We start from the raw sequence: 115,343 nt of genomic DNA, 5'->3' as shown, positions 1-115,343 counted from the left end.
TGCGTGAAGGTCGAAGTCGATATGCGATGGTATGTAGCTCGCAAGACGATACTGCACTCTCGCAGCGGGTCTGGGCTGCACATCAATTCCAAGCAGATATCGGTCATTTTTCCAGCGCGGCGCTCTTGGCAACCAGCGAGGTGTTACCGGCAGGCTACCAACCTCTCGCAGAACTCATTGATTTTATTCAAATCAATGATGCACAGGAACATCAAGCACTAGACAGATTATTGGCAAGCAAAGCCAGAAAGCTAAGCCAAGTAGGCAATGTCGTGTTAAGTACTCATCACGACGAAGCGTTTGCCACCATTGCAGCAAGCTTGGACAGCCATTTACCACAAGCTCAACTTATAAAATATCAGCCACAAACCACGCCTCTACACAGTACAGAATTAGCAGTGCGTGCGCTAATGCATGCACTCAACACCCCAGTTGGTGATATCGAGTTAGATCAAACCCTACTCCTAAGCGTTAATCTCGCGGGAAGTATGACGGGATGTATTTTACGAACAGTAAGGAAATAAGATGACGACCGTGATCGAAGTGAAGAACTTAAGGAAGGTCTACAAAAGAACACGAAAAGTTGCCGTCGATGACGTCTCTTTTAGCGTTAGCGAAGGCGAATGTTTTGGACTCCTTGGGCCCAATGGCGCCGGAAAAACTACGACGTTGGAAATACTTCAGGGCTTGCGTAGTGCAACGTCAGGTGAAGTGACGTTATTTGGTCTTAATTGGAAGCAACACGAAACCAAACTTCGCAGCCTTATGGGTGGCGTGATGCAACACAATAACCTCTACGAAAAACTCAAAGTAAAAGAGTGCGTCGAGCTATTTGCCAGCTTTTACCCAAGCTACACGCCAATTGATACGCTGCTTGAGCGCTTCAATTTAAGCGAGAAAAAGGACGCTTGGCTAAGCGAACTCAGTGGTGGACAAAAGCAACGCGTATTTTTGGCGATGGCAGTGGTTGGCCAGCCCAAGTTGGTGTTTTTAGATGAGCCAACTACGGGACTTGACCCCACGAGTCGCCAAGAGTTTTGGCACATCATTAAAGACCTCAAAGAAGCCGGTACCTGTGTGATGTTAACGACGCACTACATGGATGAGGCAGAGTTCTTATGCGACAACTTAGCCATCATTAATTCAGGTCAAATCATAGAGTCAGGCGCGCCAAGCGACATTATTAATCGCACCTTTGAGACTCCGGTGATTAAAGAACCCAGAAAAGCCACACTCAACGACGTATTTTTGAAACTCACAGGTTCCACGATGGAGAGGGAAAGTTATGCCTGAGTTAAGTCAAACTAAGTTATATCCATTTTGGCAATTAATGATGGTCAATATTCGACCTTTTTTCCGTGATAAAGCGGTATTGCTATGGACATTCGGTTTACCTATTTTTATCGCCCTATTGTTGATCCAAGCCTTCTCCGGTGGACCAAAAATGTCTCCTATGAATGTGGTGGTGATGCATGGCGAGCAAATTGAACAGAAATGGCTTAAAGCGATGGAGGAAGATCCACTCGTTACCGTTACCCGCCTCTCACAAACCGATTCAATTGTGCTGGAAGACAGTTTTGCTTCTGCTCAGCTGGCGGAAGTGATCAGCTCACCAGGCTCAGTGCTACGTAAGCTGCAAAATGAGGTGAGCCCTGAAGTTTACCTTGCCCCCAACGCTATGTTTTCTACTCATAACTCCGATGAGTCGTTAATGGCACGTAACTATCTATTGCGTCTTAAAGCGCAAGCTAACGGCGAAGAGATGCGAAGCAATGTCATTAGCGTCAAAGGTTATCGTTACACTGACTGGTTGATCCCGGGGATCATCGTGTTACAAGTCCTTGGTTTAGCACTGGTGTCGATTGCCAACAGTTTAGTGTCGGACAGACAAAACGGCTTTTTTAAACGTCTACGCCTTTCTCCTTTCAAACGCCGTGATTACATCATTGGGATCGTGCTCGCACGCTTATTCTTGCTGGTGTTCCAAATGCTGATTCTGTTCGTCGCATTTCACTTTTTATTTGGTTACACGCTGCAAGGAAACGTGCTGGATATCATTGCAGTAATGGCACTCGGTTCATTTTGTATCTGTATGCTCGGCGTGTTAGTCGGCGCCCGTAGCCAACGGGTTGAAGTCTCATCAGGGATAGCTAACTTACTTTACTTTCCGTTGATGTTTTTATCGGGCATCTATTTCGACACCGCTAACTTCCCCACTCTACTGCGAGAAATAGTTTCGTTACTGCCAACCACTGCGTTTTTGGATGCACTGCGCTTAGTCGCAAACCAAGGCGTTGAACTGGCTGCGGTAAGTCGTCAACTGATTATTTTAGGCGTCACCAGCGTGGTGTTTTTCCTCATCGTTTACTTCTGCTTTGACTGGGGAGATGAAAAATCATGATCACCGATAACTTGCCGCACAAGGCACCATTTAAGTTTGCAGACAAGATAATCGAACATTCACCGGGAGAGATGATTGTTGGACTAAAGTTTGTCTCGCATAACGAACCAGGCCTCCAAGGACATTTTCCGGATGAGCCTATTTTCCCGGGTGTGTTAATCATTGAGACCATGGCGCAGATCAGCGGCTTGTGCTGCAACAACACGCACAAAGGAGGCATGCTGTCTTCCATAGAAAAAGCCAAATTTAGTCGCCCTGTTCGCCCCGGCGAAATCATTAAAGTAACGGCAAAACTAGAAACTGAATTTGGTGCGATGGCGCGCTTTAAAGCACAAGCACACGTTGAAGATGAGTTGGTTGCAAAAGCTGAACTCACGATTGTTTACACGGATTAAGGAACTTGGTTGTGTTTACTGGAAAGACAGTAGTAGTGACTGGCGTATCCAAAGGGATAGGCAAAGGCATCGCACTCGCCTTTTTGCAAGGTGGTGCTCGAGTATACGGTATTTGTCGCACACAAACCCCCATCGCGGAGTTACACAAACCTGAGTATCAAGCTCGTTTCACTCAACAAAGCGGCAATATTACCGACAGCGAGTTCGTCAACTCCGCTATTCGCCAAGCGATAAGCGACACGGGTCGGGTTGATGTGTTAGTGAATAACGCTGGGATCACGAATGATAGCTTGTTCTCTCAGATGTCGTACGACGCTTTTCATAACGTGTTAGATATCAACTTCAAGGGTACATTGCTGTGTTGCCAAGCGGTGTTACCAGTCATGACTAAGCAAGGTGCAGGCAAGATCATCAACATGGTGTCGCAAAGTGGAATAAGCGGACGTGAAGGCCAAGCCAACTACGCGACCTCAAAAGGCGCAATTATTGGCCTCACTCGGACTATTGCACGGCAATATGGTCACTGTGGTGTTTACTGTAACGCACTCGCTCCGACGTTTATTGCAACCGATATGATTGATGATATCCCCGCAAGCATTATCAACCCGGTGCTTAAACATACCGCACTAGGTCGTGTTGGGAGCGTCAAAGAGATTGCTGATGCCACGCTATATCTCGCTTCTAGCGCCTCTAACTACCAAACTGGAAATGTGCTTCGTTTGGATGGAGGGCTTGCGGTATGAATGCTCAAGCGTTTATTTTACTTTATCCAACAAGTGAGTTTGATAGCCACTTCGTTACCCATTTGCTGTCGCAAAAACATCCGTTACTCCTTATCAATGCAAGTGCTGAGGTGCTCGAGCATAATCCAGAAGCGAGCCATATCCACCTCAACGCTCCCCTCTCGGAGTTAAATACCACTACATTACTAGATTGGTTTGAACTCAATAATAATCAGCAAGAAGTGATGGTACTGCATTGTGCCAATCGCCTTGATGAAAGCAATCTACTCGAAGACATTGCCGTTGGCGAGCAAGTGATTGCGCGTCTAGAAAGCGTATTTTCGGTCCTCAGAGTCATTGCGGACAACCTCAGAGTAAGTGGTGGAAACCTCGTCTTTTTAACTCAATCAGACACCTTAAATTACGAATTAGAAGCCACCGCCAGTGTCTGTAACCACGCTCATAATGCGTTGATGATGACGCTCGCGCGCGAGTATCAAGGTAGCAAGCTGGCAGTTAACAGTTTTGTGTTACCGCTACTGGCTACCGATAGCAAAGCCGCAAGAATCCAAAAGCGCAACCTAAAAGGAGGCGTATTGGGTGCACGACCTGCGGTATACAGCTATCAAGACTTGGTGGAATACCTAGTCAACTTTATGAAAACCAACACCATGCTCACCGGTCAATCCATCGCATTCACACCAACGCTGGAGCTCAAGCTATGATGCCGGTTGACTTATACTGTTTCCATCACGCAGGTGGCTCTTCTTTGTTTTTTAGGGAATGGGCCAAACATTTACCTGCGCATTGGCAACTCCACGGCATCGACTTACCGGGCCGTGGTACTAAAGCAGGCATGCAATCTTTACGGGACTGGGATGAGGCACTTAGTCACCTAAGTAGTAGCACGCAACTTCAGCCGCGTAGTGAGCGGTTGTGCGTGTTTTTTGGTCACAGTCTTGGCGGGATGGTGGCTTATAAGCTTGCCGATCATCTTGCTAAACACGCACTGACAACACCGGATTTACTCTGTCTATCTGGGTGTCGCGCGCCAAGTATTCCCTCGGCTACCCAGTACTCAAAATTGACTGACTCGGACTTGCTCACGACTTTATATCATCTCGACATGCTGCCTAAACATCGTTTAACGAAGGACGTAGAAGCGGTTGTGGCCGCCATGTTTAAAGACGACTTTATGTTAGCCGAGCAACCCGTCAGTACTGACATTACGTTAACGATGCCGGTCGAACTGATCCTCGCCACACAAGATCACTTGGTTAAGCCTGAGTCACACCAAGCTTGGTCTGAGTACTGCGAGAACTATTTTCAGCACCATTATGTCGATGGCGGTCATATGTATTTACAGCAACGCCCAACGCTGGCGTGTGAGGTGATTGTCGCCGCAGTAGCGCGACACCTAGCACGCTTGCAGCAAACAAAATACCAAAAAGCAAACTGGCAAAAGCCGTTGTGTTAAGGCGAAAAAACAAGGATCACGCAATGAACTCACAGTCCAATTCCGCCAATTTCAAGTCACTGACAACGAGGCAACTTCACGTATGGCAAGCCCAACAGCTTGATTTGGCAAATCCAGTATATAACATCGCTTGCGCGGTACAATTTACCGGCGGGCTCACAGCCGAGGCACTAGAGCAAGCCTTGGTGTTGCTATTTGCAAGGCACCCAGTTTTATCGAGTCGTATTGATGAGGCTCAAGGCGAACCACAACTCGAATTATTAGCCTGTGCCCCTAAGTTATTAGCCGTGCCTGATGAGATTGCCGCTTTTAGTGACTCTGTCACCGCCAAAACCTTAATTGAGCAAGCCATCGATATCACTAAAGAGACCTTTCAATTCTACGCTTGTAGCTCAGAAACTCGGTTGCTATTGACCATCAAAGGGCATCACATCAACTGTGACCAGTGGGCATTACAAGTACTAATGAGCGATTTACTCGCATGTGTAGAAGCGGTGCTTGATAACTCTGAACTTGATCTCGCCCCTCTTGATTATCAAGTGATGTTTGAAGAAAAGCCTGAGCGTGCAGCAACTTCACAACAGAGCGAACTCTATCCTATCGATTTTTACCAGAGTAATACTGAGGCACTAGCGCACCATTATGACGGCATCGCGTTTCGTGAAGAAAACCCAGAGGCACTCAAACAAGTAAAACAGGTAGCCTCTCAAGCTGGCGTTACGAGTTTTAGCGTCGTGCTTGCCAGCGTCTTTTTGACTTTATTTCATACCACTGGGCAAACCGATTTGACCATAGGGATCCCGATGGCTCGCCGCACCCGTAAAACACGTGCGATCTTAGGTCATTATTCAGACGTTGAAACGGTTTCTATTTGCGATATTGAGCAGTACACAGGCGCATCGCTTATCAGTGAAGTCAGTAACCAGCTCACCCAATTACTGCTGTCAGGAAATAATAATAAAGACGCTGCGAAGCATATTAATGTCACCTGTAACTACTTAGCCAAGCTAAAAAGCAATGGCATTCGTCCAGGGATCACCCCGTTGATGATTGGTCGCCAAGGGTACGAACTTGCTTTGGGCACAGCGGGAGATACCATTATCAAAGGGGTATCCATTGAGCCTGGTGTTTCACAATTTGATATCGAATTTACGCATTTTGAAACCGAAGGTGGCCTTTGTCGTAAAGTGGTCGCCGCTAAGTCTGTCTTTTCTCGCGTGGCAATGACACGGATCACCGATATTCAGGCGCGCTTTATTGAATTACTTACCCACTCTAGCGATCTTAATATCGCCGAGCTGCCTGTACTGGATGAAGAAGAGCAAAAGCTGATCTTGGCGCGCAGCAATCAAGATAATGAAACGTTCTTTTCCGACACCACTTTAAATCACTGGTTTGAACAAGCGGTAAGTAAACACCCAGATCAAATCGCGCTACAAACCCAAACACAATCTATCGATTATAAAACCCTTAACGCCAGAGCCAACGCCCTTGCCTTGCATTTACGGGAGCAATATCAGTCTCAGTATCAGCGAACCCTCACTGCCGATACGTTAATTGCGCTGTACATGCAGCCTTCTATCGAGATGCTGATTGCAATTCTTGCTGTCACTAAAGCGGGTGCGGCTTATGTGCCGCTGTCTCCCGACCATGCCAGCGAGCGAACAACCTTTATTCTAAGTGATACTAACCCAAGCCTATTGATTGTCGATGAACAAGAGTATGCCGCTGCACAAGAAAAATGCCGTTTGGCGGAGGTGGCTTGCCCACTAGTTACACCACTCAATGCCCAGCAACAAAGCGACACAGCCCCTGTCATAAACCAATCACCGCAGGATTTGGTATACATCATTTATACCTCGGGTACGACAGGCCAACCAAAAGGCGTGATGCAAACTCATGAAAACGTCGCTCGATTGTTCACGGCGACGGAGCAAGATTATGGCTTTGACCATCACGATACTTGGGTGCTTTACCATGCCTATACTTTTGACTTTAGTGTATGGGAAATGTGGGGCGCCCTACTTTATGGCGGTAAACTCTGTATTCCTGACAACAGCCTGATCCGCGATTTTGAGGCCTTTGCAGACTACTGCTCAGATAATCAAGTGACTGTGCTTAATCAGACCCCTGCCGCATTCTATGAATTTAGTGCAGCGGCACTAAGTGCAAAATTGAATTTTGACAAACTGAGGTATGTGATTTTCGGTGGTGACAAACTCAACCCCGAAATGCTCAACCCTTGGTGGAACTGCTACGGCGATGAACAGCCGCTATTGGTCAACATGTATGGGATCACTGAAACCACGGTGCATGTCACCTATAAAGCACTCACGCAACAATCAAGTTCTAAAGCCTCTCATATCGGTAGACCCATATTAGATATGAAAGCGTACGTACTAAATTCCAAATTGCAGTTGGTCGAACCCGGTGCCTGCGGTGAGTTATATATTGGCGGTGCAGGTCTTGCTCGTGGTTATTTAAACCGCGAAGCGCTCAGTCAAGAACGCTTTATTAGCAGCCCGTACGCAAGCGAACAAGATATTCAACAAGGACGAGCCAGACTGTATAAAACTGGTGACTTGGCAAGACGCCTGCCGGATGGTGAGTTGGAGTATATCGGTCGTAACGATAATCAGGTGAAGATCCGTGGCTACCGTATTGAACTGGGTGAAATCGAAAGCGTGATCAACCAATTGCCAGAAGTTGCCCAAGCGGTGGTTATCGACCGTACCCTACAAAGTGTTCCCTACCTAGCCGCTTATATCAAGTTTAAGCCACAACATCACGGCCAAACTGCCCAAGTGAAAGCCCATGTGAGTCAAGCGCTACCCAGTTATATGCAGCCAAAAACGTGGACTGAGCTTGCGGAAATACCTTTGACTGGCAACGGTAAATTAGACCGTAAAGCGTTACCAGAGCCTGAACTGGTAAGCCAAAGCGAATATGTGGCGCCGCAAGACGAAACGGAAGCACAACTGTGTGAAGCATTTAAAACTTTGCTTGGTGTTGAGCAAGTGAGCACCAAAGATGATTTCTTTGCTATCGGTGGTGATTCTATTCTCACGATTCAACTCGTTGCTTTGCTCAGAAAGCAAGGCATTGAACTGCAAGTAAAAGATATCTTTGATTGTCCAACTGCAGCGGCGTTAAGTCAGCGTATTGTTAGCGTACAAGCGACTCAACGAGAGATAACACAGGAGCAAGGCCTGCTGAGCGGACGCTTTGATCTACTGCCAATTCAACAATGGTTTTTCAATAAAGCACTACCGGAGGAGAATCATTGGAATCAGGCATTTGCAATCAGGATCCCAAGCGGCTTTAGCCAAATTCAATTACAAGAGGCGCTACACAGTTTAAGTGATCAACATGATATGTTGCGCACAACCTTTATGGAATTTGAAGGCCATATTACGCAAGAATATAACGATGTGAGTACGATGGCGCCACTCAACGTCCTTAACGGCAAGTCACACGATGTACAAGCAGAACTCAACGCGCGACAAAGCCAGTTCGATATTTGTAATGGCCCACTTTGGCAAGTTACACATATCGAAGCGTTTTGCGAAGACTACGACCTGCTTCACTTTGCACTTCACCACTTAATCATCGATGCAGTTTCTTGGCGGATCATCGCGCAAGATCTGCAAACCCTTTTAGCACAAGGAGAGTTGCTGAGTAAACGTACCAGCTATCGACAGTGGGTAGAAATGATGCAAGCGTACCCGGCAGCACACCCGCAGGAAATGGCATTTTGGCAGCGTTTAGCAACCAACTTGCCAAGCTATCCGCCAAGCATGGCTGCAACACCGTCAACCGCTTGGTTAGAGCTAGACGCGCACACCACGGCCCGCTTCATACGTGACGCGAATGCAGGCTTCAATACGCAAGGTGAAGAGTTACTACTGGCTGCTTTGTGCCAAGCATTGAGTAAAACCTTTAAGCAAACTCAGCATACTATCACGTTGGAAAGTCATGGTCGTGAAATGTGGCGTGATGATGCTGATATCAACCAAACAATTGGCTGGTTCACTTGTTTGTACCCGCTACGCCTGACTCAACAAGCGACACTAAGCGACACCATTATTGATGCCAAAGAAGCGCTACGCCAGATCCCGAATAAAGGTCTTGGTTTTGGTAGTGCACAACTGCAAGACACCAGCTTAACGTTGCCAAGTATCAGCTTTAACTACTTGGGCCAAATGGGTGGGCAAAGCGATGCGCTTTGGCAAATAGACAACCAACTGCAAACCGAGACAAGTTCCGCACAAAACGGCTCGGATCTGATCCTCGATATCAATGCGTTGGTTCAGGGCGAGCAACTCAGGATCAAAGTGGATTCATTACTAGATGGCAATCTTACCGATGCCTTCGCTACTCACTTAACACAAGCGCTGCATGATGTATTGGATACGGCGCTCGAGGCGAAAAAGCGCGGCGGTGTAAACACCCCTAGCGACTTTGGCGCGGGCTCGCTTTCTCAGGAGCAACTAACTGCACTGCAATCCCAGTTAAGTGAAACACAACTAGAACAAACCACGACTCAGTCTGAAAAAACACAAGAATTAGAGATTTAAACCATGTTGAATTTATGCCAATCACTTGCAAAGGATAACATTGCGCTTTGGGCCAATGGAGACAAACTTAAGATTGTCCATGGTGAGCAAGGACTCAGCCAACAATGGGTTGATTACCTCAAAGCAAATAAAGCCGCATTATTAGATTACCTTGTATCGCAGCAAGTTTTTTCCGAACAAGACTTTGAACAGTTACTAGCGACTGAGCATAAAAAGGCATCTGAGATCCGTGCCATCTTTGATGCTAACAGTATGCAAAAAGGTTTTGTTTATCATCACCTTGCCCAACCAAATGACGATGCTTACCGCGTTCAGTTAGTCATCGATTACCATCAAGCACTCGATGTCGATGCTTACCAACAGGCTTGGATCTTGGCATCAATGCGTTACCCTGCGCTACGTACCGCGTTCAACTGGGAAAATGAAATCATCCAAGTGATCAAAGGAGGGGCCGGATTTACCCCAAATCACTTCAGTTTTCACGACTTCAGCACGTTAGACCACATTGAACAACAGACACGTATCGATAAGCTCATTCACGACGACCGTAATACGCCTTTCGATTTGACTCAGCCGGGATTAATGCGTTTTGCTATTGTTAAACGCGCCGATGCACATTACACCCTAATTAAAGCAGAACACCACAGCATCAGCGATGGTTGGAGCTTTCCGGTGATGCTGCAAACCGTGCATCAAAACTACGCCAAACTAACCAAAGGCGAGCCGGTCATTGTTGAAGAAGAAACGGCTTACCTACAAACACAAGCACGCTATCAGCAAAATCAAAAATCTAGCGATAGCTATTGGCAAACCCAAAAAGCACAATTTGGTGAGCCCAATGATATCAACCGCTTATTGAGTAAAAATATTGACCAATCTGGCTCGTCACAGATCCACAAAGCAGCGGCGAGCGAATTAAAGCTCTCTTCAGAGCGCCATCAACAGCTCAAAGCATTTGCTAAACAACACGGACTAACGCTGAACGTCTTAATGCAATTTGCTTGGCATAAAGTACTGCAATATTACTGCGACGCTGAGCAAACCATAGTAGGCACAACGGTCTCGGGTCGTGAACTACCCATTGACGGGATCCATGCCAGTGTTGGTTTATATATCAATACTCTACCTCTTTCCCTTGATTGGCAAGAAACGGCCAGTATTCGCACCCAGCTTACAGCGCTGAAAGAAAAAATTGCAGAACTTAACGGCAACAGCAGTGTTTCACTGTCGCAACTACAAGAGCCGAATACTCGCCTGTTCAACAGTCTATTTGTATTTGAAAACTATCCGACACCAGCGGGACAAGACGTGCTCGAATGGTCATTCGATAAGATGATTGAAAAAGTAGACTATCCGCTCACCATCAGCATTGTTGAACAACAAGATATCTTGCTACTTAAGTTGAGCTTCTGCGAAACCATGCTGGCACCAAGCAAAGCACAGCGATTGCTCACCCAAATGACATTGGTGTTAGATGCCATTATTGCTGATGAGAACCAGCCGCATAGCCAAATTTCTTTGTTAAGTAATGATGAGCGAGCACCAATGGTTGAGGTAGATGAGCATGCGGATTATTTGCACTCTACTATCCATGAATTGGTTGCTCAGCAAGTACAAAAAACGCCAACTCGAATAGCGCTGGTTGAAGGCGAAATGCAGCTGACCTATCAAGAATTAGAACAAAGCGCGAATAATCTTGCCGCCTACATTAAAGATCATGTGGACGTTGGCGCTAGCCATCGCTTTGTTGGGCTTTTCTGTGAACGCTCTATTGCAATGGTAATCGCAAAACTGGCTATCCTAAAGGCGGGTTGTGCTTATGTACCGCTTAACCCTGACTATCCAGATCAGCGCATAGAGTATATGCTCAACGACACGCAACTTGGTTTGATTTTAACACAAAGCGAGCTGCGCCCGCGTATCGAAACACTCGTTGTAAGTTGTGATGCAGAGCCGCAAATTACCTGCTTAGATAGCTTGTCTTTGTCTGATGCAGCGCCCGTACTATCAGGCGCACATGCGCAAACCGAAGCCTATGTGATCTATACATCCGGTACGACAGGTGAGCCAAAAGGCGTTGTCGTTCCACACCGTGGCGTTGTTTCTTTGGTACAAGATACTGATTTAATAAACACGTCAGAAAACGACGTGTTTATTCACCTATCTAATCCAAATTTTGACGCCGCAACGTTTGAAATTTGGACACCACTGATAAACGGCTGCAAATTGGTTGTAGCAAATGCGCAACAAGGCGCGGATCCTGACAGCCTATCAAGGTTAATTAAACAACACGGTGTTAGTGTACTTTGGCTAACGCGCACACTGTTTGATTCGCTATATTTACAACAACCTGATATTTATGACAATGTCCGCTGCGTACTAACAGGCGGTGAGGCAATCACTCCAAGCATAGTCAAACGCATTCTCGCCAGAGATACGCGACCAGAGTTGGTGATAAACGCATATGGCCCAACTGAAAGCACGACATTTACCACTTTCTATCCATGTGCCAATATTGATGGCCCGGTGCCCATCGGCCAAGCCATTAATCATCGCCAAGTATTATTGCTTGATAAACATCTTAATCCAGTGCCATACGGCGCGACAGGCGAGATATTTATAGCGGGTGCCGGACTTGCCTGTGGCTACCTTAATAAACCAGAAATGAGTGCTGCGCGCTTTATCGATAACCCGTTTGCAAGCGCAAAGGCCAAACAACTCGGGCTAGATAAACTGTATAAAACGGGAGACTTAGGACGTTGGTCCGAGTCTGGCGTACTAGAGTTTTTAGGCCGTAACGATCACCAAGTGAAGATCCGCGGGTTTAGGATTGAGCTTGCTGAAATAGAAGCTCAACTCAACGAATTGGCGCAAGTGAAAGTCGCCGCTGTGGTGGTATTCGAACAAGCGGGCAACAAGCAACTTGCTGCATACGTGGTACCAGAGCACGGCGAGTTAGACCTCAATGCAGTAAAACAGGAACTGGCTCAGGTTTTACCTAGCTACATGATCCCAAGCTACTTTGAAGTGATGTCGGCGTTACCGTTTAACAACAATGGTAAGCTGGATCACAAGCAACTGCCTATTCCAACCGTTGTGGATGAAGACAACTATCAAGCCCCGAGCAGCGAATTAGAAAAACAATTGTGTGGTATTTGGCAGTCAGTATTGGGCCTAGAACAAGTGGGCGTTAATGATGACTTTTTCAAAGTCGGTGGCGACTCTATTGTCAGTATTCAACTTGTGTCTGCGCTGCGTAAAGCTGGCTTTAACCTTCAGGTTAAAGACATCATTGACGCCCCAAGCGTGGCAGCGCAGGCCTATTTAATTCAACACGTTAGCACTGAAACCATTGAACTTATCACGGAGCAAGGTAGGTTAAGTGGTGAGTTTGCACTACTGCCTATCCAACAGTGGTTTTTCGATTTAGGGCTACCAAATCCACACCATTGGAACCAAGCATTTACCCTTAACTTACCTGAACACATTGAACACCCGGGGCTGACTCAAGCTATTCAAGCGCTGAGCGAGCATCATGACATGCTACGTTGTCACTTTGTTCAGACCAGCAACGGGGTAAAACAAGCGTACCAAGCGGCAATAGAGCTTGAAGTCCCATTACTTGATGCAACGGCTCTGAGTAAAGACGCGTTATTTAACGAATTGACCAAACTACAAAGCCAATTTGATTTATTCAATGGCCCCCTGTGGCAGGCAGCGTTGGTGAAAACGGCCGAGGGCAGTCAGGTATTCTTTGCCTTCCATCATGCCATTATTGATGTGGTATCGTGGCGGGTGTTAAGCCAAGACTTACAAACCCTATTAAATGGTGAAGCACTAACAGACAAGCTTACCAGCTATCGTCAGTGGGTGGATGCCATTGCCACCTACCCTTCGGCTCACCCTGAGCAAGCGTACTATTGGCAGCAGGTACAAAAAGGCTTTACTAGCCAACCCACTTACTCAGCACAATCACAATACAGCATCACGTTTGAGCAAGAAACGACCGCTAAATTGCTACGAGATGCCAATCTTGGTTTGAATACTGACATTAACGACTTGCTTTTGGCGGCACTCAATATTGCCCTACGCAGCACTTTTGACAGTACCGTTAATCATATTCAACTTGAAGGTCATGGTCGTGAAAATATAGATCCGCGCTTGGATATGTCGCAAACCTTAGGCTGGTTTACCAGTATGTATCCTGTGCGCCTTGAACACCACGACGACGTTATTGCAACCATCGCAAACACCAAAGAAATGCTGCGCCAAATCCCGGATAAAGGCGTGGGTTATGGCGCTTTTGTGCAAGCAGACAAAGTCAGCGCAATTCGCCCTCAGGTGAGCTTTAACTACCTAGGTCAATTGAATCAGCAACAACAGCAAAACCGAGACTGGCAGCTGGATGATACTCAAGCAGGCTATGTGATGACTGAGGCAAACGCTCAGGCTGACAATGCACTGCAACTCAACATCAATGGCGCAGTTCGCGGTGACAAGCTTCACTTTGATGTGGTTTCGAGGTTGAACCAATCACAGTCGTTGGCATTTGTTGAGCACTTTGAAATGGCGCTTCATCAGGTCATTAATGCAAGCTGTGAACTAGCCGCGCAAGCGCCGCAGCAAACCCCTAGCGATATGGGGTTAAGCGACTTATCTTATGGGCATTATCAAGCGCTAAGCAAGCACTATAATATCGAAGCACTTTACCCGGCTAATAGCTTGCAACAAGGCTTTATCTATCATGCTGTTAACTTCCCAACGGATGATGCCTACCGAGTGCAATTGGTCATGGATATTGAACAAGCGCTAGAGGTTGAACACTTTATTCATGCCTGGCGTTTAGCGTCGCTTCGCTTCCCTATTCTTCGCACCGCATTTGATTGGCAAGAATGTCTACTCCAAGTGGTGTGTCGCGATGCCAGTATCGATGACAGCCACTTCACCATAGTAGATCTGTCATCCCTTGACGAGCACGGCCAACAGCAAGCCATCAGCAAAGCGCAAGCCGAAGATCGACAAGTTCCGTTTGACCTAAGTCAACCGGGGCTTATTCGCTTCACCTTATTTAAGCGCAGTGAAAACCTCTACACACTTATCAAAACCGAACACCATGCCATTAATGATGGCTGGAGTGGACCGTTAATGCTGCAAGCAGTCGCTGAGTATTATCGCCAGCTTTGTGCAGGGAAAACACCAGAGGTGCAAGCGCAGCAAACCTATTTAGAGGCGCAAGCTTATTACCTTAAAAATGCCAAGCAAACTCAGGCTTACTGGCAGCAACAACAAGCCGAATTTGATACCGCAAACGATATTAACTTATTGCTTGGTGGCCAATATGACTTGTCGCAAAGTCGAATTGTAGAACAAGTGCAATCGGTACAATTTAGCCTTCAAGGCGAGGCGTTTAGGTCGCTACAACATACTTGTCAACAAGCTGGCGTAACCCTCAACGTTGCATTGCAATTTGCTTGGCATAAGTTACTGCAAACCTATTCTGGTGATAGCCAAACGATTGTTGGTAGCACAGTTTCCGGTCGTGAAATTCCAGTCAATGGGATTGAACAAGCGGTCGGTTTGTTTATCAACACCTTACCTTTAGTGGTGAATTGGCAAGCAGAAGCAAGTTGTAATGACATTCTCAAAGCCATTCAAAAAGGCGTAGCTGCACTCAATAGCCACAGCGACATGAGCTTGTCGAAACTGCAACGTGATGGTCAACGCTTGTTCCATACCCTCTTTGTATTTGAAAACTACCCGACTCCAGAAAATACCGGCAGCTGGAAGTTTAGAGAATCAATAGAAAAAGGCGACTATCCGATTTCTGTGGTGGCTCAAAGCGAGCAAGACCGCTTAGACTTTGTGATGCATTACAACGGGGAATGGCTGAGCACCGCACGGGCAGAGTGGATCCTTGACCAAGTACAAGCTATTTTGGTTCAGCTTGGGGAGCGACTGACACAAAGCCATCAAAGCATTAGCTTGGTCAATAACCAAATGCAGACAACGCTTAGCCAATGGCACAACAACGCCGAGTCGTTTGCCACCGATAAAGATCTGGCCAGCTTAGTAGAGCAGCATGCCACTAACACCCCTGAGCAGACGGCCATGTTAACCAGCAGCGGTGAAACGCTGTCTTATGCCGAAGTGAACGGTAAAGCCAATGCCCTTGCACAGCAAATCCTTGCTCAGCACCCCAAAGCACAAGCTGGCCTATTGCCTGCCGATACCCCTATCGCCCTCTACTTTTCTCGCAGTAGCGAGATGCTTATTGCTATTTTGGCCGTGCTCAAAGCCGGTGGTGCCTATGTGCCTGTTTCACCAGATTACCCCGAAGCTCGGGTTGAATTTATTTTAACCGACACCAACACCGACTTAGTGCTAACGCAGGAAAGCCACTTGCCGTCACTTGAGCCTGTGCTTGGAAAAACGGCGGCGCTCGGCGTGAAGGCGCTCGGCGTAAACACCCATGCGCTGGCGGTGGAGCACGAGAACTTAGTGCGTCCAACGGCCTTGGCTAACTTGGCTTATATCATCTACACCTCAGGGACAACCGGACAACCAAAAGGTGTGATGCTCACGCAGCACAATGTGCTTTACTATCTTCACGCCTTAACCCGCCAGTTAGGTGACAAGTATCGTAATATCGACTTTTCTTCTAACTACTGTTTTGACCTGTCGGTGACCACCACCTTATGCCCGCTCCTTGCTGGACAAACGGTGTGTGTTTATGAAGGCGATATTCTTGATGCCGCCGCTTTTAGAGCTCATCTAAATGCCGCGAACGTTGGCTTTGTGAAAACCACACCGAGTCTTGCCATGGCGCTATTGCCTGGCAGCGACGCACAAGTCGATGCCCTAATGCTCGGTGGTGAGGCGTTGACCGAGCAGGCCATTGCCGCATTAAGCGACCATGTGAACGCTATTTTCGATGAATATGGCCCAACGGAAGCCACAGTCGGTGCGATGCTAGCGCAGGCCTACCCACGTCTTCATCAAGGCATAGGTAAAGCCTACCCTAACGTTAATCTTCATGTGTTGTCTGAGTCGCTGCAGCCCATGCCCATTGGTGCGCCGGGTGAGTTATATATTTCAGGTCTTGGGGTTGCCCGGGGTTACTTAAACCGCCCTGAACTCAATGCTGAGCGCTTTATTGATAATCCATTTAGTCACGACCCCGCCCATAGCAAGCTGTACAAAACCGGTGACCTTGCCCGCTTCCTAGACAACGGCGACTTGGTGTATCTCGGTCGTAACGATGAGCAGGTGAAAATTCGTGGTTATCGTGTCGAACTAGGCGAGATTGCCGCTGCTATTGTCGACCAACAAGGCGTACAAAACGCAGTGGTGATTGATGTGCCTGCACCGCAAGGCAAAGCGCTGGCCGCTTATCTTGTCGCAGAGCCTGACCTTGAAATTACCGAGTTAAAGCTCGCCCTAAGTGCTGCTTTACCTGAATACATGGTGCCCAGTCACTTTACTCTAATCGAGCATATTCCACTCACGGGTAACGGTAAGCTTGACCGCAAAGCACTCCCCGTGCCAGAGCTTCAAGCCGACAACCTCTATGTGGCACCGCGCAATGCCTTAGAGACCCAACTTTGTGAGATTTGGCAACAGGTACTTGGCCTAGAACAAGTGGGGATTGAAGATAATTTCTTCAGTATCGGGGGGGACTCTATCTCGGCTATCCGGTTGATGAATGCGTGTAATAAAGCACTGGATTTAAACATCCCAATTTCAGCCTTGTTTGAGCATACCCATATTGCCGCAATCGTCGACAACTTAGAGACGCTGAGCGTGGATATCGAGATTAAAGCAGACTCCGGATCACAACAAGAACAAACTAATAGCATGAGGATTTAACCATGTTGTCATTGCTCGCTGAACTGAAAGATCACAATCTCTCAATCTGGTTGCAAGACGGCGGACTAGAGCTGTCATTTGGCGCGCAAGCGCCAGATGCTGCGCTTGTTGCAAAGTTAAAGTCAAACAAAACGCAGCTAATGGATTACCTTGAAGCAAAAGCAATTTTTTCAAAGGATGCGTTTAATACACTGCCAGAATTAAACCGCTATCCGCTTTCGTTTGCGCAAGAGCGTTTATTATTTATCGAACGCTTAGAAAATGGCACCAACGCTTATCATATTCCGTTTTTGGTTAAACTCTCTGAGCACACCGAGCTTGCACACTTAGAACAAGCGTTGAATATCGTGTTAGATAGGCACGAAGTCCTTCGCAGTGTCTATCGTCAAGACGAGCAAGGCCACGACTATCAAGAAGTGTTGAGCGCTTGTATTGAGATTACGCCTAGCCCTGTGGCTGACTTAGCTGCGCTTAATACGGCTGTGAAACAAGCGATCAGTACACCATTTGACTTAGCTAATGAGCCTATGTTCAAGGTTTGCTGTTGGACAGTAGGCGCTGAACGTTACGTGCTATTTATGTGGCACCATATTGCGTTTGATGGCTGGTCCACCGAAATCTTTATGCGTGAGCTACACCAAGCCTATTTTATGCTAGCTTCAGGCAAAACGCCTGAGCTACCAGCGCTTGAGTTACAGTACCAAGATTACGCAAAGTGGCAGCGCGAGTATCTCAGCGGCGATACCTTAACTAAGCTTTTAGACCACTGGACTGATGCACTTGCAGGTGCTGAGCAGCTTGAATTACATTCGCCACTACCAAGGCCAAATGAATATCAATATCACGGTGCCGACCACCGTATTCATTTGGGTCAGGAACGAAGCGAAGCCCTCAAGGCCATAGCCAAAACGCAACAAACCAGTCTTTATGTAGTACTGCTCAGCAGCTGGGCATTGACATTACAAGCAACCAGCGGTCAGTCAGATTTAGTCATAGGTACGCCATCTGACAACCGTCATCTAAGTCAGACACAAAATCTTATTGGCTTTTTGGTCAATAGCTTAGCCCTGCCAGTTCATATTGATAACGCTCTCGACTTTAATGCCTTAATCCAACAAGTGCACCAAACCCTAAAAGCGGCAAAGGCGCACCAAGATCTGCCATTTGATAAATTGGTCGACGCCCTAAAATTACAACGGGATCCGTCTCGCCATCCGCTATTTCAAATGATGTTTGCGCTTGAACAATTTAAAAATAACAGCGACGACAGCAGCCAACAGCTGTTTACGCCAGTGGATGAGTCACAGGTAAAAGCGCTCCATAAAGTGGCAAAGTTCGACATTAGTTTATTGCTACAAAATGGGGACGAAGAAGTATTTGGTGATATTAACTACGCCACTGCGCTATTTCCTAGTGACTGGATCGCAACTCTTGCTGAGCGCTTTATCAATATTATCGATCAAGTGATCGCCAGAACTGCACAGCCACTTGCAAAAGTAGCCCTACAAAATAGAACTGAGACTGACACACTCCGTGCTTGGCACAACAACGCCGAGTCGTTTGCTACCGACAAAGATCTGGCCAGCTTAGTAGAGCAGCACGCCGCTAACACCCCAGAGCAAGCGGCCATGTTAACCAGCGGCGGTGAAGCGCTGTCTTATGCCGAAGTGAACGGTAAAGCCAATGCCCTTGCACAGCAAATCCTTGCTCAGCACCCCAAAGCCCAAGCTGGCCTATTGCCTGCCGATACCCCTATCGCCCTCTACTTTTCTCGCAGTAGCGAGATGCTTATTGCTATTTTGGCCGTGCTCAAAGCCGGTGGTGCCTATGTCCCTGTTTCACCAGATTACCCAGAAGCTCGGGTTGAGTTTATTTTAACTGACACCAACACCGACTTAGTGCTAACCCAGGAAAGCCACTTGCCGTCACTTAACCCTGTGCTTGGAAAAGCGGCGGCGCTCGGTGTGAAGGCGCTCGGCGTAAACACCCATGCGCTGGCGGTGGAGCACGAGAACTTAGTGCGTCCAACCGCGTTGGCTAACTTGGCTTATATCATTTACACCTCAGGGACAACCGGACAACCAAAAGGCGTAATGCTCACGCAGCACAATGTGCTTTACTATCTTCACGCCTTAACCCGCCAGTTAGGTGACAAGTATCGTAATATCGACTTTTCTTCTAACTACTGTTTTGACCTGTCGGTGACCACCACCTTATGCCCGCTCCTTGCTGGACAAACGGTGTGTGTCTATGAAGGCGATATTCTTGATGCCGCCGCTTTTAGAGCTCACCTAAATGCCGCGAACGTTGGCTTTGTGAAAACCACACCCAGTCTTGCCATGGCGCTATTGCCTGGCAGCGATGCACAAGTTGATGCCCTAATGCTCGGTGGTGAGGCGCTGACTGAGCAGGCCATCGCCGCATTAAGCGACCATGTGAACGCTATTTTCGATGAATATGGCCCAACGGAAGCCACAGTCGGTGCGATGCTAGCACAGGCCTATCCACGTCTTCATCAAGGCATAGGTAAAGCCTACCCTAACGTTAATCTCCATGTGTTATCTGAGTCGCTGCAGCCCATGCCCATTGGTGCGCCGGGTGAGTTATATATTTCAGGCCTTGGAGTTGCCCGTGGTTACTTAAACCGCCCTGAACTCAATGCTGAGCGCTTTATTGATAATCCATTTAGTCACGACCCCGCCCATAGCAAGCTGTACAAAACCGGTGACCTTGCCCGCTTCCTAGACAACGGCGACTTGGTGTATCTCGGTCGTAACGATGAGCAGGTGAAAATTCGTGGTTATCGTGTCGAACTAGGCGAGATTGCCGCTGCTATTGTCGACCAACAAGGCGTACAAAACGCTGTGGTGATTGACGTGCCTGCACCGCAAGGCAAAGCGCTGGCCGCTTATCTTGTCGCAGAGCCTGACCTTGAAATTACCGAGTTAAAGCTCGCCCTAAGTGCTGCTTTACCTGAATACATGGTGCCCAGTCACTTTACCCTAATCGAGCATATTCCACTCACGGGTAACGGTAAGCTTGACCGCAAGGCTCTGCCTACGCCAGAGCTTCAAGCCGACAACCTTTATGTGGCACCGCGTAATGCCTTAGAGACCCAGCTTTGTGAGATTTGGCAACAGGTACTTGGCCTTGAGCAAGTGGGGATTGAGGATAATTTCTTCCAAATCGGCGGCGATTCAATTGTCAGTATTCAGCTGGTTTCACGCTTAAGAGAAGCAGGATTAACGGTACAAGTTAAAGAGATATTTGCCGCCCCAACTCCCGCGCGGCTGGCAAAGCTTATCAGTGCGAATGGCGACAAGAAGGTTACGATAAAAACCGAACAAGGCCAGCTTGAAGGCGAGTTCGATCTACTGCCTATCCAGCAGTGGTTCTTCGCAAATCAGTTTGCTAACCCCGCACACTTTGCCCAAACTTTTGCCACTGTAATGCCAAGCGCAATCAGTGATGAGAGATTAGTTGAGCTATTGTCCAAGCTTGCTGAGCAACATGATGTGCTACGCCTTGTTTTCAATCAAAAGACGGCGCACATTACCCAGCAGTACCAACAAAATAATACCATGGCACCTCTAGTTAAACTTGATGCAGACACACTCAGTGACGACGAGCTTGCCAAGCAATTAACCCGCTTGCAGTCACAGTTTGCGTTAAATTCAGGCCCTCTATGGCAGCCAATTCGTGTCAAACGCCAAAGCCAAGATGTATTGGTACTGGCCTTCCACCACCTGATCATTGACTTTGTCTCTTGGCGGATCCTAATTGAGGACTTAAATAGCCTTTATCAAGGCAAAAAATTGGCGCAAAAAACCTCAAGCTACCGTCAATGGGTTGAGACCTTAAACCAATACGCACATGTTCAAGCCGAACAAATCGATTACTGGCAAGAAGTACTTGATACTTGTCAAACACACTTAACAGCGAATAGTACACCGAGAAACCAAGTAATTAAACTTGACTCTGCATTTACACAAACGCTGCTGTTTGACGCTAATCAAGGCTACCACACAGAGCCTCGAGACCTTGTCGTCGCCGCACTGTCCCTAACTCTAGCTCATATCACTGGTAGTAATGATCAGGTTATTGCGCTTGAAGGACATGGTCGTGAACACATCGCCGAAGATATAGATCATTCACGCACCGTAGGCTGGTTTACGTCATTATATCCACTAGCACTCCATGCGGGTTCTAGTCTCGAAAGCGCTATTGTCAATGCCAAAGAGCAACTGCGTAAATTGCCAGACAATGGCGTTGGTTTTGGTCAGTTCTACTTTTCCAAACAAGTGACGGGGACTTTACCAACCGTTGCATTCAACTATTTAGGCCAAATCGGTGGCACTAAAACGCAGCAACCTCATGGCGACTTTTACTTGACCGAAGCCATTACAGGTCAACCAGTCGCGAGCGAAAATAATGGGCATTACGTTCTTGATATCAACGCGGCTATTATTCATGGTCAGCTTGTCTTAAATTGCACCACAGCATTGTCTGAAACCGAATTTGCCCTATTCCAAAGTCAGTTCACTGCCAGCCTACAAGCGGTGCTGGACACGGCATTACATACCAAAGCGCTTGGCGCCAAACAAACGCCGAGCGACTATAACCTGACAGGCGTCAGCTTCGCCCACTTAGATGCACTGCGCACACGTTACGACCTAGCCGCGGTTTATCCCGCAACAAACTTGCAGCAAGGTTTTATTTTCCACCAGCTTAATAGTCCAGAAGATACCGCCTATCGGGTGCAGTCACAGATGCAGTATTTCGATAAAATTGACACTGCGCTTTACTGTCGTGCGTGGCAACTAACCTCACTGCAATATCCAGCGCTGCGCTGTGCTTTCGATGTTGAAGAAACCATGCTGCAACTTATCGTGGATCACACCTGTGTTGATGAAGATAACTTTAGCGTGATTGATATCAGTCAATACTCAAAAGCAGAACAACAAGCACACATAGAAAAGCTTGCAAACCAAGTGCTAAATCAGCCATTTGATTTTGCAAGACCGGGGTTATTTACACTGCATTTGGTAAAACGCGATGAAGCACATTATCACCTAATAAAAACAGAGCATCACAGCATTTGTGATGGCTGGAGTGGCCCGTTAGTTATGCAGACCGTTCACCAGAACTATACGCAATTACTACAAGGTCAAGAACCTGTTTTACAGGTGGATAACGCCTATTTAGATGCCCATGCTTACCTAAGAGATAATCAGGCCGCCACCAAAGCATTTTGGCAATATCATGTCGCTGATTTATCACAAGCAAACGATCTTAACACCCTGTTTAGTCACTCAACAGATTTAGAAACGCTCCGTCATAATCATGACCCGCAGGCGCTGCATTTTGTCCTACCAAACGAGATGTTAAGTAAGTTGCAGCAAGCATGTCAGCAACATTCTGTCACGCTCAATGCTGCGGTACAATTTGCCTGGCATAAGCTTATCCAAATCTATACTCGCGACGAATTTACTTTAGTAGGTACAACTATCGCAGGTCGCGACTTACCAATTGACGGCATAGAGCAAAGTGTTGGAGCTTACATCAATACGCTACCGCTTTATCTTGATTGGCCTACAGATGCTACCATCGCGCAACAACTCGAGAAGATCCAAACTGCCATTTTGGACTTAAATAGCCATGCGAATGTGTCACTCGCGTCACTGCAACAAGGCGGTAATCGGCTATTCCAAAGCCTAGTCGTTTTCGAAAACTACCCAAGCCTTGAAAATGAACAAGCAGAGGCACAACAAGCTCGCTGGCAGTTTGACGCAGCACCAGAGCAAGTTGAATACCCACTTGCATTGATAGCAAAGGAGCAAGGAGAGCTGCAACTTGAGCTGATGTACGACGCCAGCTTGCTTTCGCCAGCACGTGCCGTACAACTGCAATCTCAACTGCTACTTATCCTCAAGCAAGTCGCTGACAATACTCACTTACCGCATCAACACATTGAAATTGCCAATACAGTGGAAAAGGCCCGTATTCTCAACGAGTGGAATGAAACCGAGCGCCAGTCATGTGGCTTCGAGAACTTCAACGACTTATTTAGTGAAAAAGTCGCCGTATTCCCGGATGCAACCGCTGTGGTCTGGCAAGATGAAGCACTAAGCTATCAAGCACTCAACCGCCAGGCTTGCCTGCTTGCCCAACAATTATTGGTGATTAAGGCTGAGATTTACGGCAACGAGTATCAAGGTGATTTCCCAGTCTTATTGCTGCATGAAAAACAGTTGGATTCTATCGTTGCGATCCTCGCTATTCTTAAAGCAGGCGGTGGTTATGTTCCTGTATCACCGGAATTTCCTGACTCAAGGATTGAATATATTGCCAAGGACTGTGGTGCGAAAATCGTGGTCACCCAATCGGGATTAATGGATAGAGTTGAGAGTACAACACTTGCCTCACTGACACGTGTACTCAGCGATGCACCAATGGAGGAAACAAGCTTAGACCAAGCGGTATCGGTGAGCCCGTCTGATTTGGCTTATATTATCTATACCTCTGGCACCACAGGTAACCCTAAAGGCGTAGAAATCAACCATGCGGCACTATTAAACTATGCCACGGACGACCACTTTATCGATCCCACACAACTGAGCAAAGTCCTTAGCTTATCGAGTATTAGCTTCGACGCGTTTATTTTTGACTGCTTTGTCACACTCAGTAATGGCGCAGCACTACACCTGATAGATAAACAGACTCAACTTGATCCAGAACGACTGATTGAATACTGCCAAGCACAGCAGATTGATACGTGTTTTGTAACCACTGCGCTATTTAATCGTTTAGCTAACGAAGACTTCTTCTTACACGCCGGACTTAAACAGATTAATTTTGGTGGAGAGGCAGTCGACTTAGCTATGGTTGAGCGAGTAAAGCATCAAGCGCCAGAGCTGATGCTTTACCACGCCTATGGCCCAACAGAGACCACCGTTTATGCTACTTGCTGCTTACTCAACACTGTAAATCACGGAGCACCTATTGGCCGTGCCATTGCCAATAAATCTGCCTACGTGTTGTCGCCTGCTGGCAAAATACTTCCACCGGGCGTGGCAGGAGAGCTTTATATTGGCGGCGCGGGTATGGCAAGACGCTATTTACACCGGTCAGATTTAACCGAACAAGCATTCTTAGTTAATCCATTCGCATCAGATAGGTATCTCGCAAGCGGTTGGAACAAAATGTATAAAACAGGAGATTTGGTTAAATGGCGTGAAGATGGCTTATTAGAGTATGTTGGTCGTAATGATTTCCAGGTGAAAATTCGTGGTTACCGCATCGAACTTGGCGAGATTGAAACTGCAATTAAGCAACAACCGCAAATTCATACTGCGTTTGTAAACGTGAATGAACAAGATGGGATCAAACGTATCGTGGCCTACTTGGTCATGGCAAATACTGAGTCACTAGATGAGGCGAAGCTTAAGCAAACACTCTCTCACATGCTACCGAGTTATATGCTGCCAAGTGCCTACGTCACTTTAGACGCCCTACCGGTTACGGTTAATGGCAAGATTGATGCCCGAGCACTACCGCAGCCCGATTTTAGCCAAACTGAGACTCACTATGCTCCAAACACAGAACAGCAAAAGCATATCGCTAAAATCTGGTGTGCTGTATTGGGGATTAAGCAGGTTGGCTTGGAAGATAACTTCTTCCATATCGGTGGGGACTCAATTATGAGTATTCAGCTCATGTCGGCTCTCAAACGTGCTGGCTATTCGCTGTCGACCAAAGACATATTTACGTATCCAACCCTAGAAGCGCTTTGTGCATTTTTGGCAAATAATGAACAGGTAGAAATTGTGGCTGAACAAGGTGAGCTCAGCGGAGAAATCAAGTTATTACCTATCCAGCAATGGTTCCTCAACTCCCACTACCGTCATAAAGCGCATTTTAATCAGTCGGTCATGCTCGCACTTCCGCACAATACCGCGCTAGATACTTTGGAGCGTGCACTCGTGCAGCTGCATCAACAACATGACATGTTACGCGCTCAGTTTAGCAAAACCGAGACTTGGCAATCCCAATATCAAAGTATTGAAGCGTGTCCAGCACCAAAGCTTATCCATCTGGACACCTTGGGGCTTGATGAGCAGCAAACTGGACTGGCGTTGACTAAAATACACGCCCGTTTTGAACTCGGTTCAGGTGCTTTGTGGCAACCGGTTTTACTCAGCGATGAGACGCCGCTAACTAGGCTTGTACTTATCGTTCATCATCTTGTTATTGATGGTGTTTCGTGGCGTATTTTGGTCGAAGACTTAAGCCGCTTGCTACAAGGCGGCGCCTTAAACGACAAAACCAGCAGTTATCGCCAATGGTCAGACGTTGTGGCCCAGCATCCTTTTGAACAACAAATACCGTATTGGCAAAACGTGCTAAGCACACAACAAAACATACCTTACGGTAAATCACAACAGCGTCTTACGCATCAATTTGATACTCAGCTTACTGAGCAATTGCTACGCCTTGCTCCTGCTGGATTTAACACAGAAATCAATGATCTCTTAATGAGTGCGTTTGCTCGGGCTTGGTGCAATACCTTTGCTACAAACTATTGCCACCTCACGTTAGAAGGCCACGGCCGAGAACATCTGAGTGACCATATTGATACCTCAAGAACACTAGGCTGGTTTACTAGCATGTTTCCGGTTGCCCTGAAAAATGACACGGATTTATCGACGCTGATTATTCAAAGCAAAGAAACGCTTCGTGCCATTCCAGATAAAGGGCTAGGCTTAAGCGAATTGGTCAGACGTGGGGAATTTTCCTTCAGCCAATTACCTAAAGTTAGCTTTAATTACTTGGGACAACTTGATAGCAACAATGATGCACAAGATCAGGGCATACGAATGCTAAATGCACACTCAGGCGATGCCAGCAGCAAGGATAATCAGGATGAAATGGCACTCATCGTTAATGCCGAAGTGCGTCAAATGAAACTGCAAGTGAGCATTGCAAGTCAGTTAGATGAGACGCAAACCACCGCATTCATAGAGCAGTTCGATGCTGCCCTTCGAGCCGTCGTTTCACATTCGATTACAGCCGCAAATCCCCAAGGCATAAAAACCCTAAGCGATATTGAGATCGGCGTATTGGTGAATGAAGCCGATGCTCCTATTGAATGGTTTTTCTTCCCTCCGGGTGGCGGTGGTGCTGAGAGTTACTTGCAATCCATTGCTCCCAAGATTTCCGCGCCTTGTTATTGCTTCAATAACATCTATGCCGCACAGGAAAAACCAAAGGGCTCGCTCGCCTATGACTATTATCAGTTCCAAACATTGGCGTTGCAGTATGCTATTCATCTTAAAAAGCTAAAGCCTAGTGGTCCTTATCGGATTTTTGGTTGGAGTTTTGGCGCAACGCTGGCACTTGAGGTTGCCAAACTGCTGCAAAATGAGGGAGACATAGTCGAACACTTGGTGTTCGTCGACCCTTGTTTTGACTACGCCGCGATGCATGATGAAGTTTTTGCTCTACACCCAGAGTTCAGTCATCTTGAGCCCGATAGAATTAATTATCACTACCAAAATGATCCGGCATTTTCTAGCACCGCAAAGGTGACGCTATTTAGTGCTGGTTGTGCGGTTGAAGTGGCTCAGTCGGATAGCCTAGAGTTGCAACTTTCCAGTCATATAATCAACCGATACCTTGATAAGAATCAAAATCTTATCGAAGAAGCAATGCAACCCAGTCAGGTTCAAGTGTTCACCATGAAAGGGTCGCACAACAGTTGGGTAAAAACACCGGAAGACTTAATAAAAATGTCAGAAATTATGAACACTCTTTAACATTTTATTCGTTAATATAATGTTAAATTAGATTTTCTAGAGTGAGGCATTAAAGGGAGCTCCCCTCTTCACTCTAGGATTAATTAATTGCCACATTTTCTCACAATATATGATTAAGGAATTACAAAATGGCTAAGGAAAATGTAGATGTACTTATTATCGGCGCTGGACCTGCTGGGACAATGACCGCTGCAAAGCTAATTCAAGCAGGGTTAACCGTGAAGATCGTTGAACGTAGCCACTTTCCACGCTATGTTATCGGTGAAAGTCTTCTACCACAAAGTATGCAGCATTTAGAAGATGCTGGATTTATGGATGCGTTAGTCGCACGCAATTACCAAAAGAAAATCGGTGCTAATTTTAAACAAGATGACTTCCAAGAGTTTTTCGATTTCTCTAAAAATTACACCGATGGCTGGACATGGACATGGCAAGTTCCAAGAGATGACTTTGACAATGTACTGGCTGAAGAAGTGCAAAAAATGGGTGCCCCTATCGAATTTGGCACTTCCGTAGTCGATGCCAACATGGATCTAGAAGAGCCTATCATTAAGGTAGTCAATGAGGCCGGTGATGTGCAGGAAATTCAAGCCAAATTCGTTGTTGACTCAAGCGGCTATGGCCGAGTACTCGCAAACCTGCTTGATTTAAATGAACCTTCGTCAGCACCGACTCGGGCAACTTTGTTCGCGCAATTTAAACCAGCTGATGGCATAGAAACTGGGGCTGAAAACAATAAAGTAACGATTCTGGTTCACGAAGAGGATGTATGGGTTTGGCTAATACCTTTCTCTGACGGTCGTGTTTCAGTCGGCTTTGTTGGTAACCCTGAGTATTTGGAGAGTGCAGAAGGCGATGCTAAAACACGCTTTTTAACCTACCTTGCTCGCGATCAACATGCATCAGCAATGTTGGAGGGAATGGCGCTGTGTATGGAACCAAAGGAGATCAAAGGCTACTCTAAAGGTATCAAACAACTGTTTGGTAAAAACTTTGTGCTAACCGGTAACGCCAGCGAATTTATTGACCCCGTATTTTCAGCCGGTGTTATGTTTGCGATTGAGTCAGGCGCACGCGCTGCTGATCTCATTGTTGCGCAGTTAAATGGCGAAGAAGCAAATTGGCAGCAAGAATATGAAGCGCATATGCTTAAAGGGATTGCTGTCATGCGCACCTATATTGAAGGCTGGTACGACGGGCGCTTGCGCCGTTTATTTTTCTCAAACAACAAGCCTGAAAAAATTAAGAGCCAAATCACTTCTGTGCTTGCGGGTTATGTATGGGATGAGACTAACCCATTTGTGAACCGCAGCGAGAAAACTTTGAACTTGCTATCTGATCTCCATAATAACCCTGAAATGGCGTGATTTTAGCTTTTGAGACCGGCGTGGAAATAGCTTCTCACGCCACATAATATACTAACAAAGATGCGTTTCAGTAGTAGTGAAAGTAGTTGTGCGATGCCTATAGTTTCCCTTATTTGCGATTAAACAAAGTGGGGAATTTTGTTGTAGGCCGACCATAGATGTGGCACTTGGCGCTTTAAAGGACTTAGACAATGAAAACTAACTTTGTATACACTGCTGCACTTTCAGCGTTATTAACAGGCACTGCACTTGCAACTCCCGCACAGGCCTCAGAATATAAAACAATTCTAATTCATGGCTTTCAAGCGGACCAACTTAACCGCCCTAACAGCACCAATGTCGAACTTGAAGGTGAAGAATACTGGTCATCTTTTTGGATAAACCACGCTGATGAGCGTATTGATTGGCCTTCTTATGAGCGTTTGCAAGGCAAAATCGCAACAGATTATATTTGGCCAAAGCTAAAAGCATTTGCAGAAAATGGCACTTGTAATCCTGGCTGTGTCTTTGTTACCCACTCAACGGGTGATTTAGTCGCGCGTTATATCTTAGATAACCAAGCAACTTGGCTTGAAAATGCGGGCTTTCAACCACTTAATATCGTTGCTACTTTTGACCTTGCAGGCGCGGGTGGCGGAAGCGAACTCGCAGACACAGCTATCAACGCTGCGACTTCTGGTGGTGTAGTAGGTGAACTAACTCGCCAAGCAGTTGAGGCATGGCTGGGCAGCATGCCTGAAGAGTTTGGTATCATGTGGGATTTAAAAGTAAATAATGCGCGACAAGTTGCTCAGTATCCGAGTGACAATGCGCCTCGCCTACGCTTTGTTGCTGATGCAAGCGACTATTACGGCCTAACTTCAGGCTTCTTACCAGGTAACGACGATGGTGTTGTATCAACGCACTCTTCTTGTGGTGCATCAGCAAAAGGTGACTTTGGTAGTTGTAGTACAAGCGTTGCTATCAACGGTCAGTTAGCCTCCCAAGATGATGCAGTAACTAGCTTTATGCCATATCACTATCCACTACTAATGAGCGCGGAATATAGCCACGGTAACCTGCCAGATGCTGGATACCAAGGCAAAGTAACAGCGGCTCGTACTCAGTTTAACGCGGGTTATAAAACGATTAGCTACAACACCTATGAAGAAACAACGGGTAGCTGGTTTTGGAAAAAAACTTACCGTTATGTTAGCGAGTCTAACTCACAAAGTTTTTCACAGTTAATACTAAACTCACTGTAACTTAACGGTTATTTTGCTAATTTCTATACCCAAGGAACTGCTCCATGCAGTTCCTTATATTAACCGAGTATTGCTATGAAAAAGTTTTTGTTGATTAGCGCCATTCTTATTGTGATCTGTATCACTGTAGGATATTTTGCCTTGCAGCGCGAAGCTCTGCCCTCACCTGAGTTAGCAGCAACACCACAAGTCACCACACCTATTTTGACACCACCAACAACACCACCAGTCACACCTAAAACTGCGATAACACAAAAACAATCACTGATCGAATCGCTACCACTGGCACAAGCTGCGCAATCAGCTGCGGCACACTATGAATATACTATTTCTCTACCGCCTTATTCACAGCCCCTTGGCAAAGGTGATTTTGATAGGCTCAATCCAAATCATTTCTATGCCATCGAAATGCCAATTGAAGAAAACAACGAACAAGTGTCTTTGTCGCTGAATCAATATCGCTTTGTACACCCCGCTACTATCGAGATAAGTTTATCTGGTAGTCAATTTTCTAATGCAACCGCAACGATACTTGACCCTACATCGCAGCAAACCTTATCTACCACCCGCCTCAAAGAGTCTAATGGTATTTGGCTTGGCGCAGTCGATGGCGAGACGACATGGCCTCAAGAGCTGAATGTTGTTGTGCGTGCTAAACCAAACTCGGCTAAGGCCGTTGCATTAACAGCAAGTATCCGCTATTACCAACCCAGCGCCACACTGCTCGCCATTGCTGAACCTTACCCCGAGCAAGCAGACTTGATAATTCCATTGCAGCTTGAAGTAAAGCAAAGTGGTACTTATCGTATCCGTGCAAACCTATTTACTCGCGATGGCACACCAATCAGTCATTTGGTTGAAAAGCAAAAGTTAAGCGAAGGGAAACAGGTATTCAACTTAAAAGCACATCAGTCGGTGCTTGCTCCTTTTTCAGCTAAATCCGGCCCTTCCCAGTTCACGTTAAAGACATTTGTGATTGAGAGAATGTCGCCAATGCCGGGAGAGCTTGCGCAGTTTGGTGATAGCAAAATAACCGAATACCACATCACTGATTTCTACTTTGACGCACTGGAGAAGCGCCCATATAAGCCCTCGGCTGCCGAGCGTCAACGTCTGGGTTACTTGCAAAAAATGGCAGGTAAGTAAAGTAACTAACCTTTGATTCGGATAATTAGCATAAAAACAAACGGTGACCCTTTTTAGGTCACCGAGTTAGCTAAGCTATATCGCTTCAGCCGTCGTCTTAGGCTTTAGCTCAGCAATGCGATAAAACCCAAGAGCGGTGATAGATACTAAGGTCATGATGATAAACAGCATCATACCGGAGTAAAAATCTAATATAAGTCCGCCTAAAATAGGCGCTAATGCATACCCTAATGAACACAAGCCAGCAGCACCAAAATAGCTAGCTTTCAGGTTATCTGGTGCCAACCTGTCAATATAGACATTGATGTTAGTAAACATAATCGCTTCGCTCAGACTCAACACCATCATGGCTGCAATCCATCCCCAAATATTGTGTACATCATTCAAGGCCATCATGACTTGTGAAATAATCAATATCACGCCACCCGCATAAAGCCTATTTTCAATGCGCCAATTACGCATCAGATGTAGTAATGGAAACTGACAAACGATGATCACACTAGAATTTGCGATGATTAAGCTAGAAATTAGCCAAGCTAGATCGGGGACCTCTGCACGCGTCAAATACTGCACTAAGCTAGAGTCACATTGCGCATAAACCAAATACACTAAAGTTGTAGCGATGAGCACAATTAAAAAAACTTTATCTTTTCGTAAGATCCCCAGCCACTTTGCAAACTTGGGTACCGACTGAGCGGCAGACTGCAAAGCGAAAGTCTGCGCTTCACTCAGTTTAGGTCTAAAGTAAAGCAGCGCGAGCAACAAACCAATATACGAAATGCCAGTATAGATAAAGCTAAACTGCTCACCATTAAGCCCCGCCCATAGCCCGTACAATGGTCCTAAAGCCGCTCCCACATTCACGAGAAAATAGAGTAAATGCAGTGCAAGCTCTCTGTCTTTTGCGTCCGCAAGTTCTTCAGTAAGTAACGCTTTACTAGGCGCATCCCAAAGCGTCCTAGGTAGGCAAGCTAAAAACACTGAGGTTGCAAACAACCACAACGACTCAGCCACAGCCAACAGTGAAAAAGAAATCACACCAACAAACACTGCCGTGTAGAGCATTTTGGTGCGACCAAAGCGATCAGCGAGATTACCCGTATAAAACCCCAAAAATACGGCAAAAGTCGCTGACACCGTCAGCAATAAACCGACCTCTGTTGCACTCAATCCATAATTTTCGTAAAGAATAACAGCCAAAAAAGGCCATACCATGTAGTAACTAGCGCGAACGAAAAAGTTACCAACAAGCATTACCCAAACTAAAGGTGTAAAGCGCTTTAACCGCTCAATTGCAGAGCTATTCTCCATTGATGTTCCTTGATTATTATTGATTTACGCAGAACCCTAATTCCTAAACCTTAGTTTAGGTCAAGCGTTTAACTGCATTCTATTATCTTGGATACTGGAATTTTATGAAGAAAAAATTTCATCCTTGAAATCACAAAGGGAGATAAAACTAACTCAATGAAATTAAGCGTTAAAACCGCTTAACGTAGAACACATTTAAAAAATCAAGACCGGGGTTGTGGTCGCTCAAACCAGCATTAGAATAATGCAGATATCGGATCCCAACTTTAGTACTGGGGTTCAAATTAACACTAAGTCCAATGCGGTCTTCAAACTGATAGTGAACACCAATGTCTTTACCCGCAAATCGAGTATCACTGACGTAGGTCATGCCAATTCCAAACTCAAAATTTACCGGCTTTCCAGCAAACTCGGTCAGTGGAACACTAAGCACTGGTGACAATGCAATGGCAAACGTCGTGTCTGAGCGTTTTGGTTTGCCGTATTCCCAATAGTTGGTGCTCAGCTCAAAATAAACATAGGCACCTTCTCCAAAACCATAATCCGCTAAACTATAATGCAAGGGACGATACCCAAGCCGCAGTCCTTTTACATCCCCCTCTCCCATCACATAATCAACTGCAACTTCACTAGCATGTGAGTAAGTAGACACAAACAACATAAGCAAGAATAAAACTAAGCGCATAACGACTCCTCTACAACGAGGGCAATTTTACGCCGTTATTTAATTCTTAAAAGACACCAAAAGACCATATAATAATTGCCATTTAAGCACCAATATGGAATTTTAATGGGTACATTAATTTAACCAAAACCAATAACAAATTATGAGTTATACTATTAAAAACGATCTTGAGAATGTGGTATGCAGTATATAATTGGGAGCGTTATAGGGATATTTAGTGTATTCAGTGCCTTAGCCGCAGCACCAACAAAAGTAGATATCTATACCGAGCATTTTCCTCCGTACCAGATAGAGCAAAAGAACGGCACCATTACTGGGCTTGCCACTGATATCGTACGCCTCATTATGTGGGAAGCAGAGCTAAGCTATCAAATTTATATGTTGCCTTGGACTCGCGCAAAAGCCTTCTCCAAAAAATCCCCTTATTCATTGCTCTACTCGATCGCCAGAACGGAGCAACGTGAAGAAAACCATATCTGGATTGCGCCACTTTGTGAGCTAAAGGTCGCCTTTTATAAGCGTGCTGATATTGCCGATCAGCAGGTGTGGGAAATATGGAAAATCAAACAACATGTTGTCGCTGTTGCGGCTGATCAACTCTCCGAAAACTATTTAAAAGCACAAGGCTTTGTCGCCGATAAGAATATGCTATCAGTAACCAGTTTTAGTCGTGCAGGTGAGCTGCTTGAAAGAGGCAGAATAGACTTTATTTTTGGTGCCGAAAACTTTGTAGATAGAATGGCTGCTAGAATGGGTTTAGTGGAGCAATGGGACAAAGTGCTAGAAGTCCCTGAGTTAAGTAAAACCCTCTATTTAACCGCCAACCCGAGCGCCCCTCCAGAGTATATAAATCGGCTGCGCGCCGCCGCTGAACGAGTGCAGATGCAACGCAAAAAGGTTGATGTCGGCTGCCCCATTGACGAGTAATTCATCGTTTGCTACTGAACTTTGTACGTCGCTGTGATAGCATTTTCAAAATTGTATACTTTATTCAAAAAACAACAAATGAAAGTACTCACAGGAATGGTATTACTCGTGCTCTTTGTAGCATGCGAAACACACGCAAGCCCAAAAATCATCAACGCGGTTTCACGCTTTGGTCACCCTCAGGTAATGAAGCCCGCAGACAAGTTTGGCCATAGTCCCTATTCACCACTGTTTGATAACGGCGCATGGCATGGTCACTTACTTCCTAATAACGCTGCGGAATATGGTGGTTTCACGGGTAACGCGGTTATCACCGAAGAGTATTTAACCTATTTATTTGAACGTATTGAGCGCCTACAGGTTTTTCACGGTGATATCAAATTGCAATTTGATGCAGCGCAGTACAGTCTACCAGGAGAGCTGGTACAAACGCTCAGACATGAGCTCGCGACGGTGACAATCCGCTTACGCTTTGTTAGCGAGCGCACTTCTCTTATTCAAACCACTATTCATACTAAGCAACGACTTACTTTAAAATTGGACGGCAAATTACTCCACCAACTTAATCAACAACAAGCACTGGACCAACAATACCCTAAGCTCGCTCCAACCATGGTTGCCAGCGAAAGTGGGATCAGTACCACTTTTGGTCGTGTTCGCGATCCGTGGGCGCTTCTGACCTCTGGTAGCAACGAGTACTCAATCACCCGCACAATCCCTTTCAAAAATGTGGTGGAAAATGACCGTTATTATAGCGAGACACAAACCTCTGGTGATCTGCAGTTTTATACCGCCATAAGTTATGTCCACAATCAGCAGGAACGCATACAAACAGCAAAGGTCGTTGCCAAAATTCTCTCATCCCCTGTTACGTATTGGCAACGCTCTAAAGCTCGCTGGACGGGCTATTTAGCACGCTATCAAACCTTACCACGAGATAAACAAACATTGGCGATAAAAGCCGTTGAAACCCTCATTGGTAACTGGCGATCTCCTGCAGGGGCAATCGCGTTTGATACCGTATCGCCTTCGGTCACTGCTCGCTGGTTTTCCGGCAATTTAACTTGGCCTTGGGACAGTTGGAAACAAGCGTCAGCGCTGAGACTATTTGCACCAGATTTAGCCAAGGCCAACATTGATGCCGTATTTTCCTATCAAATAGCAGCTAACGATCCTGTGCGACCCCAAGATAAAGGCTTATTACCCGATTTAATTGGTTATAACCTGCCACCAGAACGTGGTGGCGATGGCGGTAATTGGAGCGAACGGAATTCAAAACCCTCGCTGGCCGCTTGGGCGGTGTTGAATACCTACCATGCCAGCAAAGACAAAGCTTGGCTTGCACAAATTTACCCTAAACTTGTCGCCTATCGTGATTGGTGGCTACGCAACCGTGATCACAACCAAAATGGTATTCCAGAATTTGGTGCAACCATAGATAAACACCATAATAATCAAGCGGGTGAGTTGTTATTTTATCTACATGAAGGAAAGCAAAAGCATGCCCGCTTTGGGCTAAAAGCCTATCGCGATGCGCAGGCACAGGGTAAACAGATAAGTATTCCCGCACAGACCGCAGCGTCATGGGAGTCTGGAAGAGACGATGCTGCTAACTTTGGTTTTATCTCACCACAGCAGCTTGAGATCTATGTGAAACAAGGTGGCGATGCTAAAGACTGGCAAGTCGAGTTTGCTAGCAATAAGGACGCCCAAGGCCACCTGCTAGGCTACTCTTTGATGCAAGAGTCGGTTGATGGGGCCAGTTATTTTTATTCTGATACCAAAAACTTGAGTACCATCGCCAATATCTTGGCTAAGCCGCAGGAAGCCAAAGCCTTTTCAGCACAAGCAAAGCAGATCGCCGATTATATTAACCGCTGCATGTTCGACGATAACAGCGGATACTACTACGATATTCGTATTGCCCCATCACCGCTTGAAAATGGCTGTGCAGGGAAACCTATCATTGAACGTGGTCGTGGCCCGGAAGGTTGGGCTCCGCTCTTTAATCAGGTCGCAACAGCGTATCATGCTAAACGCGTCTCTGAAGTAATGCTCAGCTCCAGTGAATTCAACACCTATATTCCTCTAGGCTCTGCATCCCAGACCAACCCTGCATTTGGCGCAAACATCTATTGGCGTGGTCGTGTCTGGCTTGACCAATTGTATTTTGGCTTGATGGGACTAAGTTATTATGGTTATGAAACTGAAGCGAATACTTTGCTTCAGCGATTTATGCAAAATGCGGATGGTCTGCTGCAAAACGCGCCTATTCGCGAAAACTACAATCCACTCACCGGCGAGCAGCAAGGTGCACCGAACTTTTCATGGAGCGCGGCCCATATTTTGCTGATGATAGAAGCATTTGAGATGGACAAGCCCAAAGCACCAATTAAAGAAGAAAAGCCAGTTTCACAGCAAATCACTACAAACTAGCCGAAAATTTGCTAGCAATTCAGTGATGAACCGTCTACATTTTTTAAATGATACAAAAACAAAATTAGACGGACCGCAATGAGTTGGTTTTACCGTATTTACCATTTTGCCCTAAAGTGCATTGTTATTTTTATCGGGATCCCGAATCCCAAATTACATCAGGGAAAAACGGGGCTGTTAGACGCCATTAAGGCGCTGGGGTTAAAAAATGGAGATAACGTCTTAGTCGTGACCGACCAAGTGCTGCTCAAGCTCAACTTACATCAGGTTGTGGAAAACACACTACGTGAGTCAGAGTTAGTCACGCATTATTACGCAGATGTTTTACCCAACCCAACCATAACAAACGTTGAAGATGGTCTAAAGGTCTACCAACAGCATCAGTGTAAAGCAATTATCGCGCTTGGCGGTGGCTCGGTACTCGACACGGGCAAGCTGATCGGTGCTCGGGCTGTCAAGCCGAACAAACCGGTGACTAAACTCAAAGGGTTGTTTAAAGTCTTAAAACGCCTACCGCCGAATATCGCGATCCCAACAACCGCAGGAACCGGCTCGGAGACCACCGTTGCCGCCGTTGTTAACGATCCTAGCAATCACGCCAAATATGCCGCGACTGATTTTTGTTTAGTGCCGCACCATGCCGTATTATTACCGGAATTAACCACAAGTATGCCTGCACATATCACCGCGACTACGGCAATTGATGCACTAACCCACGCCATTGAGGCACTACTGAGCATTAACTGTCTTAAGTTTAGCCGCGGCCGTGCTCTTGAGGCCTGTAGAGCCATCTTTGAATATTTACCCAAAGCACAACAAGACCCACAAAATCTAGAAGCAAGGGCGCAACTACTACTCGCTTCCCATTACGCAGGACAAGCTTTTACCAGAACTTCTGTCGGCTACGTACATGCAATTTCACACCAATTGAGCGCTCAATATGGTACGCCACACGGGCTTGCCAATGCGGTGTTACTCATGCCCGTGCTAACCTGGTATGGCGAGCGCATTAACCAGCAACTCGCGCTCATCGCCAGATACTGTGGATTAACCTCGTTAGACTATCCCGTCGAACGCCAAGCGGACGACCTGTTGGAGCACATCAAGCGCTTATTGCTTGATTTACAGATCCAAACCACGCTCGCCGAAGTACTTCCTGATGATGCCGCGCTACTCGCAGAGCTGGCGCTAAAAGAAGCACATCCAGATTATCCGGTGCCCCATTTTATGGATCCCAGCGCCTGCCAACGCATTATAAAAGGTATCGCTCCTACGCCTTAATAAGCACTTTGTTTAGTGTTTTGACTCAAAGAAATTTAAAATAAATACAAACTTTTCAAAATCTTACAAAAAAAAACATCAAGTAAAAGCACTAAAAACATAAAGCCTATTAACGAACAGTTAAAAGCCAACAAACGCAAACAAAAACAATTCTCAATAACGATTTTTAATGCTAGTATGCGCGACTTTTGAAAAGCAAACTGGTGTATTTTGGAACGTTATTACTCAGAAGTATTAAGTTATATCGCTCGTTCAGTGGGGTGCAAAGATAAGGCTCAAAATATAGTCCAAGAGGCGTATACCCGAATACTAAGTTATAAAAGCAGCAATCCAAAGCAGGATAACACGCAAGAGCGCGCGCTGTTTTTTAAAGCCGCAAAAAACATTGTGATTGATCAGTATCGCAAAAATCAAACCGTTGCTGAGCCCGACGACTTCGAATTAGTCGCGCCAAGTTATTATGAGCCTGAGGCTAAGCTTGCAAGTCAACAACAACTGGCATTACTTAATCGAAGTATCGACTCCTTACCCCTAAAAACTAAGCAAGCATTTGTGCTCTATAAATTTAAAAACTTAAGCCAGCCACAAATAGCAGAGCAAATGGGGATATCTGTCAGCATGGTCGAAAAACACTTGGCAACTGCCATGCTCGCTTGCCGTAACGCATTACAAAAACAATAAGAGAATCGCAATGGACCGTCATAATGTATCAATACAGCAGCAAGTAAACCACTGGCTGGAACTCGAAAGGCAAGGGCTCAGTAAAACGCAGCAGCAAGCGCTCAATCGTTGGCTTGGTGAGAACCGTGCGCACCAAACAGCCTATCAAGAAAGTAAACAGATTGAGCGATTGTTATCGCAATTTTCAGATCAAGACATTGCACAATTAGAGAATCCACTTACACACTCGAAGCTTAAATCAAAGACAACTCAGCGGTACTTCGCCATTGCTGCATGCTTTGCACTTTTTGCGTTGAGTTTCTTTGGCTATCAAACGTGGTTCTTTCAAGTAAACAAAGACACCTTTCACGCCAGCTATCAGTCAGCACGAGGCGAATTACGCAATATCTCACTGCCCGACCAATCTCGACTGACCTTAGATGCCAAAACTTCCCTCGCTATTGATTTTGATGGCAATCGGCGTAGTAATAAACTACTCAGTGGACGCGTATTGTTTGACGTTGCCAGTGACAAAAGCCGTCCATTTGTTATCAGCGCCGGTAACACAAAAATTACCGTATTAGGTACCCGCTTTTCTGTTGATAAAAAACCCAATAGCGTTCGCATTGTGGTGGATCATGGCCGTGTAAACGTGCAAAGCCAAAATCAGCAAATAACGCTGACAAAAGGTCAAATGGCGGTCGTGGACAGTGACGGCATTGTCAAGGCTGAGTTTGATCCAAACCTCAATCTCGTTGATGCGTTTAAGCAAGGACGACTCGTGTTCGACAATACACCACTTAACGAAGCACTTGAGGAATTTAAACGACATCATGCGATAAGTTACACCTTAAGCACTCAATCAACTGAGCAATTGGTTATTTCGGGTACTTTTGTAGCATCAGAGCTCGAAAGCTTTTTAAACTTACTTCCACATGTTCTCCCTGTAGAAGTTAAAGAGTATAACAATCATATAGTTATAGTTAATTCTCGATGATGAGATAAAAATATTCAAATTTTTATTGAGGAGTTCTCATTCTCATTCGTTTTCATCTTAGGTAATTTATTTGGACGCATAACAATGAGAACTCGCTCTGTTTTAAACACAAGACTCACTCCCTTAGCATTTGCACTCGGGCTTAGCCTGAGCCTGCCTGCAACCGCGCAGAGTCATGTTGCTTTATATCAATTTAATCTTACGCAGCAACCTATTAGCCATACCTTAACGCAGGTAGCTGAAGCTGCGAGTATGAATCTAATTGCCGATGCGAAACTATTAAATGGCCTGCAAGCCCCAGCAATTAAAGGAGAGGTAAGTTTAACCGAGGCACTAGAACGCACACTAAAAGGTAGCCAGCTAACAGCGAGCATTATCGACAACAACATCGTTATTAAAGCGGCGATTAACGGGTCAGCGCCTGTAAAAAGCAAAACCAATAATACTCAGGAAAAGGCAAAGCACAGCCAAACACCAAATCCGCAAGATAATATTGAAGTTATCACGGTCAAAGGCGATAAACTCAATCTTAATCGTGAACAGATTGCTCGAACCAAGGGTTTATCTAACTCGGATATTTTCTCAACGTTTTCTGGTATAGAGGCAAACAATATTCGAAACGAAGCTGGCGCACTTGATATTGGTATTCGCGGCGTGCAAGGCGAAGGTCGAGTGCCGATTTTCATCGACGGTAGTTTGCAATCAACGCACACAAACCGCGGCTATATGGGTTCTTCTGACAGAACCTATATCGATTCAAACTTGATAAGCTCGGTTAATGTCGAAAAAGGCGCATCGGCCAAAGCATCACCTTTCGGCTCAGGTGCAATCGGCGGAACAGTCAATATCCGAACATTGGGCACACAAGATATTCTCCAAGACGGTAAGCATTTTGGCGCTTTAGTTAAGGTAAATACGCATAACAACAATAAAACACCTGAAGTACCAGAGAGCTTTGGCCTGCAAAGTTATTATGAAATCAGCAACCACAATGACACACTCGACTTTGCAGGCGGCGGGTTTACGCTAGCAACCGCTTATCAACAGGATAACTTACAAGCGGTACTCGCTTATAGTAAGAAAAAGGTTGGTAACTACTTTGCTGGTAAAAATAGCTTTGACGACTTTGTTGAAACCGTGGAGTACGTGCGTTGGGTGCCTTCAACTGATCATGAGGGGCAATATGACGAAGTAACAGTAGTCGACCAGATCCCACCTCCAGTTAACCAAAATGGCGAAGTCGTCAATACAAGCTTTGAAAGCGACTCATATCTTGCCAAACTAACTTATGCGTTTACGGACGAACAATCGTTAGAGGTGAATACACGTTACCATAAGCAAGAAGCGGGAGAAATGCTGGCCACCTACTGGTACAAACAAAGCGCCGGTGACACCAAGTTTTGGAAGGTGATAGATGAAAATGGCCAAGAACAATGGATGTCCGAAGAAATTCCAGAAGGCGTAGAAACCATGCCGCAGTGGGCTCCAGGCTCTGCTCTGGTAAACAGTGCCAGTGCGTTATACCGTTTTTTACCGAGTAATAACTCATTAGTCGACCTCAGTGTTAACGTTTGGCGTACCAGCGCAAGGTTACAGCAATATAATGCACTTGGCAGTAACCTGGGAGCAAATGCGGGGCAATATTTTCACCGTTATAATAATAAGCGTCATGGGATAAGTGCATTCAATACCTCTGCATTATCGTTGGCAAGTACACCGATTACTTTGACTTATGGTCTATCTTGGCAGGTTGAGAAATTAAGCCCTCATAAAGACTGGAAAGACAATTTTAATCGAGACTGGTACCCTGCTGACTTCAATTTAAAAGCCACTTCACGACATGGCAAACAAACAAAACGTGCATTATTCACCAATGCCAATATCGATCTTGCGCCTGTAGAGTTTGCACTGAACGTAAACCTTCATGACTCGGTCAACGAGGACTATCAAACAGGCGAAAAACTTACATTTGATGCCAAAGCGGATGTGACTGTACAAGCAAATTATCAACTGCTTGATAATACAGTTATTAAAGCCAAATATAGCAACGCATATCGAATGCCAAACCTGTACGAAACAACAGTTTCTAATGAGGTGTTTTCCTACTCTAGTGACTACCCGATCACCCCTGAAAAAACGAAATCGTATGATATTGGCTTTGAGAGTGACTTTAGCAACTTACTCAGCCACGGGGATAAGCTAATTATCTCGGCGGAGTACTTCTACACGAATATTGAAAGTATGTTGGCAACAGGCTTCTTGCCTAAACCCGACGCACCTTCATGGGATCAAAAGTTCACCTTTACCAACTATGATAAGTTTGAACTGCCTGGCACGGAATTTGGTCTTCATTACCAAAGTGACTTATTTTACAGCAGGTTATCTTACACAAAGTACACCGACGTCAAAATGTGCTCACGCTTAATGGCCGAGGCTGCAGGTGTCGATACTTGTAATACGACCGGCTTTGCGGGGAGTTTAACACCACTTCGTGTGCCTCCTGAAAAAAGCTATATCGCAACGCTTGGTATGACACTCTTTAACGACACAATTGATACGGGTTTTACTTACAAAAAACACGCTGAGAAACATCACCCGGGCGGCTTTTTGGCAGGGACTGGAGTAACTGCGCTTGAGTATATTCCAGCAGGCTATCAGCTCGACTTTTATCTTGATTATATCTTTAGCGACAGCATCAAAGGCAACCTAGCGATCACCAACTTGACCGATCAGTATAAAGTTTCAAGCGGCTCAATCGTCGCGATGCCAGAACCTGGCCAAACCATTTCGATTGGCTTAGAAATCAAACTTTAATCAACACTTAGGCGCTGTACTTTTGCTTAAAGACAGCGCTATATTTTTACATCACCTTGGAGCATCAATGACTACCGTTACCTCTGCACTTTCTCGAGCGCAAAACTTAAAACATGCAACTGCAGATACCCACGACAATGTAGACAAATCCATTATGGCGCAAGACCCATTCGCCAATACACAAAGCTATCTCGATTTCTTGCGATTACAGTTTTATTTTTTAAAAGATGTGAGCGCTCTTTATGAACACCCAGAATTATTAGCGCTTATTCCTGATTTGGCCGCGCGCCGCCGCTTAGGTTTGCTTGAGCAAGACTTTATCGACCTTGAAACCACCATCCCTACTCCCTACTTAATGCCAGAAGTAACCAATAATACCGACGTCGCCAGAGCGCTCGGCTGGCTATATGTGGTTGAGGGCTCAAAGGTCGGTGCAGCCATGCTGGGTAAACAAGTTGGGGCCAAGCTCAATTTTGATGCGCAGCACGGCGCTCGATATTTAGCAGGCCCAGGAGCCGGTCGCGGCAGCGCTTGGCGAGAGCTTGTGCAAATCATAGACGCAATTGAATTGAGCGAACAGCAAGAACAGGCGCTAATTGAAGGTGCTCGTCAGGCATTCACCCGTTTCCAAGCATTCCAGGCACACGTTTATTCATGATGTTTAAAGCCGCCTTAGCCAACTATAAGAAAATAGCCCTACTGCTATGCGGATATCTATTTGTAGCCCTCGGTGTTATTGGTATTGTTTTGCCCGTCATGCCAACCACTGTGTTTTTTATTCTGGCTTTGGCGTGCTTTTCAAAAGCCTCTCCTAGGCTTGCCTTGTGGCTGCTAAATCACCCAAGGTTTGGCGCTTCATTAACGCAATGGAAGCAATACAGGGTTATACCGCTCAAGGCCAAAGTCATGGCAACAGTGGGCATGACAGCGAGCTATGCTTTACTTATTTTGCTCTCACCAGCAGCCTGGTTGGCCTGTGTAGTTGGCAGTATAAAGATCGCAGTAATGTCTTATATTTATTCCAGACCATCAAAGCGTGTGTAATACCAGTTTACATTCTTATAATTTAAAGCGCTCAACCAGTGTTGCTAGACGATGCGAGAAGCTACTGAGCGACTCGCTGCCTTTAGCCAAGCTTTGCATCGCCTGAGCATTCTCATTTGCGGTACTTTGTGCATCTAGCATCACCTGCTCAATTTGCTGACAATCCGTCGCTTGGTGATCAGCGGCTTGGCTGACTTCTTCACTCAACTGCGTAACCTGTAAAATAGCGTTGGCAATTTCATCCATGGCACTGGCAAGCGCCTCACTTTGTTTAACACATGAGGCAACATCACGTTGGCCGGAGTTAATGGCGTCAGAGGCGCTATGTGTATCCTGTCTCAGAGCTGCGATCATTTGGTTAATTTCATTAGTCGACTCTTGCGTCCTTGACGCAAGCGTTCTAACCTCATCGGCGACCACCGCAAACCCTCTTCCCTGCTCACCAGCTCGAGCCGCCTCTATTGCTGCGTTTAACGCCAACAGATTGGTTTGCTCAGCAATAGAAACAATGGTATCCAAGATACTGCCGATATTCTCGCTATGTGTGGTCAATTTGGTCATACTCTCTACCGCTTCACTCATGCGCGTGCTGAGCGATAGAATATGTTCTTTATTGTCTTGTGTGTATTTACTGACCTCGGTTTTATGCTGGTTAGCGGTATGGATGCTCGCGAGGCTATCTGACGAGCGTTCGGAAACCGCCAAAGCACTAGCTGAAATACTTTGTGCTAAGCGATTGGCATTATCCATGCGGCGCATTTGCTCAGTCGCATTATTGGCTATTTGTTTACTTTCGCTTAATGATGATTCCGATAGTCCTTCTAACTCATGAACCTGATTATTGATTGACTCTAGCAAAGCACGGAGATTGTCTTTCACCTGATTAATATTATCAATTAACTGACCAAATTCATCATCACTGCGCTTACTCATTTGCTTCGAAAAGTCTCCAGCAGCAAGGTATTTGAGCATTTTATTCACCGCAGCCAACGGCCCAAGCATTGCCCGGCTAGTTGAAACCGAGATAAACGCACCTAAAGCAATAAAGACAATCACCAATAAAATGGCGGTATTTTGCGCTCGCTCGATAAGGGTTTCAGCATTATTTTGAGAACGATTAAACGCCGCATTAGCGCTTTGCTGCATTTTCTCAAGCTCGGTTAAAATGGCAAACGCATGCTGCTCTGATTGCTTATATAACATTGCAGCTTGCTGTTGCTGACGCAGTTTCTCTTGTACCGCGACATAAAGATGACCGGGCTCACCCAGCTTTTCCCTGAGCTTAGTCATGCCCTCACTAAACTGATTTAACAAATCATCTGCATCCATGCCATAGGCTTGGCGCTTCAAAAACGTTAGGTTATTTTCAATATTATCTAACAAAAACAGCATGTCTTGCTGGTGCTGATCTACTTGCTCTAGCGTTAAACCGCTGATCCGCTGACTGTTGTTTTCCAGTGTAAACAACATGTCATCAATACGAACGCCAGTCCCGACCATTTCTTCCAACTGCCGTGTTTTGTCTGTCTCGATTAACTCAAGATCCAGCATGGCATTGCTGGCCTGTTCTTTATCCTGTTTAAGTGCTTGATATTGTGATTGGATCCGTTGCTGCGCTTGTACAACATCAGCCTTAGCCTGCAACATTTGTTCTGCGGCACGACTGAGCTGCTCACCCAGCGCCAGAGTTTGCTTTAATGGTGTGACAAATTCAGGCATGGCTTGCGTCAATGACGTTAAGTGCCGCTGGCGCTCAACATACAGTTGCTGCTGTGTGGTAAATTGCTGTCGAGCCCGATTGATATCTTGCTCGCTTTCGAGGGTATAAGCTTGAGAAACCAACTTGCTGAGCTTAAGCTGCTCAAGTTGCAAGGCGTCGGCACTGCGCTGAATAGGCAAAGTAATTTGCCCCATATTTTGATTAGCGGACTTTATTTGCGCCAATGCTAAATAGGCAAGCACGCACGCAAGTAACAGCAGCACACCTAATGCACTAAAGCCTAAAGTAATTTTTTGTTTTATTGTTAGTTTACTTAGCATAATGTCATTGCTCTATTTTGAGTAAACAAACTATGTTACAAATGGGATAAAAAACCAAGTAAATACTCTAAAAATTACCAACATACCTTTTAAAAAGGTAGCTTCAAATTTGCGGTTTTGCTTACTTAGTTTTTGATTTTATTTTTAGTTTTAGCGATCATTGCGGTTAGGTCTTTTATTATTTAAGAGCATAACAAGATGAGAGAAACCGCAATCAACGAAGCAAAGGCCTTATGCCAAAACCATAAGAGCGCATTTTTATCTACCTTCTCTAACAACCAAAAGGGCTTTCCTTTTTCTTCTATCGCTCAATATGTTTTTCTTGAAGATAATCACTTTTACTTCTTTATTAGTGATATCGCCCAGCACACCAAGAATTTAGCCAAGCACCCGGCACTTTCGTTTATGGTACTCGGTGATGGTGCGGTTGAAGACGTTGAAAATGCGCGAGTTACTATTCTTGGGCATGCACACAAACTACCAAGAGCGGATAGCGAAAGCCTGATTGCACAATTCGTAATAAAGCACGAAAAAGCTCAGCAATATGCCATGCTCGGTGACTTTCACCTATGGCGAATTGAAGTGGCGAGGGTTCGATATGTAGGCGGTTTTGGCCGTGCATTTTGGCTAGAAAAACAGGAATGGTACTAACGTAGGTGCTACACTGCAAAAGCGTGTTCAAACTCGCTTTCTCGTCTATGCGATTGCGGTTGATTGGTCATCTCAGCCAAGGTTTTGCGCCAAAAACCGCACGAGCTTTCAAGCTTATCTTGCATACGCACTTTCCAACGACCTTTGTATACTGACCAAATGTGTGCCATAAACTCGGTGGCGTAACGCTTTCTGCGCTCGGCAGGAGTAATATAAAGCGCACAGACTTCAAACTCTCGGCGGTTTGAAATACCTATTACGGTAAAGCCAACCAACTTACCATCTGCATAAAAAAGATAAGCGATATTGGTTGCGCTACACAGTTCAAACGAGCCCACTTGCTTTTGATAATGGCTCGCTTCTAGCAAATGTGTAAAAGTCTGCTCGCTGTATTTATCAACTCGAATTAACTCTAGTTCAACCACTTTTTTAATCTCCCGCTTGGTGTACGGTTGATCATGCTTAAAGTTTGTGGGCGAATTGTGAAGTTTTTAGATTGATTTAGTAAATTTTAGCGGCTTGACCTTTAACCAAATTTCCAGCGCAATCACCTTTTCACTTGGCGAGCCTCCATTTTCTTGTGAAATTACTTCAGGATAATGTTCAATTAAGGGCGCATCTTCTGGCTCGTATCCGCTTTGTGGCAGCCACTTTGCGAAAATATCTAATTGGAAACTCAACAAGTCTTTAATTGCTCCACGGTAATCAAAAATTGCGTATATTCCCGCGCTGAGCACATTGAGTTGATATGGCCGAGTCACCGCAGATTTTAACTCGTCGTTAATCACAATTGCGCCATCGTAACGCGCTTTATCTAGTGGTGTAAAAACGGGGTTATCATGACCAAAACCAAACTTTTGTACTTGGCTATAATCCAGTCCATGTGCACTAGCCCACGCTGCAAGCTGCTGCCAACAGGCGCTAATTCCTTGCAATTGGTAGCCTTGTGACGCGCGTAATGTACATAAGGGTAGCTGTGAAATGGAGTGTAGTTTAACCGGCTGGATAACACTGTGTCGCTCAGCTCTTAATGCGTGTATTCGGGTAAGTTGTGTCGTGTTAAGGGCCGGCTCAATGTTATTTTTTGTCACCAATTTACGTAGTTGTTCTGTTTTTCGCACACTTGAAGGAGTCACACCAAAGTGCTCTTTAAACGCTCGCGAAAAGTTTGCGCTACCAGAAAAACCAAACTGTAGCGCAATATCTGTCACATTGTACTCTTCGGCTAGCAACAACATATTGGCCGCGCGCTCCAACCTCACGCGATTAGTGTACTGGCTCAAAGATTCACCAATCACAGCTGCAAAAATGCGCTGGAAATGAAACTTAGAAAAATGGCTCAGGCTCGCCGCTTGCTGTAACGAAAGCGGCGACTCTGGATTACTATGCACCCACTCAATGACAGGCTGTAACCGCCCTAAATATATCTCTTCAGCGCTTAACTTTTGCTCAGTTGATTGATGCAAGCTGTATCTCTCCCGATTGGCTCTTAGCCTGTTGATAGTGCCGCCAACACAGTATAAATGTTAACCCTGCGGCTATAAAATCAGCCCCTACAAGTGCCATAAATACACCATTTAAGCCAAAGTAGTGCGGTGCAATAACGATTAATGGAACTAGAATAAACATCACCTTCAAGGCGCTGTAAAAACAAGCGCGTTTGGCATCACCTTTTGCTTGATAAAATCCAGATGCTAAAATTACCACGCCAAATAGCGGCATCCCCCAAAGGGCTGAGCGAAAAACGCGCTCTCCTATTTCGAGAAATTCACTCGCTTCGGTAAACAGGCTCAGCCATAGCCTCGGCAATCCCATCAACCCTAGCGTCAATAGCAGTGCAAATCCTGTCATACCCAAAAAAGCAACTCGCGTACACGCTCTTACTCGCCCACTATGTCCTGCCGCTAAGTTATAGCCGACGATAGTTTGAAATGCGATCAACATTGCAATCGCGGGTAGAATTGCAAAATTAATGATACGTCCCAGCATGCCGTGGGCGACTACCCAATTTTCGTTTGCAAAAGACAACAGCTGCCAGTTAACCACCGCAGTTTGCACGCCAAGGCAAAATTGCGTGATCAAGAAAGGCATCCCGATTGCGAGGATCGGTAGCCAAGCACGAGGTTTCCAACACACCTTAACCGCAAGCAAGTCAGTACGCTTTCTTTTTAGCTGAAGCGCAATAATCAATGCCCCCAATTGCGCTGCGATTGTCGCATATGCCGCACCTGCAACCCCCAAACCAAAATGCGCGATAAATAGATAATCAAGCAGTATATTGAGCACAGCCGAGACTAATAACAACAGCATCATCAACTGCGGTTTACCCTGACCACGGAACATATCAGCCACGATAGGTAATAAAACTCCGGTAATGGCACAAAGATATAACGGCTGTATGTAGCTAAGCGCATCCTTTACAAAAACCGCTTCCACTTGCAAAAGTGATAAGAGCTCAAGTGGATAAAGCCAACCAAGTACCAAGAATACCACGCTAACTATACCGCCAATTATCAGTCCATGACCGATAACCTCTGCGGCTTTACCTACTTGCTTTGCTCCGATTAATCTTGTCATTGTGGCCGCCATACCTGCAGATACCATAGCGGTTAGCGCTATCATTAACACCTGCAGTGGGTAAACCATAGCCACGGCACCAAATGCCATCTCTGACACGTAGCGACTAATAAACCAGCCGTCAACCAAGGCATATAAACCCACAACGAGTAAACCGATACAAATGGGAATACAGGTTCGAATAAACAGCACAAATATGGGTATCTCGGCGAGCTGCACGAGCCCTAATTGATTTTTATCTTTCATGTAAACTACTCCTCAGTTGCCATAATATGGCAAGGTATAACTACTTAACCTGAGGTTACAAATTCCAAAGAAAGATAAATATTCAAATATTGCGAAGTTGTTCTAAATTTACTAGAAATGCAAAGTAACCACAGCTTGAGCCCCTTTATTGTCCGGTAAATTCGCTAAATGCAACTCCCCTTGCTGATTACGAATAAGCTCCCTGCTCAATACCAAGCCGATACCCGATCCCTTTGGTTTAGTAGAATAAAATGGTACAAAAAGGTTATCTGGATTGGCGATACCAGCGCCGTTATCTTCTAGGGTAAAGCACCAATTTTTTGGTCTATCTATGGTTAGTGTTATGCCATCATTCCCCGCAGATTGATTTGCTTGCTCAGCATTATTGACAAGGTTGATCATAGCCTGCGTTAGCTGAGCTTCATCACAATAAACCAAGCCCTTATTAAGCGCCTTTATCTCAACACTGGGAAATAAAGCTTGCCAGCGCGATACCAGCAACTCTACCTCAATGTTTTGCATATCAACGGGTGGAAGCTGCGCTACTTGTGCGTAGTTTGCAACAAATTGCTGTAAATGAGCTGCACGACTTTCTATTACACCGAGCATAGTTTGCTGCATCTCAGGTGAAATGATATTGCCATCTTGTTGTAGGGATTGCGCCATTGAGTACACCGGAGTTAAGGCGTTTCGCACTTCATGATTGAGTACCGATAGTAGCTTTTGCCATACCTGCTTTTCATTATCTCGCAGCGCTTGCTCCACCGAGAAAAACACCAATAATTGATAGGCTCGCTGCCCCCGATATAGTTTATGAGCCGCAATGCTAAATCGAGAGATGTGCTGCGTATGCTGCCATTGTTCATCCACATACTGAAGCGCCAGAGCTTTAGCATGTGCACCATGTAACACCTGTTCTGGATACACTGTATTCATGGCATGATTGGCAAAATACACATGATGATGCGCATCAAGTACCACAATTGGCAGGGTGAGTTCGCTCATAAAATTAAATACAAAAGCTTCATTCTGACCATATTCTTGACGCTTTTGCTGTAATCGCTTGGCAGCTTCTTTGAGCTCAGCCTTGAGCAATTCAACCCGACCCTTGCGGTATTGCGCTAACTGCCATACACCAAACTCTTCATTGGTTACACCGTCCAACTGGACCGCCAAACTTTCAAGCACCTGCATTACTGATTGATAGCCGTAACTCAGTGCTAATACAGAGGGGATCATCACACCGAGCAACAAAGTGATTGCACTTAACAACGTAAGCTCAAAATAGCAGATCAACCCAAGCGCGAGCATAGCAAGTGTGATTATAGGTATCGCAAAGCCAACAAGTAACTTGTGCTCAAGTGATGCCAGCTTAGCCATCAAGCTCTGCCTTTGGGCTAATATCGTACTTTTCTAGGCGTCGATAAATTGCAGATTTACTCAAACCTAAAAATTCTCCAGCGGCCACTACATTGCCATCGAAATGGCGGATCGCTCTTGCAATCATGCGTTTTTCGGCTTCTTCTAGGCTCAAAAGTGGGAGCTCTTGCTCTAGTACACCTTCCTCAAGCTCGATATCATCCGCGGTTACCTCAGGCTGAAGTCCTAAGATCACGGCCCGTTCAATGACATGAGATAGCTCACGAATATTCCCAGGCCAACTGTAACTCAATAATTTGTCTAGCGCCGCAGCAGTTAGCGAGCGCTCCCGTCCAGTATCATTACCATGGCGCTGGGTGTGCTTTGTTAAAAAATGGGCTGCTAAGCTTGGAAGCTCTGCTAATCTCGCTCTGAGTGGTGGCACCCTTAGCACCACCGTATTTAAGCGATAGAGTAAGTCCTGACGAAACTGCCCGGCGTTAATCGCTTCTGACAAATCCGTATTAGTGGCAGAAACAATCCGCGCGTTACTGCGGCGCGTTTCAGAATCTCCCACGACTTCATATTCACCCGTTTCGAGCACGCGTAATAGCTTGCCCTGAAGTGACAACGGCAAACTGCCGATTTCATCTAAAAACAACGTGCCATTTTCAGCCATTTCAAACCGTCCAGTGCGGTTTGCTTTTGCATCGGTAAATGCGCCTTTGCGATGGCCAAATAACTCACTTTCAAATAATTCCGTTGGAATAGCGGCCATATTCACGCTCACAAAAGCGTGCTCAGAGCGACCGCTATTATCATGAATATATTTAGCCAACTGACTTTTTCCGCAGCCATTTTCTCCCAAAATAAGTACGTTGGCATTGGTTTTTGCAACGCGCTGAACTTGCTGAAACAACTGAGTGGTTGCGTTATTGTCTGTGTGTGGTTCATGTGATGGCGATAGCGCTTCATCACTTTTGGTGTAACGTCTAACGGTGTTCAGCAGTCGCTGGTTGTGCCAAGGTTTTTCAATGAGGTCACATGCGCCCAACTGCATTGCTTGGACCGCAAGTTCAACTTTGGCCCACGCGGTAATAACAACCACAGGCACACTTATTTGCGCTTGTCTCAGCCAACTAAGAAATTGCAGCCCTTCTTTTCCTGAGGTTGTATCTCTATTGAAGTTCATATCAAGCAAAATAAGCGCAACGGGCTGCTGCGATAAAATAGCTTTAGCTTCATCAGGGTGTGCGGCTTCGAGACTCATAAAACCATGACTTTGTAGCACTATGGTGGCTGACATTCGCACGTCAGGGTTGTCGTCGATGATTAAAACTGGCGTCATCACTTCCTACTTATATTCTGTTTGGGCTTACGCCCAAACTTTAATGTTTTAATGCTCGCATTGGTGTCGAGTTTATTAACTGCCTCATTGGGTAAATCGCCGTGGCTAACGCAAAAGCCAACATGGTAACAATCACTACAAACAACCAGCTGGATTTTGCCAACAACCAATCTGACGAAACACTCATATAAAATCCCGCAACAACCATAATGGCAGCTAACATCGCCACTAGCATGGGTGCGATGGTATCTGACAATAACAACCGATATAAGCGGTGTCGTTTGGCACCAAGTGCCATTCGCATCCCAAACTCGTAGCGTCTTTGTTGAAAGCTATAGTTAAGCACACCGTAAATACCCACCCCAGATAACAACAAACAAAAACCACAAAGCGCAAAGCTTAGCAGTAAAGTCAGGCGCTCCAAATAGGTAATGCTCTGATATGTCTTTGTTAAGTCTAAAAAACGCCATATTCCCGCCTGACCATTCACGACGCTGATGGCATTTTGGATCTGAGCGCGAGTAAGTGATGCTCCCGGTTCCATTTCTATCATAAATGGATAACCCAAAGGCAGCGCGGGTAGCCAAACGGTTTTACCTTGAAGTTCATGATGACGTTTAGGGTAATTGAAGTTTTTTGAAATACCTACGATTTCAGCAGGTACATCTGGGTTAAAAATAAAATACGTTTCACCAATCACATCCCCATCTGGTTTTAACGCCTGTGCCGCAGCCCAAGAAACAATAGCCTCTTCCTTTTCGCCTCGAATTGCAGCTTCGCTAAAAGTGCGCCCGGCAACGAGCTCAAGCCCAGTTAATGCAAAATAATCCGGCCCAACGTTACCTCTAACCATGCTCGGTGTCCATTCACCCGCCATATCTTGCATAGCAACCACAGGGACATCGCTTTGTAATGGACTTTCTCCATGGGCTACGCCTAACACGCCCGGAATGTTAGTCAGCGCGAGTTTGAATCTTTCAATATTGGCGTAACACGCGGGAAATGGAGTGGGATCTGCGGGAATATGTAGCATCACGCTATACATATTGTCCAACTTTGTTCCGAGCGGTCTAAGCAAGGTATCGGCGCTTTTACACAACACTAAGGTCGCCCCAAGCACCAACACAGTGGTAAAAAACAGCTGTACCGCAACCAGTGTTTTTGTCGTCGCTATGCGTACCGCTTTTACGCTGCCTTTACCTGACGACTGCATGCTTTGCTTAAGCTGGCTAAAATCAATCATGCGTGAAGTTACAAACGCAAACAATAAAGCCAATAACAGTACGGTTAGGATAGCACTGAGCAGTACAGTGGTATCTAAGGTTAAGGTATCAATCAGCGGCAAATAACCACTGGTGAGCGATTTAACTAACCTCAGCTCCCACGCCGCAATAAATAACCCCACCAGCACAGCGCCTGACACCAATAACAGCGCTTCTAGCAAAATTCCACGAAACAACAGCTTACGCTTCGCACCGAGCATAGCTTGTAAGGCCAGTTGCTGCTGGATGGTGTGAGCTCGAGAGATAAACAAATTACTCACATTAAAAATTGCAATGAGTACCAAGCATGACACACTCAACAACACGATAATGGCAAGCTTGTCATGTCCCGCCAGTTCTACGTCACGGTACGAACGTACTATAGGTTCAATATCAAGTAACGCTTCGTCGGCCGATTTCCATTCGCTTTGGTGCAGTTGAGCATTTTGATATAGCTGCTCTACGAGGATATCCTGACCACTATTGACTGGTAATATCGCCAGTAACTTCAAGTTGTTTAGTCTGCTACTCCACGGATGATACTCGCCGCGCTGATCACCAAAAAATCGCTCATCTTCAGAAAAACTAAGCCACAGCGCCCCATTTCCTTCACTTAAAAAGTAAGGATCAATATGCGTACGCGCAGCAACACCGACGATGGTGTACAGTCTGCCAACAATCCGCAAACTCTCCCCAAGCACATTGTCATCACCATTGAAGTATTGTTGCCAAAGTTTATAGGAAATAATGACCTCTGGATTTTTCTGGCTAATGCTTTTCGTCGGCGTTAGGTATCGCCCCAGTGCTAGCGGCATTTTCACCATACTAAAATAATCCGAACTTGCAAAAGTCAGCGTAAGCTTTGGCTTGCCAGCTAGATTTTCAACCACATCGGAAAAGCTACTGATCAAAGCTCGTTTTTCAAATATGGAGGGGATCTGATACCAGTTCAGCATATTTTGAAAGCTTTGCAGCCCTTCAGACGCCCTGTCTTGGTATACGTTTTTTTGTTCGACCACCACAAATCGTGATTCATTTTCAATCTCAAGCGGCTTAATAAAAAAGCCACTAAACAGACTCAATGCGACAAAAAAGCAGCTTAACGCGAGTGCCAACGTCAGTACTAGCGTGATACAAAAATTCGGTACTTGAAGCAAACTTTTGATTGCCAGCCCTAGTTGACGCCGAAGTTGCAAAAACCCCATTACACCACCTCCGCAGTACAAATATCGCGTTTTGCAACGCTTGATGAAACCTGTACACCATCTAAAAGCTGAATTTGCCGCTTGGCATAACCTGCATAGCGAATATCGTGCGTCACCATGCAAATGGTTGTGCCTTGCCTATTCAACTCTCCCAGCAACGCCATTACCGCATCCCCATTTTTAGAATCGAGGTTTCCAGTTGGTTCATCAACTAATAAGATACTTGGCTCGCCTGCAAGCGCACGCGCAATAGCCACTCGCTGCTGCTGTCCACCAGATAGTTGGTTTGGTTTATGTTTTGCTCGGTGAGACATTTCAACTTGCTTAAGCGCGCCCATCACACGGCGCTCAATTTCGTCAGTCACAAGCGCAGGCTCTCGATACTGAAGCGGTAAAGCCACATTATCAAATACCGTTAACCCATCCAGTAGATTAAATGACTGAAAGACAAAACCGATATGCAAATTACGCAGCTCTGCTTGCGTGTCTGCGTCTAGCGTACTGGTTTCTATATCTTGGATGCGATAGCTGCCCGACGTGATGTCATCTAATAGTCCAAGAATGCTCAATAGAGTGGATTTTCCCGATCCTGACGGGCCAGTTATCGCAACATAATCGCCCATTTCAATTTCAAGGTTAATGTTGCTAATGGCGTGAGTTTCAACATCCTCGCCAAAGAACACTTTGCTCACTTGATGTAATGCCAAAATTGTCTTGTCCATTTGTTCTTCCTTTACCGATTGAGTGATTTAATTGTTATTTTTTCTAGGTGCTGGTAGTCAGACATTTCTGACACCACCACTTGCTCACCGGATACACCGCCTTCGAGTACTTCTATGGCATTGCCGGCTAGTTTACCAAACTTGAAACTTTTTTTGATAAGCATGTTGTTTTGTTTATCTAAAACAAATAATTGACTCTGAGATTGTGGAGTTGCACGCGGTGGCTTAATAAGTGAAAGTGCGGCGGTCTTTTTTGCTGTAAAAATTTGCCCTTCAACAGTCAAAAGTGGGCGAGCATTGCTTGGCAGCCCCCCAAGCAATGCCAGCTCTATCGCAATACGCCCGTCTTGTACGATGGGCACAATGCGGCTAACCTTTGCCTCAACCTGACCAACAAAGGTGTCTACTACTGCTCGTTGACCTAAGATAATCTCGCTTGCTTCTCGCTCTGGCACCAGTAAGTCGGCTACCAAAGTTCGCTCACTGCCCACCACAGCTAGCGCCTGCCCGCGTGTAATTGCTTGACCTTGACTAACATGTACTTGCTGCAACATGCCGCTGATCCCCGCAGTGACTTGTAATTGCTCCACCGTCTGAAGCGCGACCTGATAGCTCAGCTCATATTCTTTTAATAGTTCTAGCTCAATCTCAATTCTTTGCTTGTGTAATGCACTGGTTTGGCTAAGTTGCAGCTGAGCGAGCTTTACTCGCTCGCTTAACTGAGCAACAGTTAAGATTGAGCGCTGATGATCTAAGCTTGAAACTATGCCTTGAGTAACTAATTGGCGCTCAGCCTGCTCTCGCAATTTGGCATTTTCAAGCTCACTGCTGAGTAGGGTATTTTGTCCTTTCAATACTAGTCGCTCACTTTCTTGGCTTAGCCTTAACGCTTCAACATTGGCTTTTTGCCTAGCGAGTACTAGTCTTTCTCGGTGGAGTTGCTGAGTTAACTCAGGATTGGTTAACTGTAAAATAACGGTGTCTGGCTCTACCCTACTGCCTGGAAGATGCAGTATGGTTTCAACTTGAGCTGCAAATGCGGTCGTGATCTCTCTACTGATCTTTGAGCGTAACCTTCCATAGCCTTTAACACTAAATTCTATTGGCCCGGATTGAATAGAGGCAAACTTGAGTGTTTCTACATCTAGCTGGTGCTTGTCCGGTAAGAACAACATACCAAAGAGTATAATTAGGGTGACAGTCACAATTAATCGCCACCTAAAAGCCTTGACAGGTGGTTTTGTCAGAGTCGTTTTAATATCCATCGCTTCACTGTATTAATTTTTTATACGTAAAAGCGACATCCATGCCAAAGTTAAGCAATTGATTTATTGTGTTTTTTGATTTTTTGTTTGTGTTTCTTTCCCAACAGTGGGACTGTGACAGAGCTTTTCTGGGAATTTTTGAAGTAAATAATGAATTGGAAGTCTAGAAAGTAACTCTTAGTTACGCTTTAACTTGATCATAGTTAGAGGTGTATAACCGATGTAAGCTACACACCTATGATAGGTCGCGAAGTTTACAGCAAACTAGAGTGTCTTCCAGACCAAGATATTGTCCCCACGTCTAACACAACGCTGCACGATATCGCCGATATAGTGTTTTGCGCCTTCAGAGAATTGTTTATCTGCGTAGTAGCAAAACTTTGTTGAGTCGTAAGTTTTTGCTTGTTTGTTATTTACTTCAACATTATTCGCTTCAGCAGCAATTGAAAAAACAGGTGCTAATAGCAAAACTGAAAAAATATATTTTATCATTTTAATTTCCTTTTTATTCAGCCCACAAAGCCTATGGGGTGTTTCATTTACATGTTAAGACGGGTATATCAACCGCAACAGCCAAGCTCTTATTACATTTCAACCTGCTCAGAAATTACCTAAAACAACTTAAAAGCAATAAAAACTGACTAATTTTAAATCGTACCTATTTCAATTCCAATGTCAATCATTTAACACCGGCCACCGAATTCTAAAACTCTATAGAAGTCTTTAAGTATGATGCTAATCATATTAACACTGGCCCTATTGAACTATATTTTATGTCTATATACGTGGAGGTATTCTTAGACTCTAATACTATAATCGCCAAATCGCTTTAAAGGTTTTGCTCGCCAAATAGAAAAATAACAGCGGCATCAATACTAACTTCAGTAGCAAAAGCGATACCACGTTTAAGAAGTCGATAAAGAGTGACTCAGCAGCGTCGAGCATATCGTTAATACCACTAGAAACGGCTTTAATTGCTCGACTTAACGTCCCCTCATTACTACCGTGTAGCTGCTCATTGAGCCTTTCTATTTGTTGTTGATGTTGATCTTTCTCTCTATTAATAAGTGCAATTTGAGTATCAATTTTAGCCTTATCACTAGCCAATCGTTGTTGCTTTTCAATCAGTGGTTTTGCCTCTTCACTTTTGGTAAATGTTAACCATTCGGATAAACTTCGGTTCGCTTGAACCGCTTCAATATCACCTTCCAACGCGGTAATTTCAGCATGTAGCTCGGTAGCTTCACCATGAAGACGGATCTGTTGTTTTGTCAATAACGCTATTTGTTCACTATGGCTTTGCTTTTGACCGGTGATTTGGGCCTTTATTTTTGCACTTTGCGCACTGGTCTTTGTTGCTTGAGATTGGAAGAGATCAACACTGCTCGACACAACTTCACTTTGTTTATTTATTTCTTGGTCCAGTAACAGTTGGCTAGTGAGACCTGTCGATAGAATTACAAAGGGAACCACAAAACGGATCAATAGCATCGTGGCTAATATTTTAGTTCTAACCGTTTGCCAAAGCCCTAGATAGCAGCACACGAAATATCCAATTACCGTGACAGTAAAAGCGACACTAAACAATACATGAGTAGAAATGGTGTAGAGAATTCGTTGTATAAACAAAGAGCCAATGGCTAGTTGCATCACATCAGAAATGTATTCAGCTAAATCATTGATAGGATCGAGTAGCTGCGCAGGTTGAATGCTTGCAACACCAATCCCAACCTCGGCAGATTGCAGCAAAGAAATAGCGCCATTTACTGTACGTGCTGAAGCATAGACGAGCGAGGATTGTAGCAGCGCTCCATCAATGAACTCTGTCATGGTGAGATTGAAAGCTGATGACCAACTTAATACCACCAAGATAGTAAGTAATACAAATTTACCTATTCTAGCCCAGACCATCTACATACACACCTAGAATGCTAAAGGTTTAGTATTGATGAACAAAGCTTAACTAAAACTGATCTTACTTGTGATTTTCTGGATAATCGGCTACCACAGATAATGTCCGCTTTACAAATGTATTCAGCGCCCGCTCTGGAAGAAAAGGTTGTCGCCCTTCAAGATTAAACTGTGATAATAAGCGCTTAATCTCTTCATCGTTCTTTATTTGCTCAACCGACTTACCCGCCTGATTCAAAATCTTCACCCGCTCAACCAAAGCGAATGTTTGAATTCTATGTTCTTCGAGTTCTTTTTTCGATGTAGGTTTGCCATGACCTGGCACAATCAACGTATTTTGATCGCCAATCGATAAAAGTAAGTCTACCGCTTTATTAAAACCCGTTAAGCCCCCAGCATAAAATGTTGGATGCCAGTTTGTGGTGTAAATGTCCCCGGTGAATAAAATATTGCTCGTGGGGTGATAGAGAATGTTGTCATTGGCGGTATGTGAAACGGCTTGAGTATGCTTTATCACCCCAAGCTCCTTTAACCCTTGTGGGCTGTCAATAAGTGTAAAACCCTGTTGTTGGAAAAAAGCATTACCACCAGTGTGATCCGAATGACTATGCGTATTTAGCAGGTATTTTTTCTCGGTCTGAAAGCTATTCTGTATCAAATCATTGAGCTTTGGCAAATCCGCATCTTCAGCTGTGGGGTCAATGATCACCACTCCCCTTTTCGTTGCAAAGATCCCAATGTTTGTGCCATAACTTTTATCTCTAACGACTTTTGCTGTGTCAGATTGATAAAGCACTTCAAACTCACCGCTATAAGTTGGCTGAGCAACAATTAAGCCCAATAAGACGAACCCCGTAATAGACCGCATTTCACACTCCTTTCTACATTAGACTGTTCACGTTATAGCCATTATGACTTCTTTACAAGCCTATTGCTCCACCAGCCTACTTTCCTCTCGGTTTTATGGAGCGGCCAGGCTTTTCCTCAAGCGGTTTATCTGGCCATCGGTGTTTTGGATATCGACCACGCATTTCTTTGGCCACCTCAAAATAAGAAGTTTGCCAAAAGTTGCTTAAATCACTGGTGGTTTGGATTGGCCTTTTCGCTGGAGATAACAGCTCAAATCGCACTGCGACTTGACCATTGGCGAGCGTTGGCGACGTCAATTGACCAAACATTTCTTGTAACACCACAGAAACGGTTGGCCCTTGGTGCTCATCGTAGCGGATCGCGACTCGCTTATCGCTTGGCGTAACATAAAACTCAGGTGCTTGCGCTTCGAGTTGCTGTTGCTGCTCCCAAGTGAGTGTCGCTTGAAGCAGGTTAAAAATATCCAGTTGCTTCAGTTGATTGATAGTGTTTACGCCCGTCAAATAGGGCAATAACCAAGTATCAAGCTGCGCTATCAAACTTGACTCAGATATCTGTGGGAAGGTATTCAATTGTTCACTTAACCATTTAGCTCGAGCGAGCCAAGCGTGACTTTTTACCGACCAATTGAGCAAACCAAGTCCTTCCGATGTGAGAATATCCTTCACACATTGGGCAAACGCTTCTTTGGGGATCTGACTCAGGTTTTGCTCTTTTAATACCAGAGCATGATATTTAACTTGTTGCCGGCCCTGAATCGCCTCTTTTTTACTATCCAGTTGATACTGCACCACCTCACTCAAATATGGCGCTAGCTGCTCAAGTAATGTGCTCTTTTCGATTGCGCAGCTTAGAAATACCAAGCCATCCTTATTTTTGCCATCCACATCACAAACAATCAAATAAGCCTGACCTTGCAGCGGATCGCCGTCACGTAATGTCACCCCCGACCATTCGCAAGTAAGTAGCGATTGTCCCCTAAAGGACGTTTTTGTGCAGCTCTGTCAGGAAAGGCATGGAGCAATAAAGTAGGTGCTAAGGTTTGAATATCTACAAGGGCGATTGCTTCACTCTTGAGACTAATTCCCAGTTTGTGTGCAAATGATTTGGCCAATTTTACGGCCTGCTCTGCGGCAGCTCTGTGCAAGCGATATGCTTTGGCGGCACGGGTACGGTCTTGCACAAACTCTACCAATGCCAATACTCGTTCACATACATCACTTGTGTTAGCTTGTACTACAATATCTCGCTCGCTCAATATTGCCGCCAAAAAACAAGCAAGTTGTTGCGAAATTAGCGTCTCACATCGCAGTAGCATGCTGGCAAGACGAGGCGAAACCCCCAGTTGTAGTGCACGCTGCCCAGCAGTTAACACTTTATTATGCGCATCGACCAAGCCAAGCGACTGATTCAATTGACAGGCCACCGAAAAATGTTGCACCGGTGGCGATGTTAGCCAATTCGCGTCCTTGTATTGTGTCACGCCCCACGCGCTGAGCTCTAACGCTAAGTCAGAAAGGTCAGTGGTGGTTATTTCTTCTGGCTGAAAGTCACTTAAGTTATTATGCTCGCTTTCGCGCCAAAGACGTAAACAATGGCCCGCTTGTAGACGACCCGCACGCCCTGCACGTTGTGTTGCTGATGCCTTTGAGATCATCACCGTATCGAGCCGCGAGAGACCGCTTCTAACGTCATAGGTTAAGCGTTTTTCAAGGCCAGAATCTATAACCATAGTGATCCCGGTTATAGTCAAACTGGTTTCAGCAATATTGGTCGAAAAAATAATACGTCTTGATGCGCTGGCGCTTTTACTGAGTACTTTCTCTTGCTCAGATAAGGGTAACCCGCCGTACAAAGGCAGAAGCTCAATATTACTTTGGTCAAGCACTTGGCACGCCTCAATGCAGCGCTGAATATCAGCCTGTCCGGGAAGAAAAACCAATACATCACCATCGCTTTGTAGAGTGAAAGCGTGACGCAGCACACTTAACACATGATCTGCCAAGTAACGACTCGCTTTACCGACATATTCAATTTCAACAGGATAGGTTTTACCAGGGCAAGATAACCTTGGTGCACCATCCAGATAATTCGATAAAAGCTCGGAGTCTATCGTTGCAGACATCACCAGTAATTTGAGGTCGTCGCGATACGCTTGTTGCACTTCAAACGCGAGCATTAAAGCTAGATCCGCATGAATAGAACGCTCATGGAATTCATCGAAGATAATAAGTGCAACATCACTGAGTTCGGGATCCGCTTGAAGACGGCGAGTCAATACGCCTTCGGTGACGATTTCCAAGCGGGTGTTGGATGAAACACGTTGCTCGTTTCGGATTTGATAACCGACTCGCTCACCGACCGATTCCCCCAGCTGTTTGGCTAAATAAGTCGCGATAGATTTTGCAGCCACACGACGTGGCTCAAGCATAATAATTTTTTTACCGGAAAAAATATCAGCTTGCAGTAAACGCAGCGGCACTAAGGTCGATTTACCTGCGCCGGGCTCGGCTTGTAATACCAGACGGTTATCATTGTTTAAGGTGGAAATAATCTCGGGGATGAAGGCTTCAATCGGCAGCAAAACTATAGCGCTTTATTATTCTATCTTGTTCAATATGATACACCTAAACTGGATGTCTCCAAACAGCAGAATTCGCTTAACGAGTATTACAAGCATAAATAAGATCGGATAGATTTGACCACGTTTTTAGTTTGCCTGCTTGTAAATATGAGCGTAGATTTTGCACCATGTGCTCTGCCGGACTCTGTACTTCCTCGTCTCCAGTGTGCACGCCAACCCAGGCATTACGATGAGATTCTTTCGCAAGATATAAGCCACCGTCGGCTAACTCTAACACATGTTCCCAGTTAAGCTTGTCTGGTTGTGTTGGGTCAAACGGGAATGGAGCAAAGCCAATTGAGCAAGTACAGTTGATAGTTTGATCGTTCACCACAAATGGATAGCTCTCCACTTGGCGACGGATCCGTTCTGTCACTTCGTGCGCAGCCGCTCTGTCCATATCCGGCATCACCAACAAAAACTCTTCCCCACCCCAGCGCACTAATATATCTGACTCTCGTGTGCATTGCTTGAGGATTTCAGCAAAGTCTTGCAACACGATATCTCCTGCGGCATGGCCAAAACTATCATTGATATTTTTAAAGTGGTCGATATCAATAATCACAAAAATTAGATCGGCATTCTGTTGTGTTTGCGGAATTTGCCACTTTTGCCTGTACACTTCAATGGTGCCATCGATCACGCTAAAAAAATGATGCCGATTACTCAGACCGGTCAAGCTATCGGTGAAACTAAGGGTTTGTAACCGTTTATTTCGCTCTGCGAGTTCCTCAGTACGCTGCGCAACCTGACTTTCTAACAGCTTGGTGTAACGGCGATTTTGCCAACGCCAATAAAAGACCAGCGCTAAGGTAAATACAAGCAGGACTATCAATAACCAACGCTGCTGGCTTAATCTTGCATTTTCTATCTGTTGCTGATGCGCCATAATCTGCTTTGCCTGCTGGGCATTGTCTCGCTCAAGCTCATTAAGTGCCTGCTTTTGTTGGGCAAGAGAATATTGCGCTTCTAGCTTAAGTAGTTTGTTATTACGCTTTTGCAAATTCAGTGACTGCTCGGTAACGGCATAGCGTTTTAAATAACGATGCGCTTGCTGATAGTCTCCAAGCTGAGCATAGGCTGAGGCCAGTATCCACTGCAACTGAGATTGAAAAAGTAAAAAACGTGTGCCGAGTGTATCTCTCAGCCCAGCCTGAGCTAAATCAATTGAAGTTGCAAAATCGCCACTTTGTAAAGCCACTCTGGCATGCTGCACTGCCGACATAATCCGCATTCTTTGGTTTTGAACCAAATAATCCGCATTGTCTAACTCATCTAGAATTTGCTTGGCTGGTAAATATTCACCGAGCTGTAAATGAGCCCAAGAACGCGTCAGCTTTAACTGCGCAAGCGTCTCCTGCCGAATGCCTGAAATCTCTGGTACGAAAGAGGACTTAAGCGCTAAACGATAAGCGCCCTTATCCATATTCAAGCGCGACTGCCATAAACTGATATCGGCTTTTATCTGGGCATTATCATCAATTTGCTCAGCCAGCAATGAGGCTTTATCTAAATAGCGCTGCGCTAACTCATAGCTCTCTAAGTCAATATCAAGGTGAGCGATGGCGAGATAGGTGTTTGCCTTTAAAAATGTATTGTTATCGGCTTCGGCCAACTGCAACGCTTGTTGGTGCAAGTCCAAACCATCCTCAAACTCACCAAAGTGTTGAACTATACTACCCTCTAACAGTAATGCTTTGATTTGCAACGGCTTATTACCTTGCGCACGCGCTTGCTCTCGAAGTGCTCTGATGTCCGGTAATAAAGACAAGTCATAATCTTGTTCAGCCGACATTTGTAGCGCATTTAAGTTGCGCTGTATTTGTTCTGATGATTCGTAAGCAAAACCACAAAATGTAATTAGCGCACTTACCAATATGCAAAGCGATACCACAGCTGGCTGCATTAGTCTCCTCCCACCAGCATTTCAGCGTTAGCCACCTGCCAATTCGCCACTTTTTTGTTGATAAAACCAGATTCTGTCAACGCCCGTTTGATCACGCCTCGTCGTTTAAGTATTTTTAACCCACGATTGAGTGCCGCAAATATTTGCACGCCTTCAGGATGATTTTTACTGACGACAAAATGCCGAGAGTCTGGCAAGACAACCTTAATATTTTCGATTGGGACATATTCTTTACCTTCAAAATTTAAAGTTAAAGAATCACTCACGCTAAAATTAATCAACATAGTGTCGACGACATCACTTTCTACCATTGCCAACATGGTTTCCCACGGGCCAATAAAGCTCACCATGTGTAAATCTGTATTCATCAAGGCACGCCAATCCACTGCCCATTGCGGGTTAGATACCACATTCAGCTGCCGAAGCTGTGAAAGCGGCGTTTGCTGCAGTGCGACATTACGTTTGGTTACGTAAAGCCCTGCTTCGTAATCTCCTACTTCAACAAGCGGATCTGAGATAAATAATGAGCCGCGATAGTCCACGATATTTTCATGCCAAACACTGCGAGCAAGGATTAAACTTTCCCCAGCGATCAGATCGGAAAACTCTAAAATATTCACCGAAGGTTTTGGATTAAATACAACTTTGCGCGTCTCACCACCAAGAAACAAGGCCTGCTGTAGTAACACCATTTCGATGATTTCAATATGAGAACCTTTGGTGGTTGGAAAAAAAGAATCAACGTCTAAAACGTCACGACCAGCAAGAAAGTGCTCATAACGCTGACTGAAATTTTCACTACTGATAATGTCAACAACCAGCTGATTGCTCCCCCAACAGAGATTGGAAATAAAAAGGAGTGAAAACAGCCACTTCATCTTCATTGTTGAGTAAAGCCTTATTATTAACAGTTATTCAACTCAGTATACTTGAATTTAGCGTGCTCTGTTAACTACTAAACAACATATTCTAATGAATTTGGATTTGAAATTTATCAGCCCGCCAATAAACGTTAAAACTCAAGAAATGAAAGCAATAAAAAGCCCAGCTAAACTTAATCTCAGATTAGGTTTAGCTGGATGCCAATTCAGCTATTATGCGGTTTCATATCCTAAGTTAGGACCAAGCCAACGCTCCGCTTCTTCTAGCGACATCGCTTGACGCGCAGCATAGTCTTCTACTTGATCTCTTTGAATACTGGCAACGGCAAAGTACTTAGAATCTGGATGTGAGAAATACCAACCCGACACCGCTGCTCCCGGCCACATGGCGTATGAGCTAGTCAGCTTCATACCGATACGGTTTTCGACATCTAACAACTGCCAAATTTTTTGTTTCTCGGTGTGTTCAGGGCACGCTGGATACCCTGGCGCAGGACGGATCCCTTGATAGTTTTCACGGATAAGTTCTTCGTTACTTAGCGCTTCATCCGCTGCAAATCCCCAGTACACTTTACGCACTTGCTCATGTAAATATTCAGCAAATGCCTCGGCTAAGCGATCTGCGACCGCTTTAATCATGATCTTGTTGTAGTCATCTTGCTTGGCATCAAATGCATCTGCTAAGTCATCTTCTTCAAGACCACCAGTGACGGCAAATGCACCGAAATAATCAGGTGTGCCTTTAGGTGCAATATAATCCGACAAACAATAGTTAGGGAAATCGGTTTTTTCGGTTTGCTGACGCAGCTGACATGACGTAACCAAGACTTCGCTGCGCGACTCATCGGTATAAATTTCAATATCATCACCCACGCGGTTAGCAGGGAACAATCCAATCACACCCAGTGGCTGTAAAGTGCCCGCTTGTTCTAACTGATCTAACATGGCATTGGCATCATGAAACAGTTTTTGCGCCTCTTCACCAACCACTTCGTCTTGTAGAATACGTGGATATTTACCGGCCAATGACCAGGTCATAAAAAATGGCGTCCAGTCGATATAATCGCGTAGCGTTTTAATGCTCACGTCTTTAAACTCGGTGATCCCCAACTTATTTGGCACCGGTGGCGTGTAGCTTTGCCAATCAAGTTTTACCGCATTATCGCGAGCACGCGCCAAGGTAACCGGTTTTGAACGTGGCTTTTTACGCGCCTGCTGCTCCCGTACTTTGACGTATTCGTCCGCTGTTTTTGCTAAAAACTCTGGCTTTTGGGTTTTACTTAGCAGGCTAGATACCACACCAACCGCACGACTGGCGTTATTGACGTAAATCACACCTTTGTCGTACTGAGGTTCAATTTTAACCGCCGTATGCGCTTTCGATGTGGTTGCACCACCAATGAGTAGAGGAATATCAAAGCCGCGACGCGTCATTTCTTTCGCAACATGCACCATTTCATCAAGGGATGGCGTAATAAGGCCAGACAGACCAATGACATCAGCGTTTTCGTCAATGGCCGTTTGCAGAATTTTCTCTGCTGGCACCATCACACCCAAGTCCACGACTTCGTAGTTGTTACATTGCAGTACCACGCCCACAATGTTTTTGCCAATGTCGTGTACATCGCCCTTAACCGTGGCCATGATCACTTTACCGTTACTAGAGCCTTCTTCTTTTTCAGCCTCAATGTAAGGGTCAAGATAGGCAACCGCGCGCTTCATCACTCGAGCAGATTTCACCACTTGAGGCAGGAACATTTTGCCCGCGCCAAACAAGTCGCCAACCACGTTCATGCCATCCATCAGTGGCCCTTCAATCACTTGAATTGGCTTATCAAACTGTTGGCGACAGGCCTCGGTATCCTCGTCAATAAACTCGGTGATCCCTTTAACTAAGGCGTGCTCCAAGCGTTTTTCAACTGGCCAAGAACGCCACTCTAAATCTTCCTGCTTTTCGGCTTGCGCCATGCCCGAGTATTTAGGCGCGATCTCAACCAACCGTTCGCCAGCACCGGCGTCGGTATTGAGGATCACATCCTCAACGGCATCACGGAGCTCTTTTGGAATATCGTCATACACGGCTAACTGACCGGCATTGACGATCCCCATATCCATGCCTGCTTTAATCGCATGGTAAAGAAACACAGAGTGGATCGCTTCACGCACCGGGTTGTTACCACGGAATGAGAAGGATACGTTAGATACACCCCCTGACACTTTACAGTGTGGCAGGTTTTGCTTAATTCTGCGCGTGCCCTCGATAAATTCTACGGCGTAGTTATCGTGTTCTTCGATACCCGTAGCGACCGCGAAAATATTAGGGTCAAAAATAATGTCTTCAGGTGGAAACCCAAGCTCGTCAACCAAGATTTTGTAAGAGCGCTGACAGATCTCAAACTTTCGTTCTGCGGTTTCCGCTTGACCAACTTCATCAAATGCCATCACCACCACAGCAGCACCAAAGCGCTTGATGATTTTGGCTTGGTGGATAAATGGTGCCTCACCCTCTTTTAAGGAGATTGAGTTTACAATGGCTTTACCTTGAATACATTTCAGACCCGCTTCAATGACTTCCCATTTAGACGAGTCGACCATGATGGGGACTTTAGAAATATCCGGCTCTGACGCTATCAGATTAAGAAACTTCACCATCGCAGCTTTTGAGTCCAACATGGCTTCATCCATGTTGATATCGATCACTTGCGCGCCGCTTTCAACCTGCTCTCTGGCAACATCCAGCGCGGTTTCGTAATCTTCTTCTAAAATTAAGCGCTTAAATTTTGCCGATCCCGTTACATTGGTACGTTCACCGACATTGGTAAATACTGCTGTTTGTGTCATGGTGAATTCCTAATTTAAGTTACAGGCTTCAAGACCTGCCAAACGCATCCGCACTTCGATGTCAGGCAAGCTACGCGGCTGGGTTTGCTCAAGGCCTCTCGCGAAGGCGCGAATATGTTCGGGCGTGGTACCACAGCAGCCGCCAACAATATTGATAAATCCTTCATTACCCCAATCGATAATCTCTTTCGCCATGTCGTCGGCTTCTAGGTCGTATTCACCAAACTCGTTAGGAAGCCCTGCGTTTGGATGCACTGAGGTAAAGGTTTCACAAACCCGTGACAGCTCTTCTACATATTGTCTTAATAAATCTGGGCCTAGCGCGCAGTTGAGGCCAATGGAGATTGGCTTAATATGACGAATGGAGTTATAAAACGCCTCTGTGGTTTGCCCTGAAAGCGTGCGACCGGAAGCGTCGGTGATCGTGCCCGAGATCATAACAGGCAGAGTGAGGCCCGCTTGCTCGAACGCTTCTTCTACACCGTAAGACGCGGCTTTGGCGTTGAGCGTATCAAAAATAGTCTCAATCAAAATAAGGTGAGCACCGCCTTCAATAAGGGCAAGCGTTGATTCGACATAGGCTGCAACCAACTTGTCAAAAGTGATATTGCGAAAACCAGGGTCGTTTACATCAGGAGAAATCGAACAGGTTTTTGACGTTGGGCCAAGTACACCTGCCACATAGCGAGGCTTGCTGGGATCTTTGGCGGTAAATTCATCACATACCGCACGTGCAAGCTTCGCCGATTCAAGATTAATCTCGCGGCTTAGGCTTGCCATGTCATAATCTTCCATCGAGATGGTGGTGGCGTTAAAAGTATTGGTTTCAATGATATCTGCGCCAGCAGCTAGATAATCGCGATGGATCTGTTTGATTATCTCAGGCTGCGTCAAACTTAGCAGATCGTTGTTGCCTTTGATAAGGACATGCCAATCTTTAAAGCGCTCACCACGATAGTCTTGTTCTTCTAATTTGTGCTTTTGGATCATGGTTCCCATTGCACCATCTAAGATCAGAATACGTTGCTGCATTGCTTGCTTAAGCTGCTCTGCTATTTGCTCACCGTTTACGGCTACATTATTCGGCATAATTGTTAGTCCTTACATCTTGGCTAACTAAGTTAATATCATAAGGTGTGGTTTGGTAAACATAGTAGTTTAACCAATTTGAGAATAACAAGAATGCATGGCTTTGCCATGTCTTAGATGGACGTTTGCTGGTGTCATTCTCAGGAAAATAGTTCTCAGGCTGCGGTGCGTTGGCCATTTTTTCACAATCACGATGGTATTCTTTTTGTAGCGTATCGGCGTCGTATTCAGGGTGACCGGTAATATAGACTTGGCTGCCTGAGTGATTTTTAATTAAGTAAGCGCCCACTTTTTCAGAGCCTGCTAATACCACTAGGTCTTTACACGCATTAATCTTATCGACATCGATATGGCCATAGCGTGAGTGTGGCACCAAAAACTCATCATCAAAACCACGAGTGAGCGCCCCGTGGTCAAAGTAACAGTGGTGTTTGAATACGCCGCAAAGTTTGTCATTTTTGAGCGCTCGCTTTAACCCATAATGGTGATACAAGCCAGCATGTGCGGCCCAACAGGAAAACAGGGTTGAAGTAACATGGTGCTCAGCCCAATCAAAAAACGCCTGTAATTCCTGCCAATACACCACATCGTCATATTCAAGATGCGCCAGCGGTGCGCCGGTGACGATCAAAGCATCATAGTTTTGATCTTTCACATCCGAAAAATAGCGATAAAACATATCTAGATGTTGTTCTGAGTTTTCAGAGCTGCGGTGGGTGTCTAGTCGCAACAAATCAACATTCACCTGCAAAGGGGTATTTGCCAGTAATCGGATAAATTGCACCTCAGTCTCCACCTTATTCGGCATCAAGTTTAATATCGCGAGCCGCATTGGGCGGATCTCTTGAGTTGATGCACGACTTTGTGGCATCACGAACACATTTTCATGACGCAATTGGGCAATGGCTGGGAGTTCGTCGGTGACGGTGATTGGCATGCGCTGCTCCAGACTAATCGAATGGCATTATTATGGACAAAAACTAGAAAATTTCAACCTCTAGATGTATGGACGTCTAAACATTAGTGGTAATAATTTGATTCCTTACCTCTCACTGATTATTTCAATTTATGTATACTTGCCACCATATTAATAAACACAAGAAACTTGAGATTTATGATTGGTATTGGCGAAGCAGCAGCGATTGCAGCGGCTGGGGTATGGGCTGGCTCAACCATACTGTACAAACGATTTAGCCATCACCTTAGTCCATTTGAGTTGAACGTCAGCAAAGGCGTCATCGCTTCAGCTTTGATGATCTTGTGTTTGCTCATCGCAGGTGATGCAATGTACCCGACCTTACCCTCGAGCTGGGGCTGGCTGATAGCAAGTGGGGTACTGGGCATAGCGATTGGTGACAGTGCCTACTTTGCCGCACTTAGAAATATAGGTCCCGCTCGCACTTTGGTTATTGAAAGTCTTGCACCTGCCATCGCGGGGATCTTAAACATTGTGCTCCTTGGTGTTTATCTCAGCGCATCCGCTTGGCTCGGCATTGCAGTGACAACCGTTGGTGTGATGCTGGCGATTAAGCCAAGTAGAAGCCAGCCAGTATTAGACAAAAAACATTATCTCTTGGGAGTCTGCTTTGCACTCACGGCTGCCATTTGCCAAGCTGCGGGTATGGTGCTTTCCAAAGGTGCGCTAAATAACGAAAGCATTAGTAGTTTGTGGGCGGCACTTATTCGCTTGGGATCCGGCACCCTATTTGTGGCCTTTATTGTTGTTTGTTTGAAATCACAAAGCCTGTTTAAAGCACTCACACTTAAACAAATCGACGGTAAAAACTGGTTATTCGTTGCAGTGTTTTTTGGCACCTTTATTGGGCTTTGGCTACAGTTAATTTCCGTTAATCATACTGATCCCGCTATCGCACAAACCATCTTTGCAACGGCACCGCTTATGGTGATGACGATTGGACTACTGCGCAGAGAAGCTATTACTAAGTCTATGATGTTTGGAGGCCTAATTGCTTTAGCTGGGGTGTTTTTATTGCTAAAGGGATAGCCAATATCACACTTAATATGTGTGCATATTGGCCTGAATTTGGGGTTAATTTACCACCGAAACAGAGGCAAAATACAAAAAGTAGTCAACCTAAGATTTATTAAAGGCAGACACGACTTTTTGTTACCACTATATTAATATGTAAAAACAATGTATATAGACTAATATTTATGCCTTTGCTTGCTTTGTTTTTCGCATTACTGCTCGTTGTGTTACCGGCGCATGGTTCAGAATGCCCAGGTGCCAATAATGCTAATCTCACAAGCCAGATTTTGTCTTGTAAGCAACATCTTGAAACGCTTGAACCCAACGGTGCTCAAGCTTTTGATGCACATCTTGAGCTTGTTAGCTTGTATCGTCGAGCGGGTGACATAAAGCTCAGCAATCAAATACTGGATGAGTTGATGGCATGGAAGTTAACCACACTCCAACGCTTTCAGGTGTTAAGACAAAGTGGTATTAATCGTTATCGCCAGCGCAATTATATTCAAGCGCTGGAGAGCTTCCACGAAGCGCAAACGCTTGCGGCTAAGTTGCAACAAAACGAACTCCTGGGTAAATCGGCAAACGATTTAGCTAATGCCTATCAGGCACTCGGAGATTTAGACACCGCCCTTACTTTATTTTTAGAAAGCTACCAAATAGCGAAAGCAACAAATGACCTACAGAGACAAGCGATCACGCTTAACAATTTAGGGAATGTATCGAGGGATATTAATCAGTTGGATGATGCCATCCTCTCGTTTCGTCAAGCCCATGCGCTCCACCAGCAAGCTGGCGACCAAACTAAAGCGAATCACACCTTGCTAAGCATCGCGGAAGTCTTCTACAAAAAGCGCGACTACAACAAAGCAACTGAAATAATTGAAGATTTACTTCAACCTTTGACACAAAGTGGCGCCTATACCCAATTGTCTCGAGCCTATTTATTATTGGCCGAAATTGCCATTGCTCAAAATCATATCGCTCAGGCACAACAGCAACTTGCTTCATTTAAACGTACTCGGCAACTAATTCAACACGGTAAAGTGGATCAGCGAGCACTGCTTATTGAAGCCAAACTCAAGCAGCTTGAGGGCGATAACCTAACAGCACAAACGATACTTAAACAGGGGCTTGAAGCACATAATCAGCAAAATAGTCAGCTTACGGAGTTATTTTACATTGCCTTATTGCAGTCCCAACTACAAACACACGCTTATAAAGAAGCGGTAGAGACCGCACAGCGTTATAATGACACGCTTAAAACTAGTCGTGTACAAAGTGAAAACCTTTATCAATTTCGCCTTCAAAGCGCTAACGTCTTGACCGCGCCTAAGCGCCAAACAGAGACAAGCATGTTGTCTCATGTACTCGTCGGGTTTATCACATTTTTAGCAGGTGTTTTGGTTACTTACTGCTTTATTCGCAATACCGCCCGCGCCGATACTCATGGCGTGCACAGTAAACATACGAGCATTGATGAACAGACCGCTAGACAATTAATGGTTGAGGTAATGACACTCACTTTGACGCTTTGGGAGCAAAGTAGTGGCAAAACTCGTGTCGAATTAGCGGAAGAAAGCAAAGTGTGGAAAGTGAATATCGATGATGGTCGCTTACGAGTGCGCACTCTTGAACGCTATCTTAATATCAAAACGCTGCCCAAAAAGCCGCGTATTCGAAATATTGTTACCACGGCACAATATGTACTCACTCAATGCCAAGACGCTAATTTCGATACTGCGCCCCTTTCTCAAAAAGTTGCACAACTGGAGCAAATCATAGCGTGCTCCAACGCTACTTGATGTATACAACAAAGGGGCTTTTGCCCCTTCTCTAGTTATCCGTCGCGGTCTCACATAAATAGCATGCTAAAGTCACGCCCATACCGGCATCATACTCTTGGTGATGACGATCTCCTTTGAATTCAAAAGGTCCTTCAAAGCGTGGATACACTGTCATATCAGGTTTTAGGCTATTACTAAAGCCTTTCATATTATGATGTAGAGATTGACACATTTTATTACCCATATCATAAGCAAGTCGCCAATCATCAAACTGGCCACAATCTAGTCGTGGTGTAATACGACCAGGAATACTCTGCTTAGGACTGGTACAAACGTTACTTCCTTCACTATGTAAATATTTAAAGGTGCCAGCAGTTAATGTCATTTTACCTAGCAAAATCGTTTGCCGCTTTGGACATTTCGCCCCATCAGCAACTTCGAGCTGCGCTATCATTTCTGGGCTATGGGCTTGTACAAAGCTCACAATCAAAGTTGCTCCCAATACTACTATTACTCGTCTCATAACTGTCTCCTTATTGGTTATGACACCGTTACTCGATTGCGAATGTACTCACGCTGAGACTCCAATAACGGCGATAGCAAAATCCTGCCTCAAGCGAATATTGATTGCAGCAAAAGTTACGGGGCAATTGGGTAAATTCGGGTAAAAATATAAGCAGACCTTTGATATTTAAGTTTTTATTTACCACAGCTTGATATCAAAACTTACCTAACCCAATGCGTCCGTTTAATATCAAAGGTTTTACCCAAGTTGACCCTAACTGGCCCTACAACCTCCTATTCAATCGCTGAAAAAGTTTCCAACATCACAAGGCAAGTTAACAATGCATGAGGCATGTTGACTCAGCACAACGATGAAGGAATAGAAAAATGAAACAGAGAAATTTCACCCCAAAGTTAGTCAGCCTAGTTACCAGCACGTTGTTACTGGGTAGTATTTCGCTACAAGCCGCAGAAGAATATGGAGAAATGGCCCCCTCTCAAGTAAGCCCAGAAGCGTGGCAAGCCATTTCAAACTGGTCTCAAGACCGTGTTTCCTTGCTTGAATATATCTCCGACAACGACGAAGAATATGAATTAGACCGCTATGTCGATAGCTTGATCCGCGACTATCGAGATGGAGAGATGCTAAGCCAAGCAAAAGCTTTAGATCAAAACGTATTATCAGCATGGGAAAATGCTTTTACCGAGCAAACGCCTGAAGATAACTTTTTCTTTACTCGATATCTTATTCAATTTAAACCGACGGTATTCGAAAAATGGACACAACAGCAAAAAGTGCCAACACTCAGCCAACATTTAGAGCGAAATGCACCGCAGCTTTACAGCACTTGGCATAAGGAATACGCAGCTCCTAAACGTAAAGGGCTCTCGGTACTTGAATACGATAGGACGCTACCGTCAGATATTCTTGCCGAATTAAAAGAATTGCTGACTAAAAAACCCATCTTCGGGCCTAAGTCACAATGCTCATGTCAGATGGTGACCCCTTCAACCAGCACAGGCCAAGTAGTCACTAACTACCCATCAACCCAAACGCCTTGGAGCACATCCACCAGCGATGGTAGTGGTTTTTCTAAGCACCATGCTTATGTCAATACCTCAGCCTACGGCGCCTTTCACTCAGCTAAGGGGAAACGTTGGTCAAAAAATAAAGCGCTCAGTTTCGATAACACCTCAGCCCATAATTCGACCGAGTTCCACGTCAAAATGTTGTGTGCAGACACCGGGGGATTTGCATGTAATCAAAGCAATGCCTGTTCGGGCAATTTAGAAGTCAGAGGCACTTATTCAGCTCGCTACCATGTAACTGGGCAAGCTAAAAAAATTTGGTCAAAAGGTACCAACTCACACGCAACCGACGGCGCAAAATTTGCGGTCGATTTGCCAGGAGCTGCACCTGAAGTCATCTTGTTTAATAAAGCCGGTGGCGCAGCCATGGGATATAACACCACATGGAATTTAAACTCCACCATTGGAGTCGTTAAAGCCGCACTTGGCATTACTTCTGCAATCGTCAATGGCAACCCTGGCAGCTTGCTTGATGGTCAATTGGCCGATGCGCTCATCACCAACTTGGCAGGCATGATCACGCGTTCGGGTAATCAAGCCAGTGTTACCACCACAATGCGCGCGCGCTTTGATTCGTCCGACGTCAGCCCTTTCTTGTTGCAACCCAATGAAGTGTATCACTTTACCCTTGATTCAAAAGGTCGGGTGCAAGCCAGAGGCTACGGTGGTTATTCGGACAGTCATTACGAATATGGTAGCTCAGGCGCGGTGATGTATGCGGCAAATCACTTTACCTGCGGCAGCAATGTCAATGCCCCAGCACCAACAGGGTTATGGTTCTATTCGTCACAATCCGGTCCAGATAGCGACGCATCATTACGTAGTGACGTTGAAAACTGGCTCTCTGTGCAGCTCAACAAACCCGTTAATGCAGGCCAACGCCAAGGCATCATTCACTAGGTTTTTGTTAAGGGTGGCCATGCGCTGCCCTACTCCAATAAGGAAAGATTATGAATAAGTTCATCGCCACTACGCTTACCTGCTGGGTTTTGTCTTTAAGCGTTAACGCCTCAGCAGAGTCAGGGCACTACGATACATCAACCCTACCGCTATTATTTCACGCAGGACAACAAGGTTATCAAGCCCTTTCACCTTGGTATTCTTTTCAGTATCAGGACCAAAGGATCACCTTACAAACATGCGCAGAAGATGCCTGCAAACAAACGCTGCAATTTCCCCAATTAGAGCAAACTGCACCATTCAATAGCGAGACGTATGAGCCCAGCTATCAAGGTGAAGCTGGAAACATGAAAAAGTTAGAGAGTTACTCTCAACTCCAGCTCGGTTATCTAAAAGAAAACAGACTCTATGCCAGCGGCAATCAACGGCGCTTACTGTTCACGTTACAACTCGCGTCGGGTAAAGCTGAGTTACCCTTTGTATTTAATGATAACTATGACGAATCTCTGGCAAAAGATAAGTCATCCCTTACTCGAAGTTTCTCCTCCTGCGCCAAAGCCTGTAATACCACTTGGCAAGCATTTAGCGTGGATAAATCTGGTCAATATAGTCCGGCTATTTTTGTTCGAGATGAAACCGGAAATTGGCTTATTCAAAGTACTCGCGACGCAATTCGCATTGAACTTACCACCTTAATCGGACAATATCAGCCACCGGCGCTGCGTCATCACCACAATGACACCACACAGTCTAGCTATTCGTTGAATGACGATAGTTTAATTGTTACTCGCCAAGCTGATAGCGTATCTCGTCACATACTTAACCAAACTCAGGTTGTGGGTCTAAGTGATAAGCACTGGTTGCTGCTTCAAAATACCGACCTCACCCTCACGGATAACAACTCAAATATACAAGCCAAGCGTCCAATCGCGCAACTTGAGCTATCACGCTTACTGGCAAGCTATCTTGATAATGATCGCTTATATTTATTAGGGTTATCACCAAGAGACGCTGTGATTAAACCATCGCAGCAAACGATTATGACGCAGTATCCAAAGCTTCATGAAGACGCCCTCGTTGCCACCTCTCTACTGGAACTAGATTTAGAACTACAGGTTATTTCGGCCACAACGGTATTTATTCCTGACACCGAGTTTGCTGATATTCGCATTACTCGCAATGCGTGGGGAATATTGGTTAGCTCCGGCGAAGTTTCGGCACGTTCAACAACACATACATATGAAAGCAACCAATCGGCATCGGCAATGTCTGGCTGCCCGATGATAGCCAGTGGCTATGGTTATGGCTTGCTATGCTGGAAGGCATTAAATAACCCAACACTCGCCTATACTCCCAATGCCGCAAGCACAATGATCCCAACGACGGTGGTTGACAACACAACGCCAAATCTAATGAATCAATTAGAAAACAATCAATATGGGATTATTTTTAAAAATGGGGCAACGCCAACCGATCCGGGTGGAGTGTGGACTCATCCAGATAATGTTGCCACCAGTAAGGAAGATTTAGGATTGGCTGTGGCCATGTACCATTATCGCTGGGGATCACCTGTCGCGGCAAATATCGTCTACCCATCAGGAAGCCCCGCACATCCTGTGATGTTTAGAAAGGCGGAGTATCAAGCGGCGAATAGCAGTAATTTGCCACATAATGTTTGTAATCATTTTGCTGCCAGCTCAGGTTACCCTGAGTATCAGGCGGCTGATGCTTGTATGACACAGCCAGGTTTTGGCCTATTTAGCCTCGAAGATCTTACCTTCGACCGTTGGCAAGGAGGGAATTATTATCCGAACCAAACAGTCAGTGGGCAGGATAATTCTTGGTTTCCTTGGTATACCAACTTTGTTGGCGATCCACCGGTAACAGAAACCTTTGAGCAGGCCTCGAGTGCTGAAATGCTTGCACGATTGCAATTTAACCTAGCGCAGTTTGGTAAAATCAACCAAGACACCTATGTTAACGGCACACGCTTTAGCCAAGACACAGTCACCGGCTTCTACCGCTGCAGCCACCAATAACCAGCAGAAGCAAGATATTCGTATTCGAAACTCGCAAATTGTTAACAATGCATTAAACTTCATTCAACTGTTCAAAAAGGAATGAAGTCATGCGCATCATCATCGCCATTGCGACGCTCAATTTAATTGCTTGTAACAGCACGTTTGCAGTCCAACAAGCGAACACCAAAGTATTAGGCGCTTACTCAATGTTTGCGCCTTCCACTACTGAAGCCCCAAATATCTACGCGCGCGTCGTTGTTGACGGCGTGCTCAACGACGCCAATCAATGCCCAAGCTTGCTCTTTGGTAAAAAATCCATGCCGATGCAGTTGCGAGCGATGCGTCCGAACCAAACACACTTTCCAGTCTCTGTATGCGAAGCGAAAATCTCCCCAAACACGGCTTATACCGTCAGTGGTAGTCAATTCTCGTTAGCGCCCGTGACATTCGATCCGAATAAAATTGCGGTTTTTGGCGACACTGGCTGTAAGTCATCAGTTTGCGAAAACAACACTGCTGCCGAGCCGTTTAAAACTCTCGCAGAGCAAGGGGCAAAGCAACAACCGCAATTGTTGCTCCATATGGGGGATTTCAACTATCGAGGCACCGGTGGTGCGATCTCCGGTGATACCTATGCTTATGACGCAGGCGATGGTGGATATGGTGGTACTAGCTGCGGTCTTAACGATACCTACTACAGTCAAAACGCGTTAAATAGCCCAAGACCAGATACATGGAGCAACTGGCAAGCCGACTTTTTTGCCGCAACAACGGATCTTTCAGCAACCGCACCATGGATTTTTGCACGAGGCAATCATGAACTTTGTAGCCGCGCCGGAATAGGCTGGTTTTACTTTTTTGGCCCGGGAGCCAGTCTTCCTGATGCCATTGAGCAAAAGCAATGTCCATCTCAAGGGGATTATAATCAACCGCCACAATCTGCAAGTGCCCATATCATTGTGCAAAACTCCTATACCATCAACTTAAAACCGCTCAGTGTGTGGGTAATGGATAGCGCCAATGCCTGTGATGCCAGTGCAGACAATGGCCTAACAAAAGTCTACCAACAGCAATATCAACGACTCAATGTCAGAAGCGAACTACTCAAAACCAAACCCATGTGGATTATGAGCCACAGACCCATTTGGGGCGTTGAAGACCCAACAACCAAAGACACCTTAAATGTAATGTTGCAAACTGCGCTGAAGAACACCAGACAAGGCAAGTTGCCTGAACACGTGACTTTATCACTCGCTGGACATATGCATATTTATCAGTCTTCAACCTTTGCCGCCAGTACCGCACGCCCTGCGCAAATCGTTGTCGGCAATAGCGGCGTCAGCCTCAGTGATACCAATGCCTTTAGCGAATTTGATTATGCACTTGATAGCCAAAACGCACTCGTTAACGAACAAGGTAAGTTCGGCTTTTTATCAATTAAGCTTGGCGAAGATGGCGCGTGGCAAGGGGAATTTTTGGATGAAAGTGGTACCGCTTTTCTAACCTGCAGCAGCGAAACTGCAGATAAAAAAGCGGTATGTCGGGCGAAGTAAGCGCGACTCTTACATCCTAATCACTGGCAACTTGAGTTGCTCGCCTTGTATCTTCGTGTTTTTGATACCAGGCGAGTAACACCACGGTAGCAGCAGCGACCACTGCAACCCCAAATCCAAGATCCACGGTAAAGTGTTCAACGACCCACCCGGTCAACGCAGCCCCACCTGCAATCCCTACACCGAGTCCGGTAATTAGCCAAGTTAAGGCTTCAGTGAGTAAGTGTTTTGGTACGCTTTGCTCAACCAGACCCATGGCAATGATCATCGTTGGAGCAAACGCGAGTCCCGAAATAAACATCACTACCGCCAAACCATAAACGTGGTTAACACTGAGTAATAGCACGCTCGCGATCAATGTGAACATCGCAAAACGTACAAGCAGTACTGGCATAGACAGACGCCACTTAACGGCTCCAAATCCAAACCCAGCGATACAAGAACCAAACGCGTACATCGACAATACTAAGCTGGCCGCAATTGGCATCCCTTGCAGCTGAGCAAAAGCGATACTTAATACATCGATAGCACCAACTATTACACCGAGCGCCAATAACACCAAACTAAGCAACTTAACCGTGGAGTTAGCCAGTGCGGAAGTTCGGGTCTGATTTTCACTTTGTTCTATTTTTGGCTCAGTGTCCTTTTGCGACACTAACCAAATACTGCCTATCACAAACAAAATAACCGCTAGCAACGGACCGGCTTGAGGAAAGAGCAAGCTGCTCAATGCAATCGCAAGTGGAGGTCCTATCACAAAGGTAATTTCATCCAGTACCGACTCAAAAGAATATGCCGTATTAAGTAAGCCTTGATCTGATTGTATCGCACTCCACCTAGCCCGAACTAAAGCCGGAACACTTGGCATAATGCCCGCACACATGGCTAGAACATAGAGGCTCCAAAGTGGCGCTTGCAAGTGACTTAATAGCAACAATGCCAGCGCAGATACTGCACTAAACAAGGCCGCTGGGATCACAACCTTGCGTTGCCCTACCCTATCAATCAGTCGCGACAACTGCGGCGCAGCAAATGCCATGGTAAAGGTAAATAGCGCAGCAATGGAACCGGCAATCCAATGTGAGTCATAGAGTTGCGAAAGCATGGTGATTAACCCAATCGCCATCATAGAGAGCGGCATACGAGCAATAAAACCAGCACAGCTAAAATGCTTAGTTCCTTTTATCTTAAAAATTTCGGAGTAAGGATTATTCATTGATCTCTCCTTGAGATTATTTTCACATACAGTGTGTATGTAAAAATAATTGACATACATACTGTATGTCAATTATAAATTGCGTAGTTTTTAATAAGGATCGCAAAATGACAACAAGAAGCAGCATGATGGAGAAAACCCGCAGCGAGCTATTGGCCCAAGCCAGAGTGCTTTTTGCAAGTAAAGGATTTGCAGGGACGGCATTAGAAGAGCTAACAGCGGATGTAGGACTCACTCGAGGAGCGCTATATCATCACTTTGGCAACAAAAAAGGGTTGTTTTACGCAGTCGTACAGCAACTAGATAGTGAAATGGATCTCCGGCTCCGTGATATTGAACGTAGTGAAACCTCACCTCTGCAAGCGCTTTTGAAACGTGCAGAAACTTACTTGGATATGGCTACGGAGCCCGAGATACAGCGTATCATATTACGTGATGCGCAGTCGGTATTAGAGCCTGAACAACTCGAAAAGGCAGCGTCAGGGTGTGTGGCATCAATCACACAGTTACTAGGTGTAATCGCACCGCAACAGAGTTCTCAAGCGCATAAAACTAGCGCTCAATTTATCAATGGTGGATTAACGAGTCTCGCACTTTGGATTGCAAATCATCAAGTACCCGATCAAGCCGTAGATGATGCAAAACGTACCGCATACGAATTATTAAACCGTATTATGTTAGCTTAGGTTTTACTTAATCAGTAACAACGCGCCGAATCATTCGAACTGTTCTAGCGTATGCATAAGACTAAACGGATGCTGTAAAAACTCGGCTTGGTAGGTTTTATTACGAACACTTTCTGGTAGCTGGTTAAACTCCAGCTCCGTTTCAACATAATCGAAATAAACGCTGGAGCTTACCGTGTTTAGCGCATTCACGAACCTTAAGACTCCTGACTGCTTTTGCACCGCTAAATTCGCGGCAACAAGTCTGGCGAATTCGCCATATTCTTCGGCTTCACATTCCCTTTTTTGGTGAATATAAAAATAAGATAAAACGATACCTCGCTGCTGCGAGGTAATATTAAGACTGCGTAATTGCTCTTCTGTAATAGCACGCTCACTTTCGCATGCCGCTTTTCTAACACCCAGTTGTGTTACGCTATTTAACAGCTCACTAAGCAGCGTCTTTTGAACTGGTTCAAGTTGTTCAACTGGATACTCAATAGTCGGCGTAAGATCTACTGACATTGTTTCAGCGTTAGTTTGCGGCGCAAACGCAAACAATATCAAAACTAATAGCAGGGATTTCACAAATATTCCTTTTATCACTCGTGTCCGTGAACTTGCTCCAAGCTTTGAAACAAATTAAAGTTATCTCGAAGAAAATCCGCTTTTAGCGCGGCCGTTTTAACGGTCTCAGGTAAAGCGTTAAACTCAGCCTCAAACTCAATAAAATTTGCGTAACGCCCAGAAGATAGCACGTTCATTGCTTTCACCAGCTTAAACTCCCTCGGGCTCTTATGCACCACATAATTTATAGCGACTGTCCTTGTAAAAGCGCCAAACTCCGCAGATTCACACTGATTTTTGTTCAAACCATCAACATAAAAAAGCACAGTGGTGTAGTACTCTACATCCATTTTGAGTGAGTCCAATTGCGACCTTTTCAACACAGTCGCAACGTTGGCACATTCTATCCGTTTGTTGTGTAATCGGTTATAGTCCTTAATTAATTCAGCCATAGCGTGCTGCTCAAGGCCATGTAGTGCTAGGTCATGCAGTAAAGTGGTAAGTTCATTAGGTGGCAGCGGTAGCTGGTTAAGCACATTTTGATAGTCCGGTGTGGCGGACGCTGTACTCATATTTACTATAAAGCCAGCGACCAAAAAAGCAGGGGATAAATTCATTGCAAAATTCCTTTTTGACTGTATTGCCTCCAAGCGTACAGTTCTTGCAATAAATAGACAATGAACAAAAGCGTGGCTCACTAGCCACGCTTAGTTAGTTTATAGTCTGCTAAAAATCATAGCTAAAACTTAAGCTGTAATTTCTCGGCGCGCCATAACGATACTGATCAAAGAAGCCTATTTGGCTGTAGTACTTTTCATCGAAGAGGTTTTCTACGTTGAGCTGTAGCGCCATATTGTCTGCCAGAGCGTAGTTTGCCATCAAGCTAACCAGTGCATAAGCATCTTGCTCTAGCCTATCGTTGCCCGTTACTGAATAAGTGTCATCCTGCCAGTTCACGCCACCGCCAATCGTCAACTCAGGTAAAGCATTCACAAATTGGTAAGTCGTATACAACTTAAATTGCTTTCTTGGATTATCCGTATTCACTTCAACGCCGTTGGCATCTTCTGCTTTGTATTGTGAATAACCCAAATGCACATCAAAACCGTCAGTTAACTGACCCACCACTTCAAATTCGAAGCCTTTACTGGTTGTGCCTTCAGCAGCATATTGCGCGACTGTATTTACCGAACCAGGAACTATGTATCCAACATCATCTTGAGCTAGGTTATCTTGTTCGATTTGGAAAATCGCCAATGTTGTTTGCAGCGTGTCATCTAGATAGGTACTTTTTAGCCCCACTTCGTATGATTTTCCTTTGATTGGCTCAAGGAAATCACCATTACGGTCTTGGGCATTTTGCGGCTGGAATATTTCAGTGTAACTTGCATACACTCGCTGCGTTGTCGACAAGTCGTACAAGGCACCAGCGTAAGGTATAAATACGCCATTGTCGCCAAAATCAGTGATGACGCCATAGCTTTCGCCTTCGCGCTGCCAGCTCGACAACCGACCACCCGCTATTACTTTAAGTTCATCGCTAAGATTTAGCCTTGTTGCGGCGTAAAACCCTTTTTGCTCGGTATCCATATCTTGAGCAACTGAGGTTTCTGTGCCCCACGTCGGCTCAGGAAAATTACCATCCCACTCGTAAAAATTGCCAACTGGCAAAAAGGCATTATCGAGCGTAGCGAAAGTGAGTGTATCGGCGCTTTGCTCACTGTAAAGCGCGCCAGTTACGAAATCATGCTCACGACCGGCGAGTTGATAAAAACCTTTAAGCTGGATATCAAAGCTGTCTTGGTTACTTTCACCTGTACTTTTATAGGGCCAAGACGCTAAGCCCTCACCTGTTGTTTTATCCAACGTGCCGAATAAATACAGCAGCTCTGTATCTTGCTCGTATTTCAGCTTGTTGTAATTGGCGACCAGTTCCCAACCATTTGCAAAGTTGTGGCTAAAGTTCACAAAAGCATTGGTGCCAGTAGTTTGCCACTCAGTCCAATTTGCAGCTGTGGTTTTTTCGACTTCCCAGTCTGTCTTACTTCCATCGGTAAAGAAAGTAGGTAATGCCCCCCAAGTTGGACTGGTAGGGTCGTTACGCTGATAGCTTGCACCAACGCGGATCGTCGAATGCGTGCTTAAATCCGCTTCTAGTACCCCATAAAGCACGGTACTTTCGTCAGAGAAGAGATCTAGATACGAGTCACCTTCTTCATACTTCGCGACCACTCGTCCACGCACACTGCCATCGTTAGTTAATCCATTGGCAACGTCCACCATCACTTCTTTATTGTTCCAGCTTCCCAAAGAGACACTGGCAAAACCTGTGAGGTCGGTGCTATTTGCATGTTTGCGTACTAGGTTAATAGAAGCTGAAGGATCGCCCGCGCCGGTTAATAACCCCGTCGCACCACGCACAAACTCCACGCGCTCATATATCGCAACATCCGCGATGGTTTCACCTGAATCACCTGCCAAACTCCATGACAAAGGAACGCCGTCAATTTGATAATTGGTAATGTCAAAGCCACGTGACTGCAACGTATTACGAACATTATCAACTTCTTTCGCTGACACCCCAATCGCATTTAACACAGTATCGGTTAATGTATCGAGTTTTTGCTCTTTGATCCGTGCAGCGGTAATAACACTAACAGATTGCGGCGTCTCAAGAAGTGATAACCCTAAGCCAGTTGCGGTGTCTATCACTTCATTGACGGTGTATTTTCCCGTCACAACTATTTTTTCAATTTCTTCTTTATCTTGCTGTGCTGCTTGCACCTGTAATGCTGACGTGCCGAGCGCTGCCATAACAGCAAATGAGAGCGTTTTGAGAGGCAGAGTGTTCACTGGGTTCATCCTAATATTGTAAAAATCGAAACGATCATAATGCAGATGATAACCATTAGCAATAACATTAAGGTAAATTACAACCAGTTTCGAACCCGATTTAAGGAACGTTCCCAAAATAAGTAACCAACTAATTTAAAACAACTTTCCTATAAAAGAAACAAGAAAGATAAACCGCTAAACGAATAAAACATGCCATTTAACGCACATCCAAATGAATATAATTGCCATTTACACTTTTAAAAAGATATACTTTATTTACATTTTTGCGCAAATACTCCCTCAGCTTTAATTTGTCGCCGTCATTCAAAGAACTAGGAACACACAATGGCAAAGAAAATAAGCAACAAGTTTTGGTTTCAGTTGCATGGTTGGTTTTCACTGCCAATATGGCTACTGTTTTGCTTTATTTGTATCACAGGTACCATTTCCGTTTTCAGCCATGAACTTACATGGCTTACCAACCCTGATTCTCGGGCATATAACCCCAGTCAGGTAAGTGAGATGTCAGCGGGCTCAGTGTTACGCACGTTTAAAGATGAGTACCCAAGTGCAGATGTCATGGGGCTCAATGTGAGAGAGCCCTATTTGACCTATGTGGTGATGTTTACCGACGTCGACAAGCCCTATGCGCTTGCATATGTAAACCAGTACACAGGGGCTGTTCAGGAAATAAATGACGGCAATACGTTTATTAACTTTATGCGTTCACTACATGGCTGGCTGCTATTTCCATGGCAAAATGGCTACAGTGTTGGTTACTATTTAGTGGCGTTTATGTCACTGATCCTATTGGGCGCGTTGATCACAGGCCTGGTGGTATACAAAAAGTTTTGGTTAGCGTTTTTTCAGTTTAAGCTGCGTAAATCACAAGGAGGTCGTACCCTTGCCGCTGACATCCATAAACTCAGTGGAGTATGGTCGCTTTGGTTTATGACCGTAATGAGCCTCACCGGACTGTGGTATTTAACGCAAGCGGTGCTGTGGCATGCTGGTGTTGAACTAGAACATCATGAAACATTAAATGCTGCGGATATACCCAACTCAACAATAAACGCGAATGCAGTGGAAACCAGTGTTGACCTAGCGCTCGGTGAAATCCAACAGCAGTACACTGACTTTCGCCCAAGTTACATCATGCTACCTGAGCATAACCGCGATACGCTCAAAATCAGTGGCGCAAACGACTACGTACTCTATGACGATTACAGCATTAATATTGCCTACAACACTTGGAATGATACAGTCGTTCATCATGCAAACCCTGATTCAATGACAGGCTTACAAACGGTTATGCACATCACAGATCCACTGCACTACGGCACCATAGGAGGGATCTGGACCAAAGTCATCTGGTTTATTTTTGGCTGTATTTTATCCGGGATGTCAGTTACCGGATTTATCATGTATCAGCTTCGGACCAAACGCGCGCGTAGCCAAGAACGGAGCAATGCAAGACAACTAAAAGCACAGCAAGGGTAAATCGCCATGAATGCAGTCAAACGCTTTATACAGCACAATAAATATTGGTTAAATGCCCTATTGCTGGTGTTGCCAGCTTGGTTTTATTATCAATCATTACATCCAGAGTTTCCCGCTCCATTGGCGGAGCAAACACTTGGAGAGTACAGCATTACACCGATGCCTTTTGACGACAAGCCGCCATACATCCACGATAACTTATACGTCAAAGACTTCTTACTACTGTTCAATAAAGGTGACGTTGAATCTGTGCGCCAAGGCTATCTTAATATCGGCCCCAACGCGATGCCACTTGCACAGCTTATGGAGCATGAGCTCGGGATCCTTCACGGCACAAAACACGGTCAACACGTGCATGCTTTAGCAAAGAAAACATTATCAAAAGACGACAAGGTTTGGCTGACGATTGAAACTTGGCAAGGCGAAGTCATCGTCATGAATTGGCCGCTGCCAGAGTATTTAGTCAAAGAAAGCGCATAGAAAAGGGGCATCTCGCCCCTACTCGATTTAAATTACACTTAAGACTCAATAGAAATCAGGATATTATACCAGTTGTATTAAGTAAATGATCTATCTTGAAGCGGGGAAATAGCTTTAGTAGCACCGCTCTCGCGTCCTGCTACCGCTAAGGTACCTATATCCATATAGGCAAGGCAAAAATTTTGCTATTTAGTTGTTCTAAATGAGAAATTTTTAACGAAGCTAATATGCTATTTCACCCTTCAAATTGATTAGAGAATTAATTCAATTGGTATTAGTACCCCACCGCTGCGCTATCTGCACGCCTTGGATCTGAGGAGCCAAATAGACCTTTATCGGTAAGCATGATTGACTGGGTTGAGCCCATCGCATTCTGCTCTGAAAGTGTGTGTCCTTTGTTTTCTAGTAGACGTCGAGTATCCACATTTAAGCTACGTTCAATACGAATTTCATCTGGTAACCATTGGTGGTGAATACGCGGAGCCACGGTTGCTTCAGCGATGTTCAAACCATGATCAATAACATTCATAATGATTTGTAGCGTGGTGGTGATAATACGCGAGCCACCTGGGCTACCCGTTACCAAAAAGGGTTTACCCTCTTTCATTACAATCGTAGGTGTCATCGAACTCAGCGGGCGCTTCTTTCCTTCAACAGCATTAGCTTCTCCACCAACCAAGCCAAAACCGTTTGGTGTGCCGGGCTTTGCCGAGAAATCATCCATTTCGTTGTTAAGTAGAATGCCAGTGCCAGCCGCGACAATACCTGAGCCATAGCTAAAGTTGAGCGTATAAGTGTTACTCACTGCATTGCCCCACTTATCTACCACAGAATAATGCGTGGTTTGGTTACTCTCATAAGGTAATAATTTACCGGGCTTAATCTCACGGCTTGGTGTCGCTTTGTCTGCGTTTATTTGTTTACTGCGCTGCTTTGCATATTGCTTATCCACCAATGCTTTAACGGGTACGTCGTAGAAATCGGGGTCGCCCAAATATTCACTGCGGTCAGCATACGCACGCTTCATGACCTCAGCCATTAAATGGACGGTAGCAGCGCTATTATGCCCAAGCTCACCAATAGGATATTGCTCCAGCATGTTCAGCATCTCTATGATATGCACACCACCAGATGAAGGAGGCGGCATAGAAACGATGTCGTAGCCGCGATATGTGCCTTTTACCGGCTCACGCTCTACCGCTTTATAGCCTTTTAAGTCATCCAGCGACATAATGCCACCAGCTGCTTCTACTGCAGCAACAATTTTCTTTGCTGTCTCGCCCTGATAAAAGCCTGCACTGCCTTTTTCGGCAACAAGTTCCAAAGAGTGAGCCAAGTCAGCCTGCACCAGCCATTCATTTGGCTTGTAGCTGCTACCATCTTTTTTATAAAACACAGCCTTAGACGCCGGTACATCGAGCATTCGTTCTTTAATATAACGATGAGAAAGCGAGTTAGCTAAGTCAGAGGTCACTTTAATGCCATCACGCGCCAATTTAATTGCAGGCTGAATAACTTGACTAAGTGTCATGGTGCCGTATTTTTTGAGTGCTAACTCCATCCCCATAACCGTTCCGGGAACGCCCACGGCAAGGCCGTGCTGAAGGCTTAGCTTTGGGTTTACCTCGCCGTTTTCATCAATAAAGATATCTTTGTGCGCACGACTCGGCGCCATTTCGCGATAATCAATCGCAATGGTTTTATTCTCTTTTGCCAGATGCACTAGCATAAAGCCACCACCGCCGATATTTCCGGCCCTTGGCAAAGTCACGGCAAGACTAAAACCTACTGCAACAGCCGCATCAACGGCATTGCCACCTTGCTTTAAAATCTCTACACCAACCTGACTAGCAAGTGCCTCTTGGCTAGATACCATGCCGTGTTCAGCCCATATTGGCTGTGCCGTGGCTTTAGAACTAAATATTGGTGACTCGTCAGCTTGCGCCGTGTTACCAAACGCAACACCCGTACATAAGGAAACAGAGCAAGTCCACACCAAGGCTGTTAATTTACGCATCTTCATCCCGTTTTTTAATTATTCTCATGTTGCAGTGTTGCATGATTAAAAAGACCAAACAATATCGATGCGTTGGGCGACTGACAGTGCAAATTTACGTTACACCATAGTTACTGCACTCAAGGCTAAAAAGCAGCTTGTCATCGAGCATTGAAGTTACACAGGGTTGAAATAAGGCAATTGAGAAAAACACAAATTCAACCTTTAAAAAACATATTTGACAAATAATTTACGTTGGGTACAGTCAATAATGTAGTTTGTTTTTTGTACGACAATTCAAGCTTTCACAATAAGGAAAATAAGATGAAATTAACACTAACAAAAAGAAAGATAAAACAACTGAACCATACTGCAGGCTTGGAAAAAGCCCAAACACCAAACATCGCGGGAGGTTATTTAACCGCGGTTTGTGACAGAGAAATAACCGAGTTATGCAACACGAAAGCATTTGGTTCTTGCTATAACTGTGGCTCCCTTCGCTGTTAATACGCTTTCTTACCACCCAAAGGAAATGAAAAATGAAAATTAAACTGAATAAAAAGCCGCTTAAAAACTTAAACAATGCTCAAGCTATTGCACCACAAGCAACCCCCAAATTGGTGGTGGTGTAAACCGTTTGACTGATTTGGACTGTGTACCGACTAACCGCCACGATTGTCGTACAGGTGCTATCTCTTGTTACGGTGATCACGACTGTGCTTTCACAAATAGACAGTATATGTGCGATTAATTCTTTTTAGGCCCGTACTTGGGCCTATTTTGGAGTCTCGACCTGCTTAAAACACTAATCCTAGCTCACGCAACTCGCGCTCAGCTTGAGCCGCATTAAAGAACTGAATGCCATGTAACCCAACCTGCTTTGCACCTTCGACGTTCGCTAAGACATCATCAAGAAAAACACAGTCACCTGCCGCCAGTTGGTAGCGCTCCAGTAAATGAGTAAAAATAGCTTTGCCGGGCTTCATGCAGCCAAGCTCAGCAGAAATAATTTCTCCGTCAAAGTGTTGCCAGAAAGTATGACGCGCTTTTAGGTGGCTCACAATCTCGTGCACATTATCGGTTAGGGCATAAGCACTATATCCAGCCGCCTTTAGGCGCTGCATCAGTGCAAGCGTGCCATAAAGTGGGATCAGTGATTCTTTGATATAAAAGAACAGTTCGTCAGCTTGCTCAGAGGTTAAGTGACAGGTTTGCATAAAAGCGTGCTTGGTCTCTGCTTCAGTCAGTTCGCCTCGATTAATCGCAAACCAAATCTCACTGTGGAACAGCTGCTTAGCTAGACTCTCAACGTCGCATTGGTTGCCAAAGGTAAGCCGAACAATCTCCTCCGGTGACCACCTCACAAATACGTTACCGACGTCAAAAATTACGTGTTTAATATTGCCAATTGCCATCCTTGAACCTCTTTAGTTAGTTTAAATATGAGCGTTTATTATGCATATATTTATCACTTACGCACGGCTAATTCGGTAGACTCCAATGAAATGAAATCAATCATGCATTTGTTGTAAATACTCGCTAAAAAAGGTCAGAAATGCTTTGACTTGGCGAGGTTGAAACTGCCTAGATGGATAAATCGCTTGCAGCGCAACTTTGTCTGAGTCCGTTGGACTAAATCCCAATGTTTGAGTTGGCAACAACTCCACCAATCGCCCCGCTTTAATATCTTTGTGAACATCTAACCACGACTTGATGGTGATCCCAAGCCCTTGAATAGCCCAGTTTCGCAATACTTCTCCATCTGAACTCACTAAACAGGTAGGCACGGTTTCAATGATGGTTGCTTGCGTGTCTTTGTCGATAAAATACCAATCGTTTAGCGCCTGTCCTGCTCTTTCCAGTACTAAACAACGATGTTGCTGTAATGCTTGATAGCAATCTGGTGTACCATACCGTTCGAGATAGTTTGGGGCAGCCACCAGCATTCTGCGGTTGTTTAACAGAGGCCGAGATATCAAACTGCTATCATTTAAATTACCATAACGAATGGCGATATCAGTGCCAGACTCAACTAATTTGACCAAGCCCTCCCCCAAGCTCAAGTTAACCACCACCTGTGGATGCTGCGTGGCAAACTCCGCAACGGCGGGAACCACGTACTGACGACCAAAGTCTGAGCTTGCTGCAATTTTGAGTGTGCCTCTCAAATCGGGATCGGCATCTTGCAGTAGCGCCTCCGCCGCCGCAACCTCCTCAATGACTCGCACACAGCCCTGATAAAACCGCTCTCCCGCTTCGGTCAGTTTGATACTTCTGGTGTTTCGAGTAAGTAAACGGGTTTTATAGTGCGCTTCAAGTGCATTGATCCGTGCGGTCATGCTCGCTGGAGAAAGCCCTAATACTCGCCCTGCCGCAGCCAGGCCATCAGAGCGCACCACTTGAACAAAAAGCGCCATATCGTCTGCTTTGCTTTTCATTATTCACCTTTTATGAAAAGTAATTTTATATAGAAGCCAATTATCAAATATTAATAAACAAATAGACTGTTCTCAACACATAAATCGCTAACACCAATGGAGGTAACACACCATGCAGTTAGATCACTTTTTGTTTAGAGCACATGACATGGCAAAAATGGCGACCTTTTTTGAGCAGGTGCTTAGGCTTAAAGAAGGCCTACGTCCACCTTTTCCATTTCCAGGAAAGTGGTTCTATGGCGACCAACAGCAACCTTTCATTCATCTGGTTGAACAATCACCACATACCCAAGCACAGGCTGAATACCTTGGTTCTGCGCAAAACACAAGCATGAGTACTAGCAACATAGATCATATTGCATTTCGTGCTGACGATTACCCCGGCTTAATCGCCCGACTAGAGCATTTTGGCGTTCGCTACGTGGAACGAGATGTCCCTATTAGCAATGAGCATCAGGTTTTTATCTTTGCACCTGAATCTCTAAAAATTGAAGTGCTGTTTCCACGCCACATCAACTCACTTGTCCAATAATTAGGAGAATACTATGTCTGATCCATTGTTATTTACGCAGAAAAAACTCGGTAATTTAATCTTACCAAACCGCATTTTGATGGCACCAATGACCCGCTCTCGAACAACACAACCGGGAGATATTCCAAACCAGTTGATGGCAAAGTACTACGCCCAACGCGCTTCGGCAGGGCTTATCATTAGTGAAGCCACACAAATCTCTTGTCAGGGCAAAGGATATTCATTTACTCCCGGAATTTATACTGCTTCGCAGGTTGCTGGATGGAAAGAAATCACCCATGCAGTCCAGCAAAAAGGTGGCCGTATTTTCTGTCAGCTTTGGCATGTTGGTCGTATGTCTCACTCCACTTTTCATGAAGATGGCCAACCCGTCGCCCCCTCAGCACTGGCGCCCGACGCACAAGTGTGGGTGGTCAATGAAAAAGGAGTGGGTGAAATGGTCGATTGCCCAACACCACGTGCACTGGCAACCCAAGAAATACAGAGCATAGTCGAAGATTATGTCCATGCGGCTGAGAATGCCATGATGGCGGGGTTTAATGGCGTCGAGATCCACGCAGGTAATGGCTACTTAATTGACCAGTTTTTACGCCGCAGCTCTAATCAACGTCATGATCAATATGGTGGCTCGAAGGAAAACCGAATTCGCTTTGCGGTTGAAGTTATCACCGCGATTAGCCAAGCAATTGGACCTGAAAAAGTAGGGATCCGATTAGCGCCTTTTATTACCCAACGTGGCATGCAAGACGAACAAGCCATTGATACTATCTTGCTCGCCGCGGAGCACTTTAACCGCTTAGGCATTGCCTATGTGCACTTAGCAGAAGCGGACTGGGATGATGCGCCGGTCGTGACGGAGAGCTTTAGGCAAGCACTAAGAAGAAAATTTCACGGCGCCATTATTGTGGCGGGCAATTACGAACCAGAGCAAGCCGAAGCCCTTATTGAGCAAGGTCTAGTTGACTTTGTGGCTTTTGGTCGCAAGTTTATCTCCAACCCAGACCTCGTATACCGTCTAACTCATCAATTGCCTTTGAGTCCAATCAACCCTGATGCGCCTTTGTTTGGTGGTAGCGAGCAAGGCTACACCGACTATGCAGATTTCCAACAATTAAGAGCAAAAGGTGCAATATGAAGCCATTATTACTGCATTTATCCCTAGCCTCTATGGCATTACTCGGTGCAACCGATGCAATTTCAGCATCTGAGTTTACACTAGAAAGCCCAGATCTTGTTGCCGAAAAATCTATTCGACCATTTCAATACTGGGATCAATTTGGCTGCGAGGGAAACAGCACACGGCCAACCTTAGTTTGGTCAAATGCACCTAAACAAACCAAGAGCTTTGCGGTGACGTTTTACGATCAAGACGCGCCAACCGGCAGCGGATTTTGGCACTGGCAAGTGTATAACTTGCCCAAAGACACGACTCGGCTTGCAGAAACTTTACCAAGCCAAGCCATTGAAGGTAATACGGATTTAGGAAAGCCTGGGTACTTTGGCCCGTGCCCGCCTATTGGCCGCAAACATAAATACACCTTTACCGTGCATGCACTAGATGTAGATACACTCCCCGTGCCAGCTGGTGCAACGGCACCACTTACTGGATTTTTTATCCACCAGCATAGCTTAGCGCAGGCAACACTTTCTGTGTATGCCGGCCCAAGAGCCGCAGGAGAATAACCATGCGTACCACGTTGACCACAAGTATTCGAGCGCTACTAACAGCAACTGCCCTGCTTGCAGGCACAGCCCACGGCGCTGAAGTAGAGCCTGGCCATTACTGGCCCGATGATGCTCAATTGGTGATCTCTATCTCCATGCAGTTTGAAGCAACCGCGCAAGACCCAAGCGATCCTGGGCCATTTCCTCAGCAAGAAGCGGGCTATCCCGATACCGTCGCTCCTACTTGGTATCAGTATGGTATGAACGAAGGGATCCCACGATTGCTTAAACTTTGGGATAAGCACAACATCAAAGTGACGTCCCACATGGTAGGAAAAGCTGCTGAGCTTAATCCTAAACTTGCCAAAATGGTGGCAGAAAAAGGGCATGAAATTTCAGGTCATGGACAAAACTGGACACCACAATACTCGATGACACCCGAAGAAGAACGGGCGTCTTATATTCACAGTGCAGACGTGCTTGAAAAGATCACCGGGCAAAGACCACAAGGCTTTAATGCATTTTGGATGCGCCACTCTGAGCAAACTTTAACTATTTTGCAGTCCCTTGGATTTATCTATCATATTGATGACTTATCTCGGGATGAGCCTTCGTTTACCCCGGTCAATGGCAAACCCTTCGTGGTGGTGCCTTATACCTTTAGAAATAACGATATCGTACGCTATGGCGGCAGCTCCGCAATGACAGCAAAAGCCTATTTGCAAGAGTTAAAAGACGAGTTTGATGTGCTTTATGAAGAAGGAAAATCCCAGCGCCGTATGATGTCTATCAGCGCACACGACAGGCTCGCAGGCAGCCCTGCACGCGTAAAAGCACTTGACGACTTTATTCACTACGCTAAATCGCACCCAAAGGTTAAGTTTATGCGCAAAATAGACATAGCGAAATGGACCCTAAAACAGCAAGACGTACCAACCAACCCAGAACGCGTGTTTTAACAAATAATAACGCTGCAATTCATAGGCTCTATTGATGAGCCTATTTTCTTCTGCGCACTTGCAAATACAATCGAGCTTCCCAAAACCACAATTTTTATTTTCGAAACCGCAAAAAGCACTCCTTCCATGCAAACAGACAAAACAAAAAATCTAATAATTTCAGTAAATTAAATTTTGGCATGCGACTTGTTATCTACTGAGTAATAACAACCTTCATTCCACCAGAGATATCAACATGGATATACAAGTCGAACATAAAAAGCGCAACAAGGTTAACTGGATGTGGGCTGTTGGCGGAACCATTTTCGCCATCGTTATTATATGGCTGCTAATACAGCCCTCAGCGCAGGCATCTTTGCCTATGGCAAAAACATGGATTGCGGAGGTCCAGCAAGGAGATTTAGAAGTCAGTGTATCTGGATATGGTCAGCTTAAATCGAAAACGCCGCGTTTGATAAGTGCCGCGAGCGATGCCACGGTTGAAGAAATTGTGTTGCGCCCAGGTGCACAAGTTAACCCCGACAGCATCATCATGAGATTACAAGATGCAAATTTGGCCCAATCTTTAAAAGATGCCAAACGCAGTTTGGCGCAATCGCAAGACCAATATCTACAGCTCGATATCAATCAACAACGAGAACTGCTGTCTCATCAGGCGGATTTGGAAATTCTGAGATCTGAGTTAGAAAGTGCCGAGCTGGAGGTTAGCGCTCAAGGAGAGTTGGTTGAAGATGGGGTTGTTTCTAAACTCGACTACCAACGCGCGGTACTTACCCATCGCCAGCTAAAACGTCGCATTAATATTGAACAACAGCGAATATCACAATTGCAGACCTTACACAAAGCCAACCTGCAGCTTGCGCAGTCAAATATTGATGCCAGTAATGAAGCATTTTTATTGGTGCAAGATAGGGTGAATAAGCTCACTGTACGGGCTGGGATCAAAGGAGTATTGCAGCAACTTCATGTGGAACTTGGACAAAGTGTCTCTCTTGGCACTCAATTGGTGTTAGTTGGCAGCACCACTGATTTATATGCGCAATTACAGATCCCACAAGCCTATGCCCAGCAAATAAAGCTGGCTCAGCATGTGAGCATCAATACCCGTAACGACTTAATTGAAGGCCAAGTGTCGCGCATTAATCCAATGGTACAAAATGGCAATATTGAAGTTGAGGTGACACTGCCTAAAAGTCTGCCCGCGAGTGCTCGCCCCGAGCTAAATATTGAGGGAAAAGTCTCTATCGACAAATTGAGTTCCGCACTGTTCATCGACAAACCCGTCGGTGCAAAACCTTATAGTCAAGCAACCTTATATCTTGTTGATAAAGAAAAACAACAAGCCCGTGCAATTCAAGTACACTATGGCGCAGAAACGTCACAGCACATTCAGCTGCTCAGTGGCGCTTCGACAAATCAGCAGTTTATTTTGTCGGATATGGCATCTTATGCCGACACACCCGTAGTGACTTTGAGCAAATAACAAACCAAAGGAAGAACAATGAATAATAAACACGTTATTGAACTTAGAAACATCACTAAAAAGTTTGTCCTCGGCGGAATGGAAACACTGGCACTGCGTGGCGTAAACCTCAATGTAACTCAGGGCGAATATCTGTCAATTTCAGGCCCATCGGGCTGCGGTAAATCAACACTTCTAAATATTCTTGGTTTATTAGACAGCCCAAGCACCGGCACCTACACAATTGCGGGTAACGATGTCAGTAACCTTGACGTCAACCAAAGAGCCACACTAAGAAATAAACATATTGGCTTTGTGTTTCAGTCATTTAATCTCATTGATGAATTGAACGTCTTTGACAATATCGCCTTACCTATCAAGTACAGTAGCACTGCACTCTCAAATACTGCGTTAAAAGAACGGGTAATGACTTGCTTGGAGTTAGTACAAATGACCCACAGAGCAGAACATAAGCCCAATCAACTGTCAGGCGGACAGCAGCAACGTATCGCCATCGCCCGTGCACTCGCCAATCAGCCAGATATTCTGCTTATTGACGAACCTACAGGAAACTTGGACTCAAAAAATGGCGATGCCGTAATGAACATGCTGAGCGACCTAAACGCCCAAGGCACAACCATGTGTATGGTTACCCACGACCCTAGGTATGCAGACATGGCAAAACGTAAACTGTTCTTGTTAGATGGGGTGATGGTGGATGAAATGAATTTGGAGATGGTGGGATGATAAAAGAGGAATTTAAGCTCGCACTGTCAAATCTGAGGAAGCTTCCGGGATTTAGTCTTACCGTACTTGTCACCCTAGCATTAACCTTAGCAGCGCTAACGGTAGTGATTAATATCAACCATAGATTGATCACGCAACCGCTCCCCTATCCTGATGCAGATAAGCTATGGGTGACCGATCAAAGCGAAACCATTAATGGAGAAACCCAATATGGATTCCAACTGCTCTCCACCCAGTTTCAGCTATATCAAGATAAGCAATTTATCGACAAAATGACGATGATGCACTTGGTATCATCTCGTTTTATGGACATTAAGGATATGCCCACGGTAGACATAATTCGAGTGACTCCCGAATTCTTTGAGTTGTTAGGCACGCCACTGCATCTTGGTCGCGCGCTAAAGCAAGACGAAGGCGTCAGCGATGAACAAAAAGTTTTAGTCCTGAGTTATCATTCTTGGATAACGCACTTTAATGCCGATCCAGATATCGTTGGTAGCTACACCTCCATAGATCGTGAACGCTATCAAATTATCGGAGTAACGGGAGAAGCGTTTGAAGTGCCTGAGATCTTTGGTGGCTTTCCCGTTAGCGGCTTTAGTAGCTTTCCGGAGCCTGTCACCACCACCTCGCACTGGAATAACATCAGTAGCCAGTTTAACGGTATCGCTCGACTGAAAGCGGGTGTAAACATTGAGCAGATGAATCATGCGCTGGGCGAACAGATTAACACGCTTTACCAATCCCGTGAAAACGTAGCGCCTAACACGCGAATTGGCGCTCAGTTTACACCACTGCGCGACAAAATAGTTGCACGAAGTGATGAGCTCGCCATTACCTTGTTGTTCTCAGCTGCGGTTTTGGTGCTCATTGCCCTGACCAATGTTGTTAATTTATTTCTCTCAAGGGCTGCGCAAAAACAGCGCACCATGGCAATTCAAGCGGCACTGGGGGCAAAGCCTACTCACATTTTTGTCAGTATGTTTTGCGAAAGCGTCCTGTTAGTGGGGGCAGCTACTATACTCGGATTATTGCTTGCCGAGTGGTTGAATGTTTGGTTAGCAAACGACTTGAGCTATTTATTTAGTCGCATGCAGGGCTTAACTCTAGATTGGCCGACCATAGTGGTTGCTTGTGCACTGAGTCTGATAATGGCGCTACTCATCGCCTGGTTTACCAGCAAACAAGTAAACTATCATGCCCTAACAGATGCGCTACACAGCAGCGGTAAAGGCACTGGCGCGCAAATTTCCAAGCGTACTCGTCAAGTGTTGGTGGCATTACAAGTATGCTTTGCCAGTATTTTACTCTTTCTTGCAGCCAACAAATTAGTTCCCGCATACGCGCAAATGACCCATCCCACTGGGTTTGATACTGAGCATTTGTACTATGTCCGTATCGACGGCAGTGCCACAGGAATCGATAACTTTGAGCTTGGCAAGCAAATCAAACAGCTTTTAGCCAATCAAGCGAGCATCACATCGATATCGGCAAGTTATGCTTCGCCTTTGCAAATGGGATGGCAAAATTATTTGTATGACCAAAATATTGCGCTGATCGGTATCGTCAGTTTGTCCTTTTACGACGAAGACGGTTTCACTGCGCTTTCACTACCACTTGAGCAAGGAAGCCGGTTTACACCGATCATGGCCTCAGGCTCAGACAACAATGAAATAATTCTCTCGGCCTCACTCGCTAAGCGTTTGTACAAAGATGAAAATCCAATCGGTCAAACCCTCTATGCTGACAGAGAGGTGCCAAGAAAAGTGGTTGGGGTTGTGAGTGATATTTACGTACCTACGGGCAACCGAGGCTATACCTTAGAGCGCTATTACTTGCCTGTCACTGAAGGCAGCACATCTTTTATTATCAAGGGGAATTCTGCACTGTCAAAAGTCCAATTAACTCATGCTCTCAAGGTCATTCATCCGAGTCTAAACTTTGCTTTTTTTGAGCCTGTAGATGGCATGCTAACCCAGAGGTTAAGACAAACTTGGCTGCAAGCAATGTTGACTGTCGCTCTATTAGCCCTTACCTTAAGCCTAGCTGGCGCCGGGATCTACGGCGTGCTCAACTACAGCGTACAAATGCGTCGCTATGAGCTTGGCATTCACTTGTCGTTGGGCGCACATACACACAAACTGATAGCACAAGTGCTCAAGCAGAGTCTAACACCGGTAATGATTGGCCTTGGAGTGAGTGCATTAACCGTTGCAATCGGATATGGGATACTGACAAAGATAAGTACAACAGCTATTTCCGTGAGCTGGTTCGCTGTTATCGTGACAATCCCTATCATGCTGCTGATTGCGCTCATCGCAAGCTATTTACCTGTGCAAAGGGTGATAAGCCAAGATCCCATTAAAGCGCTAAGAGACGAATAAGTTAATAATAACAACAGGAATGCGTAGGCAAAGCGTGGCGTGTAAACGCTCTTTGCCTACAACACACTATGCAAGGTTCAATTTTAATCGTTGATGACAAGGCCGATATCCGCCTTAGCTTACAGTTTTTACTAAAAAACCACGGTTTTACCATTTTCCAAAGTAGTAGTCTTTATTGTGCCGCTAAGCAGCTCAATGCGCACGACATTGATATTGTACTGCTAGACATGAACTATGAGCTCGATACGACATCCGGCGATGAAGGTCTCGCTTTTTTGAGTCAGTATGCAAGCCAAAGTAGCGCAACCTTTATTGCGATGACCGCTTGGTCTAGCGTCGAACTCGCCGTCGAAGCCATGCAGCGCGGCGCCAAAGACTTTTTTGCCAAGCCTTGGGACAACCACGCCGTAGTAATGATGGTGAAAAAGCATTTAGGGCTAAAGCAAATCGCTGCAAAACAACAACCTGCTCCCCTCCAACAAACTACAGCTAAAATAGTGCCAAATGCAGAACCAGCTGATGCATTACTCTGGTTAAGCCCTACGATGCAAGCGCTAAAAAGCCAACTTGATCGCATTGCCAAAACCAAAGCGAATATATTGCTTAGAGGAGAAAATGGTACGGGAAAATCACAGATTGCCAGCTACATCCACCAGCAAAGTAACATCACAGGCAACTTTGTGAGTACCAATATGGCGGCTATTCCAGAGTCACTGTTTGAAAGCGAAATGTTTGGCCATGTGAAAGGTGCGTTTACTGACGCTAAACAGGATAGACAAGGTCGTTTCTCAATGGCTGAGCAAGGGACTTTGTTTTTGGATGAGGTAGGTACACTCACAGAGCCTCAACAAACGAAGCTACTACGAGTATTAGAAACAGGGGAATATGAAGCTGTTGGCTCGAGCAAAACGCAGCATGCAAGCTGTAGAATTATTAGCGCAACTAATGCAGATTTAGAGTCGCAACAACAAGCAAGTCAATTTCGTAGTGACCTGTATTTCAGACTAAATACAATGGAGTTTGAGATCCCACCACTGCGCTTGCGTCGTACAGAGATAATTCCGCTGGCCGACTTTTTTATTCAAAAGCACGCAACGACCTACGAACTAGACGTAAAACCCTTGTCTCATGCAGCACAAACAAGACTACAAAGTTACGCATTCCCGGGTAATATCCGTGAACTTAGCCATATAATGGAACGTGCGATTTTGCTGTGTGATGGCACTGAAATTGAAGAAAGCGCGCTTTCTTTAAAATCTGTGGTAACCACAGAGCAGAGTGAGCCCGAAATGATGACGCTAGATCAAGCCGAGCAAAAGTTGATTAAAATGGCGCTGTGCCAATGCCATGATAATGTGGAAGATGCTGCTGTTTTACTTGGGATCAGTAAAAGTGCCCTATATCGTCGCCTTGATAAGTTTGATATCAAAACACGATGAGCTTGCCTATGAAAAAGCCTAACTTTGAACAGACTATCGAGATTTTTTGCCTGGTTATTTGGTTGCTGTTCACCGTGCTCAGCGCTTTTTTTATGGTCATCCTTGAGGCATCAACACTCAGTGTTATCACCTACTTTATCCTTGTCCTTTGTCCGCTCGCACTGCTGCTGTATCATTTTAAACAGCGCGTAATACAACCTTTTTATCACCTCTCAACCACCATAGAGGCGATTAAAAACGAAGAGTATGGGCAGCGCTTTTACACCTCTGACAGCTCGGGAATTCTTCACAGTTTGCTGCAAGAAACACAGCAATTATGTCAGCAGCTGCAATCATTCAAATCAGAGCGAGACCACCAAGCCATATTACTGTTCAGACTCATTGAACAACTGCCCAGCCCCATCGCGATTTTCGATAACAATACTGCACTGGTGCATGCCAATGAAGCCTTCTCAAATTGGATTGGCAAACCATGGCAAAGCCTTCGTTTATTAAAAGCGCATAAGTTCAGCCTTGAGTATCATAGTGGACATTGGCACTTTAACCACCCTACTCTCGGTGATGAGTGGCAACTTCGCTATAGTGAGCTTACCATTGCAGGCATGCAGGCGCACTTGGTGATCCTAACCGATGTGCAAGCGGTTGTCAGTCAAGCTCAGCGCGACGCTTGGCAAAAAATGATCAGAGTGCTCAGCCACGAAATTCATAATTCTCTCTCGCCGATTAAGTCACTTGCTCAAACCTTGATAGAAATTCCCACCACGCAAGAAAATCAAGCCGATTTTGAACAAGCGCTTGGCGTGATTGTGCAGCGCAGCGATGGCCTGATGTCATTTGTTAATCGCTATGCAAGCGTTGCAAAACAGCATCAACTTCATATAGAAGCGATATCAATAAGTGACTTACTAACGCCGCTCGTAGGGCTTTTTGACAATCGCGTGAGATTAACCATTGAACAGAACTTTACGCTGCAAATTGATCAAAGCTTACTTGAGCAGGCACTTGTAAACCTGATTAAAAATGCCTTGGAAGCTGGAGGTGAGCGCAATACTGTTTACGTCAAAGCGTACCACAATCATAAATTCGCAGGTATTGAAGTACTCGATGAAGGTCATGGCATAAAGAACGCTGACAACCTATTTGTACCTTTTTACACCACTAAAGCAGCGGGTAAAGGGATTGGTCTCATCTTAGCTAAAAATATCGTTGAACAGCATAACGGAAAACTGAGCTTAACCAATCGTAAAGATGCGCAAGGCGCAATTGCTCATATTCAGCTTCCACTGGTGGCAGTGAATAAGTGAGTGTTCACCGCCACTTCTAGGCAACATTTATTCAGACATTTTAAGCATCGCAATCAACTGACGGCCAGCAGCAATGGTATTGGTTTCACCACTATAGATGTTGCCGCATTCTTTCGATTCAAACTTTGCTTTAGTCCAAACAAGTAATAATAAGTGTTAACCGATTAACTTTGACCCCTCGTAAAAGTGCTGTCGATGCTCAAGGTAGCGCATCCACACTCTATCCATTTGCGACTGATATAGTTTTGCGCCATGTTTGTAATCCGTACCGTGCAACAGCAGCATATCCGCAAGTTGCATGCTGCTGGTCATGGCATGCAACATGCCTTGCGAAGAGAGCGGATCAAAGCTCATGCTCGCATCACCCACCGCATACCAGCCTTTTGCTGCGCAACTATCCAAACGGGCCGAATTTGCACTTACCATTGGGTGCAGGTGTGCTGTTTCTATATTCACCAAGTCCACTAAGGTGTTAAATCCCCTCACCTGCTTTACTTTGGCTAAAAAATCTTGAGCGTTGGTAATGTTGCACTTTTTGATCGCATCAGCGCAAGCCTGCCAAGAAAACACCCGAGGCTGCATATTAGGGTCGAGTGAAGAGCATGCCGCGCTCGGCGCACTATACCACCAGCCATTTTCTTCATCGCTTATCACCGCAAACTGTTTCGTCGTGGCAACCTCTGCGGTAAGCCACAGTGCCATTTGCTTATCAAACTGTTGTAGTTTTGCACCGAGTCGCCTCGCTAGATGACAGGCGCGACCGGTGGCATCAATAAGCAGTGTTGTCGTGATAGACATGTCAGTGTCGCAGCCTTCAACCCTAACTTGCCACCCTGATTGTGTTTGCACCACATCAGTGAGCTTTGTAGGAGATAATAAAGGGATACCACGAAGCACTAATTGATCACGAAGCTGCTGTTCAAAATGCTGCCTATGAATGTGCCACCCCAAACCATCGGGGTTTTTAACGTTATCCACTATGGTAGGCGATTCACTACCCCAAAACGAAATCATACCGTGACAAGTGAGATGTTCCGGGCTTTGTAGTAAGTGCAACAAGTTAAGCTTTTTGAGAATTCTAGACGCCGCAGGCGGTAAACACTCGCCCACTTTGTCTTTAGCTGCGGCGAGCTTATCGACTACTATCACCTGATAGTGAGGATGCAAGGCAAGTGCAGCAATGCATCCTGCAATGCCTGCACCTACAATTACAATATCCGATTTCCTTTCAGCCATATTAGCCCTTATTATTTGCGATTCCGGCGGTGTGCTTTGTCGGTTTGTGACAAATCAGGACGACAATCTCGCATGCTTTCATTACGACTTGCTATCAGCAGTTTTTCTGCTTTGTGATCAGCTTTGACTGGTGTTAACCCTACTTGCATGGTGGTTGGAAAACCTGTTACGCCTTTTTCTGTCTTCGGTAATACCACCGCCAATTGACCAAACCCAGTGATCATACTGTTGATCTGCTCAATATAGTTGTTTGAAGGGCCTATCGGCAAATCGTTTAGCCACAGCTCCCTGTCATTAAATGCTGCTTGTCGCTCTGCAAATGGCCTAGTTTCATCGACTACCCGGTGATAATTTTGCTCGCTAAGCATATTATTTGGCACTCGTGCAGGCCAAAAGGTCGGTAAATAAGGCTCGTAAGCTTCATTGTAGCCATCGCGACAACTCGCGGTATCTGTTTGCCAAGGAATGGCCATCCAACGCGTAATGCCACCAGCAACCTGCCCCGTTTTTAATGGGCCGCTCGAATGCAGCGCGATTTCTGATGTCATTTCCACGCCATAATTGGTGCCGTGGGTCGGTGCAGTATCTTCTGAATGCTTAAGACGGAAAGCCTCGCTATACATGCCCGCTGTACGCATTGGCCAAGTCATTTCACATCCAGGATGGAAAGCATCTGCTAAACAGAACTCCATCGCCGCTTTAGTTAACATCTCTGGTTGCTCAGCAACCGGAATTTCATCAATGCTGGTTGGGGGGCGATAACAAGGGTCGTAATCAGAATCAAATTCGCCATTCGACCACTGCTGTAACATATTCAACTGAATTTCTGTCAGGGTGACAAACTGCCTTGGCGAGTCATCGGCATCTACACTCATCGCATCGCCGTACAACCAAGGCCACAGCTGCGGTGCGGTAGCAGCAAATTTAGGATCCCAACTATGTTTTTCATCCGCTGTGGTGACTTTTTCTATCTGTCTAAAGTTATTAAAGAGATTACGTCTTGATTCTTGCCATGTGCGTGAGTTGTCATTTAAACGGCTGATCCAAGTCTCTGAAGTAAAATCAAAGGGGCTATTCCAGCCAAACCCTGCGGCAAATCCCGCATTAACCCATTGTAAATCGGTTAACCTTTGGAAAATTGGCAGAATGTCTTTACTAAAGGAGGGGTTACCTTCAGGTGCTGGTAGCATCTTGGCATCAACTGCAACCTGGCGCATTAAATCCCACATGGTTCGCGGAGATTTTTGCATTGGTGCGTAATCTGGTGGCGCACAAATAACCCATGCAGGTTTCACATCAAGTGCTTTGCCTTGATATTTCACCTCAGCAGTTACAGGGCCGTCCGAAGTATCGTCGTACCAGCCTTCATTATTACCGAACGTGATCGCCTCGTGGCCTTGAGGATTTTCTGACACCCCGTGTCCACCAAGCATAAGTAAGCGGCCCTTGTCATCGGTACGCATTTCGCCTAAGTACACTTTTTTACCAGCAAAGCATCCTTCAAAGCGACTACAACCACACCCAGAAGCAATACCACTGATCTGCTGCGCCCCACCATCAATGAGCAAGCTGTCACGGTCATTTACATTGAGGTTGCGCAGTAAACTCGGCTCGGCCTCCATCGCCTCTGGAATATCCAACGCTAATTGAAACTCATACCAAGATGCTTTTTGATTAGCCAAGCGAGCATGCCAAATGATAGAAGCGCCATCGTCGCAAGTGAGTTCTTTAACGATGTTGCCCTCGGCGTCCAATCCATAAATACGAAAACGCGCGGCTTGGCGCTTCAACGCTCCCGTGCTATCGCGATAGTAATTCATATCTCTTGGAATGGCGGTATCGACCTCAGGGCCAATAAAAAATTCTTCAGGGCTGTTACCAACCCGCATTACACCTATGGGTGGGTATATGGCAGCTGAAACAATGGGGTTTTGATTGCAGTGATGTGACATGTTGTAATCCTTTTTACAGTGGTTCAATTCATGAAGCATTACTGCAGTGTAGAAGCTATTTCTGACTTAAACCATTACATCGAATTACAACTTAAACACGAAAATATTTTGCTTAATCTAAGATTTGGATAGGGAATGTTCTAACTCATTGTTGTTAAAGTACAACTTAATTTACCTCCTTGTCTAACCAGAGAATTTTAGGGAAAACACCGCTTCCGCATCCTTCTCTCGCTATGGTGCCAGCTTCCTATAAGCAAGGCGAATTTGCTAACCAATATAGCTATTGGTTAGTAATTAAACACCGTTTGCACTGGAACTGACTGCTAGAAAGGTATTAACTATCCACAACTCAAGTTAATTAGCGAAGGAACTTATATTTTTTATATCATGTAGTCCACAACATTGCAGCACAGGAAGGCTTTCTCTAAAATACATCTAACTTAAAAAAGAGATTGGAAACTCATGGCTCAATATATTTATACCATGTCGCGGGTGAGCAAAGTTGTGCCACCTAAGCGCACTATTCTGAAAGATATTTCTTTATGCTTTTTCCCGGGCGCTAAAATTGGTGTTTTAGGCCTTAATGGTGCAGGTAAATCGACCTTACTTCGCATTATGGCGGGTGTGGATAACGAATTCGAGGGCGAGGCACGTCCGCAACCTGGTACTAAGATCGGTTACCTACCGCAGGAACCTGTACTAGACGAAAGCAAAACCGTTCGTGAAACGATTGAAGAAGCAGTTGGCGAAGTTAAGCGCGCCCTGAATCGATTAGACGAAGTGTACGCAGAGTACGCAATGGAAGACGCTGACTTTGATGCGCTAGCTAAAGAGCAAGGCGAATTAGAAGCTATCATCCAAGCACATGACGGTCACAACCTAGATAATGCGCTTGAGCGCGCTGCCGATGCGCTTCGTTTACCCGAATGGGATGCGAAAATTGAGCACCTATCAGGTGGTGAAAGACGCCGTGTTGCTATTTGCCGCCTGTTACTTGAGAAGCCAGATATGCTGCTTCTTGACGAACCGACTAACCACTTAGATGCCGAGTCGGTTGCGTGGTTGGAGCGCTTCCTTCATGACTACGAGGGCACAGTGGTAGCGATCACCCACGACCGCTACTTCCTAGATAATGTAGCAGGCTGGATTTTAGAGCTTGACCGTGGCCATGGTATTCCGTGGGAAGGTAACTATTCTTCATGGCTTGAGCAAAAAGATGCACGTTTGAAGCAAGAAGAAAAATCAGAGAAAGCACGCCAGAAGTCGATTGAAAAAGAACTTGAATGGGTACGCTCAAATCCAAAAGGTCGTCAAGCTAAGTCTAAAGCACGTATGGCGCAGTTTACCGAGCTTCAGCAAAACGACTATCAAAAGCGTAACGAAACCAACGAGCTATTCATTCCACCTGGTCCTCGCTTAGGCGACCAAGTGATTGAAGTGAGCAACTTACGTAAGAGCTTCGGTGACAGATTGTTGATTGACGATTTGAACTTCAACGTACCTAAAGGTGCAATTGTTGGGATCATCGGTGCAAACGGCGCGGGTAAGTCAACGCTGTTTAGAATGCTAAGCGGTCAAGAGCAGCCAGATAGTGGTAACATCACTATTGGTGAAACGGTTGAAATCGCCACTGTTGAACAGTTCCGTGATGACATGGACGGTAATAACACCGTATTCCAAGAGATCTCTAACGGCCAAGACATTCTTAAAATTGGTAACTTTGAAGTACCAAGCCGCGCCTATGTTGGCCGCTTTAACTTTAAGGGCAATGACCAACAAAAGTTTGTAAAAGAGCTGTCTGGTGGTGAGCGCAATCGTCTGCACTTAGCAAAACTACTAAAAGCAGGCGGTAACGTACTGTTGCTGGATGAACCAACCAACGATCTAGACGTTGAAACGTTACGAGCGCTAGAAAATGCGATTTTAGAATTCCCGGGCTGCGTTATGTGTATCTCGCACGACCGTTGGTTCCTAGACCGTATCGCGACCCACATTCTAGACTACCGTGATGAAGGCCAAATCAACTTCTTTGACGGCAACTACACTGAATACGAAGAATGGTTGAAGAAGACCTTTGGTGCTGAGGCGGCAGAGCCTAAACGTATCAAATATAAGAAGATTGGCTAATAACTAAAACATTAGTCTATCAACGATGATAATCTAAGGCTCCTCGTTAGGAGCCTTTTTTATTTTTTAATACTTGCTTAGCTTTATTCATGCCGCACTGTGGAGGCAAGTCGCAAATCAAATTGCAGTAGCAATCCCATCCAAGCGCAATAAATTTATTGTCATTGTTAGTAGCGAGCACAATGATATAAGCTATTCTTTACCTATACGGACTATTAGGATCAGTAATGAAAGAACGTCGACGTTTTTCCAGAGTTATTTTTTCAAACGAGGCACAGTTTATGGCCTCAAGCGGTGATTTTAGCTGCGAAATCTTGGATTTGTCGCTCAATGGCGCATTACTCACCCTGCCCGATGGCTATGTGCCACTTAAAAACGACCCTGCAAGTTTAAACTTTTATCTACCTGGTAGTGATATTCAAATTACAATGGAGGTAGAGGTTCGTCACGTTGAAGAAGGTCATCTAGGTGTACATTGCCGCCAAATCGATCTCGATAGTGTGACGCATTTAAAGCGCCTTATTGAACTTAACCTGGGAGATGATGATATACTTCATCGCGAGCTAGAGCAGCTCACCTACGATGATGATTAATATCAATTAGCTTAATTAAGCCAATTGATATTAGACGGATCGATTTTACACTTATGTTAAGAATTTCTGTTGATGAACGCCCACGCTGGCGTGAACAAGCAAAAGCCCACGGCTTTGAGTTTCATACTATGTATGGTGAAAAGTATTGAGACGAAAGTGCATATTATCAATTTACGTTAAAGCAAATTGAGCAAGACTTGGAAGATCCAAGTGACGAACTCCACCAAATGCGCTTACACTTTGTCGATTTAGTGTGTAATGACGAGTCTCTTCTGCAACCGTTTGCTATTTCTAAGTCTCAATGTGAATTAGTGACTCGCTCATAGCGTCATTGAGACCAAGCGCTCTATGGTCGCTTTGATTTTAGTTACGATGGAAAGTCACCAGCCAAGCTGCTGGAGGCCAATTTCGACACGCCCACCAGCTTATTCGAAACGGATTACTGGTAGTGGCTTGAAGAATAGGTAAAAGCCGGTAAGTTACCGCGTAATGCGGATCGATTTAATGGCCTTCAAGAAACGCTGATGGGCACTGTTATCAACTGCATAAATGCTACCGTGGTGCTCCCCAACACTTTTCTTGCTGCAAAGAAAGCTTTGAGGACTTGGGCACCATTCAATATATGCGCAGTTGCGCGATGGAAGCTGGACTCAAAACGAAACAAGTTTTTATCGAAGATATCGGATTTGATAACCAACACTTTGTCGACCTTGATGATTCAAAAATCCAATGGATGTTTAAGCTATACCCATGGGAATTTATGTTTCAAGATGAATATAGCGAACAATTATCGGAAGCAAAAGTGCAATGGCTAGAGCCTCCAAGGAAAGCGATTTTATCTAATAAAGTAATCTTACCTTTGCTATGGCAAACCTTTCCAAATCACTCAAATCTGTTACCGGCATACTTTGAACAGGACAAGCATAAAATTGCAAGTAGTGAGTCCGACTATGTGAAGAAGCCGTTATTTTCTCGCGAAGGCGCGAATATTGAAATCCGAAAAGATCAACAGCTGCTTGCACAGTCTGCAGGTGGATATGGCGAAGAAGGTTATATTTATCAAGCTTACTCACCTTTACCCAAATTTGCAGACTTCAGTACGCTCATCGGCTCATGGATTGTCGGCGATAAAGCGATTGGAATTGGTGTCCGTGAAGATAAAAGCCTGATCACCCAATATCTTAGCCGTTTCTTACCCCATATCATTGTTGGCTAAACTCATTGAACATTAAATAACTTAGTCGGTATGGAACAAATGTGTTCCATCTCTCAAATTAGTGTTCAGCCGAGAATAAAAGCTTATTAAATTCATGCCATTCGTGCTTTTTAGACAAACACTTGGCAAAACCCGCCGCAAAAATTAACACAAACTTAACCAGTGTACTAAAGTAGTAACTGGGTTTTGCATCAAGTTGAGAAAACAATACCTGGCTTGTTGCAACAAATTTTTGGGAAGTGCACTCAACAGGTTGGAGTGCATAGATACGTTATAGATCACTTAGCGAGCTAGGAAGTAATACCAATTGGTATAAAAGCAGTCAGCCTCAAAAGTGTGAGACATCGTCGACTAAGGAACTCACATGACTCACTACAAAATAGGTACAGACATTAGTCAAAAACCCATTCCAGAAGCGGTCAAAGTCGCAGTGATAGGGGCTGGCATGTCTGGTTTGTATAGCGCTTGGCGATTACAGTGCGAAACAGACGTTGATGACTTCGCCATTTTTGAGCGCAGCAACCGCACAGGTGGAAGATTGGACTCAGATCTTATCCATTTCAGAGATAACCGCGCAGGAGCAAAGCCTGACAGCACCATTACAGTCAAAGAAGAACAAGGTGGTATGCGGTTTCTATTTGAGGGTATGGATGACCTAATGGCCCTCTTTCTAAAGTTAGGCCTAGAAGATCAGATAGTCCCGTTCCCCATGAATAGCGGCGGTAATAACCGGCTCTACTTTCGCGGTACCAGCTTTTCGGTAAACGATGCCGAACAAGACGACTATCATATTTGGTCGGCACTTTATAACCTCGACCCAAACGAACAAGGTGTTAATCCCAAAGACATTATTAATGTTGTTTTTAATCGTATCTTGCAAGTGAATCCACAGTTCGATTCAAGGCCAGAGGTTCGCGGTCCAGAGTTTTGGCAGGATTTCCGTCTGCAATGTCAATGGCAAGGTGAGCCACTATGTAATTGGTCTTTGTGGGATTTACTCACTGATATGGGTTATAGCCAAGAATGTATCACCATGCTGTATCGTGTTTTGGGCTTTAATGGCACCTTCTTATCGAAAATGAATGCGGGGGTTGCCTATCAGCTTTTGGAAGACTTTCCTGCAGATGTCGAATTTAGAACCTTTAAAGACGGCTTTAGCACCCTGCCAAACGCGCTGGTGGATAAAATAGGTAAAGAGAAGATTTACCTGCAAACGAGCATCGATAGCATCGCCTTTGATAAAGCAGACAATCTTTATGTACTTAAGTACACCAAAACCGAGCAAGACGGACAGATAAGCGAAGGAAAATTTAAAGCTGAAAAGCTTATTTTAGGGCTGCCAAGGCTCGCGCTTGAAAAGTTGTTCATAGCGTCAGATGTATTCAAACAGCTACCAAAGCAGCGGCGCGATGCGTTATGGGATACATTGCAAAGCACAAGCAACCAACCGCTCCTGAAGATTAATTTATATTACGACACTGCATGGTGGGGAACCGGCATGACAGGCCGCCCAGCTGTCAGCTTTGGACCTAACTTTGCCGATTTACCAACGGGTTCTGTTTATCCCTTTTATGCTTTAGATGATGAACTCGCAGCCGCGCTTATGTATAACGAGCGTCATGCCGAGCCTAACTCTGAAACCCAACACAAACTCGAAGGGATAGAAGCCGCTAAATACAGTCGCCCAGCCGCATTGACTATTTACTGTGATTATCTAAATATTAATTTTTGGAGTGCACTGCAAAATAAAGGTGAGCTTTATCATCACCCTCGTGAGTCGGAACTCGTTGAATCTATTCCCAGTGATATATTTCCAGCCTCGGAAGCGGTTGTACGACAAGCGACACAATTCTTTAAAGACATTTTTAATACACATTATGTTCCACAGCCCACCCTCACAAGCGCTCGAATTTGGGAAGGGAACGTGAATTTCAATGTCCCTGAAAATCTTCAATTTGGTTTTGGTGTACATCAATGGGCGATTGGAGCGAATGATAAAGACGTCATCGAAGATTTAGTAGAGCCGTTGCCAAATCTGTTTACCTGCGGTGAAGCTTACTCTGATTATCAGGGCTGGGTAGAAGGCGCATTACGTTCGACAGATTTAGTGCTACAAAAAGGGTTTGGCTTAGCGCCACTAAGCGAAGTCTTTGAAACAGACCAAGGCTGTAGCTCGTCAGAAGCAATACAAATCGCCTATCGAAAAATTGCTAATGAAATGATTATGGAATATATCGATCCTAATTTTTCGCCAAATACTAAAGACAAAGTAACGCTTGCTGATGCCAATAGTGTGCTTGGCGTCAACCTCAGTTATTTCGATAAGCCCTAACCCGCCTCTCTAGTAACGAGGAGTTTTTTACTCCTCATTATCCCTACCTTGCAGAACTAATTGATAGTTTTCGATCAACTAAAACCGTTCCGGCGTATTTCAAGTTAGTCCAAGCTCCGCTGATCTGAGCCCTGTGATAAGTATTCTACGCTTTTGTGATAAAAACGTGATAACTCCGTGAGCCTATCTCAATATCTTGCAGCCATGATAAGGAGACTGTTAATCCTAATAAGAAGAGTACATCATGAAAGCAAAAATCCTGACAACATTAGTCGCAACGTGTTTATCAAGCGCTGCGTTGGCACAAGACCTTGAAGTAAAAATCACTAACCTCACTCACGGTATTTACTATACGCCTTTACTGGTGGCTGCTCATAATCAAGATACCGCTCTTTTCAAACTCGGTGAGCAAGCTTCTGAAGCATTGCAAGCCATGGCCGAAGGCGGTGACATTTCAGCTTTAGGACAAATCCTCGAAAGCTCAAACGCCAATATGGTCGCCAACCCAGCTGAGGGGCTACTTGCACCCGCAGGCTCTACAATGGCGATGATATCTACCAGTGAGGGAAATACGCATCTTTCAATTGTGGCAATGCTACTTCCTACCAATGATGGATTTGTAGGATTAAATGCGTGGCCTATTCCAAGCGCTGCCGGCACCTATGAAGTTTACCTTAATGCCTATGATGCGGGTACTGAAGCGAATAATGAATTGGTTGTCGAAGGCTCTGGTGCACCCGGTATTTTAGGGATCCCGGCATCGCCAGGTGCAGCTCCTGGAACTCAAGGTGCTAGCGTCACAGCAAGTGAAGAAAACACCATGGTCCATATTCACAGAGGCAACGTAGGTGACAACGAGCAAGTCGGCGGTAATAGCGATCTGCATAACACCGTGCACCGTTGGTTAAATCCCGTAGCTAAAGTAACAGTAACCGTAAAATAAGGGGGAGCTATGAAAGCGAAATTAGCATTAATTGCCATGTCTGCGCTCCTGCTCAGTGCATGTGGAGACAATGACAATAATATGGTGATGCCAGAGCCTCCGGTTGAGCCAGAGCCAGTTGAGTATGAGTTTGCCATCACTATCACGAACCTTACACACGCACAGCCTATGTCACCAATTGCAGCGCTGCTTCATCAGTCTGGTCATTACTTTACTGTCGGCATGCCAGCAAGTGAAGCATTAGAGCAACTTGCAGAGGGCGGAAATAACAGCGATATTATAGCCGACGAGATGACACAAGCATCCGTCTCAACGGATGGACCTTTAGGCCCCGGTGCGACAACCAACCTTTCCATCAAAACTACAGACCTTTCTGAGCTTAAATTATCGCTATTAACCATGATGGTGAATACCAATGATGGATTCTCCGGTCTAAATGCTATAGACGTCTCTGCGTTGCCCGTAGGTGAGGTGCAAATGTATCGAACACTTGCCTACGATGCTGGCACTGAGCTGAATAGTGAAGCCGCGGGAACCATACCAGGCCCAGCAGACAGCGGTGAGGGCTTTAACGCAGAGCGCAACGATAATCACAACATGGTGACGATGCACAGTGGTGTAGTTGGTAGTGATGATGGACTCCAAAGTTCAACGCTCACTAGTATCCATAAATTTGATAACCCGCTGCTTGCAGTCACTATCGAGAGAATTAAATAGCCTATGCGCAAACGTCTGCCATAGGCGTTTGCGCTTTCATAAAGGGCTATTTATGTTAGAAACCGTGTTGCTAGTTGAAGATGACTTAGACATAGCGAGATTACTCCAAGTGCATTTAGAGGAGTTAGCTTTAGAGGTCACGCATGTTGCCGACGGCAGTCAAGTATTGTCGGCTGCTAAAGCGAACGATTTTGCCGTGATTTTACTGGATTTAATGCTACCTAATATGGATGGACTAACCCTTTGTCGAGAGCTTAAGGCGCTTCACCCTATGAGTAGTGTCATCATCGTCACCTCAAAAAGTAGCGATATCGATAGGATCATTGGACTAGAAGTTGGTGCGGACGACTATATATGCAAGCCTTTTAATACGAGAGAGTTGCAAGCAAGAGTGAAAGCGCAGCTACGCCATGTCAGGCAACTTAAGCAACCAATGCAGACTGAAAATGTGGACTTCCCACGCGATAAAATTGCAGTTGGAAACTTAGTTATCGATGCCTGTTGTCATGAAATTTCGTTGGCTAATGTTAGATTAGACCTTACTGCAACCGAATTTGAGCTGTTGCAGTTTTTTGCTAAACACCCAAATCACGTGTTTTCTCGAACCCAGTTATTAGAATCAGTATGGGGCTACCAACACTCAGGATACGAGCATACCGTTAACTCCCATATTAATCGTCTGAGGGCAAAGCTTGAAGCTATTTCAAATAATACGGTGATAGAAACAGTATGGGGTGTTGGTTACAAATTAAATTCAGCCTCTCTTTACGGGCAAAGCGTATGAAGCTCTCACTCTACAAAAAACTCGCACTGATCTTATTTGTCACTTTCGTTGTCATTGCAGCGATTTTTGTGTGGTGGACTCAAGCGCTATCTCAAGTCTCTAAGTCTCAAGCAGAACAACAATTACACCTCGCACTTGCGACCCATCTTGTTGACGATAATCCCTTGATAAAAGAGGGAGTGTACGACTATGACGGTTTGAGTAATCTATTTCACACCTTGATGCTCTTAGGCCCCTCATTCGAGTTTTACTTCGTCTCCCCTGAAGGTAAGTTATTAACTTACTCTGCCGCCCCTGGAGAGGTTAAACGTCAGAAAATTGATGTTACCCCTTTAAAAAAACTCCTAAAGAGCGATAGCCAACTACCTGTATTTGGAGATGATCCGAGGAGCGTTAACGGCAGTAAAATTTTCTCTGTAGCCCCTGTATTTAATCAAGATATTTTGCAGGGTTATCTATATATCATCATCGGCTCATCAAAATACGATAGCATTATTGAGCAACTAAAAAATTCAGACAAGGTGATGCTTGGTGTAAGTTGGTTATTAGGCACTTTGTTCTTTTTGCTGGTTGTTGTCCTGCTACTACTTAATAAAATCACTAAGCCCGTGTCCAGACTGACTCAATATATAGATCATGTCAGCCAAAACCAGTTTAATATTAGTCGTGATGCTCAAATAAATTGGCCCGAAGAACATGATGAGATCCATCAGCTGGGTCGCAGCGTCAATGCTATGCTGGATAAAATTCAGCAGCAATTAACCACACTTAACCTCAAAGATGAACAACGTAAAGAACTACTTTCACAGCTAAGCCACGATCTCCGCACACCACTTGCCTCGCTTAAAGGTTACATCGAACTGATAGAAAAACAAACGAGTGACACAAATATCGTTTCACACATCAAAATTGCCAGCAAAAATATAAATCAGCTCAATCATCTTATCGCGCAAATTTTTGAACTCGCCCATCTAGAAGCAGGACATACCAAACTTCATATTGAGCCCTTTAATCTACTTGAACTTATGTATGACGTTGCGGCTAAATTTACATTGCAAGCTAAACGGCGCGGAATAACCATCTCAATAAGCCCGAGAGCAAGCGAAGTTAGTGTATACAGTGATATCGGGAAATTAGACAGGATTTTATCAAACCTCATCGATAACGCTATCAGACATACTGATGCTGGTGGCGAAATACAGCTCACATTACAGCAGCAACAAGATATTGCTTTAGTGAGTGTTAATGATACTGGCATTGGGATAAGCGCCGCTGATCTTCCCTATATATTCGACGCTAGCTTTCAGGCCAAAAATAGCCTAAGTAACCGCAAACACAATGCAGGGCTAGGCCTTGCGATCACAAACGAGCTCGTTAAATTATTAAAAGGAAATATTAGCGTATCAAGCAAGCTAAACCGAGGTTGTAAATTTACAATTACACTGCCACTTTGATTTGCTAATTCTCCTTCTTTAGGTACCTACAGGAAAGTAGCATATTCTAGACGTATAGATATACAAATCGGTGGATAAACCACCTCCTACCATATTGCACTTTGCTTATGCTGTAGTGAGAGCGAGTTTATCTCGAGAAGGTGATCACTTTGTAGATTGGGAAAGCCTTCAGCGTTTTCGACTTGGATGTGTATGCATACAAATCGGCGGGTAAACCGCCTACCACGTCGCACTGTGCTTATGCAGAGGTTGGAGCGAGTTTATCTCGCGATGTATTGAACTAAAAATGCAAAAAACCCATTACATTAATGTAATGGGTTTCTTTAATTGGGCCCTGACGATGTTCTACTTTCACATGGGTAATCCACACTATCATCGACGCTGTTTTGTTTCACTTCTGAGTTCGGCATGGGGTCAGGTGGTTCCAAAACGCTATGGTCATCAGGAAAATACTGTTTTTTAGTTCTTATTTTTATATTAAATTTGGCCCTGGCGATGTTCTACTTTCACATGGGTAATCCACACTATCATCGACGCTGTTTTGTTTCACTTCTGAGTTCGGCATGGGGTCAGGTGGGTCCAAAACGCTATAGTCACCAGGAAAACTGGGTGCAAATGTCTAATGACATCGTGCCTCGCACGAGCATTCCATTTGCGCAAGGTGAACCGATTTCGCGATACCGCTTAGGTTGGTCACCTTGTTTAATTCTTAAATCCGGAAAAGCTATTAAATTCTTTTGTCTACTTTAGTCTATTAACTTCTGTTAGCTAAGGCCTCCATGGATGGAGGTCATGCTAGGAATTGTCTGGAACAATTCTAGTAAACCACTTTGGCGTTGTATGGTTAAGCCTCACGGGTAATTAGTACGAGTTAGCTTAATGCCTCACAGCACTTCCACATCTCGCCTATCAACGTTGTAGTCTTCAACGGCCCTTCAGTTGACTCTAAGTCAAAGTGAGAACTCATCTCGAGGCCTGCTTCCCGCTTAGATGCTTTCAGCGGTTATCAGTTCCGAACGTAGCTACCGGGCAATGCAATTGGCATCACAACCCGAACACCAGCGGTTCGTCCACTCCGGTCCTCTCGTACTAGGAGCAGCCCCTCTCAATTCTCAAACGCCCACGGCAGATAGGGACCGAACTGTCTCACGACGTTCTAAACCCAGCTCGCGTACCACTTTAAATGGCGAACAGCCATACCCTTGGGACCGACTTCAGCCCCAGGATGTGATGAGCCGACATCGAGGTGCCAAACACCGCCGTCGATATGAACTCTTGGGCGGTATCAGCCTGTTATCCCCGGAGTACCTTTTATCCGTTGAGCGATGGCCCTTCCATTCAGAACCACCGGATCACTATGACCTACTTTCGTACCTGCTCGACGTGTCTGTCTCGCAGTTAAGCTTGCTTCTACCATTACACTAACCGTACGATGTCCGACCGTACTTAGCAAACCTTCGTGCTCCTCCGTTACTCTTTGGGAGGAGACCGCCCCAGTCAAACTACCCACCAGGCACTGTCCTCAACCCCGATTCAGGGGCCTAAGTTAGAACATCAACACTACAAGGGTGGTATTTCAAGGTCGGCTCCACAGAAACTAGCGTTCCTGCTTCAAAGCCTCCCACCTATCCTACACATGTAGGGTCAATGTTCAGTGCCAAGCTGTAGTAAAGGTTCACGGGGTCTTTCCGTCTAGCCGCGGGTACACAGCATCTTCACTGCGATTTCAATTTCACTGAGTCTCGGGTGGAGACAGCGTGGCCATGGTTACACCATTCGTGCAGGTCGGAACTTACCCGACAAGGAATTTCGCTACCTTAGGACCGTTATAGTTACGGCCGCCGTTTACCGGGGCTTCGATCAAGAGCTTCGCCTAAGCTAACCCCATCAATTAACCTTCCGGCACCGGGCAGGTGTCACACCGTATACGTCATCTTACGATTTTGCACAGTGCTGTGTTTTTAATAAACAGTCCCAGCCACCTGGTCACTGCGGCTC

The 115,343-nt window shown here is 45.2% G+C and carries 79 protein-coding genes, 3 rRNA genes and 1 pseudogene (2 of these 83 cut by a window edge); 49 read left to right on the top strand and 34 right to left on the bottom strand.

All coding sequences use genetic code 11. The features are described from left to right. From GSF13_RS11335 to GSF13_RS11275, 13 genes are all read left to right on the top strand, one after another. Window positions 1–524, top strand: partial view of a beta-ketoacyl-[acyl-carrier-protein] synthase family protein gene (locus GSF13_RS11335; RefSeq protein ID WP_211868366.1) — the final stretch only. 1,660 nt of this gene lie to the left of the window's left edge; the window shows 524 of its 2,184 coding nt (coding positions 1,661–2,184); its start codon lies off the left edge, out of view; the stop codon is at window positions 522–524. A gap of 1 nt (window position 525) precedes the next feature. Continuing rightward, entirely contained in the window at window positions 526–1,293 is a 768-nt protein-coding gene (locus GSF13_RS11330; RefSeq protein WP_010369407.1) for an ABC transporter ATP-binding protein, read from the top strand. Next, window positions 1,286–2,401: an ABC transporter permease gene (locus GSF13_RS11325; RefSeq protein ID WP_010369409.1), complete on the top strand. Its 1,116-nt coding sequence runs from the start codon at window positions 1,286–1,288 to the stop codon at window positions 2,399–2,401. Before GSF13_RS11330 ends, GSF13_RS11325 begins: the two co-directional genes overlap by 8 nt. Then, window positions 2,398–2,796: a 3-hydroxyacyl-ACP dehydratase FabZ gene (fabZ, locus tag GSF13_RS11320; RefSeq protein ID WP_010369411.1), complete on the top strand. Its 399-nt coding sequence runs from the start codon at window positions 2,398–2,400 to the stop codon at window positions 2,794–2,796. Before GSF13_RS11325 ends, fabZ begins: the two co-directional genes overlap by 4 nt. 11 nt (window positions 2,797–2,807) lie before the next feature. Then, window positions 2,808–3,539 carry an SDR family oxidoreductase gene (locus GSF13_RS11315; RefSeq protein WP_010606256.1) on the top strand — a complete coding sequence of 244 codons (732 nt, stop codon included), beginning with the start codon at window positions 2,808–2,810 and terminating at the stop codon, window positions 3,537–3,539. Continuing rightward, window positions 3,536–4,243 carry a hypothetical protein gene (locus GSF13_RS11310; RefSeq protein ID WP_010606255.1) on the top strand — a complete coding sequence of 236 codons (708 nt, stop codon included), beginning with the start codon at window positions 3,536–3,538 and terminating at the stop codon, window positions 4,241–4,243. The genes GSF13_RS11315 and GSF13_RS11310 overlap by 4 nt, the downstream gene beginning before the upstream one ends. After that, the gene (locus tag GSF13_RS11305) at window positions 4,240–4,995 is read left to right on the top strand and encodes an alpha/beta fold hydrolase (protein ID WP_211868364.1); all 756 of its coding nucleotides are present in this window, start codon (window positions 4,240–4,242) and stop codon (window positions 4,993–4,995) included. Before GSF13_RS11310 ends, GSF13_RS11305 begins: the two co-directional genes overlap by 4 nt. A 23-nt stretch (window positions 4,996–5,018) precedes the next feature. Then, window positions 5,019–9,572: a non-ribosomal peptide synthetase gene (locus GSF13_RS11300; RefSeq protein ID WP_211868362.1), complete on the top strand. Its 4,554-nt coding sequence runs from the start codon at window positions 5,019–5,021 to the stop codon at window positions 9,570–9,572. Between the two features lie 3 nt (window positions 9,573–9,575). After that, window positions 9,576–17,438: a non-ribosomal peptide synthetase gene (locus GSF13_RS11295; protein ID WP_211868359.1), complete on the top strand. Its 7,863-nt coding sequence runs from the start codon at window positions 9,576–9,578 to the stop codon at window positions 17,436–17,438. A 2-nt stretch (window positions 17,439–17,440) separates the two neighbouring features. Continuing rightward, the gene (locus GSF13_RS11290; protein ID WP_211868357.1) at window positions 17,441–27,253 is read left to right on the top strand and encodes a non-ribosomal peptide synthetase; all 9,813 of its coding nucleotides are present in this window, start codon (window positions 17,441–17,443) and stop codon (window positions 27,251–27,253) included. A 128-nt stretch (window positions 27,254–27,381) separates the two neighbouring features. Continuing rightward, a complete protein-coding gene (locus GSF13_RS11285) occupies window positions 27,382–28,620 on the top strand; it encodes an NAD(P)/FAD-dependent oxidoreductase (RefSeq protein ID WP_211868355.1) in 1,239 nt (412 codons plus the stop codon). A 191-nt stretch (window positions 28,621–28,811) separates the two neighbouring features. Beyond that, on the top strand, window positions 28,812–29,864 hold the full coding sequence (locus tag GSF13_RS11280; RefSeq protein WP_211868353.1) for a hypothetical protein: 1,053 nt from the start codon (window positions 28,812–28,814) through the stop codon (window positions 29,862–29,864). Window positions 29,865–29,939: 75 nt separating this feature from the next. Next, window positions 29,940–31,010, top strand: coding sequence for a hypothetical protein (locus tag GSF13_RS11275; protein WP_211868345.1), 1,071 nt, complete (start codon window positions 29,940–29,942; stop codon window positions 31,008–31,010). A 75-nt stretch (window positions 31,011–31,085) separates the two neighbouring features. Here GSF13_RS11275 and GSF13_RS11270 read toward each other — a convergent pair whose 3' ends face one another. Together GSF13_RS11270 and GSF13_RS11265 are read right to left on the bottom strand one after the other, a co-directional pair. Then, window positions 31,086–32,321: an MFS transporter gene (locus GSF13_RS11270; RefSeq protein WP_211868343.1), complete on the bottom strand. Its 1,236-nt coding sequence runs from the start codon at window positions 32,319–32,321 to the stop codon at window positions 31,086–31,088. 169 nt (window positions 32,322–32,490) lie between these two features. Continuing rightward, window positions 32,491–33,006, bottom strand: a complete 516-nt coding sequence (locus GSF13_RS11265) for an acyloxyacyl hydrolase (protein ID WP_045961557.1) — start codon at window positions 33,004–33,006, stop codon at window positions 32,491–32,493. Window positions 33,007–33,186: 180 nt separating this feature from the next. Here GSF13_RS11265 and GSF13_RS11260 point away from each other — a divergent pair, with 180 nt between their 5' ends. The 8 genes from GSF13_RS11260 (at window position 33,187) to GSF13_RS11225 (ending at window position 43,165) form a co-directional block, all read left to right on the top strand. Beyond that, entirely contained in the window at window positions 33,187–33,933 is a 747-nt protein-coding gene (locus GSF13_RS11260) for a transporter substrate-binding domain-containing protein (RefSeq protein WP_010604072.1), read from the top strand. 78 nt (window positions 33,934–34,011) lie between these two features. Then, window positions 34,012–36,369: an alpha-glucosidase gene (gene ygjK, locus GSF13_RS11255; RefSeq protein ID WP_249122772.1), complete on the top strand. Its 2,358-nt coding sequence runs from the start codon at window positions 34,012–34,014 to the stop codon at window positions 36,367–36,369. 78 nt (window positions 36,370–36,447) lie between these two features. After that, window positions 36,448–37,650 (top strand): iron-containing alcohol dehydrogenase, encoded by a 1,203-nt coding sequence (locus tag GSF13_RS11250; RefSeq protein ID WP_174168500.1) that lies wholly within the window; start codon window positions 36,448–36,450, stop codon window positions 37,648–37,650. Between the two features lie 210 nt (window positions 37,651–37,860). Further along, window positions 37,861–38,331 (top strand): sigma-70 family RNA polymerase sigma factor, encoded by a 471-nt coding sequence (locus GSF13_RS11245; RefSeq protein WP_010604075.1) that lies wholly within the window; start codon window positions 37,861–37,863, stop codon window positions 38,329–38,331. Window positions 38,332–38,341: 10 nt separating this feature from the next. Next, entirely contained in the window at window positions 38,342–39,307 is a 966-nt protein-coding gene (locus tag GSF13_RS11240; protein ID WP_211868341.1) for a FecR domain-containing protein, read from the top strand. An 84-nt stretch (window positions 39,308–39,391) separates the two neighbouring features. Then, entirely contained in the window at window positions 39,392–42,121 is a 2,730-nt protein-coding gene (locus tag GSF13_RS11235) for a TonB-dependent receptor (RefSeq protein WP_211868339.1), read from the top strand. Window positions 42,122–42,188: 67 nt separating this feature from the next. Next, window positions 42,189–42,779 (top strand): biliverdin-producing heme oxygenase, encoded by a 591-nt coding sequence (locus GSF13_RS11230; RefSeq protein ID WP_010604078.1) that lies wholly within the window; start codon window positions 42,189–42,191, stop codon window positions 42,777–42,779. Continuing rightward, a complete protein-coding gene (locus GSF13_RS11225) occupies window positions 42,776–43,165 on the top strand; it encodes a YbaN family protein (protein WP_010604079.1) in 390 nt (129 codons plus the stop codon). Before GSF13_RS11230 ends, GSF13_RS11225 begins: the two co-directional genes overlap by 4 nt. A 15-nt stretch (window positions 43,166–43,180) precedes the next feature. On the opposite strand, the gene GSF13_RS11220 is transcribed toward GSF13_RS11225, so the two are convergent. Then, window positions 43,181–45,205 carry a methyl-accepting chemotaxis protein gene (locus tag GSF13_RS11220; protein ID WP_211868337.1) on the bottom strand — a complete coding sequence of 675 codons (2,025 nt, stop codon included), beginning with the start codon at window positions 45,203–45,205 and terminating at the stop codon, window positions 43,181–43,183. Between the two features lie 198 nt (window positions 45,206–45,403). On the opposite strand from GSF13_RS11220, the gene GSF13_RS11215 reads away from it, so the two are divergent. After that, window positions 45,404–45,856, top strand: a complete 453-nt coding sequence (locus GSF13_RS11215; protein WP_010604081.1) for a pyridoxamine 5'-phosphate oxidase family protein — start codon at window positions 45,404–45,406, stop codon at window positions 45,854–45,856. 8 nt (window positions 45,857–45,864) lie between these two features. On the opposite strand, the gene GSF13_RS11210 is transcribed toward GSF13_RS11215, so the two are convergent. From GSF13_RS11210 to metA, 18 genes are all read right to left on the bottom strand, one after another. Next, complete coding sequence (locus GSF13_RS11210; protein ID WP_010604082.1) at window positions 45,865–46,281, bottom strand: GNAT family N-acetyltransferase; 417 nt, start codon at window positions 46,279–46,281, stop codon at window positions 45,865–45,867. A gap of 66 nt (window positions 46,282–46,347) precedes the next feature. Next, window positions 46,348–47,322: a helix-turn-helix domain-containing protein gene (locus tag GSF13_RS11205; RefSeq protein WP_010604083.1), complete on the bottom strand. Its 975-nt coding sequence runs from the start codon at window positions 47,320–47,322 to the stop codon at window positions 46,348–46,350. Then, entirely contained in the window at window positions 47,306–48,679 is a 1,374-nt protein-coding gene (locus GSF13_RS11200; RefSeq protein WP_211868335.1) for an MATE family efflux transporter, read from the bottom strand. The genes GSF13_RS11205 and GSF13_RS11200 overlap by 17 nt, the downstream gene beginning before the upstream one ends. Window positions 48,680–48,790: 111 nt before the next feature. Further along, complete coding sequence (locus GSF13_RS11195; RefSeq protein ID WP_206471268.1) at window positions 48,791–50,059, bottom strand: ATP-binding protein; 1,269 nt, start codon at window positions 50,057–50,059, stop codon at window positions 48,791–48,793. Then, the gene (locus GSF13_RS11190) at window positions 50,052–51,386 is read right to left on the bottom strand and encodes a sigma-54 dependent transcriptional regulator (protein WP_211868333.1); all 1,335 of its coding nucleotides are present in this window, start codon (window positions 51,384–51,386) and stop codon (window positions 50,052–50,054) included. The genes GSF13_RS11195 and GSF13_RS11190 overlap by 8 nt, the downstream gene beginning before the upstream one ends. Window positions 51,387–51,426: 40 nt before the next feature. Continuing rightward, window positions 51,427–53,853 carry an ABC transporter permease gene (locus GSF13_RS11185; RefSeq protein WP_211868331.1) on the bottom strand — a complete coding sequence of 809 codons (2,427 nt, stop codon included), beginning with the start codon at window positions 53,851–53,853 and terminating at the stop codon, window positions 51,427–51,429. Continuing rightward, the gene (locus GSF13_RS11180) at window positions 53,853–54,575 is read right to left on the bottom strand and encodes an ABC transporter ATP-binding protein (protein ID WP_010604088.1); all 723 of its coding nucleotides are present in this window, start codon (window positions 54,573–54,575) and stop codon (window positions 53,853–53,855) included. The genes GSF13_RS11185 and GSF13_RS11180 overlap by 1 nt, the downstream gene beginning before the upstream one ends. 11 nt (window positions 54,576–54,586) lie before the next feature. Continuing rightward, window positions 54,587–55,780 (bottom strand): biotin/lipoyl-binding protein, encoded by a 1,194-nt coding sequence (locus GSF13_RS11175; RefSeq protein WP_249122771.1) that lies wholly within the window; start codon window positions 55,778–55,780, stop codon window positions 54,587–54,589. A gap of 324 nt (window positions 55,781–56,104) precedes the next feature. Further along, window positions 56,105–56,332 (bottom strand): DUF1496 domain-containing protein, encoded by a 228-nt coding sequence (locus tag GSF13_RS11170; protein ID WP_211868327.1) that lies wholly within the window; start codon window positions 56,330–56,332, stop codon window positions 56,105–56,107. A gap of 318 nt (window positions 56,333–56,650) precedes the next feature. Then, window positions 56,651–57,751 carry a hypothetical protein gene (locus GSF13_RS11165; RefSeq protein WP_211868325.1) on the bottom strand — a complete coding sequence of 367 codons (1,101 nt, stop codon included), beginning with the start codon at window positions 57,749–57,751 and terminating at the stop codon, window positions 56,651–56,653. 64 nt (window positions 57,752–57,815) lie between these two features. Further along, the gene (locus tag GSF13_RS11160) at window positions 57,816–58,619 is read right to left on the bottom strand and encodes an MBL fold metallo-hydrolase (protein WP_211868322.1); all 804 of its coding nucleotides are present in this window, start codon (window positions 58,617–58,619) and stop codon (window positions 57,816–57,818) included. Window positions 58,620–58,695: 76 nt separating this feature from the next. Further along, complete coding sequence (locus GSF13_RS24735) at window positions 58,696–59,565, bottom strand: ATP-dependent helicase C-terminal domain-containing protein (protein ID WP_249122770.1); 870 nt, start codon at window positions 59,563–59,565, stop codon at window positions 58,696–58,698. Beyond that, the gene (hrpB, locus tag GSF13_RS11155) at window positions 59,562–61,205 is read right to left on the bottom strand and encodes an ATP-dependent helicase HrpB (RefSeq protein WP_249122769.1); all 1,644 of its coding nucleotides are present in this window, start codon (window positions 61,203–61,205) and stop codon (window positions 59,562–59,564) included. The genes GSF13_RS24735 and hrpB overlap by 4 nt, the downstream gene beginning before the upstream one ends. 76 nt (window positions 61,206–61,281) lie before the next feature. Further along, entirely contained in the window at window positions 61,282–63,150 is a 1,869-nt protein-coding gene (locus GSF13_RS11150; protein WP_211868320.1) for a GGDEF domain-containing protein, read from the bottom strand. Next, window positions 63,150–64,034, bottom strand: a complete 885-nt coding sequence (locus GSF13_RS11145) for a hypothetical protein (RefSeq protein ID WP_010604095.1) — start codon at window positions 64,032–64,034, stop codon at window positions 63,150–63,152. The genes GSF13_RS11150 and GSF13_RS11145 overlap by 1 nt, the downstream gene beginning before the upstream one ends. 210 nt (window positions 64,035–64,244) lie before the next feature. Further along, window positions 64,245–66,872, bottom strand: coding sequence for a methionine synthase (gene metH, locus GSF13_RS11140; protein ID WP_010604096.1), 2,628 nt, complete (start codon window positions 66,870–66,872; stop codon window positions 64,245–64,247). Between the two features lie 9 nt (window positions 66,873–66,881). Further along, window positions 66,882–67,961, bottom strand: a complete 1,080-nt coding sequence (locus GSF13_RS11135; protein ID WP_211868318.1) for a homocysteine S-methyltransferase family protein — start codon at window positions 67,959–67,961, stop codon at window positions 66,882–66,884. Beyond that, window positions 67,951–68,898: a homoserine O-succinyltransferase gene (gene metA / locus GSF13_RS11130; RefSeq protein WP_010604098.1), complete on the bottom strand. Its 948-nt coding sequence runs from the start codon at window positions 68,896–68,898 to the stop codon at window positions 67,951–67,953. The genes GSF13_RS11135 and metA overlap by 11 nt, the downstream gene beginning before the upstream one ends. Window positions 68,899–69,075: 177 nt before the next feature. Here metA and GSF13_RS11125 point away from each other — a divergent pair, with 177 nt between their 5' ends. Next, window positions 69,076–69,966, top strand: coding sequence for a DMT family transporter (locus GSF13_RS11125; protein ID WP_010604099.1), 891 nt, complete (start codon window positions 69,076–69,078; stop codon window positions 69,964–69,966). Window positions 69,967–70,136: 170 nt separating this feature from the next. Beyond that, the gene (locus GSF13_RS11120; RefSeq protein ID WP_211868316.1) at window positions 70,137–71,753 is read left to right on the top strand and encodes a tetratricopeptide repeat protein; all 1,617 of its coding nucleotides are present in this window, start codon (window positions 70,137–70,139) and stop codon (window positions 71,751–71,753) included. A gap of 31 nt (window positions 71,754–71,784) precedes the next feature. On the opposite strand, the gene GSF13_RS11115 is transcribed toward GSF13_RS11120, so the two are convergent. Continuing rightward, a complete protein-coding gene (locus GSF13_RS11115; RefSeq protein ID WP_211868315.1) occupies window positions 71,785–72,258 on the bottom strand; it encodes a hypothetical protein in 474 nt (157 codons plus the stop codon). Window positions 72,259–72,626: 368 nt separating this feature from the next. Here GSF13_RS11115 and GSF13_RS11110 point away from each other — a divergent pair, with 368 nt between their 5' ends. From GSF13_RS11110 to GSF13_RS11100, 3 genes are all read left to right on the top strand, one after another. Then, window positions 72,627–74,228 (top strand): hypothetical protein, encoded by a 1,602-nt coding sequence (locus GSF13_RS11110; RefSeq protein ID WP_206471259.1) that lies wholly within the window; start codon window positions 72,627–72,629, stop codon window positions 74,226–74,228. A gap of 50 nt (window positions 74,229–74,278) precedes the next feature. Continuing rightward, window positions 74,279–76,267 carry a hypothetical protein gene (locus tag GSF13_RS11105; RefSeq protein WP_211868313.1) on the top strand — a complete coding sequence of 663 codons (1,989 nt, stop codon included), beginning with the start codon at window positions 74,279–74,281 and terminating at the stop codon, window positions 76,265–76,267. A gap of 89 nt (window positions 76,268–76,356) precedes the next feature. Continuing rightward, window positions 76,357–77,802 carry a metallophosphoesterase gene (locus tag GSF13_RS11100; RefSeq protein WP_211868306.1) on the top strand — a complete coding sequence of 482 codons (1,446 nt, stop codon included), beginning with the start codon at window positions 76,357–76,359 and terminating at the stop codon, window positions 77,800–77,802. Between the two features lie 16 nt (window positions 77,803–77,818). On the opposite strand, the gene GSF13_RS11095 is transcribed toward GSF13_RS11100, so the two are convergent. Continuing rightward, window positions 77,819–79,018: an MFS transporter gene (locus GSF13_RS11095; protein WP_211868304.1), complete on the bottom strand. Its 1,200-nt coding sequence runs from the start codon at window positions 79,016–79,018 to the stop codon at window positions 77,819–77,821. A gap of 107 nt (window positions 79,019–79,125) precedes the next feature. Between GSF13_RS11095 and GSF13_RS11090 the strand changes: the two genes are divergently transcribed. Further along, entirely contained in the window at window positions 79,126–79,704 is a 579-nt protein-coding gene (locus GSF13_RS11090) for a TetR/AcrR family transcriptional regulator (protein ID WP_211868302.1), read from the top strand. 30 nt (window positions 79,705–79,734) lie between these two features. On the opposite strand, the gene GSF13_RS11085 is transcribed toward GSF13_RS11090, so the two are convergent. The 3 genes from GSF13_RS11085 to GSF13_RS11075 all read right to left on the bottom strand — a co-directional run bounded on the left by GSF13_RS11085 (window position 79,735) and on the right by GSF13_RS11075 (window position 83,103). Next, window positions 79,735–80,271 carry a hypothetical protein gene (locus GSF13_RS11085; protein ID WP_211868300.1) on the bottom strand — a complete coding sequence of 179 codons (537 nt, stop codon included), beginning with the start codon at window positions 80,269–80,271 and terminating at the stop codon, window positions 79,735–79,737. 14 nt (window positions 80,272–80,285) lie between these two features. Further along, window positions 80,286–80,867, bottom strand: coding sequence for a hypothetical protein (locus GSF13_RS11080; RefSeq protein ID WP_211868298.1), 582 nt, complete (start codon window positions 80,865–80,867; stop codon window positions 80,286–80,288). 109 nt (window positions 80,868–80,976) lie between these two features. Further along, window positions 80,977–83,103: a TonB-dependent siderophore receptor gene (locus GSF13_RS11075; protein WP_211868296.1), complete on the bottom strand. Its 2,127-nt coding sequence runs from the start codon at window positions 83,101–83,103 to the stop codon at window positions 80,977–80,979. A 327-nt stretch (window positions 83,104–83,430) separates the two neighbouring features. Between GSF13_RS11075 and GSF13_RS11070 the strand changes: the two genes are divergently transcribed. Together GSF13_RS11070 and GSF13_RS11065 are read left to right on the top strand one after the other, a co-directional pair. Then, on the top strand, window positions 83,431–84,585 hold the full coding sequence (locus GSF13_RS11070; RefSeq protein ID WP_211868294.1) for a PepSY-associated TM helix domain-containing protein: 1,155 nt from the start codon (window positions 83,431–83,433) through the stop codon (window positions 84,583–84,585). 6 nt (window positions 84,586–84,591) lie between these two features. Next, window positions 84,592–85,065, top strand: a complete 474-nt coding sequence (locus tag GSF13_RS11065; RefSeq protein ID WP_211868292.1) for a hypothetical protein — start codon at window positions 84,592–84,594, stop codon at window positions 85,063–85,065. Window positions 85,066–85,339: 274 nt separating this feature from the next. Here GSF13_RS11065 and ggt read toward each other — a convergent pair whose 3' ends face one another. Further along, on the bottom strand, window positions 85,340–87,082 hold the full coding sequence (gene ggt / locus GSF13_RS11060; protein ID WP_211868290.1) for a gamma-glutamyltransferase: 1,743 nt from the start codon (window positions 87,080–87,082) through the stop codon (window positions 85,340–85,342). A 303-nt stretch (window positions 87,083–87,385) separates the two neighbouring features. On the opposite strand from ggt, the gene GSF13_RS11055 reads away from it, so the two are divergent. Beyond that, window positions 87,386–87,568: a hypothetical protein gene (locus tag GSF13_RS11055; RefSeq protein WP_174168472.1), complete on the top strand. Its 183-nt coding sequence runs from the start codon at window positions 87,386–87,388 to the stop codon at window positions 87,566–87,568. Between the two features lie 290 nt (window positions 87,569–87,858). Here GSF13_RS11055 and GSF13_RS11045 read toward each other — a convergent pair whose 3' ends face one another. Both GSF13_RS11045 and GSF13_RS11040 read right to left on the bottom strand, forming a co-directional pair. After that, window positions 87,859–88,476 carry an HAD family phosphatase gene (locus GSF13_RS11045; RefSeq protein WP_211868288.1) on the bottom strand — a complete coding sequence of 206 codons (618 nt, stop codon included), beginning with the start codon at window positions 88,474–88,476 and terminating at the stop codon, window positions 87,859–87,861. Window positions 88,477–88,572: 96 nt separating this feature from the next. Further along, window positions 88,573–89,499, bottom strand: coding sequence for a LysR family transcriptional regulator (locus GSF13_RS11040; protein WP_174168470.1), 927 nt, complete (start codon window positions 89,497–89,499; stop codon window positions 88,573–88,575). 112 nt (window positions 89,500–89,611) lie between these two features. Between GSF13_RS11040 and GSF13_RS11035 the strand changes: the two genes are divergently transcribed. From GSF13_RS11035 to GSF13_RS10995, 9 genes are all read left to right on the top strand, one after another. Continuing rightward, complete coding sequence (locus GSF13_RS11035; protein ID WP_211868286.1) at window positions 89,612–90,031, top strand: VOC family protein; 420 nt, start codon at window positions 89,612–89,614, stop codon at window positions 90,029–90,031. A gap of 13 nt (window positions 90,032–90,044) precedes the next feature. Beyond that, the gene (locus GSF13_RS11030) at window positions 90,045–91,166 is read left to right on the top strand and encodes an alkene reductase (protein WP_211868284.1); all 1,122 of its coding nucleotides are present in this window, start codon (window positions 90,045–90,047) and stop codon (window positions 91,164–91,166) included. Further along, the gene (locus tag GSF13_RS11025; protein ID WP_211868282.1) at window positions 91,163–91,714 is read left to right on the top strand and encodes a YbhB/YbcL family Raf kinase inhibitor-like protein; all 552 of its coding nucleotides are present in this window, start codon (window positions 91,163–91,165) and stop codon (window positions 91,712–91,714) included. Before GSF13_RS11030 ends, GSF13_RS11025 begins: the two co-directional genes overlap by 4 nt. A gap of 2 nt (window positions 91,715–91,716) precedes the next feature. Then, window positions 91,717–92,655, top strand: a complete 939-nt coding sequence (locus tag GSF13_RS11020) for a polysaccharide deacetylase family protein (RefSeq protein WP_211868280.1) — start codon at window positions 91,717–91,719, stop codon at window positions 92,653–92,655. 235 nt (window positions 92,656–92,890) lie between these two features. Next, window positions 92,891–94,138: an HlyD family efflux transporter periplasmic adaptor subunit gene (locus GSF13_RS11015; RefSeq protein ID WP_211868278.1), complete on the top strand. Its 1,248-nt coding sequence runs from the start codon at window positions 92,891–92,893 to the stop codon at window positions 94,136–94,138. Window positions 94,139–94,156: 18 nt separating this feature from the next. Continuing rightward, the gene (locus GSF13_RS11010) at window positions 94,157–94,864 is read left to right on the top strand and encodes an ABC transporter ATP-binding protein (RefSeq protein ID WP_211868275.1); all 708 of its coding nucleotides are present in this window, start codon (window positions 94,157–94,159) and stop codon (window positions 94,862–94,864) included. Next, entirely contained in the window at window positions 94,861–97,248 is a 2,388-nt protein-coding gene (locus tag GSF13_RS11005) for an FtsX-like permease family protein (RefSeq protein ID WP_206471241.1), read from the top strand. The genes GSF13_RS11010 and GSF13_RS11005 overlap by 4 nt, the downstream gene beginning before the upstream one ends. Window positions 97,249–97,316: 68 nt before the next feature. Next, window positions 97,317–98,687, top strand: a complete 1,371-nt coding sequence (locus GSF13_RS11000) for a sigma-54 dependent transcriptional regulator (protein WP_211868273.1) — start codon at window positions 97,317–97,319, stop codon at window positions 98,685–98,687. A gap of 8 nt (window positions 98,688–98,695) precedes the next feature. Continuing rightward, window positions 98,696–99,991: an ATP-binding protein gene (locus tag GSF13_RS10995; protein ID WP_249122768.1), complete on the top strand. Its 1,296-nt coding sequence runs from the start codon at window positions 98,696–98,698 to the stop codon at window positions 99,989–99,991. Between the two features lie 156 nt (window positions 99,992–100,147). Here the strand turns inward: GSF13_RS10995 and GSF13_RS10990 are convergent, their stop codons facing one another. Together GSF13_RS10990 and GSF13_RS10985 are read right to left on the bottom strand one after the other, a co-directional pair. Next, entirely contained in the window at window positions 100,148–101,227 is a 1,080-nt protein-coding gene (locus GSF13_RS10990) for a tryptophan 7-halogenase (RefSeq protein ID WP_174168461.1), read from the bottom strand. A gap of 11 nt (window positions 101,228–101,238) precedes the next feature. Beyond that, a complete protein-coding gene (locus GSF13_RS10985) occupies window positions 101,239–103,179 on the bottom strand; it encodes a LodA/GoxA family CTQ-dependent oxidase (protein WP_211868270.1) in 1,941 nt (646 codons plus the stop codon). A 462-nt stretch (window positions 103,180–103,641) separates the two neighbouring features. Between GSF13_RS10985 and ettA the strand changes: the two genes are divergently transcribed. From ettA to GSF13_RS10945, 9 genes and pseudogenes are all read left to right on the top strand, one after another. Next, complete coding sequence (gene ettA / locus GSF13_RS10980) at window positions 103,642–105,306, top strand: energy-dependent translational throttle protein EttA (RefSeq protein ID WP_010604458.1); 1,665 nt, start codon at window positions 103,642–103,644, stop codon at window positions 105,304–105,306. A 227-nt stretch (window positions 105,307–105,533) separates the two neighbouring features. Further along, a complete protein-coding gene (locus tag GSF13_RS10975; protein ID WP_010378318.1) occupies window positions 105,534–105,899 on the top strand; it encodes a PilZ domain-containing protein in 366 nt (121 codons plus the stop codon). Window positions 105,900–105,952: 53 nt separating this feature from the next. Beyond that, window positions 105,953–106,048 carry a glutathionylspermidine synthase family protein gene (locus GSF13_RS24730; protein ID WP_249122767.1) on the top strand — a complete coding sequence of 32 codons (96 nt, stop codon included), beginning with the start codon at window positions 105,953–105,955 and terminating at the stop codon, window positions 106,046–106,048. Between the two features lie 36 nt (window positions 106,049–106,084). After that, a pseudogene (locus GSF13_RS10970) lies at window positions 106,085–107,115 on the top strand (glutathionylspermidine synthase family protein). A gap of 364 nt (window positions 107,116–107,479) precedes the next feature. After that, a complete protein-coding gene (locus GSF13_RS10965; RefSeq protein ID WP_174168459.1) occupies window positions 107,480–109,447 on the top strand; it encodes an FAD-dependent L-amino acid oxidase in 1,968 nt (655 codons plus the stop codon). Window positions 109,448–109,691: 244 nt separating this feature from the next. Beyond that, window positions 109,692–110,390 carry a spondin domain-containing protein gene (locus GSF13_RS10960; RefSeq protein ID WP_174168458.1) on the top strand — a complete coding sequence of 233 codons (699 nt, stop codon included), beginning with the start codon at window positions 109,692–109,694 and terminating at the stop codon, window positions 110,388–110,390. Window positions 110,391–110,399: 9 nt separating this feature from the next. Further along, window positions 110,400–111,107 carry a spondin domain-containing protein gene (locus GSF13_RS10955; RefSeq protein ID WP_102056368.1) on the top strand — a complete coding sequence of 236 codons (708 nt, stop codon included), beginning with the start codon at window positions 110,400–110,402 and terminating at the stop codon, window positions 111,105–111,107. Window positions 111,108–111,159: 52 nt separating this feature from the next. Then, complete coding sequence (locus GSF13_RS10950) at window positions 111,160–111,891, top strand: response regulator transcription factor (RefSeq protein ID WP_174168457.1); 732 nt, start codon at window positions 111,160–111,162, stop codon at window positions 111,889–111,891. After that, window positions 111,888–113,345 (top strand): HAMP domain-containing sensor histidine kinase, encoded by a 1,458-nt coding sequence (locus GSF13_RS10945; RefSeq protein ID WP_174168456.1) that lies wholly within the window; start codon window positions 111,888–111,890, stop codon window positions 113,343–113,345. Before GSF13_RS10950 ends, GSF13_RS10945 begins: the two co-directional genes overlap by 4 nt. 332 nt (window positions 113,346–113,677) lie before the next feature. On the opposite strand, the gene rrf (GSF13_RS10940) is transcribed toward GSF13_RS10945, so the two are convergent. The 3 genes from rrf (GSF13_RS10940) to GSF13_RS10930 all read right to left on the bottom strand — a co-directional run. Further along, window positions 113,678–113,791 (bottom strand): 5S ribosomal RNA (gene rrf, locus GSF13_RS10940). A 41-nt stretch (window positions 113,792–113,832) separates the two neighbouring features. Next, window positions 113,833–113,946: ribosomal RNA gene (gene rrf, locus GSF13_RS10935) — 5S ribosomal RNA — on the bottom strand. Between the two features lie 239 nt (window positions 113,947–114,185). Next, window positions 114,186–115,343, bottom strand: a 23S ribosomal RNA gene (locus GSF13_RS10930) (it continues 1,820 nt past the right edge of the window).

The organism is Pseudoalteromonas sp. M8, assembly GCF_018141365.1.
In the GTDB taxonomy this organism is placed as follows: domain Bacteria; phylum Pseudomonadota; class Gammaproteobacteria; order Enterobacterales; family Alteromonadaceae; genus Pseudoalteromonas.
This window is presented reverse-complemented; position numbering and strand designations above follow the sequence as displayed.

What these genes read in the sequence shown, in the direction of transcription:
- GSF13_RS11035 (WP_211868286.1), top strand. Translation starts at nt 89,612, where the DNA reads ATGCAGTTAGATCACTTTTTGTTTAGAGCACATGACATGGCAAAAATG.
- GSF13_RS10960 (WP_174168458.1), top strand. Translation starts at nt 109,692, where the DNA reads ATGAAAGCAAAAATCCTGACAACATTAGTCGCAACGTGTTTATCAAGC.
- GSF13_RS11150 (WP_211868320.1), bottom strand. Translation starts at nt 63,150, where the DNA reads ATGCAGCCAGCTGTGGTATCGCTTTGCATATTGGTAAGTGCGCTAATT.
- GSF13_RS11185 (WP_211868331.1), bottom strand. Translation starts at nt 53,853, where the DNA reads ATGGGGTTTTTGCAACTTCGGCGTCAACTAGGGCTGGCAATCAAAAGT.
- GSF13_RS10985 (WP_211868270.1), bottom strand. Translation starts at nt 103,179, where the DNA reads ATGTCACATCACTGCAATCAAAACCCCATTGTTTCAGCTGCCATATAC.
- GSF13_RS11095 (WP_211868304.1), bottom strand. Translation starts at nt 79,018, where the DNA reads ATGAATAATCCTTACTCCGAAATTTTTAAGATAAAAGGAACTAAGCAT.
- GSF13_RS11110 (WP_206471259.1), top strand. Translation starts at nt 72,627, where the DNA reads ATGAAACAGAGAAATTTCACCCCAAAGTTAGTCAGCCTAGTTACCAGC.
- GSF13_RS11220 (WP_211868337.1), bottom strand. Translation starts at nt 45,205, where the DNA reads ATGCTAAGTAAACTAACAATAAAACAAAAAATTACTTTAGGCTTTAGT.
- GSF13_RS11180 (WP_010604088.1), bottom strand. Translation starts at nt 54,575, where the DNA reads ATGGACAAGACAATTTTGGCATTACATCAAGTGAGCAAAGTGTTCTTT.
- GSF13_RS11225 (WP_010604079.1), top strand. Translation starts at nt 42,776, where the DNA reads ATGATGTTTAAAGCCGCCTTAGCCAACTATAAGAAAATAGCCCTACTG.
- fabZ (WP_010369411.1), top strand. Translation starts at nt 2,398, where the DNA reads ATGATCACCGATAACTTGCCGCACAAGGCACCATTTAAGTTTGCAGAC.
- metA (WP_010604098.1), bottom strand. Translation starts at nt 68,898, where the DNA reads ATGCCAATCACCGTCACCGACGAACTCCCAGCCATTGCCCAATTGCGT.
- GSF13_RS10945 (WP_174168456.1), top strand. Translation starts at nt 111,888, where the DNA reads ATGAAGCTCTCACTCTACAAAAAACTCGCACTGATCTTATTTGTCACT.
- GSF13_RS11125 (WP_010604099.1), top strand. Translation starts at nt 69,076, where the DNA reads ATGATTGGTATTGGCGAAGCAGCAGCGATTGCAGCGGCTGGGGTATGG.
- GSF13_RS11290 (WP_211868357.1), top strand. Translation starts at nt 17,441, where the DNA reads ATGTTGTCATTGCTCGCTGAACTGAAAGATCACAATCTCTCAATCTGG.
- GSF13_RS11045 (WP_211868288.1), bottom strand. Translation starts at nt 88,476, where the DNA reads ATGGCAATTGGCAATATTAAACACGTAATTTTTGACGTCGGTAACGTA.
- ygjK (WP_249122772.1), top strand. Translation starts at nt 34,012, where the DNA reads ATGAAAGTACTCACAGGAATGGTATTACTCGTGCTCTTTGTAGCATGC.
- GSF13_RS11005 (WP_206471241.1), top strand. Translation starts at nt 94,861, where the DNA reads ATGATAAAAGAGGAATTTAAGCTCGCACTGTCAAATCTGAGGAAGCTT.
- GSF13_RS10990 (WP_174168461.1), bottom strand. Translation starts at nt 101,227, where the DNA reads ATGGCTGAAAGGAAATCGGATATTGTAATTGTAGGTGCAGGCATTGCA.
- GSF13_RS11270 (WP_211868343.1), bottom strand. Translation starts at nt 32,321, where the DNA reads ATGGAGAATAGCTCTGCAATTGAGCGGTTAAAGCGCTTTACACCTTTA.
- GSF13_RS11090 (WP_211868302.1), top strand. Translation starts at nt 79,126, where the DNA reads ATGACAACAAGAAGCAGCATGATGGAGAAAACCCGCAGCGAGCTATTG.
- GSF13_RS11165 (WP_211868325.1), bottom strand. Translation starts at nt 57,751, where the DNA reads ATGGTCTGGGCTAGAATAGGTAAATTTGTATTACTTACTATCTTGGTG.
- GSF13_RS11000 (WP_211868273.1), top strand. Translation starts at nt 97,317, where the DNA reads ATGCAAGGTTCAATTTTAATCGTTGATGACAAGGCCGATATCCGCCTT.
- GSF13_RS11305 (WP_211868364.1), top strand. Translation starts at nt 4,240, where the DNA reads ATGATGCCGGTTGACTTATACTGTTTCCATCACGCAGGTGGCTCTTCT.
- GSF13_RS10950 (WP_174168457.1), top strand. Translation starts at nt 111,160, where the DNA reads ATGTTAGAAACCGTGTTGCTAGTTGAAGATGACTTAGACATAGCGAGA.
- GSF13_RS11215 (WP_010604081.1), top strand. Translation starts at nt 45,404, where the DNA reads ATGAGAGAAACCGCAATCAACGAAGCAAAGGCCTTATGCCAAAACCAT.
- GSF13_RS11010 (WP_211868275.1), top strand. Translation starts at nt 94,157, where the DNA reads ATGAATAATAAACACGTTATTGAACTTAGAAACATCACTAAAAAGTTT.
- GSF13_RS10965 (WP_174168459.1), top strand. Translation starts at nt 107,480, where the DNA reads ATGACTCACTACAAAATAGGTACAGACATTAGTCAAAAACCCATTCCA.
- GSF13_RS11030 (WP_211868284.1), top strand. Translation starts at nt 90,045, where the DNA reads ATGTCTGATCCATTGTTATTTACGCAGAAAAAACTCGGTAATTTAATC.
- GSF13_RS11025 (WP_211868282.1), top strand. Translation starts at nt 91,163, where the DNA reads ATGAAGCCATTATTACTGCATTTATCCCTAGCCTCTATGGCATTACTC.
- GSF13_RS11195 (WP_206471268.1), bottom strand. Translation starts at nt 50,059, where the DNA reads ATGGCTAAGCTGGCATCACTTGAGCACAAGTTACTTGTTGGCTTTGCG.
- GSF13_RS11145 (WP_010604095.1), bottom strand. Translation starts at nt 64,034, where the DNA reads ATGAAGATGAAGTGGCTGTTTTCACTCCTTTTTATTTCCAATCTCTGT.
- GSF13_RS24730 (WP_249122767.1), top strand. Translation starts at nt 105,953, where the DNA reads ATGTTAAGAATTTCTGTTGATGAACGCCCACGCTGGCGTGAACAAGCA.
- GSF13_RS10975 (WP_010378318.1), top strand. Translation starts at nt 105,534, where the DNA reads ATGAAAGAACGTCGACGTTTTTCCAGAGTTATTTTTTCAAACGAGGCA.
- GSF13_RS11115 (WP_211868315.1), bottom strand. Translation starts at nt 72,258, where the DNA reads ATGAGACGAGTAATAGTAGTATTGGGAGCAACTTTGATTGTGAGCTTT.
- GSF13_RS11230 (WP_010604078.1), top strand. Translation starts at nt 42,189, where the DNA reads ATGACTACCGTTACCTCTGCACTTTCTCGAGCGCAAAACTTAAAACAT.
- GSF13_RS11280 (WP_211868353.1), top strand. Translation starts at nt 28,812, where the DNA reads ATGAAAACTAACTTTGTATACACTGCTGCACTTTCAGCGTTATTAACA.
- GSF13_RS11295 (WP_211868359.1), top strand. Translation starts at nt 9,576, where the DNA reads ATGTTGAATTTATGCCAATCACTTGCAAAGGATAACATTGCGCTTTGG.
- GSF13_RS11310 (WP_010606255.1), top strand. Translation starts at nt 3,536, where the DNA reads ATGAATGCTCAAGCGTTTATTTTACTTTATCCAACAAGTGAGTTTGAT.
- metH (WP_010604096.1), bottom strand. Translation starts at nt 66,872, where the DNA reads ATGACACAAACAGCAGTATTTACCAATGTCGGTGAACGTACCAATGTA.
- GSF13_RS11235 (WP_211868339.1), top strand. Translation starts at nt 39,392, where the DNA reads ATGAGAACTCGCTCTGTTTTAAACACAAGACTCACTCCCTTAGCATTT.
- GSF13_RS11330 (WP_010369407.1), top strand. Translation starts at nt 526, where the DNA reads ATGACGACCGTGATCGAAGTGAAGAACTTAAGGAAGGTCTACAAAAGA.
- GSF13_RS11020 (WP_211868280.1), top strand. Translation starts at nt 91,717, where the DNA reads ATGCGTACCACGTTGACCACAAGTATTCGAGCGCTACTAACAGCAACT.
- GSF13_RS11265 (WP_045961557.1), bottom strand. Translation starts at nt 33,006, where the DNA reads ATGCGCTTAGTTTTATTCTTGCTTATGTTGTTTGTGTCTACTTACTCA.
- GSF13_RS11190 (WP_211868333.1), bottom strand. Translation starts at nt 51,386, where the DNA reads ATGACGCCAGTTTTAATCATCGACGACAACCCTGACGTGCGAATGTCA.
- ettA (WP_010604458.1), top strand. Translation starts at nt 103,642, where the DNA reads ATGGCTCAATATATTTATACCATGTCGCGGGTGAGCAAAGTTGTGCCA.
- GSF13_RS11170 (WP_211868327.1), bottom strand. Translation starts at nt 56,332, where the DNA reads ATGATAAAATATATTTTTTCAGTTTTGCTATTAGCACCTGTTTTTTCA.
- GSF13_RS11135 (WP_211868318.1), bottom strand. Translation starts at nt 67,961, where the DNA reads ATGCCGAATAATGTAGCCGTAAACGGTGAGCAAATAGCAGAGCAGCTT.
- GSF13_RS11275 (WP_211868345.1), top strand. Translation starts at nt 29,940, where the DNA reads ATGAAAAAGTTTTTGTTGATTAGCGCCATTCTTATTGTGATCTGTATC.
- GSF13_RS11100 (WP_211868306.1), top strand. Translation starts at nt 76,357, where the DNA reads ATGCGCATCATCATCGCCATTGCGACGCTCAATTTAATTGCTTGTAAC.
- ggt (WP_211868290.1), bottom strand. Translation starts at nt 87,082, where the DNA reads ATGCGTAAATTAACAGCCTTGGTGTGGACTTGCTCTGTTTCCTTATGT.
- GSF13_RS11040 (WP_174168470.1), bottom strand. Translation starts at nt 89,499, where the DNA reads ATGAAAAGCAAAGCAGACGATATGGCGCTTTTTGTTCAAGTGGTGCGC.
- GSF13_RS10955 (WP_102056368.1), top strand. Translation starts at nt 110,400, where the DNA reads ATGAAAGCGAAATTAGCATTAATTGCCATGTCTGCGCTCCTGCTCAGT.
- GSF13_RS11285 (WP_211868355.1), top strand. Translation starts at nt 27,382, where the DNA reads ATGGCTAAGGAAAATGTAGATGTACTTATTATCGGCGCTGGACCTGCT.
- GSF13_RS11080 (WP_211868298.1), bottom strand. Translation starts at nt 80,867, where the DNA reads ATGAATTTATCCCCTGCTTTTTTGGTCGCTGGCTTTATAGTAAATATG.
- GSF13_RS11300 (WP_211868362.1), top strand. Translation starts at nt 5,019, where the DNA reads ATGAACTCACAGTCCAATTCCGCCAATTTCAAGTCACTGACAACGAGG.
- GSF13_RS10995 (WP_249122768.1), top strand. Translation starts at nt 98,696, where the DNA reads ATGAAAAAGCCTAACTTTGAACAGACTATCGAGATTTTTTGCCTGGTT.
- GSF13_RS11105 (WP_211868313.1), top strand. Translation starts at nt 74,279, where the DNA reads ATGAATAAGTTCATCGCCACTACGCTTACCTGCTGGGTTTTGTCTTTA.
- GSF13_RS11325 (WP_010369409.1), top strand. Translation starts at nt 1,286, where the DNA reads ATGCCTGAGTTAAGTCAAACTAAGTTATATCCATTTTGGCAATTAATG.
- GSF13_RS11120 (WP_211868316.1), top strand. Translation starts at nt 70,137, where the DNA reads ATGCCTTTGCTTGCTTTGTTTTTCGCATTACTGCTCGTTGTGTTACCG.
- GSF13_RS11065 (WP_211868292.1), top strand. Translation starts at nt 84,592, where the DNA reads ATGAATGCAGTCAAACGCTTTATACAGCACAATAAATATTGGTTAAAT.
- GSF13_RS11200 (WP_211868335.1), bottom strand. Translation starts at nt 48,679, where the DNA reads ATGAAAGATAAAAATCAATTAGGGCTCGTGCAGCTCGCCGAGATACCC.
- GSF13_RS11055 (WP_174168472.1), top strand. Translation starts at nt 87,386, where the DNA reads ATGAAATTAACACTAACAAAAAGAAAGATAAAACAACTGAACCATACT.
- GSF13_RS11160 (WP_211868322.1), bottom strand. Translation starts at nt 58,619, where the DNA reads ATGCGGTCTATTACGGGGTTCGTCTTATTGGGCTTAATTGTTGCTCAG.
- GSF13_RS11250 (WP_174168500.1), top strand. Translation starts at nt 36,448, where the DNA reads ATGAGTTGGTTTTACCGTATTTACCATTTTGCCCTAAAGTGCATTGTT.
- GSF13_RS11260 (WP_010604072.1), top strand. Translation starts at nt 33,187, where the DNA reads ATGCAGTATATAATTGGGAGCGTTATAGGGATATTTAGTGTATTCAGT.
- GSF13_RS11240 (WP_211868341.1), top strand. Translation starts at nt 38,342, where the DNA reads ATGGACCGTCATAATGTATCAATACAGCAGCAAGTAAACCACTGGCTG.
- GSF13_RS11070 (WP_211868294.1), top strand. Translation starts at nt 83,431, where the DNA reads ATGGCAAAGAAAATAAGCAACAAGTTTTGGTTTCAGTTGCATGGTTGG.
- GSF13_RS11015 (WP_211868278.1), top strand. Translation starts at nt 92,891, where the DNA reads ATGGATATACAAGTCGAACATAAAAAGCGCAACAAGGTTAACTGGATG.